General features: G+C 63.3%; 97 protein-coding genes and 1 pseudogene (2 of these 98 only partly in view). 42 read left to right on the forward strand and 56 right to left on the reverse strand.

The genetic code is table 11. The annotated features are described in order from the left end of the window. From A8V01_RS00880 to A8V01_RS00890, 3 genes are all read left to right on the forward strand, one after another. Positions 1 to 1,467: the 3' portion of a glucose/quinate/shikimate family membrane-bound PQQ-dependent dehydrogenase gene (locus tag A8V01_RS00880; protein ID WP_103094064.1), read on the forward strand. It extends 963 nt beyond the left edge of the window; 1,467 of the gene's 2,430 nt are visible here — the last part of the coding sequence; the start codon falls outside the window, past its left edge; its stop codon occupies positions 1,465 to 1,467. Between the two features lie 121 nt (positions 1,468 to 1,588). Further along, a complete protein-coding gene (locus tag A8V01_RS00885) occupies positions 1,589 to 2,944 on the forward strand; it encodes a carbohydrate porin (protein ID WP_103094065.1) in 1,356 nt (451 codons plus the stop codon). A 77-nt stretch (positions 2,945 to 3,021) separates the two neighbouring features. Further along, entirely contained in the window at positions 3,022 to 3,639 is a 618-nt protein-coding gene (locus A8V01_RS00890; RefSeq protein WP_103094066.1) for a TetR/AcrR family transcriptional regulator, read from the forward strand. Here the strand turns inward: A8V01_RS00890 and A8V01_RS00895 are convergent. From A8V01_RS00895 to A8V01_RS00980, 19 genes are all read right to left on the reverse strand, one after another. Then, on the reverse strand, positions 3,621 to 4,406 hold the full coding sequence (locus A8V01_RS00895) for a ThuA domain-containing protein (protein WP_103094067.1): 786 nt from the start codon (positions 4,404 to 4,406) through the stop codon (positions 3,621 to 3,623). The genes A8V01_RS00890 and A8V01_RS00895 overlap by 19 nt on opposite strands. Before the next feature lie 4 nt (positions 4,407 to 4,410). Then, positions 4,411 to 5,283, reverse strand: coding sequence for a rhamnogalacturonan acetylesterase (locus A8V01_RS00900; protein WP_211294922.1), 873 nt, complete (start codon positions 5,281 to 5,283; stop codon positions 4,411 to 4,413). Between the two features lie 28 nt (positions 5,284 to 5,311). Next, positions 5,312 to 8,671, reverse strand: coding sequence for a TonB-dependent receptor domain-containing protein (locus tag A8V01_RS00905; RefSeq protein WP_170065789.1), 3,360 nt, complete (start codon positions 8,669 to 8,671; stop codon positions 5,312 to 5,314). Between the two features lie 54 nt (positions 8,672 to 8,725). Beyond that, the gene (locus A8V01_RS00910) at positions 8,726 to 9,883 is read right to left on the reverse strand and encodes a pectinesterase family protein (protein ID WP_146037151.1); all 1,158 of its coding nucleotides are present in this window, start codon (positions 9,881 to 9,883) and stop codon (positions 8,726 to 8,728) included. A 307-nt stretch (positions 9,884 to 10,190) separates the two neighbouring features. Continuing rightward, complete coding sequence (locus tag A8V01_RS00915; RefSeq protein WP_103094185.1) at positions 10,191 to 11,210, reverse strand: class 1 fructose-bisphosphatase; 1,020 nt, start codon at positions 11,208 to 11,210, stop codon at positions 10,191 to 10,193. A 375-nt stretch (positions 11,211 to 11,585) separates the two neighbouring features. Next, entirely contained in the window at positions 11,586 to 11,936 is a 351-nt protein-coding gene (locus A8V01_RS00920; protein ID WP_211294923.1) for a UrcA family protein, read from the reverse strand. A 79-nt stretch (positions 11,937 to 12,015) separates the two neighbouring features. Next, positions 12,016 to 12,273, reverse strand: coding sequence for a hypothetical protein (locus tag A8V01_RS29075; RefSeq protein WP_245892192.1), 258 nt, complete (start codon positions 12,271 to 12,273; stop codon positions 12,016 to 12,018). A 152-nt stretch (positions 12,274 to 12,425) separates the two neighbouring features. Next, positions 12,426 to 12,578: a hypothetical protein gene (locus A8V01_RS28430; RefSeq protein ID WP_170065791.1), complete on the reverse strand. Its 153-nt coding sequence runs from the start codon at positions 12,576 to 12,578 to the stop codon at positions 12,426 to 12,428. Between the two features lie 93 nt (positions 12,579 to 12,671). After that, positions 12,672 to 13,613 carry a LysR family transcriptional regulator gene (locus tag A8V01_RS00930; RefSeq protein ID WP_103094071.1) on the reverse strand — a complete coding sequence of 314 codons (942 nt, stop codon included), beginning with the start codon at positions 13,611 to 13,613 and terminating at the stop codon, positions 12,672 to 12,674. A gap of 110 nt (positions 13,614 to 13,723) precedes the next feature. Then, positions 13,724 to 14,668 carry a Vgb family protein gene (locus A8V01_RS00935; protein ID WP_103094072.1) on the reverse strand — a complete coding sequence of 315 codons (945 nt, stop codon included), beginning with the start codon at positions 14,666 to 14,668 and terminating at the stop codon, positions 13,724 to 13,726. Positions 14,669 to 14,704: 36 nt separating this feature from the next. Further along, complete coding sequence (gene atzF, locus A8V01_RS00940; protein ID WP_103094073.1) at positions 14,705 to 16,465, reverse strand: allophanate hydrolase; 1,761 nt, start codon at positions 16,463 to 16,465, stop codon at positions 14,705 to 14,707. Further along, entirely contained in the window at positions 16,462 to 20,058 is a 3,597-nt protein-coding gene (uca, locus tag A8V01_RS00945; RefSeq protein WP_103094074.1) for an urea carboxylase, read from the reverse strand. Before uca ends, atzF begins: the two co-directional genes overlap by 4 nt. Beyond that, a complete protein-coding gene (locus A8V01_RS00950; RefSeq protein ID WP_103094075.1) occupies positions 20,055 to 20,690 on the reverse strand; it encodes an urea amidolyase associated protein UAAP2 in 636 nt (211 codons plus the stop codon). Before A8V01_RS00950 ends, uca begins: the two co-directional genes overlap by 4 nt. Positions 20,691 to 20,707: 17 nt before the next feature. Beyond that, positions 20,708 to 21,532: an urea amidolyase associated protein UAAP1 gene (locus A8V01_RS00955; RefSeq protein ID WP_103094076.1), complete on the reverse strand. Its 825-nt coding sequence runs from the start codon at positions 21,530 to 21,532 to the stop codon at positions 20,708 to 20,710. Further along, on the reverse strand, positions 21,529 to 22,008 hold the full coding sequence (locus A8V01_RS00960) for a CopG family ribbon-helix-helix protein (protein ID WP_211294924.1): 480 nt from the start codon (positions 22,006 to 22,008) through the stop codon (positions 21,529 to 21,531). The genes A8V01_RS00955 and A8V01_RS00960 overlap by 4 nt, the downstream gene beginning before the upstream one ends. A 13-nt stretch (positions 22,009 to 22,021) precedes the next feature. After that, entirely contained in the window at positions 22,022 to 22,804 is a 783-nt protein-coding gene (locus A8V01_RS00965; protein ID WP_103094078.1) for an ATP-binding cassette domain-containing protein, read from the reverse strand. Beyond that, positions 22,801 to 23,616, reverse strand: a complete 816-nt coding sequence (locus A8V01_RS00970) for an ABC transporter permease (RefSeq protein WP_103094079.1) — start codon at positions 23,614 to 23,616, stop codon at positions 22,801 to 22,803. The genes A8V01_RS00965 and A8V01_RS00970 overlap by 4 nt, the downstream gene beginning before the upstream one ends. 76 nt (positions 23,617 to 23,692) lie before the next feature. After that, complete coding sequence (locus A8V01_RS00975; protein ID WP_103094080.1) at positions 23,693 to 24,784, reverse strand: putative urea ABC transporter substrate-binding protein; 1,092 nt, start codon at positions 24,782 to 24,784, stop codon at positions 23,693 to 23,695. A gap of 126 nt (positions 24,785 to 24,910) precedes the next feature. Further along, positions 24,911 to 25,384 (reverse strand): CopG family ribbon-helix-helix protein, encoded by a 474-nt coding sequence (locus tag A8V01_RS00980; protein WP_103094081.1) that lies wholly within the window; start codon positions 25,382 to 25,384, stop codon positions 24,911 to 24,913. A 262-nt stretch (positions 25,385 to 25,646) separates the two neighbouring features. On the opposite strand from A8V01_RS00980, the gene A8V01_RS00985 reads away from it, so the two are divergent. The 4 genes from A8V01_RS00985 to A8V01_RS01000 all read left to right on the forward strand — a co-directional run bounded on the left by A8V01_RS00985 (position 25,647) and on the right by A8V01_RS01000 (position 31,622). Further along, positions 25,647 to 26,732 carry an MBL fold metallo-hydrolase gene (locus tag A8V01_RS00985; protein WP_103094082.1) on the forward strand — a complete coding sequence of 362 codons (1,086 nt, stop codon included), beginning with the start codon at positions 25,647 to 25,649 and terminating at the stop codon, positions 26,730 to 26,732. 30 nt (positions 26,733 to 26,762) lie between these two features. Next, the gene (locus A8V01_RS00990; RefSeq protein WP_103094083.1) at positions 26,763 to 27,776 is read left to right on the forward strand and encodes an MBL fold metallo-hydrolase; all 1,014 of its coding nucleotides are present in this window, start codon (positions 26,763 to 26,765) and stop codon (positions 27,774 to 27,776) included. A gap of 257 nt (positions 27,777 to 28,033) precedes the next feature. After that, positions 28,034 to 28,996, forward strand: coding sequence for a sterol desaturase family protein (locus A8V01_RS00995; RefSeq protein WP_103094084.1), 963 nt, complete (start codon positions 28,034 to 28,036; stop codon positions 28,994 to 28,996). A gap of 196 nt (positions 28,997 to 29,192) precedes the next feature. Next, complete coding sequence (locus A8V01_RS01000; protein ID WP_103094085.1) at positions 29,193 to 31,622, forward strand: TonB-dependent receptor; 2,430 nt, start codon at positions 29,193 to 29,195, stop codon at positions 31,620 to 31,622. Positions 31,623 to 31,676: 54 nt separating this feature from the next. Here A8V01_RS01000 and A8V01_RS01005 read toward each other — a convergent pair whose 3' ends face one another. The 3 genes from A8V01_RS01005 to A8V01_RS01015 all read right to left on the reverse strand — a co-directional run bounded on the left by A8V01_RS01005 (position 31,677) and on the right by A8V01_RS01015 (position 35,493). Next, positions 31,677 to 33,248 carry a sulfotransferase family protein gene (locus A8V01_RS01005; RefSeq protein ID WP_170065792.1) on the reverse strand — a complete coding sequence of 524 codons (1,572 nt, stop codon included), beginning with the start codon at positions 33,246 to 33,248 and terminating at the stop codon, positions 31,677 to 31,679. 114 nt (positions 33,249 to 33,362) lie between these two features. Then, positions 33,363 to 34,754 (reverse strand): ATP-binding protein, encoded by a 1,392-nt coding sequence (locus A8V01_RS01010; RefSeq protein ID WP_245892195.1) that lies wholly within the window; start codon positions 34,752 to 34,754, stop codon positions 33,363 to 33,365. A gap of 10 nt (positions 34,755 to 34,764) precedes the next feature. Beyond that, on the reverse strand, positions 34,765 to 35,493 hold the full coding sequence (locus tag A8V01_RS01015) for a response regulator transcription factor (protein WP_103094086.1): 729 nt from the start codon (positions 35,491 to 35,493) through the stop codon (positions 34,765 to 34,767). A 220-nt stretch (positions 35,494 to 35,713) separates the two neighbouring features. On the opposite strand from A8V01_RS01015, the gene A8V01_RS01020 reads away from it, so the two are divergent. The 3 genes from A8V01_RS01020 to A8V01_RS01030 are packed head-to-tail and all read left to right on the forward strand — an operon-like array spanning position 35,714 to position 41,416. Continuing rightward, entirely contained in the window at positions 35,714 to 36,790 is a 1,077-nt protein-coding gene (locus tag A8V01_RS01020; RefSeq protein WP_103094189.1) for an efflux RND transporter periplasmic adaptor subunit, read from the forward strand. Positions 36,791 to 36,794: 4 nt separating this feature from the next. Next, positions 36,795 to 40,013, forward strand: a complete 3,219-nt coding sequence (locus tag A8V01_RS01025) for an efflux RND transporter permease subunit (RefSeq protein ID WP_103094087.1) — start codon at positions 36,795 to 36,797, stop codon at positions 40,011 to 40,013. After that, complete coding sequence (locus A8V01_RS01030) at positions 40,013 to 41,416, forward strand: efflux transporter outer membrane subunit (protein ID WP_103094088.1); 1,404 nt, start codon at positions 40,013 to 40,015, stop codon at positions 41,414 to 41,416. The genes A8V01_RS01025 and A8V01_RS01030 overlap by 1 nt, the downstream gene beginning before the upstream one ends. On the opposite strand, the gene A8V01_RS01035 is transcribed toward A8V01_RS01030, so the two are convergent. Next, on the reverse strand, positions 41,410 to 42,963 hold the full coding sequence (locus tag A8V01_RS01035) for a CehA/McbA family metallohydrolase (RefSeq protein WP_103094089.1): 1,554 nt from the start codon (positions 42,961 to 42,963) through the stop codon (positions 41,410 to 41,412). The genes A8V01_RS01030 and A8V01_RS01035 overlap by 7 nt on opposite strands. A gap of 40 nt (positions 42,964 to 43,003) precedes the next feature. Beyond that, positions 43,004 to 45,472 carry a TonB-dependent receptor gene (locus tag A8V01_RS01040; RefSeq protein WP_103094090.1) on the reverse strand — a complete coding sequence of 823 codons (2,469 nt, stop codon included), beginning with the start codon at positions 45,470 to 45,472 and terminating at the stop codon, positions 43,004 to 43,006. A 162-nt stretch (positions 45,473 to 45,634) separates the two neighbouring features. On the opposite strand from A8V01_RS01040, the gene A8V01_RS01045 reads away from it, so the two are divergent. Further along, on the forward strand, positions 45,635 to 46,219 hold the full coding sequence (locus tag A8V01_RS01045) for a TetR/AcrR family transcriptional regulator (RefSeq protein ID WP_245892197.1): 585 nt from the start codon (positions 45,635 to 45,637) through the stop codon (positions 46,217 to 46,219). Between the two features lie 211 nt (positions 46,220 to 46,430). On the opposite strand, the gene A8V01_RS01050 is transcribed toward A8V01_RS01045, so the two are convergent. Continuing rightward, positions 46,431 to 46,709, reverse strand: a complete 279-nt coding sequence (locus A8V01_RS01050) for a DUF3325 domain-containing protein (RefSeq protein WP_103094091.1) — start codon at positions 46,707 to 46,709, stop codon at positions 46,431 to 46,433. 365 nt (positions 46,710 to 47,074) lie between these two features. On the opposite strand from A8V01_RS01050, the gene A8V01_RS01055 reads away from it, so the two are divergent. Further along, positions 47,075 to 48,085 (forward strand): LacI family DNA-binding transcriptional regulator, encoded by a 1,011-nt coding sequence (locus A8V01_RS01055; protein ID WP_103094092.1) that lies wholly within the window; start codon positions 47,075 to 47,077, stop codon positions 48,083 to 48,085. Positions 48,086 to 48,092: 7 nt separating this feature from the next. On the opposite strand, the gene A8V01_RS01060 is transcribed toward A8V01_RS01055, so the two are convergent. Beyond that, positions 48,093 to 48,329, reverse strand: coding sequence for a c-type cytochrome (locus tag A8V01_RS01060; protein ID WP_245892198.1), 237 nt, complete (start codon positions 48,327 to 48,329; stop codon positions 48,093 to 48,095). 9 nt (positions 48,330 to 48,338) lie between these two features. On the opposite strand from A8V01_RS01060, the gene A8V01_RS28865 reads away from it, so the two are divergent. From A8V01_RS28865 to A8V01_RS01075, 3 genes are all read left to right on the forward strand, one after another. Next, positions 48,339 to 48,593 (forward strand): hypothetical protein, encoded by a 255-nt coding sequence (locus tag A8V01_RS28865; protein WP_211294926.1) that lies wholly within the window; start codon positions 48,339 to 48,341, stop codon positions 48,591 to 48,593. Between the two features lie 189 nt (positions 48,594 to 48,782). Beyond that, on the forward strand, positions 48,783 to 49,520 hold the full coding sequence (locus A8V01_RS01070; protein ID WP_103094191.1) for a FadR/GntR family transcriptional regulator: 738 nt from the start codon (positions 48,783 to 48,785) through the stop codon (positions 49,518 to 49,520). 82 nt (positions 49,521 to 49,602) lie between these two features. Beyond that, a complete protein-coding gene (locus A8V01_RS01075) occupies positions 49,603 to 50,523 on the forward strand; it encodes a Gfo/Idh/MocA family protein (protein WP_103094093.1) in 921 nt (306 codons plus the stop codon). Positions 50,524 to 50,541: 18 nt separating this feature from the next. Here the strand turns inward: A8V01_RS01075 and A8V01_RS01080 are convergent, their stop codons facing one another. The 3 genes from A8V01_RS01080 to A8V01_RS01090 form a co-directional block, all read right to left on the reverse strand. Next, a complete protein-coding gene (locus A8V01_RS01080; protein ID WP_211294927.1) occupies positions 50,542 to 51,393 on the reverse strand; it encodes a TauD/TfdA dioxygenase family protein in 852 nt (283 codons plus the stop codon). Next, positions 51,378 to 52,745: an amidohydrolase family protein gene (locus A8V01_RS01085; RefSeq protein ID WP_103094094.1), complete on the reverse strand. Its 1,368-nt coding sequence runs from the start codon at positions 52,743 to 52,745 to the stop codon at positions 51,378 to 51,380. Before A8V01_RS01085 ends, A8V01_RS01080 begins: the two co-directional genes overlap by 16 nt. A gap of 77 nt (positions 52,746 to 52,822) precedes the next feature. Beyond that, the gene (locus tag A8V01_RS01090; protein ID WP_103094095.1) at positions 52,823 to 53,275 is read right to left on the reverse strand and encodes a tRNA (cytidine(34)-2'-O)-methyltransferase; all 453 of its coding nucleotides are present in this window, start codon (positions 53,273 to 53,275) and stop codon (positions 52,823 to 52,825) included. Positions 53,276 to 53,487: 212 nt separating this feature from the next. Between A8V01_RS01090 and A8V01_RS01095 the strand changes: the two genes are divergently transcribed. After that, positions 53,488 to 55,536, forward strand: a complete 2,049-nt coding sequence (locus tag A8V01_RS01095; protein ID WP_245892200.1) for a DUF3857 domain-containing protein — start codon at positions 53,488 to 53,490, stop codon at positions 55,534 to 55,536. 23 nt (positions 55,537 to 55,559) lie between these two features. On the opposite strand, the gene A8V01_RS01100 is transcribed toward A8V01_RS01095, so the two are convergent. The 3 genes from A8V01_RS01100 to A8V01_RS01110 are packed head-to-tail and all read right to left on the reverse strand — an operon-like array spanning position 55,560 to position 59,703. Next, the gene (locus tag A8V01_RS01100) at positions 55,560 to 56,987 is read right to left on the reverse strand and encodes an efflux transporter outer membrane subunit (RefSeq protein ID WP_103094096.1); all 1,428 of its coding nucleotides are present in this window, start codon (positions 56,985 to 56,987) and stop codon (positions 55,560 to 55,562) included. Between the two features lie 8 nt (positions 56,988 to 56,995). After that, positions 56,996 to 58,543: an MDR family MFS transporter gene (locus tag A8V01_RS01105; RefSeq protein ID WP_103094097.1), complete on the reverse strand. Its 1,548-nt coding sequence runs from the start codon at positions 58,541 to 58,543 to the stop codon at positions 56,996 to 56,998. After that, positions 58,540 to 59,703 carry an HlyD family secretion protein gene (locus tag A8V01_RS01110; RefSeq protein ID WP_103094098.1) on the reverse strand — a complete coding sequence of 388 codons (1,164 nt, stop codon included), beginning with the start codon at positions 59,701 to 59,703 and terminating at the stop codon, positions 58,540 to 58,542. Before A8V01_RS01110 ends, A8V01_RS01105 begins: the two co-directional genes overlap by 4 nt. A 113-nt stretch (positions 59,704 to 59,816) precedes the next feature. On the opposite strand from A8V01_RS01110, the gene A8V01_RS01115 reads away from it, so the two are divergent. Beyond that, positions 59,817 to 60,284, forward strand: coding sequence for a MarR family winged helix-turn-helix transcriptional regulator (locus tag A8V01_RS01115; RefSeq protein WP_170065793.1), 468 nt, complete (start codon positions 59,817 to 59,819; stop codon positions 60,282 to 60,284). A gap of 214 nt (positions 60,285 to 60,498) precedes the next feature. Here A8V01_RS01115 and A8V01_RS01120 read toward each other — a convergent pair whose 3' ends face one another. Both A8V01_RS01120 and A8V01_RS01125 read right to left on the reverse strand, forming a co-directional pair. Beyond that, on the reverse strand, positions 60,499 to 61,791 hold the full coding sequence (locus A8V01_RS01120; protein ID WP_103094100.1) for a sugar MFS transporter: 1,293 nt from the start codon (positions 61,789 to 61,791) through the stop codon (positions 60,499 to 60,501). Positions 61,792 to 62,249: 458 nt separating this feature from the next. Beyond that, positions 62,250 to 64,589 (reverse strand): transketolase family protein, encoded by a 2,340-nt coding sequence (locus A8V01_RS01125; RefSeq protein ID WP_103094101.1) that lies wholly within the window; start codon positions 64,587 to 64,589, stop codon positions 62,250 to 62,252. Between the two features lie 142 nt (positions 64,590 to 64,731). On the opposite strand from A8V01_RS01125, the gene A8V01_RS01130 reads away from it, so the two are divergent. After that, the gene (locus A8V01_RS01130) at positions 64,732 to 65,196 is read left to right on the forward strand and encodes an Lrp/AsnC family transcriptional regulator (RefSeq protein WP_103094102.1); all 465 of its coding nucleotides are present in this window, start codon (positions 64,732 to 64,734) and stop codon (positions 65,194 to 65,196) included. Positions 65,197 to 65,218: 22 nt separating this feature from the next. On the opposite strand, the gene A8V01_RS01135 is transcribed toward A8V01_RS01130, so the two are convergent. Then, a complete protein-coding gene (locus A8V01_RS01135) occupies positions 65,219 to 67,330 on the reverse strand; it encodes a transglycosylase domain-containing protein (protein WP_103094194.1) in 2,112 nt (703 codons plus the stop codon). 89 nt (positions 67,331 to 67,419) lie between these two features. After that, positions 67,420 to 68,598 (reverse strand): mechanosensitive ion channel family protein, encoded by a 1,179-nt coding sequence (locus A8V01_RS01140; RefSeq protein WP_103094195.1) that lies wholly within the window; start codon positions 68,596 to 68,598, stop codon positions 67,420 to 67,422. Between the two features lie 204 nt (positions 68,599 to 68,802). Here A8V01_RS01140 and A8V01_RS01145 point away from each other — a divergent pair, with 204 nt between their 5' ends. After that, on the forward strand, positions 68,803 to 69,078 hold the full coding sequence (locus tag A8V01_RS01145) for a metal/formaldehyde-sensitive transcriptional repressor (RefSeq protein WP_103094103.1): 276 nt from the start codon (positions 68,803 to 68,805) through the stop codon (positions 69,076 to 69,078). A gap of 16 nt (positions 69,079 to 69,094) precedes the next feature. Beyond that, positions 69,095 to 70,021 carry a CDF family Co(II)/Ni(II) efflux transporter DmeF gene (gene dmeF / locus A8V01_RS01150; RefSeq protein ID WP_103094104.1) on the forward strand — a complete coding sequence of 309 codons (927 nt, stop codon included), beginning with the start codon at positions 69,095 to 69,097 and terminating at the stop codon, positions 70,019 to 70,021. Positions 70,022 to 70,103: 82 nt separating this feature from the next. On the opposite strand, the gene A8V01_RS01155 is transcribed toward dmeF, so the two are convergent. From A8V01_RS01155 to A8V01_RS01175, 5 genes are all read right to left on the reverse strand, one after another. Continuing rightward, positions 70,104 to 70,802, reverse strand: coding sequence for a hypothetical protein (locus A8V01_RS01155; RefSeq protein ID WP_103094105.1), 699 nt, complete (start codon positions 70,800 to 70,802; stop codon positions 70,104 to 70,106). Continuing rightward, the gene (locus A8V01_RS01160) at positions 70,799 to 72,310 is read right to left on the reverse strand and encodes an aldehyde dehydrogenase family protein (RefSeq protein WP_103094106.1); all 1,512 of its coding nucleotides are present in this window, start codon (positions 72,308 to 72,310) and stop codon (positions 70,799 to 70,801) included. The genes A8V01_RS01155 and A8V01_RS01160 overlap by 4 nt, the downstream gene beginning before the upstream one ends. A 1-nt stretch (position 72,311) precedes the next feature. After that, positions 72,312 to 73,475 carry an FAD-dependent monooxygenase gene (locus A8V01_RS01165; RefSeq protein ID WP_103094107.1) on the reverse strand — a complete coding sequence of 388 codons (1,164 nt, stop codon included), beginning with the start codon at positions 73,473 to 73,475 and terminating at the stop codon, positions 72,312 to 72,314. Continuing rightward, the gene (locus tag A8V01_RS01170; protein WP_103094108.1) at positions 73,475 to 74,389 is read right to left on the reverse strand and encodes a polysaccharide deacetylase family protein; all 915 of its coding nucleotides are present in this window, start codon (positions 74,387 to 74,389) and stop codon (positions 73,475 to 73,477) included. The genes A8V01_RS01165 and A8V01_RS01170 overlap by 1 nt, the downstream gene beginning before the upstream one ends. Positions 74,390 to 74,477: 88 nt before the next feature. Then, positions 74,478 to 75,239 carry a maleate cis-trans isomerase family protein gene (locus tag A8V01_RS01175; protein WP_103094109.1) on the reverse strand — a complete coding sequence of 254 codons (762 nt, stop codon included), beginning with the start codon at positions 75,237 to 75,239 and terminating at the stop codon, positions 74,478 to 74,480. A gap of 263 nt (positions 75,240 to 75,502) precedes the next feature. Here A8V01_RS01175 and A8V01_RS01180 point away from each other — a divergent pair, with 263 nt between their 5' ends. Next, positions 75,503 to 76,009 (forward strand): VOC family protein, encoded by a 507-nt coding sequence (locus A8V01_RS01180; protein WP_146037154.1) that lies wholly within the window; start codon positions 75,503 to 75,505, stop codon positions 76,007 to 76,009. Here the strand turns inward: A8V01_RS01180 and A8V01_RS01185 are convergent. From A8V01_RS01185 to A8V01_RS01205, 5 genes are all read right to left on the reverse strand, one after another. Beyond that, positions 76,000 to 76,797: an alpha/beta fold hydrolase gene (locus tag A8V01_RS01185; RefSeq protein WP_103094111.1), complete on the reverse strand. Its 798-nt coding sequence runs from the start codon at positions 76,795 to 76,797 to the stop codon at positions 76,000 to 76,002. The two genes, A8V01_RS01180 and A8V01_RS01185, sit on opposite strands and share 10 nt — an antisense overlap. Continuing rightward, a complete protein-coding gene (locus A8V01_RS01190; protein ID WP_103094112.1) occupies positions 76,794 to 78,353 on the reverse strand; it encodes an FAD-binding oxidoreductase in 1,560 nt (519 codons plus the stop codon). The genes A8V01_RS01185 and A8V01_RS01190 overlap by 4 nt, the downstream gene beginning before the upstream one ends. 8 nt (positions 78,354 to 78,361) lie before the next feature. Further along, positions 78,362 to 78,697, reverse strand: coding sequence for a hypothetical protein (locus tag A8V01_RS01195; RefSeq protein ID WP_103094113.1), 336 nt, complete (start codon positions 78,695 to 78,697; stop codon positions 78,362 to 78,364). Between the two features lie 24 nt (positions 78,698 to 78,721). Next, positions 78,722 to 79,945, reverse strand: a complete 1,224-nt coding sequence (locus A8V01_RS01200; protein ID WP_103094114.1) for a class I SAM-dependent methyltransferase — start codon at positions 79,943 to 79,945, stop codon at positions 78,722 to 78,724. A gap of 95 nt (positions 79,946 to 80,040) precedes the next feature. Beyond that, positions 80,041 to 80,775, reverse strand: coding sequence for an SDR family NAD(P)-dependent oxidoreductase (locus A8V01_RS01205; RefSeq protein ID WP_170065794.1), 735 nt, complete (start codon positions 80,773 to 80,775; stop codon positions 80,041 to 80,043). A 279-nt stretch (positions 80,776 to 81,054) separates the two neighbouring features. On the opposite strand from A8V01_RS01205, the gene A8V01_RS01210 reads away from it, so the two are divergent. Beyond that, positions 81,055 to 83,160, forward strand: coding sequence for a TonB-dependent receptor (locus A8V01_RS01210; RefSeq protein ID WP_103094116.1), 2,106 nt, complete (start codon positions 81,055 to 81,057; stop codon positions 83,158 to 83,160). A 135-nt stretch (positions 83,161 to 83,295) separates the two neighbouring features. Here A8V01_RS01210 and A8V01_RS01215 read toward each other — a convergent pair whose 3' ends face one another. Next, entirely contained in the window at positions 83,296 to 84,729 is a 1,434-nt protein-coding gene (locus A8V01_RS01215) for an aldehyde dehydrogenase family protein (protein WP_103094196.1), read from the reverse strand. A 403-nt stretch (positions 84,730 to 85,132) separates the two neighbouring features. Between A8V01_RS01215 and A8V01_RS01220 the strand changes: the two genes are divergently transcribed. Continuing rightward, positions 85,133 to 86,338, forward strand: coding sequence for an FAD-dependent oxidoreductase (locus A8V01_RS01220; protein WP_245892204.1), 1,206 nt, complete (start codon positions 85,133 to 85,135; stop codon positions 86,336 to 86,338). A gap of 160 nt (positions 86,339 to 86,498) precedes the next feature. Continuing rightward, complete coding sequence (locus A8V01_RS01225; RefSeq protein WP_103094118.1) at positions 86,499 to 87,521, forward strand: alpha/beta fold hydrolase; 1,023 nt, start codon at positions 86,499 to 86,501, stop codon at positions 87,519 to 87,521. A 19-nt stretch (positions 87,522 to 87,540) separates the two neighbouring features. On the opposite strand, the gene A8V01_RS01230 is transcribed toward A8V01_RS01225, so the two are convergent. Both A8V01_RS01230 and A8V01_RS01235 read right to left on the reverse strand, forming a co-directional pair. Next, the gene (locus A8V01_RS01230) at positions 87,541 to 88,521 is read right to left on the reverse strand and encodes an alpha/beta hydrolase (RefSeq protein ID WP_245892206.1); all 981 of its coding nucleotides are present in this window, start codon (positions 88,519 to 88,521) and stop codon (positions 87,541 to 87,543) included. 156 nt (positions 88,522 to 88,677) lie between these two features. Next, positions 88,678 to 90,135 (reverse strand): flavin monoamine oxidase family protein, encoded by a 1,458-nt coding sequence (locus A8V01_RS01235; protein WP_103094120.1) that lies wholly within the window; start codon positions 90,133 to 90,135, stop codon positions 88,678 to 88,680. A 165-nt stretch (positions 90,136 to 90,300) separates the two neighbouring features. Here A8V01_RS01235 and A8V01_RS01240 point away from each other — a divergent pair, with 165 nt between their 5' ends. The 4 genes and pseudogenes from A8V01_RS01240 to A8V01_RS01250 all read left to right on the forward strand — a co-directional run bounded on the left by A8V01_RS01240 (position 90,301) and on the right by A8V01_RS01250 (position 93,121). Further along, the gene (locus A8V01_RS01240; RefSeq protein ID WP_245892208.1) at positions 90,301 to 90,861 is read left to right on the forward strand and encodes a DUF3598 domain-containing protein; all 561 of its coding nucleotides are present in this window, start codon (positions 90,301 to 90,303) and stop codon (positions 90,859 to 90,861) included. A 112-nt stretch (positions 90,862 to 90,973) separates the two neighbouring features. After that, positions 90,974 to 91,066: pseudogene (locus A8V01_RS29660) on the forward strand (helix-turn-helix domain-containing protein); the annotation flags it as partial. A gap of 159 nt (positions 91,067 to 91,225) precedes the next feature. Then, on the forward strand, positions 91,226 to 91,879 hold the full coding sequence (locus A8V01_RS01245) for a substrate-binding domain-containing protein (RefSeq protein WP_245892217.1): 654 nt from the start codon (positions 91,226 to 91,228) through the stop codon (positions 91,877 to 91,879). A gap of 213 nt (positions 91,880 to 92,092) precedes the next feature. Beyond that, positions 92,093 to 93,121 carry a DUF1838 family protein gene (locus A8V01_RS01250; protein WP_103094122.1) on the forward strand — a complete coding sequence of 343 codons (1,029 nt, stop codon included), beginning with the start codon at positions 92,093 to 92,095 and terminating at the stop codon, positions 93,119 to 93,121. Between the two features lie 99 nt (positions 93,122 to 93,220). On the opposite strand, the gene A8V01_RS01255 is transcribed toward A8V01_RS01250, so the two are convergent. Further along, the gene (locus A8V01_RS01255) at positions 93,221 to 94,192 is read right to left on the reverse strand and encodes an IclR family transcriptional regulator domain-containing protein (RefSeq protein WP_245892219.1); all 972 of its coding nucleotides are present in this window, start codon (positions 94,190 to 94,192) and stop codon (positions 93,221 to 93,223) included. 83 nt (positions 94,193 to 94,275) lie between these two features. Between A8V01_RS01255 and A8V01_RS01260 the strand changes: the two genes are divergently transcribed. From A8V01_RS01260 to A8V01_RS01300, 9 genes are all read left to right on the forward strand, one after another. Then, the gene (locus A8V01_RS01260) at positions 94,276 to 95,658 is read left to right on the forward strand and encodes an MFS transporter (protein WP_245892221.1); all 1,383 of its coding nucleotides are present in this window, start codon (positions 94,276 to 94,278) and stop codon (positions 95,656 to 95,658) included. A gap of 60 nt (positions 95,659 to 95,718) precedes the next feature. Next, positions 95,719 to 97,104 carry a 3-isopropylmalate dehydratase large subunit gene (leuC, locus tag A8V01_RS01265; RefSeq protein ID WP_103094199.1) on the forward strand — a complete coding sequence of 462 codons (1,386 nt, stop codon included), beginning with the start codon at positions 95,719 to 95,721 and terminating at the stop codon, positions 97,102 to 97,104. Beyond that, positions 97,104 to 97,709 carry a 3-isopropylmalate dehydratase small subunit gene (locus tag A8V01_RS01270; RefSeq protein ID WP_103094124.1) on the forward strand — a complete coding sequence of 202 codons (606 nt, stop codon included), beginning with the start codon at positions 97,104 to 97,106 and terminating at the stop codon, positions 97,707 to 97,709. The genes leuC and A8V01_RS01270 overlap by 1 nt, the downstream gene beginning before the upstream one ends. After that, positions 97,706 to 98,560 (forward strand): isocitrate lyase/PEP mutase family protein, encoded by an 855-nt coding sequence (locus A8V01_RS01275; RefSeq protein ID WP_103094125.1) that lies wholly within the window; start codon positions 97,706 to 97,708, stop codon positions 98,558 to 98,560. The genes A8V01_RS01270 and A8V01_RS01275 overlap by 4 nt, the downstream gene beginning before the upstream one ends. Next, complete coding sequence (locus A8V01_RS01280; RefSeq protein ID WP_103094200.1) at positions 98,560 to 99,696, forward strand: zinc-binding dehydrogenase; 1,137 nt, start codon at positions 98,560 to 98,562, stop codon at positions 99,694 to 99,696. The genes A8V01_RS01275 and A8V01_RS01280 overlap by 1 nt, the downstream gene beginning before the upstream one ends. Before the next feature lie 132 nt (positions 99,697 to 99,828). Beyond that, on the forward strand, positions 99,829 to 101,037 hold the full coding sequence (locus tag A8V01_RS01285) for an alpha/beta hydrolase-fold protein (RefSeq protein WP_103094126.1): 1,209 nt from the start codon (positions 99,829 to 99,831) through the stop codon (positions 101,035 to 101,037). Between the two features lie 122 nt (positions 101,038 to 101,159). Next, the gene (locus tag A8V01_RS01290; RefSeq protein ID WP_103094127.1) at positions 101,160 to 101,750 is read left to right on the forward strand and encodes an ureidoglycolate lyase; all 591 of its coding nucleotides are present in this window, start codon (positions 101,160 to 101,162) and stop codon (positions 101,748 to 101,750) included. Positions 101,751 to 101,752: 2 nt separating this feature from the next. Next, the gene (locus tag A8V01_RS01295; RefSeq protein ID WP_103094128.1) at positions 101,753 to 102,109 is read left to right on the forward strand and encodes a hypothetical protein; all 357 of its coding nucleotides are present in this window, start codon (positions 101,753 to 101,755) and stop codon (positions 102,107 to 102,109) included. Positions 102,110 to 102,125: 16 nt separating this feature from the next. Further along, positions 102,126 to 103,310: a class I SAM-dependent methyltransferase gene (locus tag A8V01_RS01300; protein WP_103094129.1), complete on the forward strand. Its 1,185-nt coding sequence runs from the start codon at positions 102,126 to 102,128 to the stop codon at positions 103,308 to 103,310. Between the two features lie 57 nt (positions 103,311 to 103,367). Here A8V01_RS01300 and A8V01_RS01305 read toward each other — a convergent pair whose 3' ends face one another. From A8V01_RS01305 to A8V01_RS01330, 6 genes are read right to left on the reverse strand one after another with little or no spacing between them, the layout of a single operon-like run. Further along, positions 103,368 to 104,333 carry an alpha/beta fold hydrolase gene (locus tag A8V01_RS01305; RefSeq protein WP_103094130.1) on the reverse strand — a complete coding sequence of 322 codons (966 nt, stop codon included), beginning with the start codon at positions 104,331 to 104,333 and terminating at the stop codon, positions 103,368 to 103,370. Between the two features lie 11 nt (positions 104,334 to 104,344). Next, the gene (locus tag A8V01_RS01310; RefSeq protein ID WP_245892222.1) at positions 104,345 to 105,730 is read right to left on the reverse strand and encodes an MFS transporter; all 1,386 of its coding nucleotides are present in this window, start codon (positions 105,728 to 105,730) and stop codon (positions 104,345 to 104,347) included. Between the two features lie 2 nt (positions 105,731 to 105,732). Beyond that, on the reverse strand, positions 105,733 to 106,731 hold the full coding sequence (locus tag A8V01_RS01315; RefSeq protein ID WP_245892224.1) for a phosphotransferase enzyme family protein: 999 nt from the start codon (positions 106,729 to 106,731) through the stop codon (positions 105,733 to 105,735). Then, positions 106,718 to 107,533 (reverse strand): alpha/beta fold hydrolase, encoded by an 816-nt coding sequence (locus A8V01_RS01320; RefSeq protein WP_245892226.1) that lies wholly within the window; start codon positions 107,531 to 107,533, stop codon positions 106,718 to 106,720. The genes A8V01_RS01315 and A8V01_RS01320 overlap by 14 nt, the downstream gene beginning before the upstream one ends. After that, positions 107,530 to 108,939: an MFS transporter gene (locus A8V01_RS01325; protein ID WP_103094132.1), complete on the reverse strand. Its 1,410-nt coding sequence runs from the start codon at positions 108,937 to 108,939 to the stop codon at positions 107,530 to 107,532. Before A8V01_RS01325 ends, A8V01_RS01320 begins: the two co-directional genes overlap by 4 nt. Next, a complete protein-coding gene (locus A8V01_RS01330) occupies positions 108,936 to 109,805 on the reverse strand; it encodes an alpha/beta fold hydrolase (RefSeq protein WP_103094133.1) in 870 nt (289 codons plus the stop codon). Before A8V01_RS01330 ends, A8V01_RS01325 begins: the two co-directional genes overlap by 4 nt. Before the next feature lie 119 nt (positions 109,806 to 109,924). On the opposite strand from A8V01_RS01330, the gene A8V01_RS01335 reads away from it, so the two are divergent. The 5 genes from A8V01_RS01335 to A8V01_RS01355 form a co-directional block, all read left to right on the forward strand. Beyond that, the gene (locus A8V01_RS01335) at positions 109,925 to 111,226 is read left to right on the forward strand and encodes a M24 family metallopeptidase (RefSeq protein ID WP_103094134.1); all 1,302 of its coding nucleotides are present in this window, start codon (positions 109,925 to 109,927) and stop codon (positions 111,224 to 111,226) included. Beyond that, positions 111,223 to 112,065, forward strand: coding sequence for an LLM class flavin-dependent oxidoreductase (locus A8V01_RS01340; RefSeq protein ID WP_103094135.1), 843 nt, complete (start codon positions 111,223 to 111,225; stop codon positions 112,063 to 112,065). Before A8V01_RS01335 ends, A8V01_RS01340 begins: the two co-directional genes overlap by 4 nt. Next, positions 112,062 to 113,291, forward strand: a complete 1,230-nt coding sequence (locus A8V01_RS01345) for an LLM class flavin-dependent oxidoreductase (protein WP_103094136.1) — start codon at positions 112,062 to 112,064, stop codon at positions 113,289 to 113,291. The genes A8V01_RS01340 and A8V01_RS01345 overlap by 4 nt, the downstream gene beginning before the upstream one ends. After that, complete coding sequence (locus A8V01_RS01350) at positions 113,288 to 114,262, forward strand: alpha/beta fold hydrolase (protein ID WP_103094137.1); 975 nt, start codon at positions 113,288 to 113,290, stop codon at positions 114,260 to 114,262. Before A8V01_RS01345 ends, A8V01_RS01350 begins: the two co-directional genes overlap by 4 nt. Positions 114,263 to 114,568: 306 nt before the next feature. After that, positions 114,569 to 115,343, forward strand: partial view of a TonB-dependent receptor gene (locus tag A8V01_RS01355; protein ID WP_103094138.1) — the 5' end (the start) only. It continues 1,742 nt past the right edge of the window; the window shows 775 of its 2,517 coding nt (coding positions 1-775); it begins with the start codon at positions 114,569 to 114,571; its stop codon lies beyond the right edge, outside the window.

Consider the following 115,343-nt stretch of genomic DNA (forward strand, 5'->3'; position numbering starts at 1 on the left):
AAGGTCTGCACCGGCTTCGGCACCAATGGCCGGGTCGACCTTCTTGCCGGGCTGGGCAATGCGCCTGACCCGCAGTACCAGCTGACCGCCGCCCCCACACTTGCGGGGACGACGATCGTGATCGGCGGCCGGGTGGCGGACAATGTCCAGACAGACATGCCCGGCGGCGTCATTCGCGGCTTCGACGTGATCACCGGAAAGCTGCGCTGGGCATTCGATCCGGGTAATCCGGCCATCACCGGGATGCCGCCCAAGGGCCAGACTTATGCCCGTTCGACCCCGAACGTGTGGTCTGCAATGTCGTATGACGCAGCATCGAACACGGTGTTCATGCCGGTAGGCAGCGCCTCGGTCGATCTGTACGGGGTGACCCGCAGCCGCCTTGATCACAAGTACGGCGCTTCCGTTCTTGCGCTCGACGCGACGAGCGGCAAGGAAAAGTGGCACTTCCAGACAGTCCACAACGACTTGTGGGATTTCGACCTGCCGATGCAGCCCAGCCTTGTGGATTTCCCGGTCAAGGGACGGGGCAAGGTTCCGGCGGTGATCATCGGCACCAAGGCCGGACAGCTTTACGTCCTTGACCGCCAGACCGGCAAGCCGCTTACCAAGGTGGTCGAAACCCCGGTCAAGGCCGCCGACATTCCGAACGAGCCCTATTCGCTGACTCAGCCCCGATCGGTCGGCATGCCCCAGATCGGCGCGCAGACGCTGACCGAGGCGGACATGTGGGGCGCCACTCCATTCGACCAGCTGATGTGCCGCATCGCCTTCAAGGGTATGCGCTATGAAGGTCTTTATACCGCGCCGGGCACCGACAAGGCGTTGCAGTTCCCCGGATCGCTGGGCGGGATGAACTGGGGCGGCCTCTCGATCGATCCCACCTCCAACACGGTGTTCGCCAACGACATGCGCCTTGGCCTGTGGGTCCAGATGTTCCCGCAGACGAAGGCGCAGCAGGGCAAGGCGGGCGCGGCGGGCGAAGCGACCAACACCGGCATGGGCTCTGTTCCCATGAAGGGCACGCCCTATTCGGTGACCAAGGACCGATTCCTTTCGGCGCTGGGCATCCCGTGCCAGGCCCCGCCGTTCGGCACCCTGACCGCGATCGACATGAACACCCGCAAGGTGAAGTGGCAGGTTCCGGTCGGCACCGTCGAGGACACCGGCCCGATGGGCATCCGCATGGGCCTGCCGATCCCCATCGGGATGCCGACACTGGGCGGCACGCTTGCCACACAGGGCGGCCTTGTCTTCATCGCCGGAACCCAGGACTTCTACCTGAGGGCGTTCGATGCCGGCAATGGCAAGGAGCTTTGGAAAGGCCGTCTGCCGGTTGGCAGTCAGGGCGGACCGATGAGCTACAAGTCCCCGAAGACCGGCAAGCAATATGTCGTCATCACTGCGGGCGGTGCGCGCCAGTCGCCCGACCGGGGCGATTACGTCATCGCTTACAAGCTGCCGTGACCTTGATGGGGGGCAGGCAGGAAGCCTCCCCCCGTCATTCCCCGCATTTTCAGACGAGACCCGAGCCTGCGCGCAATGGCGCAGCGATCCCTTGCGCATGGGTTCGGGAACAGGAGGGGCCATGGGCCACCGCATCCCATCTTTTGCAGCACTGGCGACAGGCTGCGCATTGACGCTTTCCGTTTCCGCGCAAGCGGAGGAGGCCGCAGATGCATCTACCGCCGCGCAGGATCATCCCACTGCCACGCAGGCCGCATCGACCGCGAGGCCGCCGCAGGCTCCGCACCCCCGCGAAACGCTGACGGGTGACTGGGGCGGTCTTCGCACCAGCCTCAAGGATGCAGGCGTCGCCGTCAGGGCGGATTACGTGTCCGAGACGTTTTCCGCCGTCGACGGCGGAGAGCGGCGGGGCACGGCCTATGTCCAGCAGCTTCGCGCGGGGATCGACCTTGACATGGACAGGATTGCGGGGGTCGAAGGCGGCGCCATCCATGTCACGCTCAACGACCGGCGCGGTATAGGCATCTCGTCCGATTTCGTCGGCAACCGCCTGCCCATACAGGAGGCCGCAGGCGGCTATTACACGCGCCTCAGCGAATTGAGCTGGGAGCAGAACTTCGACGGCGGCCGGCTGAACATGCGCGCGGGCTTCTTTGCCATGGGCAATGACCTTGGCGGCCTGTCGATCGGGTGCAACCTTGTCAACGCAGCGTTCTGCGCCCATCCGTTATCGGAAAGCGGCAGCACCGGATGGTACAACTACCCCAACGCCCGCTGGGGGCTGGCAGTGCGCTACAAGCTGCGGCCCGATCTGATCGTGCGCACCGGCGTCTACCAGACAAACCCCGACCTTGGTTTGGAAAAGAACGCCTTCAGGCCCTTCGCGGGCAAGACCACGGGCGTCGTGCTGCCGCTGGAACTGGAATACGATCCGGGCACGGCGCCCGGCAGCCACGTACTTCCCGGCCATTACAAGCTGGGCTTCTACTATGACACGGCCAATGCCGCGCGGCAGGGCGCCGCAGGGCAGGTAAGCGGGCGTTTCGGCGGCTATGTTCTGGGCGACCAGATGATCCTGCGTGACAGGGGAGGCAACAAAAAGCGCGGCCTTTCCATCTTCGGGCACTTCACTGCCAACCCGGAACAATCGGCGCAGATCACCCGCTGGTATGCGGGCGGCCTTCTGAAGCTGGGAACCTTCAAGGGCCGTGACGACGATACCATCGCGCTGGGCATCATCCATGCGCAGGTCAACGAACGCCTGAGGGCGCTTCATGCCGAACTGCCGGATCTGACCGAGGGCTACACCGCCCTGCCCGAAGGCGAGACAGCGATCGAACTGAGCTATGGCATCCAGGTCAACCGCTGGCTCAATATCCGGCCGGACATACAGTACATCGTCGATCCCGGTGCCTTCACATATACCGACACGCACGATGCGCTGGCGTTGGGTGTTCAGGTGAAGATGCAGATCTGACGAACGGGCAGAAGGACATGAGCTGAAAAAACATGGGCCATTGCGCCCATGTCCCCAAAGAGGCCATAGGCGCGCCCATGCAGGATGACGGCTTCACCGAACGCAACAGGCGAGAGATCATCGCCATCGCCACCACGCACTTTGCCGACAAAGGCTTCGCCGGAGCCCGCGTGGACGAAATCGCAGCCGCCACCGCCACGTCCAAGCGGATGATCTATTACCACTTCGGCAGCAAGGAAGCGCTCTATCGGGCGGTTCTTACCGAAGCCTATCGCGGCATCCGCTCTGCCGAACTCGACGCGGGGCTGGAAGACATGCCTGCGCTCGACGCTCTGGCCCGGCTGACCGCGCTGACCTTCGATTACCACTTCGAACATCCCGAACTGGTGCGACTGGTGATGGACGAAAACATGCGGCACGCCCCCCACGTGGGCGACGTGGTCGAAGCGCAAAACGAAATGGTGCTGCCCAGCACGCGCGCCCTGATCGACAGGGGGGTGGCCGAAGGAACGTTCCGCACCGGCCTGGACCCGGTGGACCTGCATATGACGATCAGCGCGCTGGCGTTCTACTTCGTGTCCAACCGCTACACTTTCGCGAACGTGTTCAAGGTCGATACGACCAGCCCCGCCGCCGCCGCCAGGCGCCGCGAACAGGTGGTGGCGACGGTACTCGCTTATTGCCGGGCGGGATAGCGCGCCGCCCAAAGCAGCCCGCCACGCACATGTTCCAGCACGACCGGATCGTGCCATGCCGCCTCGGTATGCCCAAGCGAGGTGTAGAATACGCGTCCGCCTTCAAATTCGCGCGCCCATGAGACCGGATGATGATCCGAGCCCTCCTCCCCGATCGATCGCGCCGACAGGGTAACGAGCGGCCGGATATCGGCGGCCATGTCGGTGAACCAGTACCATTCATCGACATGGCGGAAGCGGCGCGGCATTCCTTTCAACGCCACGTGCCTGCCTTTGGTCCGCGCCAGTTCGCCTTCCGGCGTCCCGGCGGGGTGACGTGCAAAGCGCGCGCCGATCATGCTGCCATACCACGGCCAGCCGTAATGCGAATCCGCAGCGCCATGAATGCCAAGCACGCCGCCTCCGCCCCTCACGAAAGCCTGCAGCACATCGCGGCGCGGGCCGACCAGCCATTCGGTCGACACGTCCTTGCGCCGCGTTGTCGTGCTTACGAAAGCAATCAGTCGAACGGTGTCAAGCGGCCGGTCAAACCGCGAAGGGTCCGCGACCTGCTCCGGCTCCAGCCCCGCCTGCCGCGCCATCTCGGCAATCGCCTGTGCAGCCGGCTCGATCGATGCGTGCCGGTATCCGGTGGTGTGCGTCACGATAAGGACGGTCCTGCGACCGCCCTTATCCAGAGCCACGCCGGGCGAGGCCCACCATGACACGCTCCAGAAGGTCAACGCAGCCACGGCAAAGGTGGCAAGACGCGTCAGGGCTTTGGCCATCGGATTATCGCGCACGGTATTCCAGTGCCGCCGGGCGGCGGTCGGGCCTGCGCTCGACTACCAGCAGGGGCCGCATCGGCGCGATCGTGTCCGCCAGCGCCCTGGCCATGATGGCGGCAACGTAATCCGCGCCTTCCTCGCCCAGATGGGTGTTGTCATAAGACAAGCGCGGGGTCGCCGTTGGCTGTACGTTCACTTCCGTCTGAGCCCGCGCAGGCGCGTCCTTCGCCGGGGCGGTGCTGCGCGGCAACTGGGCAAATCGCTCTGACTGCTTGGGACCAAGTTCAACCGCAGCCGCCGCGCTAAGCGCATTCAGGTCGATCAAGGCAGCCCCGGTCGCCTTCGCAACCTGTCGCACAGCCTGAGCCCAGGGCTCAAGGTCATTGACCAGACGACCGTTCTCGAACACCCGGCGCACCAGCGGCGTAACAAGGATCGGCGTCGCCCCCACCGCACGTGTATCATCAACATAACGACGGATATAACCCGGAAACTCCTGCGCCAGTTCAGTGGAGCGCGAATTCCCCGGCTGGTCGTTATGCCCGAACTGGATCAGAACCCAGACGTTGCGATAACCCGGCACTTGAGCTTCCTTGAGCGCAAGGTGCCAGGACTTCTCCTGCATATATGTACGCGAACTGCGCCCCCCCCGCGCCAGATCGACGCAGGCCGCGAACGACGTCACGTGATAAGCGCAAAAGCTTGGCCCCCAACCGCCGATCACCGCCGTAGTGGAATCGCCCACAAGGATGATCTTGGACGGCTCGATGGCTTTGGGAAATTCACGCGACACCGGAGGTTTGACCGGCTTTGCGTAGGCAAAGGGCGCTCCGGCTGCCAGTGCGGCCATCAGCGCCGATTTGAAGATGAGGTTCATGAACGTCTCTCGCATTCAGGCAATATTTTCAGAAAGTCAGGCGTGCGCCGACAAAGATCTGGCGACCGGTGGCCATATACGTGGTGGGCATCGGGTCGTCGGCATAGGCAAAGCGCTCGCTCTTCTGGTCTGTCAGGTTAAGCGCGTCGATGGTGATGCTGGCGTAATCGGTCAGCTTGACTTGCGCCGACATATCGAAATTCGTGGTCGATTTGCTGCCCACGAAATCATTGATCAGCGGGGAGTCGCAATAGCCCGGCTCGCAGCTGCCGGATGAGACCGGGTAGGTCGTGTAGTACCCACTGCGATGTGCCACCGAACCGCGGATGCTCCACGACGGAGCTTCGTAGAAGAGCGTGAAGTTGACCGAATCCGGCGAAGCGCCAAGGAACGGCCCCTTGGACACAATACGCGGCCTACCGGGATTTGTGCCCGAAGCGGGTGCACCGGGGTCAAGAATGTAGCTCAGGCTCGTCTTGATATGCGTATAGTTTGCCTGGATACCGAAGTATTTGAGGAAGCCCGGCAGGAAGGTGAAGTTCTGCTGATAGGAGACCTCGATCCCGTTGATGTATCCGCCAGGCGCATCACGGTACTGGCGGATATTGAACACGTTGTCCGCATCGATATAGGCAACAGCGTCCGGGTTGACCTGCGATACGCGCAACTGCTCGATGATATCCGACGTGAGAATGTCGGACAAGCGCCCTTCCGCAACTACCGTTTGCGGGAAGCTGGACAAGTCCTTGCGGAACAGCGCAACCGCCAGCAGTCCACCTTGCCCGAAATACCACTCTGCCGAGAAGTCCATGTTGGTCGCCCGAAATGGCTGCAACTTCGTATTGCCCAACGTGATCGATCCGCCCGTCACCGCACCTGGCGTCGTCGGGACGGAGAACGAAGTGACGCTTGGCGCCATGTTGCTCAGGATCGGGCGCGCCATGACTTTCGCCGCGGAGAAGCGCAGAAGCAGCGAACTGCTCGGCTCGAACACGAGGTTCATGGACGGGAGCCAGTCGTCATAGGAATTGTCGTTCGAAACCGGACGCGACGTGTTGGTCAAGCCGTCCGCCACCACCTTGGTGTGCGCAAAACGCATGCCAGCATCACCGCGCAGGACGCCGCCGAACAGGTCACGCGTGAATTCGACTATCATGTAGCCGCCAGTGTCGGTTTCCTTCACCCCGAACTGATTGGCTGCGTTATTGAGGTAGGTTATCCGCCAGTCACCCCACTTGTTGATGCAGTTGCAGGTAAAATCGTAGACCCGCTTGAATGCCTCAAGATCCGGCGAGAGGTATTGCGTGGTCGTGCCCTCAGGTGCCTTGATGCCTTCTCCCCAGGTCGTCAGGCGGGTCATTTCTTCTGTTGTCACGCCCGCTTCAAGGAAACTTGGGTTGAGTGAGTCAGAAATGGTACGCTGCATCTGGCTATTGGAGAACGTGTAGACGCGCCGCGTGAAACCGCCCTTGATCGTAAAATCCTTGGCTGCCTTCCACGTCAGATCGAAACGCCCGCCATCATAGGTATTCTTGATGATGCGGCGGAAATGACGGATCGAGGAGTGACCCTTGATGTACTCCCAGTTATCCGGATTGGCCGCGTCGAAACCGACATTGAGCACCGGCATGCCGCCGCCACCCCGGTTATCGTAGATGAAGTAGTCGTCAGGGGATGTTCCCTGCCCAGCATCCAGATGCTCTATTTCCGCAAGAAGACCGGTGCTGTCGTTGTACGATTCCGAACGGCCATATAGCGCCGAAATCGCCAGCTTGTCGGAAAATTCATGCTCCAGTAGCAGCGAACCCTGCTTGAATGTTGTCGTGTAACTGTTCTCGTCCGTGACGGAGGATACGTCGACATTGCCGAGCTTCAGGTAGTCGGCGCTTCCGCCCGGAGTCAGCGCGGCGTCATATACACGCACCGCCGGCTTGCCGATAAAGGCAACGCGCCGGGCGATGCCTGCTTCATCGGGAATGTAGCCCGGCGACGACGGACTGTTGTAATAGTCGTAGGGATCCCAGTTGTGCGGATTGAACGTCATCCCGCTGATCGCGCCGGCCACCGGCGTATTGCCATAAAGCGACTGTCCACAATCGATCGGCGCCAGAACCTCTGTGCCTGCTCGGGCATCACAGCGATTGTAGAACCCGCGCTTCACCGTGGTCGATGTATCGGCCGACGCAGTGTAAAGGCCCGCGTTGAGATCGCCGCGCACCAGCCCGAACGGGGTCAACTGATAGTTTGTCGTCTGGTTCTTGAGCTTCGAGTAAAGCCCATCGAGGCTGATCGTAGTACGCGACGAAGGCCGCCATTGTAACGACCCGGTGAGACCTAAGCGCTCCTGCCTGATCTCACGCGACTGGATCGTGGGAAGCGCCGGAAAGCGCACGATCGAACCCGGCGTGGTCGTCACACCGTCCACCACGGTTGATCCCATCGGACTGTTCACCAGATTATAGGCATCCGGGTTCGATCCCGTCAGCGCCGAACAGACTGCCGCATTAGTGATCGGCGTTCCCGGAACGATCTGGTCGCAAGGCGTTCCCGCCGGAGCCGCAAAGCCTTGCCGGTTCTGGCCGTTGAGCAGCGGGCTGCTGGTCGGAAAAGTCGCGCCGCGATAGACGTAGTCGGCGGAACCTGGGGACTGCAGATAGCCGTCCGCGCTCTGCCGCCGTTTGTTGTAGGCGCCCGAAACGAGGATCCCAAACTCACCGACACCGGTGTCAAACTTGCGCGAAATAAGACCCGCGATACGGGGATTATGGGTTCCGCCGTTCTCATAATAGCCGTCCTGCACCGACAGCGCGAAGCGGTTCTTACCGTAGTTCAGAGGACGGCCGGATGTGAGATCGACGGTGGCGCCCAGCGAGCCTTCATCCACATCGGCAGAGGCCGACTTGCGAACCGCGATCTGGCTGAACAGTTCCGAAGCGAAAGTGTTGAAATCAAACCCTCGCGATCGATTCCCCGTCGATTGTGCCTGGCTGTCCCCGGCGGTAGAGAGTGCTTCCAGACCGTTCAGCCGTACACGGGTGAAGTCGCCTCCTAGGCCGCGCACGGTGATCTGGCGTCCTTCGCCGTTCTCTCGGTCAATCGTGATGCCGGGCAAACGCTGGATTGACTCTGCCAGGTTGGCATCAGGGAAGTCGGCGATGTCTTCTGCGTTGATCACGTCGATCGCCGCGTTGGAGTTGCGCTTGACATTGAGCGCACTTGCCAGGCTTTCTCGATAGCCGGTTACAACGATGGCCTCCGCCTCGACATCACCGATGACCTGGGTATCCTGTGCAGTTCCGCCGTCCTGCGCAATCGCCGTGGCCGAAAACGGGCCCGCCATGCCCAGCGTGGTCGCGCACAGAAGTACCGTTCGCAAATTCCTGCTCATTCAATCATCCCCGTTGTTATACTTCGTTGAAACGTCATGCCCCGGCGTCCCCGTTCACACAGAGGGGCGCCAATCCGAAAACATCCGCTCGCGCGAGAATGCAGCCGCCTCGGCTGCATTGAGCAGGCGACTACGACGGTCCACTTCCCGATGGGCGGTGCCGAACGGCGCCGGTGCACCGGGTCCGGTGTTGCCGAACTCCATAAACCGCGCATCTTCGGGTTCGAACCAGGCCTGTTTGCCGGCCGCGTCGGTGTACCACATGCGTGTCCACCCGCTGGCGGCAACGTGCGGCCCCATCCAACATCGCAGGTAAGCGGCCATTCCAACCGTCTTAACCCGCACACCGTCACGCATCGTAGACGTCCCCCAGGGTCGTCCGAGAAAGACGCTGCCGTCCGGCACCCCGGTCTCTGCCGTCAACGCACAGCCGTCGAACACCAACCCCGCTGCCTGATCGAATACGGTATTGGGCGCTGCTACATAGCCTTCTAAGGGATCGATACGCGGCAGGGAGCGAATTTCACAACGCTCGAAGCGTGCCGCTGCTCCTCCGAAAATGAAATCGTAGCTGCCGGTGATCAGGCATGCATGGAACAACGCCCTGCCTTCTGCGCAGTAGAGCGTGTCCTGATGACTTGTAATCTCACAATCCGAAACGACGACCCGATCTGCACCTCGTCCGATCGAAAGGGCTAACGCCTGCTGGCTCCCGCCTTCATCCGAGCGCATTCCACCCGTACGACGCATTTCCGCCGGAGCGTCGAACGTGTTGGCAATCGTCAGGCCGCGGAGCCGCACATCGGGCGCGGTCACGCTAACGCACCAGGTCCTGAAAGTGCCATAAGGCTTGCCGTCAGGTGCAGTCCAACCGGCCGCTGCGTCAAAGAACACTACCGAACGTCCGGGGCCGCGCCCGTGGATCTCCACATTGGGCCGCTCGATACGAAACTGCCCGCGGAAACGCCCTTCACCAAGCCAGATCCGCCAAGGCTGCGTTGCCCGAACCCGGGCAGCGGCATCGATCGCATCTTGAAGTGTGGCGAAATTCTTCTCGGCAACCCCAGGCGGAGCAGCCCCGACTGCGGCGTCATAAATCGGCCGGTTTGCTAAAAGCGGTAACGTGATCGCTCCGCCCAATCCTTTTATAATCGTCCGCCGTGGCAACGCCACGTCGGTCAGGCATCGATGTTCGAACGAAACCTTTCTCATGTCGCACCCCAGATCGAGGGCGCAGAGGACCACTACCGGGAGCCAGTCAACCCACCGATAGCCTTTCGGAAATCCAAAGCAGACCTATGACGCCGCCACTGCCGCCAGCAGTGCGACGCAATATTCGGTCATTTCTTCAGGATGCCGATTCCACGCACTCTCTTCCCATTTGTTACCGCTATCATATTCAGACATTCATGCTTTGCAATAGAAGTCTTGAAAAGTGGCAATCAAAAATATCGGAAGGTGCACCGGACGGCGGGCAGACGGGCGGAAGTCAGAACTTCCGCCCATCGTAAAGCATCACTTATGCGTTGGCCATTTCACCAACAGTGCCCAGCAAGGCTGCGATTTCGTCAGCATCGCCAAGAGCTACACCGATGCGCTGGTGCAGGCCGGTGGGCTTGGCGTCCATAATACGCGTTTCACCGTCAATCGCGGTGCCGCCGGCCTGCTCAATGAGGAAGCTCATCGGGTTGGCTTCATAGAGCAGGCGCAATCGGGCCTTGCCGGGCTTGCGGTGATCGGCAGGGTAGAGGAAAACGCCGCCGCGCTTGAGGATGCGGTGGATGTCCGCCACCATCGAGCCGGTCCAGCGCATATTATATTCACCGGCCAGCGGGCCTTCTTCGCAGCCAACGCGGGCGTCAATGTAGCGGCGGATCGCAGGCGACCATTGCGCGCGGCGGGCCATGTTGATGGCGACTTCCTTGTTGCCAGATACGATCTGCAGCGGGCCGTCGGTCATGCGCCAGGCGCCCATTTCACGGTCGAGCGTGAATTCGTAGACGCCCGTGCCCAGCGTCAGGACCAGCAGGGTCTGCGGACCGTAGATCGCGTAGCCCGAGGCGACCTGTTCGCTGCCGGGCTGGAGGAAATCTTCCTCCGTGACTTCGCGCCCGGCCGAATTTTCAGGCGCGCGCAGGACGGAAAAGATCGTGCCCACCGAAAGGTCGACATCGACGTTGCTGGACCCGTCGATCGGATCGAACAGCAGCAGGTATTCACCCTTAGGGTAGCGGTTCGGGATACGATGGATGGTTTCCATCTCTTCCGACGCCATGGCGGCAAGGTGGCCGCCCCATTCATTCGCGTCGAGCAGGATTTCGTTGGCTATGACGTCCAGCTTCTTCTGCACTTCTCCCTGCACGTTCTCGGAACCGAGAGTACCCAGCACATCGCCCAGAGCGCCCTTGGAAATCGCGAAAGTGACCGACTTGCAGGCCCGCGCGACCGTTTCGATCAGCAGGCGCAGTTCGGAAGGACAGGCGCTGTCTTCGCGCCGCTGCTGTTCGATTAGGAAGCGGGTCAGTGTGATCGGTTGCATCTTGGCCTTTCGCGATGGCGCTGCGCCGGGACGGCGTATCTGAAGGTGCATGAAGATCGGCAGGGATGCGCCGTCACGCCTCCCCCTTTCTTCGCGACGAACAGACCATGCGCGAAACTTGCCCAAAACGCTACTTCATCCGCACCCGGTCGCAATCCGCAGTGACGCATGTCATGACCGCTCCATCGCGAGGATAGCGTTGTCGCGGCTGGATTTCCGCGATTTGCAGACCAGAAGACGACCGGAGCAAGGCATCGTCACGCGCGAAGATTTATTCGCAGCCGCCGCGCTTTTGCATCCGCCCATTCCGGCAGGCGCCCATTCCGGCAGGCGCCCGCGAATCACGCAGACAGCCTACCGCCCGGGAAGCGGCATTCAGCGGGCGCTGGCCAGCTGGACGTGCGAGGGCGTGGAAACTGCGGCCGTGCGCGCTTCGATGCGCGTGCGGATTTCGGCCATCACTTCGGCGCGGCAATCCTGCGCCTTGCGCTCGGCAGCAAGATGAACGCCAGCCATCCGCTGTCCGCAGACCGAACGTGCGGCGTCATCCATGCGGATCGCAAGGCGGCGCTGCCCGTCAGTGCTGGCAAGGTCGAGGCCCTTGATATCCAGCGTCACCTGATCGCGCGCAAAAGGATTTTCGCCGGTTGCTGCCGTGGCGGAGCCTGTTGCAGCGACAAGGCAGGCGGGGGCGCAGGCGACCAGCGCCATAAGGCCAATCTTCATCATCATCTCCTGAACATATGTCGAGGACCACTCTAACGGCGGCCACATACGTCATAGCGTTCAGCAGAGGAACTGACAATCAGCGGCTGCTGACCACCAGCGAGGCGAGTTCGGTGATATGGCCGAGCAGACCGATCGGCAGGTCGGCCTGCAGCGTGTCTGCCAAACCGCCGTCTCGATCCTGCACCGTAACCGCAATGGTCCGCGCTATCGGAGCGGACCAGGCGCGCACGGTGGGCAGCGGCAGGACGACCTTCCAGGCCTTGCGCCCTTCTACCGTAACCGGGTGGCCATTTAGCAGGACCAGCGCGGCAGGGTCGGAACGATGGCCGGACACTTGCAGGCAACTGCCCGCATCACATGAGACAAGCCGGGTCGCCGGACCTGAAGTCGCGCTGGCAGATGAGGCACCGCCCAGAAAAACGCCTAATCCCAAAGAGATCAAGGCTGTTTTGCCCCACTTTCCCGTGTGTGAGGCGTTTACGGGCATCAGGCGTTGTGATCGGTGCGCGAGGCGGGCACTGAGCCGATGGCCTGAGCGCGGGCAGCGATCCCGTCCCGCAGCAGCCTGAACATGGAGGCCGCCACGCCCGGACGGCGGATTTCCGCGGTTCCGTGCCGAAATTTGGTGCTTTCAACCATTAGCTGCGTCCACCTTTTCCCAGGGAAACGAGATTGGCGCGCTGCAATCGCTCACGGCAGTCACAAATTCGCAATGGAAGGCATAGATTCAATCTATGCCCGAGGGATCGCGCGTATCCGGCGGAAGACCTCATCGATGAAAAGCTGGGTCGCCGTATTGCGCTCCGGCTCCGAGCGGGCCAGCAGGAAGATTTCGTAGGATGGTTCGAAATCCGCATGGAGCAGCGGCCAGAGCTGCCCCCGCTCGATTTCCGATCGCACCGCAGGCACCGACAGGAAACCGATGCCCACCCCGCAAACGATCAGCCGCCGCGCCTCGTTGATATCCTGCGCCACCCCCGTCACCCGCGCGCCAAGGCCGTAGCGACGGCGCAGATGGGTGACGATCTCTATCTCGTCGGCAGCCCCGGTCAGCACGAAAGCCTCGTCCTTCAACTCGCGCGGCTGGCTGATACGATAGCCGAACAGCGGGTGGCTGCGCCCGCAGTAAAGCTGCTGGCGTTCGACGAACAGCGGCTCGTAGACCAGTCCACCGCGCACCCCGCTGTCATAGCCGATCCCCAGTTCCACTTCCCCGCGGTCCAGCGCATCGAGCACTTCGCGCCAAGTGGACACGCGGATTTCAATCTGGATATCGGGATGGCGACGGTGGAAGCTGGTGATCGCCTCGTCGAATTCGGACGAGACGATCGCGGAGACGATCTGTATGCGCACCACGCCCTCGACCCGGCGAACGGCCTGCGCGATCTGGTGCGGCACAAGGCGCGCCGTTTCCAGCATGTCCTCGCACAATGCCATCATCGCCTTGCCCGCCGCCGTCATCTCCACCCCGTGTGCCGAGCGGGTCAGCAGCGTTGCACCGACATGATCCTCCAACCGTTTGAGCGCGGCGGAGATGCTGGGCTGCTGCTTGTTGAGTTCGCGCGCCGCCGCACCGATACCCCCGGCCCGCACGATATCCACGAACGTGCGCATGAGGTTCCAGTCCACCCGGCTGGCGAATTTGCGGTCTGTCAGCGGGGTATCGTCGCTCATGAAAACAGAGGTAGCCGGTCCGGATCAGCGGTCATAGATGGAATTTATGGAGGCCCAGCATTCAGGTGGCACCTAACGGCACCTAAAGGGTACACAACCGCACCCAAGTGCTACTTCACCGCCAGCACCGCCTTCGGCCACCAGGTCAAGGTGTGCTCATCGTGCGCAGAGGTCCAGATGCCTTTGGGCGTCCAGCGCAGTGCCCCACTGCCCGCAGCCTGGCCCATCCGGGCATTGACCGTCATCGTCGCCGGATCGATCACTGCAAAAACCTGATCGTCGGTAGTGCGCAGCCAGACCTTGCCGCCGCCGGTATCGACATCGCCCCACTTGAGGTTGTCGCCAACCTTAATGCGACCGGCCAGCGCGTTGGTGGCGGGATCGATGCGCGCAAGCGTACCGTCGCCCTGCTCCTGTACCCACACGCCGTTCTCGCCCGCAGCCAGGAAGCCGGGCTCCTTGCCGAGCGGGATCGAGGCCGTGACCGTGTTGGTGGTGGGGTCGATGCGCTGGAGCGATTGCTTCGTGGAGCTTACCGCCCAGATGGCGCCGAAGCCAGACGTCAGATACCACGTGCCCGCGTCCACCGGGACGGAGGCCGCGACGGCGTTGGTCGCAGGGTCGATACGGGCAACAAGGCCCCCGCGATCTTCTGCGCCGTTGTCGCTGGCGACCCAGACCGAGCCCGCCCCGGCCACCACGTTGAGTTCGCCGCTGGACGCGATGCCGGTGGCGATGGTGGCAACGATCTTCGCGGTCTTCACGTCGATCCGCTTAACCGCCTTCTCCTCGCAATCGGCCACCCAGAGCGAGCCTGCCGCGATCGCCATCGCGCCGCAAGGGTGCGCCATCGCCACTTCGGCCAGCTTGCGTTTCCGCGACCACTGCTCGACCCGGCCCTTGTTGGTGGCCCAGACGGTCTTGCCGTCCACCGCAAGGAAATCGGCGAATCCGGGAACCTGGATCACCTCTGGCTGCGCTGAAGCTGCCTTCGCGTGCACAAGGGCGGGAAACGCCGCCGTGGCAGCCAGAAGCATCAGACCGAACTTGCGCATGGATTTCCCCCTTCGATGGCCCCGTGATGGTGCGGATCAGGCCTTGCTGGCGATGTAGGCGCGCCAACCGCCCAGATCGGTGATGTCTTCCGCCCCGGCCAGCGCGCGCGGTTCGGAGACGAAGCCCTTGACCGTGGTGCCGTCCGCCAGCGTGACGTTGCCGATGGCCAGCGGCGCGGGCACGTCCACGGTGAAGCTGCCGAATTCGGCCACGCCCAGCTCGTACACTTCCACCTTGATCGCCGCGCCGTCCTCATCATGGACCAACGCAGGCTTGGGTGGCACGCTATCGGCGATGGCATAGAGCTTGTACGTGGGCGCAGTTTCGAATGCGCCGACGAACTCTGCCTCTCGGCTGGTCAGTTGCCAGTGCAGAGGCATGTCCTTAAGGTGAGCGCCGACGACGGCAAGCTTAACGGTCTGCATCTTTCCCTCCAGGTCGAGTGGCGGCGGCGCGGGAAGGTCCGCGCCCGCAAGGTAGGCGTCGGCCACGTCCAGTAGGGCGCGGTCGGTGTCGGCCGGGCCGATCAGGGTGATCCCGAAGCCCGTGGCATTGGCGCGAACGCCTGCGGGCACGGCAAGCGCAGCCATGTCCAGCAGGTTCACGAAATTGGTGTAGAACCCAAGGTTGCTGTTGAGTGCGATCGGCGCTGCCAGCATCTCGGCCACGCGATATGTGGTGCCGGTGGTGGGGAAGGCCATCATGTCGATATCCTGCCACAACAGGTCGGCGTGACGTTTGAGCGCGGCCATGCGGTAGATGCCGTTGAACAGGTCTACCGCGCTCATGTCCTTGCCGGGTTCCACCACGGCGCGCACGGTGGGATCGACCGCCAGCGGGTTGGAGGCCAGGATGCCCTCCATCGCGGCCGTGCGTTCCGCCACCCAGGGGCCGCCGTAAAGCAGCTGCGCAGCCTCCTGCAGCGGGGCAAGGTCGATCTCAACGATCTCGCCAAGGGTGGCGAGCTTTTCCAGTGCCTTGTCGTAGAGGTACTCCGCCTCCACATCGCCGAAGAACACCCGCTGTTCGCGGCGCGGCACGCCGATGCGCTTCACGGCAAGTGGCCGGTCGGCCAGAACCTTGGAATAGGGATCGGCAACGTCGAACGCGGCGGCCACGCTGTCCACCAGCCGGGCATCGGCGGTATCGTCGGTGAACACGGTGATGCAGTCTATGGTGCGGCAGGCGGGGACAAGCCCGCGCGTAGACCAGCGACCTTTGGTGGGTTTGAAGCCGATCAGGTGGTTGAAGGCGGCAGGCACACGGCCCGATCCCGCCGTGTCAGTGCCCAGCGCAAAAGCCACCAGCCCCGCCGCCACCGCGACCGAGGAGCCCGAACTCGACCCACCGCTGACATAGTTCAGGTTCGATGCATTGCGCGGGATGCCGTAGGGGCTGCGCGATCCGTTGAGGCCGGTGGCGAACTGATCGAGGTTGGCCTTGCCCACGCAGACGGCACCCGCCGCAAGCAGCCGCTCGATCACGCCCGCGTCGCCCTCCGGCTCGTAGGCGAAGGCGGGGCATCCCGCCGTCGTCTCGAAGCCGACGACGTCGATATTGTCCTTCACCGCGAAGGGGACGCCCGCCAGCGGCAGATCTTCTCCGCCCGCGACGCGTGCATCCACGGCGGCGGCAGCATCGAGCAGTTCGCTCAGGGTAGCGCGGCTGATCCAGACTTGCGGCTGGATGGTGTTGTAAGCCTCGATCCGCGCGAAGGTATCCTCGGCGATGGCGACGGCGGTGGTCTGGCCGGACCGCACGGCGGCGGCGATGCGGGTAGCGCTCAAACGGGTCATGCGTGTTTCCTAAGGGCAAGCATCGGGGCGCCGGGCTGGAGCGACTGGCCTTCGCGCATATAGAGCGCCGAGACCGTGCCGCTGCCGGGGCTTTCCACCGCGCATTCCATCTTCATCGCTTCAAGCACCGCGATACGGTCCCCCGCCGCTACGGTATCGCCCGGCTGCACCAGCAGGCGGGTGACGCTGCCGCCATACGGCGCTTCGACCAGATCGGAGCCCTCGGGCAGCACGATCGCCTCTTCGGCGGGCAGGTCGGAATCGGCAAGATCGGCGGCATGGTCGAACTCGCCAAGGCGTTCCCACTCGGCGCGTTCGGCGTCGAAAGCGGCCTTGCGGCGCTGCTCGAATTCGGCAATCCCGACCGCGTTCTCGGCGAGATAGGCGCGGTAGTCGGCCAGACGAAACTCGCTCGGCTCGATCTTCAGCGCGCGGCGGCCGGCGGGGAATTCGCGCCTCCAGTCGGCCAGTTCCTCCGCGCTGACGGGGTAGAAGCGGATCTGGTCGAAGAAGCGCAACAACCAGGGCTTGCCCTCAGTGAAGGCTTCGGTCTGGCGATAGGTGTTCCACACCTGCACGGTGCGCCCGAACAACTGGTAGCCGCCCGGCCCCTCCATCCCGTAGATGCACATATAGGCGCCGCCGATGCCCACCACGTTGGGCGGCGTCCAGGTGCGCGCGGGGTTGTACTTGGTGGTGACAAGGCGGTGGCGTGGGTCCACCGGGGTCGCCACGGGTGCGCCGAGGTAGACGTCGCCCAGCCCCATGACGAGGTAGTTGGCCTCGAAAATCAGGTTCTCGACCGCCGCCTGATCGGGCAGACCATTTATGCGGCGGATGAATTCGATGTTGTCGGGGCACCAGGGCGCATCGTCACGCACGGTGGCCATGTACTTCTCGATCGTCTCCACGATCGCGGGATCGCGCCAGCTGAGCGGCAGGTGGACGACGCGCGAGGGGATCGCGAAATCCTCAAGATCGCCAAGCTGCTCCTCTGCGGCGATCAGCATGGCTAGCGCGGCCTTCTGATCCATCGCCGCCCCGTCGAAGTGCAGCTGCAGCGAACGGATACCTGGCACGATATCGACGATACCGGGTGCGCCAAGACGTTCCAGCTCGGTCATCAGCGCATGAACGCGGATGCGCAGTTCAATGTCGAGCACGATCGGACCGTACTCGACAAGGATGTTGCGGTCGCCCTGCTGGCGATAGACCGTGCGCGGACGGCCCGGACCTTCGGCAATTTCGGCGAGGATCGGCGTCAGCGTTTCCACGGCGCGCGCGGGGGTTACCGCCGGCACCGCGCCGGTCGTCACGAAGGCGCGCTGGGCGGCATCGGCGGCTGCGGCATCCTCGATGGTGACGGGGGCAAAGCGCAATTTATCGCCGGGAGCAAGCTGGCCGATCTTCCAGCGGTCCGCCGCGATCACCACGAAGGGGCACACGAACCCGCCGAGCGAAGGTCCATCGAGGCCGAGGATGATCGGCATGTCACCGGTGAAGTCCACCGCGCCGATGGCGTAGGGATTGTCGTGGATGTTCGACGGGTGCAGCCCCGCCTCGCCGCCATCGGTACGCGCCCACCGCGGCTTTGGGCCGATCAGGCGAACGCCGGTACGGTTGGAGTTGTAGTGGATCTTCCACTCGGCATTGATGACCATCTCCACGTCCTCGGGCGTGAAGAAGTCCGGCGCGCCGTGCGGGCCGTACAGGACGCGCAGGGTCCATTCGTTGCCGATGTCGGGCAGCGTCACGGCGGGCAGCGCGGCGTCGGTGGGCTCCGAGCCGAGGTGGATCGTGTCGCCCGCAAGCAGACGGCGCGCGGCGTGGCCGCCGAACTGACCCAGCTCGAACGTCGCGCGGCTGTCGAGGTAGGGGGCAATGTCGAGCCCGCCCGCGAACAGGATATAGCCCCGGAAGCCGCCCGAGGAGGCGCGGCCCATCGCCAGCGTCTGGCCTGCAGCGATGTCGATGGGAAGGCCGCGCTCTACCGGCACGCCGTCCAGCGTCGCGCCGAAGTCCGCGCCCATCAGGCAGATGCATACATCAGAAACGAAAGACAGTGTCGGGCCGGTGACGGTAGCCTCAAGCCCCGCCGTGCCTTCGGGATTGCCGAGCAGCCGGTTGCCTAGGCGGAACGACTGGTCATCCATCGGTCCCGAAGGCGGAACGCCCACGGCCCACAAGTGCTGGCGGCCGGGCCAGTCCTGCACAGTCGTGGCGGTGCCGCCGCTGACGACGCGAAAGGCACGCGGGGCGAACGTGATGCCGTCAAGCACTTTGGTGGAGACTTCACCGCTGGTGAAGGCGCCACTGCGCACGACGTCGCGCAGCCAGCGCACGTTCGTCTCGATCCCGTCGACGCGGGTGGCATCGATCGCGCGTCGAGCGGCTTCCACGGCCTCCTCGCGCGAGGGCGCGTGGACGATCAGCTTCGCCAGCATCGGATCATACCACGCACTGACGGTGCTGCCCGCCGAGCACCATGTCTCTACTCGGATATCCGCGGGAAACTCCAGCGCGGTCAGCGTGCCGGAGGTCGGGCGGTAGTCCAGCGAGGGATCTTCCGCATAAAGGCGCATCTGGACCGAATGGCCCTTCATCGTCGGCGCGGGAGCGTCGAGGAAGGCGAAATCACCCGCCGCGCCCCTGATCATCCATTCGACAAGATCGATGCCCATCACCATTTCGGTGACGCCGTGCTCCACCTGCAGGCGGGTGTTCATTTCAAGGAAGAAGAACTCGGCGCGGTCGGCGTCGTAGAGGAATTCCACGGTGCCGGCAGAACGGTACTTCGCAGCCTCGCCCAGTCGCACGGCTGCGGCGTAGAGCGCGGTGCGCACCGCGTCCGGCAGCAACGGTGCGGGGGCTTCCTCGACCACTTTCTGGTTACGGCGCTGAAGCGAACAGTCGCGCTCGCCAAGGGGCATGACGCGGCCCTCGCCGTCGCCGAAAAGCTGCACTTCGATATGTCGCGCGCGGCCGATGTAGCGTTCGAGGAAGACCCCGGCGTCGCCGAAATTGCTCTGCCCCTGCCGCTTCACTGCGGCGAAACCATCGCGCAGCTGCGCCTCGTCGCTGCAGACGCGCATGCCGATGCCGCCGCCGCCCGCCGTAGCCTTGAGCATCACCGGATAGCCGATCGACGCGGCGGCGGCGACCGCCGCTTCCTCGTCAGTCAGCAGGTCGGTGCCGGGCGCCAGCGGCACATCATGCGCGGCGGCGAGCGCGCGGGCGCTGTGCTTGAGGCCGAAGGTGCGGATGTTGTCCGTGGTCGGGCCAACGAAGACGATGCCCTCAGCCGCGCAAGCCTCTGCAAAATCAACGTTCTCGGCCAGAAAGCCGTAGCCGGGGTGGATAGCCCCTGCCCCGGTCTTTTTCGCTGCTGCGATGATCGCCGGGATGTTGAGATAGCTTTCGGACGCCTTGGCACCGCCGATGAACACGGCCTCATCAGCTTCGGATACGTGGTTGGAGTTCTCGTCCGCCTCGGAATAGACCGCGACGGACTTCAGCCCCATGTCGCGCAGCGTGCGGATGATGCGGGTGGCGATCGCGCCCCGGTTCGCGATCAGGACGGTGTCGAAGCTCATGCGGTGACGATCATCCGGACTGGAGTGGGGTTGAAGCCGTTGCAGGGGTTGTTGACCTGCGGGCAGTTGGACACGACCACGATCACGTCCATTTCCGCCCGCAGGTCCACAGTCAGGCCCGGCGCGGAAATGCCGTCGACGATGCCCAGCGACCCGTCCGGCTCCACCGGCACGTTCATGAAGAAGTTGATGTTGGACACGATATCCCGCTTGCCGCGCCCTTCGAGGAGATTGGCCTCAAGGAAATTCTCGACGCAGGCATGTTCGGACTTCGTATGATGACCGTAGCGCAAGGTATTGGATTCACACGAGCATGCGCCGCCCATCGTGTCGTGATAATCGACCGAAGTGGCGGCGATGGTCATCAGCGCATTGCCCTCGTTCGATAGCAGTTTCGTGCCTTCGCGCAGGAACAGGTTGCCCTGCGATGCGACGGTATCCTGCGCGGAATAGCGTTCTGCATCGTCGGCGGCGGAATAGAGCAGGAAGTCGACGGCCTGATTGCCTTCGAGGTCGACGATGCGCAGTGTCTGCCCGGCCTTGACGTGATGGAGCCAGGGCGCGCGGGCAGGGACGACGATATCGTGGATGACAGTACCGGTGAGGCCGGACATGTGGGGATCGGTGCTCATGATCGCGTGTCCCTTATTCAGCGGCGGAAGTAATCTTCGACGTTCTGGAAGGCGCGCAGACCCTCCGGCGTCGCGATACGGATCGGGTCGTGCTCCCCGGTCACCGGCCCGCGCCATGCCGAGGCGCGCAGCGGCGTCACGGTGTATTCGGCCCGCGGATCAAGGACGTGGGGGACGTTGGCGATCACCACGATCACGTCCATCTCGGCGCGCAGGACCACAGTGCGACCGGGCTGGAACGGGCCGACCTCCGGCGTGATCGCTCCGTCAGCCTCGATCTTCGTACCCTTGAACAACGTCACACACGGATGCACGTCGCGGCGGCCGAGGCCGTGCTTGGCTGCGCCGAGCAGGAAGCGATCGCGGCCGCTGGGGTGGATGCCAGAGTTGCGACCTTCCCCGTATTTCAAGAGGTTGGTGGCCGAGTTTGATGTTCCGCAGAAAGTGTCGTGCGTACCTGCATCATCAGCGACGATGCTCATCATCACGCGGCCCATGTCGGACAGCAGCAGCTTGCCCTGGCCAAGATAGGCATTCCACTGGACCTTCACCGTATCCGCCACGTTGAGGCGTTCGGTCGGCATCTCGGCGTTGAACAACAGGATCGACGCACAGGCATCGCCCTTCACATCGATCAACCGCAGCCGTGAACCGCGCGTCAGGCGCCGCGTGGCATAGCCGCCCGCCGCGATGGTTTCCTCCCACACGAGGTCGGCGGCATCGACGCCCTCGGGCAGATCGTCAGCCACAGGGGGCAGCATGGGCATGCTCTCGACCACGGTGCCGCCCTGGGCGCGCGCATGGTCGCGAGCGGCGAGCGGATCGGCCAATGTTTCGGTCATGAATGCGCTCCGATATTCTTGAAGTCGTCTCCGCTCTGATCGTAGAGCGGCGGCAGGAGGGCGGTGGTGGTGACCAGCTCAAGCTGCTGCACCCCGCGCACCCGGCGGATGGCGTCGCACAGTTCCTTCAGCCGCACGGCTGGACCCTGCACGAGAAGAACTTCGAGGGACTGATCATCCTCCAGCACGACATGCTGAGAGGAGATCACTTCTTTCAGGTAACTCGCCTGCGTCTGGGAGAGCAGGTGCCGCACGCGGCCCCGCTCGCTGCGGTATACAAGGGTGATGGTCCCTGCGAGCATCTCTTCAGGCCGCATCAGCGAACCGTGCTCGGCCAGAGCATGGCGGATCAGTTCGGCAATGAGTTGCGAGCGGGAAGGCAGGCCGCGTTCCGCCACCATCATGTCGAGCTGTCTGAAGAGGTCTGCCGGGAGGCTCATGCTGAGCCGCGCCAGGCTTGCGGAATCGGAGCCCATGCCCATTCTCTTTTCAGTTATTACGTTTTACGTCAATCGTAATATTTTCATTTTCTTCTGAAGACGCTTCTGCGCGTTCGCGCATCGGGAGGTCGTAGACCACGGTGGCGCCGAAACGGTGCGGTGCGTGCGGATCGTGGCGGCGCTTGTCGAGCGCGAGGACGCGGGTGCCCAACGTGAATGCCTCGCGAATGTCGTGCGTGACCATCACGATCGTCAGCGAATACTTGCGCCACAGATTGCGGATCAGCGCATGCATATCGGCTCGGATACCGGGGTCGAGCGCGCCGAACGGCTCGTCCAGCAGCAGGATGCGCGGACGCTTTACCAGGGCCTGCGCGATCGCTAGACGCTGCTGCATCCCGCCCGACATCTGCGCGGGATAAAGGTCAAGACTGTGGCCAAGGCCCACCGCTGTCAGCATCTCGGTCGCTTCCTCTTGCGCCGCGCGGCGGGCGCTGCCGAACAAGCGGCCAAGCACGGGGGCCTTCTCGCACTCGACCCCGAGGATCGTGTTGCGTAGCGCAGAAAGGTGCGGAAACACCGAATAGCGCTGGAACACGACGCCGCGATCCGGCCCGCATTCGGGTTTGAGCGGCGTGTCGTCGAGAGTGATGACGCCCCGGCTTGGTCCCTCCTGCCCGAGAATCAGGCGCAGGAAACTGCTCTTGCCCGCACCCGAAGGGCCAACGACGGAAACGAAGGCGCCTTCCTCGATATCGAGGTTCAGCTTTTCAATGATGATCCGGTCGCCATATTCGACCCAAACGTCGCGGAAGCTCAGGAGCGTGCTCAATGGCTTTCTCCATGTGCCCAAGGAAACAGCCTGTGGCTGAGGAAGGTGAGCGCCGCATCCATGACGATGGCCAGCAGTGCGATCCACGCTACGTAAGGCAGGATCACGTCCATCGAGAGGTAACGGCGGACAAGGAAGATGCGGTAGCCAAGCCCGACGTCCGACGCGATCGCCTCGGCAGAGATCAGGAACACCCAGGCCGGGCCCAGCGCAAGACGGATGGCGTGAAGCAGGCGCGGCATGGCTTGCGGCAGGGCGACGCGGATCATCACCTGCCAGCTGTTCGCACCCAGCGTCAGCGCCTTGATCACCTGCTCCTTTGGCAGCGCGGAAACGTGGGCGGCAATGTCGCGGATCATGACCGGGGCAATGCCGATGACGATCAGCGCCACCTTGGCCGTTTCACCAAGGCCCAGCGCGATGAACAGGATCGGCAGCAGCGCGATCGGCGGGATCACCGCGATGCCGGTGACGAGCGGGCCGAACGTGGCGCGCACCGGCGGCAGCACACCAAGCGCAAGCCCCACCACCAGGGCCATCAGGGTCGATATGCCAAGGCCGATGCCAAGGCGCTGCAGGCTGGCAAGCGTGTCCGCCCAGAACACCAGTTGTCCGGTAAGCTGATCGGGTACGAAGAGCAGCGCCGCCATACTGTCGGCCATCGCACCGGGCAGCGGCAGGATCTTGTCAGCCGGGTTCACCGCATGGCGGCTCGCGGCCATGACGATGTAGACCAGCAGCAGCAACAGGATCGGCGTGGCACCCAGGAGCACCCGCCCCCCTCGCCCGACCTGACGATTCACCCAGCGCATTGTCGTGATCCCACCTGTGGAGTCTTGTGTTTATCCCGCCCCGCCACCGCGACCCTCTCGCAATGGCGGACCGCTTTCAAAGCTTACCGTCGGCGGCCATCTTCATGAAGCTGTCGTCGAAGCGCAGCGTCACGTTCTGCGCATCGCCCAGCGTCTTGCCGCCAGGGAAGGACATGCCCACCGCGTCGGCCGAGCTGGCGCCCTTGAACAGTCCCTTGGAGAAACTGAAATCGCGCACGCGGGTCATCGTGGTGACAAGCGCGGGCGCATCGGCTGCGGCGACGGCGGCCTTCGGATCGGAATAGAGGAAAGTGGTGCTCAGCTGGCTGTCGAACGATTCCGGCGTGGCCCCTGCCAGCTTGGCCATGGCCGCGCGGGCGGCTTTGCCTTCTGCATCCTGGCGCGTCATCAGCGCGGTCGTTTCGTACCAGATGCCTGCCAGCGCCTTGCCCAGATTGGGATTGGCCTTCAGCGTAGCGGTATCGACGCAGAGCAGGTCGAGGATTTCGCCCGGAATGTCGGCCGAACTGAACACCAGCTTCGCGCCCGGCTGCGCCTTCATCGCATTGAGCTGCGGGTTCCACGCCACCGCGACCTTGACGTCGGGGCTGGCAAAGGCCCCGACGATATCGGCATCGCCGGTATTGACCGTCTTCACGTCCTGCATCCGCAGGCCGACAGAGTTCAGTCCACGTGCCAGCAGATAATGCGACACCGAAAGTTCGACGAGATTGACCGACTGACCCTTGATCGCCTTGAGGTCACCGGCGCCTTTCATCAGAATTCCATCGTTACCGTTGGAATAGTCTCCGACGATGATCGCACTGGTGTCCTTTCCACCGGCTGCAGGGATCGTCAGCGCATCCATGTTGGCCACCGTCACGCCGTCCAGTTTGCCTGCGGTGTACTGGTTCACCGATTCGACGTAATCGTTGACCTGGACGATATTGATCTTCAGCCCGTACTTGTCGGCCCACTTCTTCACGATACCGGCTTGCTGGGCATAGGGCCAAGGCATCCAGCCCGCGTAGATCGACCACCCGATATTGAATTCGGTACGGTTGGGTGCTTCGCTCGGCGCCTGCGAACAGGCGGCGGTGAGAAGTGCCCCCGGCATCACGGTGGCCATCAGTGCGGCCTTGGCAATGCTGCGGATCGATACGATCATGACTCGGTCCCCTTTCGCATTGCAACATTGCTGCGATTCGGGCCGCTGTCCATCGAAAATTATTACGACGTTCGATTTTTGTAATACTTTCGCGCACTATGGCGCTTGTGCATCATGCGGGCGCCGTCAGGCTGCCACTTCATCTTTCGGCTGCTGTTTGCCCGGGATCTCGGAAACCCTGGCAGCGACCTCGTCCTGCTCGTGGAGCGGCGGCAGCAGCGCGGTGGTGGTAACCAGCTGCAGTTGATGCACGCCGCGAATGGCCCGCAGCGCATCACACAATTCCTTCAGCCGCTCTGCCGGTCCCTGCACCAGCAACACTTCCATCGACTGGTCATCTTCGAGGAACACATGTTGCGACGAAATGACTTCCTTCAGGTATTCCGCCTGACTTTGCGCCAGCTGGTGGCGCACCCGCCCCTTGTCGCCGCGATAGACCAGCGTGATCGTGCCAGCCAGCATCTCTTCCGGCCGCGTCGTCGCCTCATGTTCGGCCAGCGCGTGGCGGATCAGTTCGGCGATCAGCTGCGAACGCGAAGGCAGCCCACGTTCCTCCACCATCGCGTCCAGCTGGCGGAACAGGTCTGCGGGAAGGCTCATGCTGAGACGGGCAAGACTGGCGGGATCGGTGCTCAAGCGGCGCCCCTTTTTGGATCATCGTGAATCGCGAAACGTATCCTGTCGCACGAGCGGCAAGACCCCTCCCCTATACCAAGCGCGCGGCCGTTGACAGCGCCAGATCGACCATCCGTGATACTGCACTTGCACAATAATAATACTATTGTCACATTTTGTAATATCGATAAGCTGTCCTGCGATAGAGCTGGGGGCCACTCTCCGGCAGCCATCGAGGGGGCAATCCTTGGCACGCACTCCCACCCGCAATACCGGGTTTTCCGGCAGTTCCCAGGCCGCTACCGGGCGCGCCTATCCCAATGGCAATCCGGCGCTCGGCTACAACCCGCCCGGCGTGCGCAATACCGACAGCGCATTGCCGCTGCACCGCAACAAGCCGGTAGTCCACAATTATGCGTGCGATGGCCCCGCGGCGGGAAGCCTTTCGTTCCGCTGGACTTACGGGTCCAACGTGGCGGCCAGGAATCGCGACCCGCGCGTGCAAGTGGTGCAGTACAACGAGGATACCTTCGTGCTGCGCCAGAACGTGTGCATCCACTGGGAAGCGCCGTTCACGTACCTTCTTTTCGGCAACAAGGGCGCGCTGCTGATCGATACCGGCGCTACTACCAACGCCGCGCACTATCCGCTGCGCGAAACGGTGGACGCCATCATCGCGCGCTGGGGAAAGGCGCGGGGGCGCGCAAAGGTGCCACTGACGATCGCGCTTACCTCGGCAGAGGATATCGCTCAGAATCAGGGTCTTGTGCAGTTCGCGGACCGGCCTGATACTACCATCGTGCCCAAACCGACGGCCCTGATGCAACGCGCATACGGCATCGCCGGCTGGCCTTCCGGCACCGGCAGGATCGACCTTGGCGACCGGGCGATCACGGTGATCCCGACGCCGGGCACGCACAAGGATGGGGTCAGCTTCTACGATCCCTACTGCGACCTGCTGTTCACCGGCGACCTACTGTTTCCTGGCAAGATCAACATCGGCAAGGATACCGACTTCGTCGCCTCGCTTGAGCGGCTCAAGGCTTTCGCCGCCGCCAATCCGGTGAAATGGCTGCTGGGCGGGCACATCGAGATGATGTTCGTCCCCGGCAAGTATTACCCGCGCTTCGCCACATTCAAGCCTTACGAACGCGTGCTCGAAATGACGCCGGACCTCATCGACGAGGCGCTGGACGCCGCGCGCGCGGTGCAAGGCAAGGACATGATGCTGATCCGCCCGGATTTCGTGCTGTTCAACGGCGTCAGCCCCGACCAGCGCACGTCCGTCTGGCCCGAAGGCGTACCCAACATCCGCGCCCCGCACCCGTTCTGACGCCTCATTTCGCGCAAGGAAAACCGCACCGTGGATCGCCGCTCTTTCCTCACCTACAATGCCGCCGTCGCCGCCGTACCGCTGACCGGCGCGGCGCTTACGTCCCTCTCGAACGCGGCTGTTGCCGCGACGCGCCCACCGCCGATCGACTTCAAGGCAAACCTGCCCGCAGCCGGCAGCTTCCCGGACAAGTGGATCTGCGGGTCGTCTTCGTGCATGGACAACACCGACCCGCCGGTGCAGGTCCACTGGTACAACCCGCACACCGCGATCCTGCGCCAGAACAAGGCCTACAGCTACGAAGCCCCGTTTGCGCCGCTCTATTTCGGCAATGACCGCGTGCTGCTGCTGGATGAAGGCTATGTGCAGCTGCGCAACGATTATGACCTGCGCGCCGTCGTCGACCAATGCATTGACGACTGGTGCCGACGCAACGGCCGCGACCCGGCAAGCATGGAACTGCTGGTAGCTTTCAGCCACCTTCACGACGATCACTATGCAGCGACCAACCAGTTCGCGGACCGGCCGGGCACCCGCTACATGGGCCTGACGCACGAGGAGATGGTCGGCTTCTGGGGCATGACCAACTTCCCGGAGGAACGGGTAACGCTGGACCTTGGCGGGCGCGATATCCTGATCTGGGGATCGCCGGGCCACGTCGTCTCCGAATTCGCCTATTACGACAGTTACACGCAGATCCTCTATACCGGCGACATGTTCTATCGCGGGCGCTGCTACATCAGCTTCTGGGAGCCCTGGTACGACAGCATGAAGCGCTTGATCGCCTTTTGCGACACGCACCCGGTCACGCACGTCATGGGCTGCCACGTCGAGATCAGCAGGGACGGCGAGGATTACGCCTACGGCATGACCTATCAGCCGGACGAAGCACCTGTGCAGATGAGCGTGCAGCAACTGCGAGAGGCGTGGGACTATGCGCAGAAGATTACGAAGCCGGGCATCTACTTCACCGGCACCGTGTTCCTGTGCAACCAGACGCGCGGCACGACGACGATCGACAAGAATCCGTACCGCTATTCGTGAAAGCCGATTCGGCCGCGAGCAGACCTGCTCTGCGGCGAAGGGCGAATGGTGCGATCGTGTTACTCCTGCATCAGAAAACGACCGTACCGCGCGATATCGCACCGCTCGTCGCCAAAAGATACCAACGCCAAATTAATACGCTTGACGAGAAACGTAATATCCATACCGTGTGCCATATCGCCTGGCAGAGCGAAGAAACGGGGAGAGAGAATCTTGTAACGGCAGGCCGGTCAACCGGTCTGGATGGGGGGTTTTCGATGGAACAACTGCCAGTCAGCAAAACGGTTCTTGCAGGGGACGCGCCCGGCACGGCTTTTGTCGCCGACGACGCGGGCACCGTGAAACAGCAGCTCTTCAACCTTGTGCCGCCGGCCTTCGTCGCCGTGGTCGTCGCATTCTGGGCCTTCGCGCCCAAGGCGCTGACCGAAAACGGCTGGACGATCATCATTACTTCCGCACTGATCACGATTTTGGTGCAGGGGCTGGAGTTCGTGAACGAGCGGCACGCCGGATGGCGGATGAACTGGCGCGAATTCTTCACCGACCTGTTCTACGTGGTGCTGAGCGCGACCGTCATTTCATGGACGTCGAACGCGCTTGCCGAGGAACCGCTCAAGGCGATCAAGGCATCGTTGGGCATCACCACCCAATGGGCAATGCACCTGCCCTGGCTGCTGCAGGTGGCGCTGGTGATCTTCCTGATCGAATTCGGCCAGTACTGGATGCATCGCCTGATGCACAATTCTACGCCGTTCTGGCTCACTCATGCGCCGCATCACCACATCACCCAACTGAACGCAGCCAAAGGTGCGGTGGGCAACCCGATCGAACTGTTCCTCATCAGCCTGAGCGTGGTGGCACTGTTCGACATTTCGCTGACCGCACTGTTCTGCGCTTTCAACGTGCTGGGCGTGGTGTCCACGTTTGCTCATGCCAACGTGCGCGCCGATCCGCCGAAATTCTATTCCTTCGTATTCACTACGATCCGCCACCACAGCCTGCACCACTCGACCGATTACGAGAGCACGCGCTGCAACTACGGCAATTCGCTTATCCTGCTGGACCGCGTGTTCGGCACCTACAAGGAAGGCGAGGCCAGCGTGGTCGGGCAAGACGATCTGAAGCGCCTGTCAATCCGGGAACAGTTCCTGTTCCCATTCCAGCCCCTGATCGACCGCATCAGGGCAAGACATGCCGACGCGGCACAATCGGCTGGCTGAGCCGCAATATAGATCAAGGTATCACGGGAGCGAACCCTCGGCGAACAATCCAAGGCCGGGGACAGTGCAAGTGCGTCGGCGCAACATCCGTCAAGCGATGGCCGGCGCGTGAATGAGGGTCCTCACATCCAACCCACCGGGCGCGACCAAGGAGCGGGCCGGGCATGGGGCATGTCAACCGAAACTGGGGAAGCACATGACATATCGCGCGAAATTGAGAGCGGGGCTGCTGTCCGCCACGATGATAACCAGCACGGCGCTCGCCGTTCCCACCATGGCGCAGGAAGCCGCCGCATCGTCTGCCGGAGAGGGCGACGCCATCATCGTTACCGGCACCCGCCGCGCCACGACGATCATGGACACGCCGATCAACATCTCCGCGCTCGGCGCCGAAGAACTCGCCCGCCAGCGGATCGACGACGTGCGCGATCTGGCCGATTTCACGCCCGGTATGACCATATCCGACACCGGCCCCGGCGGGACCGGCAGCATCGTGTTGCGCGGCCTCAACGCATCGGACACCGATTCCACCGGTTCCAATTATGATGACTCGCTCGGCGTGTACCTGGGCGAAGTTCCGCTCTATTACGACTTCAAGCTGCTCGATATCGAGCGCGTGGAGACGCTGCTTGGTCCGCAAGGCACGCTCTACGGCCTCGGTACGCTGGCGGGCGCGATCCGCTATATCCCCAACCGCCCCAGCACCGATGCCTACGAGGCCGAGGCGCACGGCCGTCTCTACACCAAGAGCCACGCGGTCGACCTTGGCTATCAGGTGGACGGGATGATCAACATCCCGATCGTGAAAGACCACATCGCCTTCCGGTCATCAACCGGCTACTATTACGACCCCGGCTTCATCGATTATCCGTTCCTGATCAACGAGCCGGGCGTTTCCAACCCGCAGCCCAACGGCACCGAGCGGCCGACCGGCGATGCCTACAACGCCAACCTTCACAAGCGCGAGGATCTCAACTTCGAGAAGACCTTCACCACGCGCAACCAACTGCTGCTGCAGACCAGCGAAGACCTCAAGGTCATCTTTACTTACGCATTCCAGCGCACCAAGACCGACGGCGCGCAGTCCAACAGCGCAGGCGTGCTGGGATCGGGCAGGTACGAGAACGCAAGCCGCTATGCAGAGCCGGTGAACCGCCGCGCGCATCTGGCCAGCATGGAAATCAACGCCAACATCGCGGATATCGCGGACCTTGTATCGACGACAGCGTACACCAACGTCCACACGCGGTCGCAAGCAGACAACACCGACCTGCTGCTGGACCTCGACTATGGCTATGAAGGCTTTTCGGCGTTCTCCAGCTGGAACGAATCGTTCGGTCGGCGCAAGCAGGTCAACCAGGAGGTCCGCCTGGTTTCGCGGCACGGCGGTCCGTTCAACTGGGTTCTCGGCGGGTTCTACAACGAACAGAAGTACCACAACGACTATGCAGAGCACACACCGGGCCTGGCCGACCTGAGCACCAATCCCGATGAGCTGGAATATGTCAGCTATACCAAGTCGAAGGTGACCGAAAAGGCCATCTTCGGCGAAGGAACCTTGCGCATCGTTCCGCAATGGCAGGTTACCGGCGGCGCGCGCTACTTCAAGTACACCTCCAACGTGCAGGGTGCGCTGGTGCTTCCGCTGCTGGGCGATCCACTCAGCCCTTATGATGTGGATGCTGCGGGCGGCAACGCCAAGCAGGACGGCTGGGTCTGGAAGTTCAACACCTCCTTCAACTTCACCCCCGACCTCATGCTTTATGCGACTTACAGCAAGGGCTATCGCATTGGCGGCCCCAACCGCGTCGCGCCCTGCCCTAACCCTGTCCCGCCTGATCAGCAAAACGCCTGCGCTCTTCCAAACGAAGTCCAGTATGGCCCCGACAAGACAAGAAACGCGGAAATCGGTGTGCGCATGCAGCTGCTCGACCGCAAGCTGACCTTCAACTTCGACGTCTTCCACATCAAGTGGGACGGCATCCAAGTGGACTCGGCGACGTTTTATGGCGTTACCGGCATCACGGTGAATGGCGGCTCGGCCAAGTCTCAGGGCTTCGAAACCTCGTTCCAGTTCAAGCCGATCCCGGCACTGACGATCCAGGGCACTTACTCGTATACAGACGCCAAGCTGACCGAGGATGTACCGGGGATCATCACCATCCGTCCGGTTCCGGGCTACTACGGTCCGTACAAGTCGGACGAGAACCCCGACCTGCCCGCCAAGTTCACGCAAATCGACGCTCTCGACGGGGATCGTCTGCCGGGTTCGGCAAAGAACCAGGGCAGCCTTGGTGCAACGTACACCGTTCCGATGGGCGAAGGTGTGTTCAGCGCCAACTGGACCGCGACCTATCGCGGCAACGTGGTGTCGCGCCTTGGCTGGGATCGGGGCTATGGCACCAAGATTCCGGGCTACGTGCTGCACCGTGCGACGCTGTCCTACGATACGGACAAGTTCAGCGTCAGCCTCTTCGCCAACAACATCTTTGACAAGTACGCCATCGCCTCGGTCGGTCAGGACCGTTCGCGCATCGGCGTAAACGATGGTGTGGCCGTTCGCTACTATCGTGAGACGGTGATCAATCCACGCACCGTTGGCGTGGAAGCCCGCATCAAGTACTGAGCATGAAACGAAGCGCCCTTCCCCACAACGGGAGGGCGCTTCGGCACCCTGCCCCTAAACCGCCATGCCTTGCGCCTGTAGCCACGCCTGTATCGGCTGCAACGCTGCTTCGTGAGCGCGCCAGCGGTCCACCGCGTCGGCATTGATCGGCCGCCGGACCTGTGCGGCACTGGGCGTCGCCACAGCGGCGCTGTTCTTGTGGAAGGACAGGCAGGCGTTGTCCCAGTCCAGCCCGCAATGAGCCAGCAGCCGCCGCGTCTCGCCTTCCTGATCGGAAACGAGCGCCTCGTAGGACAACTGCAACACCCGGCCCGGCAGCAAGCCCTCCCACATCGCCATCAGCCGATCGAAGCGCGCATAATACTGCGCGATGTCCATCAGGTCATAGGAATAGGCGTAATAGGCCGATCCGCTGGCGAACAGGTTCTTGTAGTTGCTCCAGATCGTGTCCATCGGATTGCGCCGCAGGCACACGATCCGGGCATCGGGCAAGGCCCGCGCGATGTGGCCGACATAGAGGAAATTGGCCGGAAGCTTGTCTGTAAACCTGGGCTTCACGCCCGCGACATGATTGGCGGCACGCGCGAGATAGGCCGAGCCAACCGCCTGCGCATCCAGCCCCGCGCTCGCCTTCGCGGTCTGTGCATCAATGACCCGGCGCGAGGGTGTGCCGGCGAGCTGCTTCACCGCCAGCGGCATCGCCTGCAGTTCCCCTGCCGCCTCTACTTCGCGGTGAGAGGAAAGGATGCGGTCGACCAGAGTGGTGCCGGTGCGCGGCATGCCGACAATGAAGATAGGCGCGGGGCCGGAATGGCCCGTTCCGGCCGGCAGACCCGCGCCGCCGAAAACTGCCTCAATCGCATCGAATATCTCGGCATCCTGCGCGAAATTGTAGCCGATGGCGCGCTTGTGCGCATCGTTGGCCGCGGACAGGTGCCGGAAAGCCTCCGCGGCGTTGCCGACATCTTCATGCTCCTTCGCCAGCGCATAACGGATGCGCAGGGCATCGTGGGGCTCCGGCGCGGCTGCCAGCGCGGCTTCGAGGCGAGGGACATGATTCGACTGCGCCGTCTGGCGCGAAAGGATGGAAAGCGCATAGTGCGTCCGCGCATTGCCCGGATCGGCGGCAAGGATCGCCTCATAATGCCCGCGCGCGTCCTCCACCATGCCGGTGAAGCCACATGCGGACGCAAGGTTGTAGCGATAGTCGAGGTTCCACGGCTCTGCCGCCACCGCCGCCGTGAACGGGGCTAGCGATCCCCCATGGTCGCCCAGCCGGGCAAGAACGCAGCCAATCGTGTCGAACGTGCGCGCATCGGTGGGGGCGCCCTTCGAAGAAAGGGCCATCGCCTGCGTCGCAGCCTCTGCCGCCTCTCCATCCCGCCGCAGCAGGATCAAAAGCCGCGCCAGTTGCGCCAGATGTTCTGCGTGCGGCCCACGCGCTACCGCCGCTTCAAGCAGTGGCACCGCTCGCGCAATCTGCCCTGCTTCCGCCGCCACGATGCCCAGCAGGAAGAAGCCGGCAGGATCATCCGGGCTGCCTTTCGCCAGCGCCCCCGCCGCTGCCGCTGCCGCCTGTAAAGCCCCCTGCCGCAGCGCCTCTCTTGCCTGTGCTTCAAGCGTCACGCGCGACCGATCGTCAGACGAGGGAATGTGCAGGTCATCGATGTGGCCGCGACTTTCATTCTGGAACAGATGGCCAAGCCTAACCAGGCCGCGCGCACCTGACAATCGCGCCAATCACCGCAGCCGCCGCATCGGCACCCGGATTTCCGCTACGAGCCCCCCGTCCTTCGCATTGCGCAAAGTAACGACACCTCCGAAAGTCGCGACTTGCGCCTGCGCGATCGTCAGGCCGATACCCGTGCCGGTTCCTGTGCTCGTGGAAAGACGACGAAACGGCTGGAAAGCGTTTTCAATTTCTTCATCAGGCAGGCCGGGGCCGCGGTCGGCGACCTGGATGACAAGATTACCTCTCTCGATCATGCAGCACAATTGCGCCGAACCACCGTATTTCAGCGCGTTGTCGACAAGGTTGGCCAGCGCGCGACCCAGCGCGTTGGGCTTTACCCACGCCTCCACTCGCGTCTGTTCGACGAAGGTCACCTCGCGGCCTACTTCCGCATAATCTTCGGCCAGCGCGGAGAGCACGGAATTGACGTCGATCACCGCCCACGGCTCGCGCACTTCGTTGCTGCGCGCCAGATCAAGGCCATCGCGCACCATCTGCTGTGTCGCGGCAAGATCTGCGACCAGCCTTTCCCGCAGCGCCTCATCGTCCACTTGTTCCAGACGAAGGCGCAGCCGGGTCAGCGGCGTTTGCAGATCATGCGTGACGGAGGCGAGGATCTGCGTACGTTCGCGCAGGCCCTCACGCACGCGCTCCTGCGCAAGGTTGAAGGTTTCCAGCGCGGCGCGCACCTCGCTCGGCCCCTTGACGGGGATGGGTTCAAGATCGCCCGCGAGCGAGAATTGCCGCGCCGCCCTTTCCATGCGCCGCAGCGGCGCGGTGGCAATCCGCGCAGTCAGCAGGCCCAACAGGGCGCCCGCAATGACGATAAGTTCAAGATAAGGCGGCCCCACCGGGGGCTGGCCGCGGTCGGGGTTTGGCAGCAAGTCCACGACGAAGCGCCGCTCCACCCCTTGCGCATTGACGTATCGCACGAGCCAGCAATCCGGCAGCGGATCGGTGTTCATCCCCGCCGCCGGGGGATAGCGCACGAAAGTGGAGAAGCATTCCGGTCGCTGCAGCTTGCGCACCTTTGCCGGATACCCCAGCCGGTCGCTCAGGCTGCGCGACAAAGCCGGATCCCACCCGCTTGCAGCCATTGTCGCATCGGCCTTGTGCGCGCCAAGGATGAAGTGGGAATCCAGCCACTTGTCGGTGCGCTCCGGCGCCAGTTCATAGCGGCGGGCAATATCGACCGCACTGGCCATGCCGGATTCGTGCTGCCTTTGAACGAAGGCGTTGTCCTTCCAGGTCTGAGACACGTGCAGCGCGAAAAGGGTAGAGGCCGGCATCCCGATCACCAAGATCAGCGTCAACCGCCCCGCCAGCGACGAAGGATAGGCCCGCAACCAGCGCAGGATATCGCGCAACCGCCCCGGACGGGGAGCCGAACAGGCCGTCACCGTTGTCGGCTCATTCGAACGAGACCGGCCCTGGCAGCACGTAGCCTTCGCTGCGCACCGTGAGGATCAGATCCGTTCCGCCCTGCACGCCCGCAAGCTTCTGGCGCAGGCGGCTGATCTGGATGTCGATGGTGCGGTCGAAAGCCACCGTCGCGCTGCGTTCGGGCAGCAGTTCCTCGCGCGACAGGACGCGGTTGGGCGCTTCCACGAACTGCCGCAACAGCCGGTATTCGGCGGAGGACAGCATCACCAGCCGGTCATCGTCAGTCGCCAGGCGGCGCTGGTGCAGGTCAAGCCGCCAGGGACCGAACCGCGCAAAACGGGCCCCGCGCGGGCGCCCCTGATCCACCACGCGGGCGCGGCGCAAAAGGTTGCGCACTCGCGCCAGCAGTTCGCGCGGTTCGAAGGGCTTGGTCAGATAATCATCGGCGCCAAGTTCCAGCCCCAGCACGCGGTCGATCGCATCGTCGCGCGCGGTCACCATCATGATCGCCCCCTGATGGCCGGACGCGCTCAGTTCGCGGCACAAGTCCAGCCCGTCCCCGTCCGGCAGGTTCAGGTCCAGGATCAGGAGGTCCACGTGCCGCTGTTTCAGGATCGCACGCAGTTCGGCCACGGTGCCCACGGCCTCAACCTCCTGTGGCTCGCGCGAGAGCTGGCCGATGATGAGTTCGCGAATGTCGGGATCGTCTTCGAGGATGACGATGCGCCCATTGGCTACGGGGGCTGTTGCGGTCATGGGATGGGTCTAATCCGCTTCGGTTTCCTTGTCTGCCCCAAGATACATGGCGCGACATTTGGTTGCACGACGCAACACGCCGAAACGCGCCGAGGCTTGCCCGCACGGCCCCCTCGGCAGGATACGGCGCCCAAACAAGTTCCTCGTTAAAGGAGCCTTCGGGTTGCAACCTTCCATCCGGCATCTTGCCGTAGCTTCCGCCCTTGCGCTTGCCACCGTCATGACCGCCGGGTGCGGGGGGCAGTCGGCACCGCAGCAGCAGGCCGTCGAGGTCGGCGTGGTCACCCTGACAGCGCGGCCGGTAACCGTATCGACTTCGCTTTCAGGCCGCACCGCCGCCACCGCCGTCGCCGAGGTGCGCCCGCAGGTGGACGGCATCATTCAGGCGCGATTGTTCACCGAGGGTTCGGTGGTTAAGGCCGGACAGCCGCTCTACCAGATCGACCCGAGGCTCTACAAAGCTACGCTCGACACCTCGCGCGCGCAGCTGGAGAACGCACAGGCCACGCTCTACAGCGCCCAGGCCAAGGCCCGCCGCTACGGTACGCTGGGCGAGGCTGACGCGGTGAGCGCGCAGGACCGAGACGAAACCATCGCCTCTGCCCGCGCTGCAACCGCATCGGTGCACCAGTATCAGGCAGCGATCCGCACGGCACAGGTCAACCTTGGCTTTACCCGCGTCTACGCGCCGATCACCGGGCGCATCGGCCGCTCGGCCTTCACGCAGGGGGCGCTCGTCACTTCCGGGCAATCGGATGCGCTGGCCACGATTCAGCAACTCGACCCGATATTCGTAGACATCACCCAGTCATCTGCCGACCTGCTGAAACTGCGCAAGAGTCTGGCCAAGGGCACCATCATGCCCGCCGGCACATCGGTAACGCTGACGCTGGAAGACGGCACGCAGTACCCGCAGCAGGGCACCGTTGAATTCAACGAGGTCAACGTCGACCCGGAAGCCGGCACCGTTACCCTGCGCGCGAAATTCCCGAACCCCGACGGGCTTTTGATGCCCGGCATGTTCGTTAAGGTCGACACCCCGCAGGGCACCGTGCGCAGCGCCATCCTGGCCCCGCAGCAAGGCATCTCTCGCGATGCTAAAGGCAACGGCGTCGCGCTTGTCGTGAATGCACAGGGCAAGGTGGAGCAGCGCTCGGTCGTGGTCGGGCAGGCAATCGGCGACAAGTGGCTGATTTCCAGCGGCCTCAAGGCCGGAGACCGGCTGATCGTGGAAGGCACCGACAAGGCGCGTGCAGGTGCCAGCGTCAAGGCCGTGGCCGCGAAGCTGGACCAGTAACGCCATGAACATCAGTCGCTATTTCATCGACCGGCCGATCTTCGCCTGGGTCATCGCCATCGTGGTCATGATGGCCGGCATCGGCGGGATCATGAGCCTGCCCGTGTCCCAGTACCCGGACGTCGCCCCGCCGTCTGTCAACATCAGCGCCACGTATCCGGGCGCATCGGCGCAGACGCTGGAGAACTCGGTCACGCAAGTGATCGAGCAACAGCTGACCGGGATCGACAACCTGCTCTACTTCTCGTCGAGTTCCGACAGCTCCGGCTCGGCCTCGGTCACCGCGACTTTTGAGAAGGGCACCGATCCCGACGTGGCGCAAGTGCAGGTGCAGAACAAGGTTCAGCAGGCGAACTCGCGCCTGCCTAGCCAGGTTCAGCAGCAGGGCCTGACCGTCACCAAGTCCAATTCCGACATGGTGCTGGTCGTCGCGCTCTATGACGAGAGCGACAAGACATCGTCGAGCGACGTTGCCGACTACCTCGTCTCCAACTTCCAGGACGACCTTGCCCGCGTGAACGGCGTGGGCGGCGTGCGCGTGCTCGGCTCGCAATATGCCATGCGCATCTGGCTAGACCCCGCGAAGATGCAGGCGCGCCAGCTCATCCCGTCCGACGTCCAGAGCGCCCTCACCGCGCAGAACGTCGACTTGTCCGCCGGCCAGCTCGGCGCGCAGCCGCTGGCGAAGGGCCAGCAGCTCAACGCCGTCGTCAAGGCAAAGTCGCGCCTGCAGACGCCCGAGCAGTTCCGCGCGATCGTCGTCAAGACGCTGACGGACGGCTCCATCGTGCGCCTGTCGGACATTGCCACGGTCGAGATGGGCCAGGAAAGCTATACGGTTAACGGGCGGATGAACGCCCATCCGGGCGCAGGTATCGGCATCCAGCTTGCCTCGGGCGCGGACGCACTCAAGACTGTCGCCGCCGTCAAGGAACGGGTCAGCGAACTGTCGCAGAGCCTGCCCGAAGGCTACAGGATCGCCTACCCGCGCGACACCAGCGACTTCGTCAAGCTGTCGATCGAGGAAGTAATCGAGACGCTGCTGATCGCGGTCGTCCTCGTCGTGCTGGTGATGTACGCCTTCCTGCAAAGCTGGCGCGCCACACTGGTGCCGGCCGTGGCCGTGCCGGTGGTGCTTCTCGGCACGTTCGGTATTCTTGCCGTACTGGGCTATTCGATCAACACGCTGACACTGTTCGCCATGGTCCTTGCCATCGGCCTGCTGGTCGATGACGCCATCGTCGTGGTCGAGAACGTCGAGCGGCTGATGCACGAGCAGAAACTCAGTCCCTACTACGCCACCGTCCAGTCGATGGAGGAGATCGGGTCCGCCCTCGTCGGTATCGCGCTGGTGCTTTCTGCGGTGCTGCTGCCGATGGCGTTCTTCGGCGGATCAACCGGCGTGATCTATCGCCAGTTCTCGATCACCATCGTCTCGGCCATGGGTCTTTCCGTGCTCACGGCGCTGATCCTGTCCCCGGCGTTGTGCTCGATGCTGCTCAAGGCCAAGGTCGAAGACGATCGTGGCGCCCGTGAACCCGCGCCTGGCCTGCGCGGCATGCCGCTGAGGGCCAAGCGCAGGCTCGACCGCGCATTCGGCCGCTTCAACGACTGGTTCGAACTTATGACCGGCCGCTACGTGGCGGTGACCGAGCGCGCGATCGCACGGCGGCGCTGGTGGCTGGTCGGCTATGTTGCGGCGATCCTTGTCATCATCGTACTGTTCGTCCGCCTGCCCTCCGGCTTCCTGCCGACCGAGGATCAGGGGCAGGTCATGGTCGTCTACCAGCTGCCTGCGGGCGCTACCGCAGAACGTACCGACAAGGTGCGCAAGGAAATCGAGGAGGCCTTTGCCTCAGAAGGCAGCAACGTGCGCGTGCTGTTCGCCATCGCCGGTTTCAGCTTCTCGGGCTCCGGCCAGAACGCAGGGATGGGCTTCGCCAGTCTGGCGCCCTTCTCCGAACGGACCGACCCCAGCCAGAACGCCGCCGCGATCAGCGGACGGCTGATGGGCAAGCTGTCGAAGATCCGCGACGCGCAGGTCTTCGTCATGACCCCGCCCTCCATTCAGGGGCTTGGCCAGTCGAACGGCTTCACGTTCCAGTTGCTCAATTCCTCGAACATGGACCATGACAAGTTCGTCTCCCTGCGTGACAAGCTGATCGCGGCCGCCAATCAGGATCCGAAACTCTCGCAGGTCCGTGCCTCCAGCCTGCCCGACACCCCGCAGTTCGACATCACCTTCGACGATGCCAAGCTTTCGGTCCTCGGCCTAAGCGTGGACAACGCGACGGATACGCTCAGCACCGCATGGGGAGGCACTTACGTCAACGACTTCATCGACAGGGGCCGCGTGAAAAAGGTCTATCTGCAGGGTCAGGCGGATTCGCGCATGCTGCCTAGCGACCTCGACAAGTGGTTCGTGCGCTCGACTTCGGCGACCAATGCCGACGGCACCAGCAAGATGGTCCCATTCTCCGCCTTCACGACGATGAAGTGGGAAACCGGCCCGAACGGCCTGTCGCGCTTCAACGGTCGCTCTTCCTACCAGATCGAGGGTAGCGCCGGTTCCGGCTACAGTTCGGGCGATGCGATGGCCGAAATGGTGGCGTTGCAGCAGAAGCTGGCGCCGGGCACCAGCTATGCGTGGAGCGATCTTTCGTACCAGCAGAACCAGTCGAGCGGGCAGGCTCTTTACCTTTACGTGCTATCGGTTGCGGTCGTGTTCCTGTGCCTTGCAGCACTTTACGAAAGCTGGTCGGTGCCGCTGGCGGTGCTGCTGGTGATCCCGCTCGGCGTGCTGGGCGCGGTAGTCTGCGTGGCTGCGCGTGGGCTGGAGAACGACATCTATTTCCAGGTCGGCCTGCTGACCACCATTGGCCTTGCCGCAAAGAATGCGATCCTGATCGTGGAATTCGCGGAAACCGCGCGGCGCGAAGGGCGTGACATGCTGCACGCTGCATTGGAAGCGGCGCGCGTGCGCCTGCGCCCGATCATGATGACCTCCATCGCGTTCATGGCCGGCGTCGTGCCCCTTGCCATCGCCACCGGAGCGGGCGCGCAGGGGCGCATCGCCATCGGCACCGCCGTGTTCGGCGGCATGCTGACCGCGACCGCGCTCGCCATCTTCTACGTGCCGATGTTCTTCTTCGTCGTCGCCCGCGTCTTCCACCGCAAGGACGCGACGACCGCACCGGCCACCCCTGCCGAGGACCAAGTCTGATGCGCCCCTTCCTGATCTCGACACTGGCGCTGGCAGCGGCCCTTTCCGGCTGCAACATGGCGCCCAAATACATCCGTCCCGAAGCCGCAACACCCGCGCAGTGGCCACAGGGCGCCGCCTACCAGCCCCTGCAGTCGGGAGAGGCGGGGATGCCCTGGCGCACGCTCTTTTCCGATCCGCGACTGCAGGCGGTGATCGAGCGGGCGCTGGTCAACAACCAGGACTTGCAGGCAAGCCTTGCCAACGTCGCCTCAGCACGAGCGCAGTACCGCGTCGAACGTTCATACCAGCTGCCCTCGGTCACGGCCGGTGCAGACGCCAGTGCAACGCATGGGGTGAACTCTACACAGTTCACCAACCAGAGCTACAGCGCGAACATAGGCTTCAGCGCGTTCGAGCTGGACCTGTTCGGCCGCCTCAAGAACCAGAGTCGCGAGGCGCTGGAAACCTATCTCGGCACCGAATCCGGCTATCGCTCCGCACGGTTGACGCTGGTGGCCAACGTGGCGACCGCTTACGTTACCCTTGCTTCCGACCGCGACCTTCTTGCGCTGGCCCAGCGAACGCGCGACAGCGGCCAGCGATCGGTCGATCTTACGCGCTCGCTGTTCAGATCCGGCCTGACGAGCGCGGCCGATCTTGCTTCTGCCGAAACGACGCTGGAACAGGCGAACTCGGACATCGCAGCGCAGACCACTCAGGTCGCGCAGGACCGCAATGCGCTTGAACTGCTGGTCGGCGGCCCGGTAACGGACGCCGAGTTGCCCGCATCGCTGACCGACCTCGATACCCGGATCGGCAAGGTGCCTGCGGGCCTCTCCTCCGATGTCCTGCTGCGCCGCCCTGACGTGGTGGAGGCCGAACACAACCTCAAAGGCGCCTATGCCCAGATCGGCGCGGCACGGGCGGCGTTCTTCCCGACGATCTCGCTGACGTCAGCCATCGGCCTTGCCAGCACCGCGCTGGGCGACCTGTTCACCGGCGATGCCTTCAACGTCAACGGCTCGGACAGCGCCAGCCTGCCGTTGCTGGGGGGGACAAACAGGGGCAACCTCGAATACGCCAAGGCACAGCGGGAATATTACCTTGCGACGTATCGTTCCACGGTACAGTCGGCATTCAAGGACGTCGCCGATGCGCTCGCCCGGCGCGGCACGATCACGACGCAGCGCACCGCGCAGGACCGCCTCGTCGCTGCCGGACAGAAAAGCTACGACCTCGCCGATGCGCAGTACCGCGCCGGGACCGACACGTTCCTCAACGCACTGGTCGCCCAGCGGGCGCTCTACGGCTATCAGCAGACACACATCTCCACCGTGCTGGCGGACCTGACCAACCGCATTACCGTCTACAGCGCAATCGGCGCGGACGAGAGCCTCTCCGCGCCGGTGGCCAGTCAGTAATTCACGTAAACCGGATTGGTCATGAACAGGCGTTGTTCGCCGTCACGCAGTTCGAAGCGAACCCAGTGACGGCCGCCATCGAATGCCCATCGCAGCGCGATATCCTGCCGCGCCTGCGCCAGACTGTCGACCGACAGCGCCGGTTCGATCCGGCCATCCACCAAGCCGACGAGCTTGCGTCCCTTGCCGCCCGTCACGGTAAGCTTGAGCGCGAGTTCCCCGCCCTGATCCAGCGCGAAACTGTCTCCCACGGTGCCGTCCTTGCCGCCTGCGCTGGCGGTCAGGTCGAACGCAATGCCGGGCTTTCCCGTCATGTCGATCATGACATGCCCCGCCTTGACCGCATCAAGGATGGCCCGCTCCGACAATTCGGAAGCAAGAACCAGTGTGGCCGGGAAGCCTACCCCCAGGCGACCGAGGGTGACGTCATGGTTGTCGCTGCCGCCGATGGCAGTGATGCGTCGCCCGGTCGCAAGCTGCTTCTCCCAGATGGTCACGTCGCCCCCGGCATCGCCGCCGCCCAGTTGCTTCCATAGGTTGCCGCTGTTCATCACCTCGATCGCGTCGGTCATGGCGTAAGTCGCCTCCGGCGCGCTCCATCCGCAGCCACGGCAGCGGTAGTCAGTGGGCGAACCGGGATGGTTGATCGAAAAAAGCGCGCCCGTGGCATGTGATCGTTCGATCATCGTTGCCATGTCCGGCATCGCCCTCTCGCCAAGGCGGTGGTCGACATATTCGGTGGTGCCGAAGATATTGGCATGCCCCTGCTCGGTCGTCATCTCGCGCCCCGGAATGAGCAGGAGATCGTCGTAGTAGGGCTGCAGTTCACGCATCGTGCCATACAGCGCGACGTTGTTGTGATCGGTGATCGCGGCGAAATCGAGATGCGCGTCCAGAGCCGCATCTGCGGTGCGATAGAGCGGGCACGGCACGTTGCGCCCCCGATGGCTGGTGCAGAAGCCGTCGCTGTGCCCGGTGTGGAGATGGAAGTCTCCACGATACCAGCGTGTGCCCTTCACCAGCGGTTCGGGCGAGAAGGTCGAGGCGGCGGGTACTTCACCTTGGCGCCAGAACCAGATCTTCGCGGTGTAGCGCGACGTTACGCCCTCGCCGATGAACGATACGCCAAGGTCAAGCGACCAGCGGCGACCGCCCACCGGGCCGGCGATGTAGGATGGCGTGGCGTTGTTCTCATCGATGACGACCGTGTGCTTGTTGCTGCCGCTCCAGCCCCGGAACGCCTTGCCATCGAACAGGCCCAGGTTGATGACGGTCTTGCCGTCGGGCCTTGTGTATTCGTACTCGACCCCGATCCGGGTGACGCCGGAGGGCACGTCGAACGGGACGGAGACGTTGCTCTGGTAGTCGGAACGGTCAACCGTTCCGGTCAGGACGAGGTCGGGCTTTTCGTGCCCGACCGCCAGGGGAACCTTGTCCCATGCAGGCAGATCCTGCGCGGCCCTGTCCTGTGCGACGGCCTGGTGCGACCCGAGGGCTATTGCGGCCATTCCGATGAACGGAAGAATGCGGCCAAGGATGCTGGTCATGATATTCCCCTGACGGTTACAGGCACCGAATTACTGGCGATCAGAACTTGAAGGTGACCGCGCCGCGCACGCTGCGACCGAAGATCGAACGCGCGATGTAGACCAGATCGCCCACTTCCTCGTTGTCGATCGAGCCCGCACGCGGGTTGCCTTCGGTCAGGCCGATCTCGTTCGTCAGGTTGTTGACGTAGAGGTTGAAGCTCAGCCGGTCGTTGACGTCGAACTTCGCGTTGAGATCGATGGTCTTGTACGAAGGCAGGCTGATCTGGTTGGCAACTTCGGCATAGCGCTGCCCGTAATAGGCAAAGTCGGCCTCGATCCGCAGGCGATCGTCCAGCAGGTTCACTGCCGGCGTGATGCGGAAGCTGTGTTCCGGCACGCGGATCAGGCGGTTGTTCGAATAGTCGACCGTCTGGCCGCTGGAATTGGTGTAGACGAAGTCGGTGAACTTCGCGTCCTGCCAGGTCCAGTTGGCGTGGATATCGAACCAGTGGACCGGGCGCCAAGTGGCTTCAAGCTCGGTGCCCCAGGTCTTGGTGTCGCCATAGACGGTGTTGAGCACGTACTGGCCGGCCGAGTTCTGCCTGTAATCGCTGATCTCGTAGCTCTTGTAGACCGAATTGAAGCCCGTCAGATAAACGTCGAACGTCGGCGAGGAATACTTCAGGCCGACTTCGTAGAAGTCCATCTTTTGAACCACCGGGTTTGCCGCCGCGTTACCCAGGAAGCTGGATACGCTTGGCAGGCGGAAGGTCGAGGTGAAGCGTGCAAAAGCGCCCATGCGCGGGTGCAGCTGGTAATTGGCGCCCAGCGTCCAGGCCATCGCATCATACTTGCGCGAGAACGGGGTGTAAGTGCCCGAACCGACCAGAACCGCATCGTCCGCCGCCGTGGCCGACTGGCCCAGGTTTACGGTCGACTTGCCTTCCACCTGACCGCGCGTCTTGATCTGTTCCCAGCGCAGGCCACCGTCGATGCGCAACTGATCGGTGAGCTTCCACTCGTCACTGGCGTAGATCGCGATCGTATCTGACGAACCGCGCGCGTTGTTGTATTCCGAACCGTAGCTGGCAACGCCGTTGTTGCTGAACGTGTAGATTACATTGCCCGAAGCATCGCGCAGCACCGCATCGAGGAGCGAGGCGTTGTCCTTCACGTCCGTAAAGATCGCCGCCGAGTTGGAGAGGTACGTCTCCTTCACGTTGGCATAGTAAAAGCCCAGCGCGATGTCATGGTGGCCTGCCAGCTCAATGCTCTGCTGCAGACGGGTATCAGAGACGAATTCATCCTCGGGGATCGTGAACGATCGCGCCAGATTAAGCAGCGCCAGCCCATTGCCGTTCGCGTTCGCGAGATCCATCGACTGGCCCGAACCAGTATAGATGAAGTCCAGCGTCTGCCCTGCGGCGGCGTCCGCGTAACTTCCATAAGTCGACGAAAGCAGGTCGGCCGCCGACGCGACGGTGCGCGGGGTGATGCTGTTGCGCTTGGTCCAGCTGTCGCGATAACGCATCGTGTGGTTGATCGTCAGGTCGTCGGTCAGATCGTACTTGAACTGGCCCGTCAGCTGGGTGAGCTTGATCGTGGTGCCGACCGCGTTGTCGAACTTCTCGACGCCATCAGGCGTCAGGAAATCGAAGTAGCGGGTTTCCGGGCCGGCGATGATATCGCGCTTGGCGTTGAAGCCGGGGACACCGACCGGATCGCCGTTTGAATCATTGATGAAAGGCGTGACCATCGCATTGCCGATACGCTCGTCGATGCGCTTGACGCCCACCATGATCGAACCACGGTCGAAATCGCGTGAAATCGTGGCACGGATCTGGCCGCCTTCATCCTGGCGGTAGCCGGTGTGGCGCTGCCCGTCCGACAGACGGTAGTAGCCGCCGACAAGGAAGCGCCAGTCGCTGTTGCCGATCGGCCCGCCAATCCAGCCATCCAAGCGGTGCGAATTGTAGCTGGCACCTTCATAGCGCACGGCGCCCTCAAGGTGATCGCCGCCGCGTCGCGTGATGAAGTTGACGACCGCACCAGGCGCGTTGGAATAGAAGATCGACGAAGGACCGCCGCGCACCACTTCGATGCCCTGGATCGTCTGGTCCATGCGCAGCGCCTGATCACCGTTCAGCCAACCCAGGCCCGCGTCATGCTGAATGGTGATGCCATCTTCCAGCAGCGAGAGCGCCGAGTAGCCGTCAGTCGGGATGCCACGAACGCGGATGTTGCCGCTCGCCTCGCCCGAAGAGCTTTCGACCCAGAATCCGGGGACGTTCTTGAGCGCCTCGCCGACGCCGAGCGGCGCCTTCATCTGCAGTTCCGCTTCGGAGATCGTGGAGATGGCGTAGCTCGCCTCCACCTTCTTCTGCGCCTGATTGCCAGCGCGGGCGGTGACGATGATATCGCCTGCGGATTCGGGCGCGGCCTCGTCGGCATGTGCTGCGGCCGAAACAAGCGTGGCAATGGCAAGCGCGCAGGCGGATACCTGCGTGCGGAAACGGAATTTGATCATGGAGGCGACCCCTGTATGGCGTGACGGGGGCGCATATGATAGCGATAGTTATCATTTTTATGACACAGCAACATTTTGCCGGATCAGGACTGCGTGACGGACATTGAAAAGCCTCCTTACCGTCGCCCCGTTCAGGAGAGATCACGCAGGACTTTCAATGTCTTGCTGGATGCGGCGGCGCATCTTCTGGGCGAAGTGGGTATTGAACGAATATCCACGAACCTGATCTGCGAACGCGCCGAAGTGACTCCGCCCGCGTTCTATCGTTACTTCGATGACAAGTACGCGATTCTCCATGCCCTGGCAGAGCGCTTCATGGAGCGTCAGAACGTAGCTCTACAGGCTTGGCTGGATGCTTACGGCGGCGCCGGAATCGACGTCATCGAGGGCAAGGTCGTCGAACTGATCCGCACCATGCACGAGATCACGAAGAACGAGCCCGGAGCCGTCTGGATCATGCGCGCGCTTCGCGCGGTGCCCAACCTGACGCCGATCCGCCATTTTTCGCACAACTACGTGTCGCAGATGATGACCGATATCTACATGCAGTACCTGTCACACGTACCGCGCGATCTGGTCCTGCGGCGCACGCGCATCTCCGTAGAGATCGCCTATTCGCTCGATGAAATGCTCAAGGAAGGGGAAATGGATCCTGAAGCGCTTTTCGCCGATGCGGAGCACGTATTCAGAGCCATGTTTCACTATCCCGAATATGCGCTGCCGGCAGAACCCGCTGCGAGCGCCTGACCTGCCCCGATATCAGTTACGTCTGACCGTTGGGACAGTAGCAGCGAGAGGACGACAGTGACCTGCACCGTCAGCGCATAGGCGCCCGGCGTACCGCCAAGCGTGCACGCCGCCACCGAAGGGCGATAACGGCGCGCGCCGCCGGCCGCGACAGGGGACGGGGGGATAGACTGACCCGTCGCGGCGTCGTCCTTGGGCATCGAAGCTCCTATCACGGAAACAGGCGCCGAATGCGTTCACGGTTGGTTTGGGCGTTCAGCACCAGCACGGCGGAAAGGCTGAGCCACCCGAACCAGGCGACAGTCCCATAGAGCCCCCGGCACGCAGCGGCAAAGCCCAGTGCCAAAACCGTAAACCTTATCCATTTCAGCGATCGCGAAGCATTGGGGGCCAGCTTACGTCGTAACCAGTCCTGTTGATGGCGAGCCATGGCCATCAGCAGAAGCGCGAACCCCGTCAGCGTCAGCGCACAAACAAGGATATGCGTCATGCCGGCACATCAATCCGGACACGCTGGCGCCGCGCAGGTGCAGCCTTGGGCTGATGGCGAAGGACTTTTTCCACGCGGTCCAGAAAAGACCTGCGGACAGCACCGATACCGTCAGATCGAAGCCGGTATAGGTCCAGATGCTCGCCCCGATCCCATGAGATGTGGTCAGCGCGTCTGCTATCGGCACAAGCGCAAAAAGCACTCCCGCTGCCGCCAGAGCGTATATACCGAACTGCGAATTCCTGACCGACCGCGCTTGCTGAAACCGATCAGTCGATATACCCCGACAGCGGTGTCAGGCTGAGAAATTGCACCGGCAGCACGGCCAGTACCAAGGGCCAGGACCAGAGGATGTGTCGAACACGATGAAGAAGGTCACGATCACAGACGTTGCCCGCCATGCGGGAGTATCGATCAAGAGCGTGTCCCGCGTCATCAACGACGAACCCAGCGTACGACCCGCACTTAAAGCCAAAGTCGATCAGGCTGTGGCGGAGCTTGGCTATCGCCCCAACTTCGCAGCCCGCGCCCTTGCAGCAGGACGATCCTTCTTCCTTGGCGTGCTGTTCGACAATCCCAGCGCCAGTTACACCCTGCAAGTCATCAACGGCGCTTACGCAGCCTGCCGCGCAGCAGGCTATCAGCTGGTGATTGAGAACATCGACGCGGCCGCGCGGGATGTTTCCGCGCAGATGGAGGATATACTCCACAGTTCGCGGCTGGACGGAATGATCGTCACTCCACCCGCGTGCGACAGCGAAGCCGTGCTCACCGCACTTGAGACGAAGGGCCTGCCTTACGTCCTGCTTGCCCCCGGACATGAAGAGCCAGGCGCTTCAAGCGTCGCATCGAACGACGCTGCCGGCGTGTTCGAACTTGTCCGCCATCTGTGGGGGCTAGGGCATCGCCGGTTCGGACTGATCAATGGTCCTGCCACTCACGGGGCCAGCCACTGGCGTCGCGAAGCCTTCTTGAATGCGCTGGCAGAGCGTGGCGCCGACCCTGCGACCGTTGTCATGGCGGACGGAGAGTTCAATTTCTCCTCGGGCATCGGCGCCGGCCTCCATATATTACGCCAGACGCCGCGTCCCACCGCGATCTTTGCGCAGAACGACGATATGGCCGCCGGTGTCTTTGCGGCAGCAGCGCAGCTGGGGATCAAGATTCCCGATGACCTGTCCGTGGTCGGCTTTGACGACAGCTGGATCGCGAAAAGCGTCTGGCCGGAACTGACCACATCGCGCCAGCCCATCTGGGAGATGACCGAGGCGGCGGTCCAGTTGCTCCTGAACCGCCGGAAGGGCGAAAAGGGCGGCAATCAGATGTTCGAATGCACGCTTGTCGCCCGTGGTTCTACCGCGCCGCCCAGAGGGTAATGGCACGTCACTCGCCGGTCTTGTGAGCGGAACCGATCTCGCTATCGGCACGCCCGCTGCGCAGCACTTCCGCACGGGCTTGGATATACTGACGCAACGCCTCGATCTGGTCGGACGAGAATTCCCCGAACTGCGGCATGCCCGCCGGAACCAGTGCACCGTTCTTGACCACTTGGGCGAAAGCCTGCGCATCGGCAGGTATAGGGGAAGTACGCAGGTCCGGCGCTGTGCCACCCGCGATCACCGAAGTGCCATGACAAACAGCGCATCGACCGCCGAAGACGCCCGCTCCCCGATCAGCCTTGCTGGCATCCGGGATAAACCCGGGATCGTCGAATGCGACAGCCTCGGAGGCCGATCCCGATCTTTACAGGTGGTTGCCACCTTCCGGAACGAGGCTGCCTATGAAAGGCATATGCACATCGATTTCCACGACAGGCTCGTGCCGCCGATCCTCGGATGCGTATCAGAAGACATTAAACTGGAATTCTATCGCTCCCTTCCCTGATGCACTATCTTAGCGGGCGACGGGCGAATGGGCGCTAAAGCCCCGATCACCGCCGCCGTCAGCGGGCTTCCCCAATCATAATTATCATATGAATTGACTTATCATACGAAACGTTCTTGTCTGGCGGGCCGCTCGCTTTACGGTGGCGCGGCAGCTACCCCGCATGGCGGAAAGGACAAGGACGATTTCGTGGCAGGATCTTCGCATCTCATCGTCGATGAACCGGCGGTCCAGCTTGGCCGGAACCTGACATACGGGCTGCTTGACAGCATCGGCCGGGCTATCGTCACAGGTCAGTTCGAAGATCAGGTGTTTCCTACCGAAGCCGAACTGGCCAAGCAGCATGGTGTCAGCCGTTCCGTCACCCGCGAAGCGGTGAAGATGCTGACTGCCAAGGGGCTGCTCAGCGCCCGTCCGCGCCAAGGCACCACGGTTCAGCCCACCTCCTCGTGGAACCTGTTCGACACGGATGTCCTTCGCTGGATGCTTGAACGCCAGCTTTCGGTAGACCTGCTGCGCCAGTTTAACGAACTGCGCGTGGCAGTGGAGCCAGAAGCAGCGGCGCTTGCCGCACGTGTTGCCGGAGAGGACGATATCAAGCGCATCGATGACGGCCTGCGCAGAATGCAGGCTGCCGAGCGCGGCCTCGACGATCCGCTGGAAGCTGACATTGCCTTCCACGTCTCGGTGCTCCGGGCCTCCAAGAACCCGTTCTACATCCAGTTGCGCGATGTGGTAAGCACTGCGCTGCGCACCTCGATCCGGTTCACGAACCGCATCAAGGGACGCACTGCCGACGTTGCCGAACATGCCAAGGTCCGCGATGCCATTGCATCCCGTGATCCAGGCGCTGCGCGCGTCGCAATGCGCACGATCATCGGTGACGTGCTCGTGCTGATCGAGGACCGCCTCCCTTCCACCGATTGAACGGTGCTTCATCGCATGCACGACACAGACGCGTATGCGATGAACGCGCCTGCAATTTAACGTATGATAAAAAGGACTTAAAGTGGAGACTGTCAGATTAGGGCTCGTCGGCATCGGCAAGATCGCTCGCGACCAGCACCTGCCTGCCATCGCAGCAAATCCTGACTTTACGCTTGCCGCCACTGCCAGCCGACATGGGAGTGTAGAAGGCGTTACCGGCTACCACGACATTGCAGAGATGGCCGCAGCGTGCCCGCTTGATGCGGTATCGCTGTGCACCCCGCCGGGAGGTCGTTACGAACAGGCGCTGACTGCGATCGAAGCTGGCCTTCACGTGATGCTTGAAAAGCCCCCTGCCGCTACACTGTCGCACGTCGCGGCACTGGAAGCGGCCGCGCGCCGGGCGAATGTGACACTTTTTGCCACGTGGCACTCGCGCGAGGCGGCAGGCGTCGCACCGGCCCGCGCATGGCTCTCCGACAAGAAGATCAACGCGGTGCGCATCGACTGGCGCGAGGATATCCGTCGCTGGCATCCGGGGCAGGAATGGATCCTCGCAGCGGGCGGGTTCGGCGTTTTCGATCCCGGCATCAACGCACTCTCAATCGCCACGCAGATCCTGCCTGAAGAACTCTTCGTAGAGCACGCCACGATGGACGTTCCAGCGGGGCGCGCCTCTCCACTGGCGGCCAGCATCGCGATGCGCTGCGGCGAAGCGCCAGTCCGCGTCGAATTCGACTTCCTTCAGACAGGCCCGCAGACCTGGTCCATCGAGGTTGATACCGATGCGGGCACGCTCAGCCTCGCCATGGGCGGCAGCGTTCTCACCCTGCCGGGAGAAGAACAGCGGACCGAACCGGACCGGGAATATGCCCGCCTCTACGCACGGTTTGCCGAACTGATCGCGACAGGCCAAAGTGACGTCGATGTACGCCCGATGCGGCTGGTATCGGATGCATTCCTGCTGGCGGAACGCCGCACAACGGATAGTTTTTCTTTTTAATTTCAATTATATGCTGAGTTATCGCGGCAGATCCCCACGGATCTGCACGCGATAGCCGGACCGGACCTGCGGGAAGTAGTCCCAGATTGCCGAATGCTGGGCGCAGCGATTATCCCAGAACGCGATCGAATGCGGCGCCCATGAGAAACGGCACTGGAACAGCGGGTGTTTCACGTGATCGAAGAGATACCCAAGCAGCGCGTCGCTTTCGGCACGCGGCAGCCCTTCAATGTGCGTGGTGAAGCCCTTGTTGACGTAAATCGCTTTGCGTCCCGTGGCCGGGTGCGTGCGGATTACAGGATGGCTGCTGTGCGGAAGCTTCATGCCGTCATGCGTGATGCCGCCAAAGCCGACTAAGGCATCATGCACCGCAGTCAGACCTTCAAGGTGCGCCTTCATCCGTTCCGACAGGGCATCATAGGCCGCATACATGTTCGAGAACGCCGTATCTCCACCCACCGGCGGCACGGTATGCAGGTAAAGAACGGAACCAAGCGGCGGCTCGGCATCGCAACTCATGTCCGAATGCCAATCCTCGCCCGCAACGAACTTCGATGCTCCATCGGCATGGATAATCGTGACTTCGGGATGTCCGGGCACTTGCCAGGGCTTGGTACTGGCGGCCACGTGGATGCCGCCAAAGTAGTTCGCAAAGCGCTTGTGCGCGGCATGATCGATCGGCTGTTCACGAAAGAAAATGACCAGCCTGTCTTCAAGAGCGCGATGCAGATCCTCTACCTGCGCATCCGAAAGCGGCTGAGTAAGATCAAGGCCCGCGACAACTCCGCCCATGGCCGGAGTCAGCGGGGTCACTTCGATCGTCGAATATTGCACCATGTCCATCCACTCCTGCGTCAGATGATCGGCCATTTGCTGACCAGCGGCAGCCCGGAGCGCGCAAGCATCGCATTGGCCGCTGCCTGCCCTTCGCGATAAAGCGCATCCTCGTCGATGAGCGTGCAACGGTGCGCCTCTACCACGCGCACACCATCGACCCACACCGAATGGACGCTCCTTCCGTCCGCCGAAGCGACAAGCTGTTCAACCGGGTTGTTCAGTGGCACCCATTCGGGGCGCCGGATGTCATGCGCCACCAAATCGGCCTTCATTCCGGTTGCCAGAGCTCCGATGCTGTCCGAAAGACCAAGGACCTTTGCCCCGTTCAACGTCGCCATTTCCAGTACGGCATGTGCGGGAAACAGCGCGCGGTCTTCCCGTGCATCACGGAACAATGCCGCCATCAACGTCATGTCTCGCATGATATCGTGGCTGTCGGCACCGTCCGTCCCCAGGGCGATTGTCACACCGGCCTGCAGCATTTCCGGAAACAGCCCATACCGGGTAACGCCATAACCACCGCGCAACGCGGCGCCGGGGCAGTGCGTGACGTTGGTACTGCTCCTTGCCACCAGATCCATCTCGTTTGGATCAAGGTGAACCATGTGAACAAGATTGAGATGTGGTCCCAGCACGCCAAGATCACCAAGATGTTCGACCGCCCGCTTGCCCGTCTGGGCCAGATACCATTCGGAATCTCCCGCAACCGGGCTCATGTGCGCCGATACGCCGGTGCCAGTCTGCTTCGCCAGATCAGTCGCCCGGCGCCATAACGCGTCCGTCGCGGTATTGTGGCCGATCAGGTTGGGCCATGCGGCGACAAGGCGGCCATCCTGCGGATAGTGCGCCAGATCCTGCTCAAGCGCCGCGCAGGCATTTCGGGTCAGCGAAACCGCGTCGTCCCCGGCATGCCATGCCCGATCCTCGGTCCAACGTCCGACGCGACCGCGAATACCGGTGCCCTCAATGGCGGCCATGACTTCGTCGAAGGCGATAACGGTGCCCGCTTCGATGAAGGCCGTAGTCCCGCTACGCAACATCGCTGCCACGGCCAGCCGCGCCGCAATTGCCTGTTCGGCAGGTGAATGCGCCTGGTATAGCGGGATGACCCAGCGCCCCAGCGTCTCATCGAAAGGCAGATCGTCCGGCACGAAGCCGCGAATGAGGGTTTCGGTAAGGTGAACATGGGCGTTGATAAAGCCCGGCGTCAGCAGGAAGCCCGTTCCATCCACGACTTCCCGCGCAGCGATGCCTGCAAGGTCCCGAGCCTTGCCTACCGCGACGATGGTGCCCCCGCAAAAGGCGACCGCCCCATCACGAATGACGCGCCGCTGCGCATCCATCGTGATGACGGTGGCTCCGGTGATGATGGTATCCGCCTGCATGCGCCCCGCCGTTCCAGTGCCTGCAACTATAGCCCGAGTCCTGCGTCACACTTGCGCCAGGGCGGCGGTTTTGTTGATCAGGCTGGCAGCGAGGCCGTCTGCCGTAGGCCTTCACCAAGCGCGAGTGCTGCCGAGGTGGCAAGGTTCATCGAACGGACCTGCGGCCGCATGGGAATGCGAACCCGCCCGTCGCAAGCATCGGAAACCGCCGCGGGCACGCCCGCGCTTTCCTTGCCGAACAGCAGGACGTCGTCAGCCAGAAAGCGGAAATCGTATGCAGATTCGCTGCTTTTGGTGGTGAACAGGACCAGCCTGCTTTCGCCGATGGCAGACCGGAACGCCTCAAAGCTTGCATGGCGCGTTACGCTGACGTGATCGATATAATCCATCGCCGTCCGGCGAACGCGCCGATCGTCCCATGCAAAGCCCATCGGTTCGATGAGGTCTACCGGCACCCCAAGGCAGGCGCCGAGGCGCAAGACCGCGCCAACGTTTCCAGCGATTTCCGGTTCGAACAAAGCAACACGCATCGCCGCTAATAGGCATCACCGAACGTCCGAGGCAAGTGCGCGCAAAAGGCTTCTGCCAGCTGCGCACCACCCGCTCCGAACATCGCCATCTTCACAGGATGAAAGTTTGGCAAGATTAGCGATCTTCGAACAATAAAAGTGGTGCGCAACGCCATCAAATGCTTGCCTAAATAAATGCTGCCGACATTATGAGCGCTATCAAGGGGGTTGATGTGCGATTTGCAATTTCATCGTGCCTGGCGATTGTGCTCGCCAGCGGGGTAGCTCGTGCGGACGATAACGAAGTCCTGCGCGGTCCGGAACCCGACTGGGCCGTGCTGTCCGATGCCATGCCCGTACCAGCCGATGCGACCGGGGCCGTTTTTATTCGGCGGCAAGACACTCAGGTTCACTTCGACGACCGGGGGCAGCTGCTTTACAACGGCTATCGCATCAAAATTCTCCACCCTAACGCGCTGCAATTGGGCAACCTCACGATCGTGTGGAACCCCGCCGCCGGCGCGCCCATGGTGCACAGCATCAAGATCCACCGGGACGGTGAGGTGATCGACGTGCTGGAAAGCAGTTCTTTCGAAATCCTGCGCCGCGAAGATCAGTTGGAAGCGGCAAGGCTGGACGGCAACCTTACGGCAGTGTTGCGCGTGCCTGATCTGCGCGTGGGTGACGAACTGGAATTCGCGGCGACGATCCGCTCAAGCGATCCCACTCTGGGCAAAAGCGATGCGGGTATGCTTGCCCTTCAGGCAGAGCCGGCACCCGGTCGCTATCATCTGCGCCTCAGTTGGAAAGATGGCGACAAGCCCACCGTCAAGATGAGCCCCGATATGGTGCCTTTCGCACGGCAGGACGCATCGGCGATCGACTATCGTTTCGACAATCCGTCCGCTCTCACGCCCCCAAAGGACGCACCTCCCCGCTATCAGTGGCAGAGGGTGGTGGAATACAGCAGCTTTGGCGACTGGCAGAGCATATCGCGCCGCTTCGCACCGCTTTTTGCCGGCGCTTCCAGGCTGCCCGCGGACTCTCCGCTCAAGCGCGAAGCCGCGCGCATAAGCGCTGCCTCCGCCCAACCGCTGGAGCGGGCCGGCGCAGCGCTCAAGCTTGTTCAGCAGAACATCCGTTACATCTACGTGGGGCTCAATGGCGGAAACCTGACTCCCGCGTCTGCCGACGAGACCTGGCAACGCCGCTATGGAGACTGCAAGGCGAAGACTGTGCTTCTGCTGGCACTTCTAAAGGAACTTGGCATCAATGCCGAAGCCGTGCTTGTCAATAACGGCGGCAACGATGACGGTATGGACGAAAGGCTGCCAAGTCCGCGCATGTTCGATCATGTGCTGGTGCGGGCGCGCATCGGCGGCAAGGTATACTGGCTCGATGGAACCCTTCCTTCGGTAGTATCTCCCGGCTCCGCCCCGGTGATACCTTACGAGTGGGTGCTCCCTCTGGCTGAGAAAGGCGCGTCGCTTGAACATCTCAATTGGTCACCGGCCAGACGCCCTGACGAAGTTACACTCTTCGAAATCGATGCTCGTGCCGGTTTCGACAAGCCCGCGCGCATAACCAACACAACGATCAAGCGCGGTGTCGAAGGACTGCAGCAGGAAGTACAGTTTTCGGTGGCGACGCCGGCGCAACTGCTCACTGCGTTCCGCCAGCAAGCTATCGGCGACACCTGGCAAACGATTGAGGACGTTCAGTGGCATTACGACCAGAAAGCGCAGGCCAGTGTGCTGACCGTAATCGGCACCGGCACCGTGGACTGGGACGACGATGGTGACGGAGTACGCTCCATGGCGCTCCCCGGCGGCGGCTTCAATCCGCCTGAAAAGCGCATTCGCGCCGCCGAGCAGAACCAGGATTTGCCGTTCTACAGCAAGCCCATTTTCGACTGCCGGGTAACCACTGTACGTCTGCCTGCGACCACCAAGCCCACGCAATGGTCTCACAAACCAGCGATCGACACCCGCATTTTCGGCCGCAGCTACTATCGCGCCTTTGACATCCGCGACGGAGCCATGCGGATGGTGCGTGGTCTGCGCACCGAAGAAAGGGAAATCGCCGCAGTCACCGCGCTACGCGATAATACACGCATCCCTCGCTTCGACAACAGCATGGCCTGGATCACCTACACCCCAGGCAGCACGAACACCATCGATCCGAAGAGCAAGCCCGTGCCCGCCACTTACGAGATCGACTGGACGGCCGACAACGTCCCGTGCCTACCTGCCGACCTGCTGACAAACGAGCAAGCGGACTAACGAGCAAGCGGACTAGCGATCCTTTATCGCCACGCCAGACCAAGCGCCTTCTGTATGGCCACATAGTCGTTGATCAGGCCCGCTCGGGCCGAAACAAGATCCTGTTCGGCACGATTTAGATCGTTGCGAGCATTCAGCGCGACGATCTTTGTCGCCGTGCCGGCCTGATAGCGGCTCTGCGCCAGCCTTTCCGTCAGCGTGGCCTTATCACGAACCCGCGCAAGCGCAGCTACTGCAATGCGGCTTTCGCGGAAACGGGCCAGCGCATCTTCTGCGTCGCGCAATGCGCCCAGAACTGTTGCACTATAGCGAGCCTCGGCTTCGTCACGAACCGCTTCCGCCTGCCCCACCTTGGCCTTGTTGCGCCCGAAGTCCAGGAAGCTCCAGCTAAGCTGCGGTGCGGCGACAGCGACAAAATCGTCCAGATTTCCAAGGTCGCTGATCTTGGTCCCGCCGATCCCGATCAGGCCCATGAACGACAGACGCGGAAAGCGGGCCGCCTGCGCCTGTCCGATCTTCGCCGTATCCGCCGCCAGCGTGCGCTCTGCCGCGCGGATATCGGGACGGTGCGCGATCAGTCCGGCAGGATCGCCCACCGGAACCGAGGCTGGCGGCAGCGGTATGTCACCGCCATCCGAAAATTGCGCGTCGACGGCCCCCGGCTGCTGCCCCGTCAGCACCGCCAGCGCGTTGAGGTAGGCGTCCCGCTCGGCGGCCAGCGGCGCAAGCTGCGCCGTAGTGGCATCAAGCTGGCTTTCGATCTGCGCCACGTCTGCGGCACTTGCCGTGCCGCGCTCGAAACGCTGCCGGGTCAGCGCCAGCATTTCCTGCTGCATCGTCATCGACTGCTGGCCGAGTGCGATGCGCTGTTGCCGGTCGCGCAAATTGAAATAGCTTTGCCCGACATTCGCCGAGATGCTGACCTGCACGTCGGCCAGATTCGCGTCGGTCCCCTCCATCTGGGCGCGGGCGGCCTCCACGCTTCGCCGCTGTCCGCCGAACAGATCGATCTCCCAACTGGCGTCGAAACCAAGGTTGTAGAGGTTCAGGGCGCTGTCGGATGCCCCCTCGCCTTCGGCACTGTCGCCGCCACCCAGATTCGCGCCTGGAATCCGGGCATGGGCGTAGAGGGCCGAAACGTTTGCCTTGGGCGCGCCGTTCGCGCGCTGCTCGCCAAGCGCCGCGCGAGCCTGTCGCAACTTGGCCTCGGCAGCGCGGATGTCGTTGTTCTCGGCCAGGGCACGGGTGATGAGGGCATCCAGTTGCGCATCACCCAGCGGCTTCCACCAATCGGCAACCGGCAATGCATTGGTGATGACGCCCGATTCTGCCCGAACGAAGCCATTGGTCAGCTCGGATGCGACCTTGGGCGGGCCCGCATAGTCCGGCCCGACGGTGCAACCGGCCAGAACGCTGGTGGACAGGGCAAGCAACAGAAGATGGGAACGCATGGTATTCCTCAATGTCCGGACGCCAGCGGCGCGTTCTTGGGCAGCGGGCGCAGGAAAAGCACGAGCGGGATGACAAACATGATACCCACTGACATGATCCAGAACATGTCGTTGTAAGTCATCGTCAGCGCCTGCGTCTGGATCGTCGCCTCGATCGAACGGAGCGCGCCCGCGCCCTGCCCACTGACGTATGTCTGCACGTCGATAGAGTTCGCGCTCAGGCTTTCTTCCAGCCTGCGACTATGCAGCCAGAGGCGCTGGTCCTGAATGATCGCGACACCGGCCAATGCGAAAGACCCCCCCAGGTTTCGGGCGGAATTGTAGAGCCCAGAGGCATCTCCCGCCTGCTCCGGGGGGACGGAGCGGATCGCAGCCTGATTGAGGAACATCATGCAAAAGACGGTGCCGATGCCGCGCAGAAGCTGGGAGTCGGTGAAGTCGGAACTGTCCGAAACGGCTGTCAGTCCGGTCTCCAGCCACGCACTCAGCGCCAGAATACACAGCCCCAGACATACCGAAATGCGGATGTCCACATTGCGCAACAACCAGGGCGTGATCGGCATCATCAACATGACAGGAATGCCAGACAGCATCACCACCTGCCCGGCCTGAAGCGAATTGTACCCGGCGATCGTCGCAAGGAACTGGGGTATCACATAGGACGTGCCATAGATCACCATGCCTACCACCGTGACCATAGCCACCACACTGCCGAACTGCCGGTTGAGCATCAGACTCAGCCGGATGACCGGCTTGCGGGCCAGCATCTGCCCAAGGCCAAGCAGCACGAATCCGAACAGCGAGACAAGCGACAAGGTGATGATCAGCGAGGATTCGAACCACTGTTCGCGCTCACCCTCTTCCAGCACAACGGTCAGCGCGCCAAGTCCAAGGGCAAGCCCCGCGATGCCCAGCCAGTCGGCTTCGCGGATGAGTTTCAATTTGGCGGGTTGATGTGGGATCGCCAGAAGCAGCAGCGTGATCAGGGCAATGCCGACCGGAAGATTGAGGAAAAAGGCGTAGTGCCAGCTGACATTCTCGGTCAGCCAACCGCCCAGCACCGGCCCGACCACCGGTCCCAGCAGCGCAGTGGCACCGAACAGCGCATTACCCACCGGCTGCTGCGCGCGTGGCAGGCGCGTCGCCACAATCGTCATCGCGGTCGGGATCAGGGCGCCACCGGTAAACCCCTGCCCGATACGACCGGCGATCATCATCGGCAGCGTCGTCGACAGGCCGCACGCCATCGAGAACAGCGTAAAGAGCGTGGCGGCAACAAGCAGGAGCGTGCGCAGCCCCAGCAGCCGTTCCAGCCAGCCCGACAGCGGAATGACGATGATTTCCGCCACCAGATAGGCCGTCGCGATCCACGTGCCCTCAGTGCCGCTCGCGCCGATTTCGCCCTGAATGGTGGGCAGCGAGCTGTTGACGATCGACACGTCGAGCGTCGCCATCAATGCACCCAGCGTTCCGGCCGCAACAGCCAGCCACGCGGCAGCATCAGCGCGCCGCTCGGCTGCGGGCTCAGGCGTAGCCGCGGATGTCGCCTCGCTCACTGCTTGGCGTCCCGGCGGGCCTCTTCCTGAGAAGCGATGCTGCGCTGCGCGCCCTTGGCCGAAATCGTATCGACGCTGACGACCACCGACAGTCCGGGAACGAGCACACGGCGCGCTTCCGGCCCTGCGTCGATTGCGATGCGAACGGGTACGCGCTGCACGATCTTGGTGAAGTTACCCGTCGCGTTTTGCGGGGGCAGCAATGAGAACTGCGCGCCGGTGCCGGGCGAGATGCTTTCGACATGCCCCGCGATCTTTGTTCCGTTCAGCGCATCGACCTCGATCGTCGCGGGTTGTCCTGGACGCATCAGACCGATCTGCGTTTCCTTGAAGTTCGCCGTCACATAAAGCTTCGAAAGCGGCACCACCGACATCAGACGCGTACCGGCCTGCACGAACTGCCCTGCGCGCACACTGCGATCGCCGATGCGACCTGCAACGCTGCTCTTGAGCACGGTGGACCCAACGTTGACGTGGGCTGCTGCAAGCTGCGCGCGGGCGGCTTTGCCCTGCGCATCGGCCTGGCGGATTTGCGCATTGAGCGAGGTGATCTTGCGTTCGGCAGAAAGCAGTACGGCACGTTGCGCATCCGCGGTCGCGCGGGCCTTGGCGGCCTGATTGCGCAGGCTCGACAGGCGCTCTGCCGTTTCCGCACCACTGGCCGCGAGCGGCGCATAACGGGCGGCTTCACCGGCGGCGAACCGGGCATCCTGTTCTGCCGAAGCCAGTTGCGCCCGCGCCTGCGCGATTGCCGCTTCCTGCTCCCCGATCATGGCGCGAACATTGTCAGCGTTCGCCTTGGCAACGTCGATCTGCGCCTGATACTGCTGAGCCTGCGCATCATAATCGCGTGCGTCGATGCGGACGAGGGCCTGCCCGGCCTTCACGTCCTGGTTGTCATTCACCAGCACCTGCTCAACGTAGCCGGAAATCTTCGGCGAAATCGTTACCGCGTCCGCCTGAATGTAAGCGTCGTTGGTGTCCTGCTCGAACTGGCCGTACATCTGGTACTGAAACAGCCAAAGTCCGCCCGCGACCACAACGAGAACACCCGCCGCCAGCAACCCCCGCCGCACGCCGGGACGCTTGAGCGGCGGCAAGCGATCCTGCCCCTGATTCGGGGCACTCTGCCCTTGCGATTCGCTCAAATCCGTTGCCATCAATCGAAATCCATACCGTTGTTGCTGCATCGCAGCGGCGAACGGGCTCGCACTTGCACCCAAGCGCGATGTATGGCAACACCATTTTATATGGTACCACAATATTTCCAGCCATGAGTATGCATCTCGAAATACTTGAGCAGATGCGCGACCTGCATCACCGCATGCATCGCGTATTCAACGATCGCGTTCGCGAGCGGGGAACCTCGCTTGCGCAGCTCAAGCTATTGATGTTGCTGGAACGAGCAGGGCCTATCCGCTCGACAGACATTGCCGAAGCTCTGGGCCAGGCACCGAGAACGGTAACAGAGGCGGTGGACGCGCTGGAACGTGATGGCCTTGCCATGCGCACGCCCGATCCGACGGATCGCAGAGCGAAGCAGATCAGCCTGACCCCGGCAGGAGGAACAATGGCGCAGGACGCAGCGCCTTATCGCGATGCGTTTGCTGCCGAATTCTTCGCAAATTTGCCGCAAGCAGACATGGAGCAGTTTCTCAGCATCCTGAAGACGCTGAATGACCGCATTATAGAAATGGGAGCACCGGTTCGGTTGATACCGGGCGCGGCCTCAGGTCAATAGGGATACCGTCAGCAGCGCCAGTGTACCGGTGCATGCTACCGCAATGCACAAGATACGAAATTCGCAGGCGCAAAATACGGATTCCAAGCCGTCCATAGCCTCTCTCCATGTCGCCTCATTATTGAGTGCGTCATGAATATTACCACGGTCGACACTTGCCGCCAACGACCGGCTGAAGCCACTTTCGCGCATCGCAACGGCGATGCGCGATGTGTCAGGCTTCACTCTTGCGCGCGAAGATTCCAAAGCCGGCGATGATCGCATAACATCCCGCCGGCAACATCAGCGCCATGCCAAGATCGCCCCCTGCAGCATCCGCGATCGCCCCGGTAGCCAGCGGCACGATGGCCCCGCCGCAAATGGCAACATTGATGATGCCCGACCCATCCGCCGCCCGCATACCCAGCTTTTCGCACGCGAGACTGAAGATGGTTGGGAACATGATCGAATTCATCAGCCCCACTGCCAGCAAAGCATATCCCGCAAGATGTCCAGTCGACGTCACGGACAGTGCGATCAGCGCGATGGCGGCGCAGGCGTTGAACGCCAGCACAAGCCCGGCATTAAGCACGCGCAGCACCGCAGACCCGATGAAGCGGCCGACCATGGCCCCGCCCCAGTAGATACTGATCAGCTTGCCCGCCGACTGCTCCGGCAGCGCCATCACATGATCCTGCATCAGATAGCTGACGATGAGCGAACCGATGGCCACTTCCGCCCCTACGTAAAGGAAGATACAGAGCGCGCCATAGCCGAAACGCGGCCGTCGCAGCAGGTCAAACCCGGCGAAGCCCCCATCCCCGTCATGGTTCTCCATCGGAAGGCGGTTGCGGAACATCCAGACCGCCGCTGCGACTACGGCAAGTGCAACCGCAATGCCCAGGTAACCGTGGACGATGGCCGCACTCTCGGCGCTGCGATAGGCGTCGAGCGCCTCCCCGGTAAGATCTTGCGCAGAGACCGTCGCCAGCCCTCCAAGGATCAGAACCGAACCGAAGATCGGGAAAAGTGTTGTGCCAAGCGAGTTGAAAGCCTGCGCGAAAGTCAGACGCGAACTGGTGGTCTCAGGCTTGCCCAGCAGGCTGATCAGCGGGTTTGACACCACCTGCACAATGACCACGCCTGCCGCCAGCACGAAGTACGCAGCGAGGAACAGCCAGTAACTTGCCGATTGCGAAGCGGGAATGAACGCAAGACAGCCCACGATCATGATGACAAGACCGGCAGCCGCACCGCGCATATACCCGACTTTGCGCACCAGCATCGCGCCCGGAATGCCGATCACGGCATAGGCCGTGAAGAAGCAGAACTGCACCAGCATCGCCTGCGTGTAGCTCAGCGTGAAGAGTTCCTTCAGCTTCGGTATGATCACGTCATTAAGGCTGGTGATGCCGCCGAAGATGAAGAACAGCGCCATGACGAAATAGCGCAGTTCGCGCGAATCGACGTGGCCGCCGGACATTTCCTGGGCTTGCGGATCAGTGCTGGTGGATGGCGCCATCGCCATGGTTCCGGGCTCCTTGCAAAGCGGGGCGAACGTATTGATTGCGGATCAGGCGGTCTTTTCTGCAGGACCGGTCGCGGAGGAGGGTGCGACCGGCCCTGCAAGGGGGATAGCCCCCTTAAACCTTTCCACTCAATACCTTCCATCGACACGCGATGGCGAATTGCGGGGCTGCGACGCCATATTGGGACACCAAGACAAGCGCCGACCGCACAGTGGCTGAAACACGTTCGTTCAATTCCCTCTCCTGCATCACGAACGCGGATTAACCCTCGCAGATCGTCTTGAACGAGGTTCTAGTTACGAATAACAGCGCTGTCATTATAAAATATGCAGGACACCACAGATGGCTTTTAACTTGTCAGACAAGTTACGACATCGTTGTCATTGGGTGCAGGCGTAGACACGCAAGCGACGCACGGCCAACGGTGTCGCCAGCCTCGCTTGCGGGGTATTCGAGGTCAATCTTCCAGGAAAAGCTCCGCAGCCGCATCGATGATTGCATCGGCATCAAGGCGGTAGGCGCGATGCAAGTCGGGGAGGTCGCCTGTCTGCCCGAAGCGATCGGTACCTAACGGACTGACGCGCATGCCCCTGACCCCGCCGAGCCACGAAAGCGCTCCCGGCGACCCATCCAGCACCGTGACCAGCCCTGCGCCCGGCGCAAGGCTGCCCAGCAAGGTTTCCGCGTGGCAGCGGGCCGGCCTTTTACCTGTCCAGCGCGCTGCACGCCGCGCCGACCAGCCACGATGCAGAAGATCGGGAGATGTGACGTTCAGCAGGCCGAGCCCCGGTAGATCCTCCGCCAGCTGCTCCCACGCGGACAGCGCTTCGGGCGCCACCGCACCACAGAAAGCGATCGCCGCCTGCGCCCCGGAGGCCGGCTTGCGCAGCCAGTATCCGCCCTTGAGCGCATCGGCCTGCCAGTCGCCATCCTCTCGCACAGGCTGAGCGATCGCGCGGGTCGACAGGCGCAGATAGACGGAGCCGCCATCGTCCTGCTGCATATGGTCGAAAGACCAGCCCATTATCAGAGCCAGTTCATCGGCAAACGCGGGCTCGAAGGCAGTAAGGCCCGGCTGGCCCATCCCGATCAGCGGAGTGTTGATCGACTGGTGCGCACCACCCTCCGCCGCCAGCGTCAGGCCCGACGGCGTACCGACCAGCAGGAACCGCGCATCCTGATAGCAGCCATAATTCAGCGCATCGAGGCCGCGCGCGATGAATGGGTCGTAAACCGTGCCCACCGGCAGCAGCCGCGTGCCGAAATGCGGCGCGGAAAGGCCGAGCGAGGCCAGCATGATGAAGAAATTGCTCTCCGCGATGCCCAGTTCGATGTGTTGACCCGCCGCATGGGCCGACCACTTCTGGGCCGAAGGTATCCGGGCCTTCTGAAACACGTCAGCCAGTTCCTGCCGCCGGAACAGGCCGCGCTGGTTGACGAAGCCCCCCAGGTTGGTGGTCTGCGTAACGTCAGGCGCGGTGGTAACGATGCGGTCGGCCAGTTCCTCCCCCGACTTGGCGATATCGAGGAGGATCCGTCCGAAGGCTGCCTGCGTCGATTGCTCCGCGCCTTCGGGCGCCGCCAGAGCGGGCACCGCAACCGCAGGTGCGACCGGCTCGGCAGGCTTGCGAGCGATCGGACTGGCCTTCACGAAGGCCTCCAGCGCGGCAGCGGCATTGTCACCAAGGCCGCCCCACGGCTCCCACTCCTGCCCTTCGGGGACGCCCATACCGGTACGGAACTGCTCCATCTGGGGCGGGTTCATCATGCCTGAGTGGTTATCCTTGTGCCCGGCCAGAGGCAGGCCATGGCCCTTCACGGTATAGGCGATGAACAAGGTCGGCCGATCGTCGTCACAGGCATCGAAAGCGTCGATTAAGGATTCAATACAGTGCCCGCCAAGGTTGGTCATCAGCGCCGCCAGCGCATCATCGTCATAGTTGTCGAGCAGCTTTCGGACGTTCGCTTTGCGCCCGATATCGGCCATCAGCCGTTCTCGCCATGCCGCGCCGCCCTGATAAGTCAGCACCGCGAAGTCGGCGTTAGGGCACTGTTCGATCCATTCCTCGATCGCCTTGCCGCCGGGCTTGCGAAAAGCCTCGCGCTGGAGCTTGCCGTGCTTGAGCGTAACCACCCGCCAGCCACACGTCTCGAAAATGTCGTCGAAGCGGCGGAACATCCGGTCTGCGGTAGTGCTGTCAAGCGACTGACGGTTGTAGTCGACGATCCACCAGCAGTTGCGCAAGTCGTGCTTGTAGCCTTCGATCAGGCATTCATAGATGTTGCCCTCATCCAGCTCCGCATCGCCCATCAGCGCAATCATGCGGCCCGCATCCTCCTCCTGAACCTGCCCGTGCGCGACGAGGTAGTCCTGCACCAGACTGCTGAAGGCCGTCACCGCCACGCCCAGCCCCACAGAGCCAGTCGAGAAATCAACCGGGATCGTGTCCTTGGTCCGCGAAGGGTAGCTCTGCGCGCCGCCCAGCCCGCGAAACCGTTCCAGGTTGTCACGCGTCTGTTCGCCCAGCAGATAGTGGATCGCATGGAGCACCGGCCCGGCATGGGGCTTGACCGCCACCTTGTCCTGCGGGCGCAGTGCATGGAAATAAAGCGCCGCCGTGATCGCCGTCATGGAGGCGCAACTGGCCTGATGCCCGCCCACTTTCAGCCCGTCTCGCTTGGGGCGCAGATGGTTGGCGTTGTGGATCGTCCAGGCGGAAAGCCACAGAAGCCGCTTTTCCAGCGCCTCCAGCGTCTCGACGAGGTCTGCGCGGTTTCCGGTGATCACCTCGGACATATGTCATAGCTCCCTGACTGGCGCTCGAACGCCATCGCGGCAGGATACGCTTGCGAGACTGCGCATGTCCTTGCGTGTTCAGCCTCCCGAGATGTATCCATTGGCACTATCTGCCAATATTACACCAAAGGACGCCACGATCATGCCATCGACACTGGACTCGATCGATCGGCGGATTCTCGACGAACTGCAGTCCGATGGGCGCATAACCAATCAGGAACTGTCTGAAAGAGTCGGCCTGTCCCCCTCCCCCTGCCTGCGCCGGCTCAAGCAGCTGGAAGGCGAGGGCGTGATCACCCGCTACGTCGCCCTCGTCGATCCCGAGACGGTTGGGCTTGGCGTCACCGCCTTCGTCCGCGTGCGGCTGGACCAGCAGGACGATCGGCACCTTGAAGCCTTCGAAACCGCGATCATGCAGTTTCCCGAAGTCATGGAATGCTACCTGATGACCGGCGAGGCCGATTATCAGCTGCGCCTTCTGGTCCCTTCGCTGGGAACTTTCGAGGACTTCCTGCGCACCAAACTGACCCGGATAGAAGGCGTTTCGCAAGTCACAACCAGCTTCGCGCTGCGGCCGGTGGTCTACCGCACAAAGATCCCCGTCTGAAAATTGAGACGTCAGGCGCGCGTTACGGCGTAGCCGAAGGCGGCGGCGCGACCGATGATCTCAGTGCGGGTGAGGCGCTTCCGCTCGGCTCTATGCGCAGCCCCTGCCCGTCCAGCGTGACATCCAGCGGCACCCCTTCCACCTTTGTGCTCAGCACTGCCTGCCCGTTCTCGATACGGATGCGGTTGTCATCGCCCACCGGGATATCGCCAAGGTCGGGCACGTCGAGCGGCTGGACCGGGCCATCCGGATCAGCGGCCTTGCGCGGCGGCGGCGCGGCCTTTTCGCCCAGCGCCTCGCGCATGAAATCGCGCCAGATACGGGCTGGGACGGTGCCGCCCGACACGCCGTTCAGCGGCGAATTGTCATCGTTGCCGACCCATACGCCGACGACCAGATCACCCGAATAGCCCACGAACAGCGCATCGCGGTTTTCCTGACTGGTGCCGGTCTTGCCGAAGTTGGGCGCGCGCAGCATCGCCGCGCGGCCGGTGCCGCGATTGACGGTGGCACGCAGCATGCCTTCGATCGCCTCGTGATCGCGCTTCGACAAGGATCTCTTGCCGTCCAGCAGCCAGTCGAACCACCCGGCTTCCGGCACTGGAAAGGCGCGCGGCTCCACTGGGAAGCTGTTGGCCGCAACCCCGGCATAAGCCGAAGTCAGTTCCAGCAGCGTCATCGTCGCCGTGCCCAGCGCCAGACTGGGATCGCCCATCGGCAGCGGTGATGACACGCCAAGCCGCCGCGCCATGTCGATGACGGCTTCGTCCCCCACCTGATTGAACAGGCGAACTGCCGCCACATTGCTGGAACGGGCGAAGGCATCCTCCAGCGTGATCGTGGGCGAATAAGCGCGTCCGGCATTCTGGGGACGGTAGGAACCCGCCTCGATCGGCGTGTTGGGCACGGTGTCTTCCGGGCTCAGCCCGGATTTGAGCGCGGCAAGGTAGACGAACAGCTTGAAGGTTGAACCCGGCTGGCGGCGCGCCTGCGTCACACGATTGAAAGGGCTTTGCGCATAGTCGCGCCCGCCAACCATGGCGACGACTTCGCCATTGCGCCGCATCGCCACCAGCGCCACTTGCGTCCCGGCGGGGACCTGTCGGGTGGCTCGATGGGCGGCGGCCTGCAACCGGGAATCGAGCGTTGTGCGATACGTCTGCCCGGCATAGCCCGCCGCCTCGATCTGGCGCGCCTGTGGCAGCGCCCAGTCGGCGAAGTAGGTTCCGGTGGGCAGTTCGGCGCGGTTGCGCACGTCAAGCCGCGGCGTAGGCACGGACTTGGCGTGCTGCGGTGTCATGTAGCCTGCCTCGGCCATCGCGTGCAGCACCAGCCGCATGCGTTTTTGCGCCGCCGGGAAGTTGTTGGTAGGCGCAAGGCGCGAAGGGGCCTTCATCAACCCTGCCAGCAAAGCCGCCTGTGCTTCGGTCAGCTTTTCCGGCTGGCGATGGAAATAGTGCATTGAGGCGGCGCGGATGCCGTAGGTGTTGTCACCGAAGTAGGCGTTGGACAGATAGCGTTCGAGGATCTCGTCCTTGGTCAGCCATGCCTCCAGCCAGAACGCGATCAGCATCTCGCGCGCCTTGCGCGTCAGACTGCGTTCGGAACTGAGGAACGTGAACTTGGCCAGCTGCTGCGTGATCGTGGAGCCGCCCTGCGTACTGCCCCCGGTCACGTTGCTCAGCGCGGCGCGGGCGATACCGCGCGGATCGATGCCCCAGTGCGAATAGAACCGCCGGTCCTCGATCGCCAGAAACGCCTGCCAGACGTGCGGCGGCAAGGCGCTGATCCTGACCGGCTTGTCGGTGACGGCGCCGTTGCGCGCGATCGGCGTGCCATCTGCCGCCAGCAGCGTGATCTCCGGTGGGGCCATCGGCTGGAGCGACTTCGACAGCGGCGCCGTGATCGCCAGATAGCCCACCATCAGCACGAAGAGCGCCAGCATCCCCGCCAGCGTGCGCACGATGCGCTGCTTCCATGTCCAGCGGTGCCAAGGCAGCTTGCGCCAGACCCAGGCGAGCAGCCGCCCAGGCCAGCTGAGCCAGCCCCCGCCTTCGGGCATGGGCGTTTCGATGAGCACGTTGTCCAGTTCGGGCTCGCGGGGGTCTGCGGCTATGTGGCGGGAAAGCTCCATTGCGTGCAGCATCTAGCCGATTCTGACGCAAAAGGCATCCGCGCTTTCGACGAAGGGCGCCCCGGCATCGATCCGGGACGCGCCTTCCCTCAGTGCTTTTCCGCGTAAGGCATGATCAGCGTGCCGTCTGGTGCGGCTGTGTAGGTGGTCTGCGTCGGATAGGGGATAGAGATGCCCTCCTGCGCGAAGCGGCGCATGATCGATGCGACCAGACGGTCCCGCAGCGGATGGGCGACCGACCAGTCGTTGCCCGGCACATCGACCAGCAACGCGAAGTCCAGCGAGCTGGCGCCGAAGCTTTCGAAGCCCGCGCGCGATGCCTTGCCGCCTTCGGCCTCGACCAGTTCCCGCAGGATCGCAGGTACGCGCTCCAGCGTCTCGGGCGGGGTTTCGTAAGCGACGCCGATCGTGAACGGCAGGCGGATATGGTCGCGGCCGCTGACGTTCAGGATCTCCATGTCGAGCAGGTTCTTGTTGGCTATGATCCGCAGTTCGCCGGTATAGGCGCGGATGCGGGTGGACTTGAGGCCGATGGCCTCGATCACCCCGGAACTGGTGCCGAAACTGATCTGGTCACCCTTGCTGAACGGCCGGTCGAAGATGATCGCCAGCGCCGCGAAAAGGTCGGCGAAGATACCCTGCGCGGCCAGACCGATGGCGATGCCGCCGACGCCGAGGCCCGCGACAAGGCCGGTTACATTGACGCCGATGTTGTCGAGCAGCACCACGGCGGCCACCGCGAACACCACCGCGCTCACCAGCAGGCGGATCAGGCCCATGGCGTTGATGATCGCTTCACCCTTGAAGTGTTCGGCCGAAGTCTTGTGCTCGATCGCGCCCAGGATGAACTCACGCGCCCAGATCGCGCCCTGCAATACGGCGGCAAGGGTGAAGAAGAACGTCACCATCCTGTCCAGCATCGGCGGGGTCTGGGCATAGCCGTCCACTGCACGGATCGCGACCATGATGATAAAGTAGTTGGTGGTCTTGGTGATCACCCGACCGACGATGGTCAACCAGTCTCCGCGGCCACGCTCTTCCCGACACAGCCGCGCGCCAAGGCGGCGCAGCGCGTACAACGCGGAAACGATGGCGACAGCGATGGCCACCGCGATGATGATCTGCAGCCAGTAGGCCTCGAACCACGCAACCGTCGAACTCGACAGGTCGCGCACTTGCGTGGAAACGTCGGGAATGGAGGACTTGGCGGGCCTTGGAGTGGCAGCGGGGGTGGCTGCCGCTGCGGCGATAGTCTGGATTACGCTCATCGCGTGCTCATGATCCTGCGTCTGTTGCGTCGGCTGCGGATGGTGCGACCCGAACCGGCGGATGGGCGACACTCTCACGCGAGGGTGTGGAGCGTCAGCGCGGGCCTTTGAAATGAACGGCCTTCGGATTTGTTCCCGTATCGGCATGGTCCGGGCGGGTCAAACCTTGCGACTCCGATCCATATACCCTATGGGGGTATGGGTATGGCTCATCTCGGCAAGGACAATCAGGCGCTTATCATGCGCATACGGCGCATGGTCGGGCAGCTTCAGGCGGTGGAGCGCTCGCTCAACGAAGGGGAGGATTGCGCGAAAGTGCTGCTGCAAAGCGCGGCAGTGCGCGGCGCGGTCAACGGGTTCATCGACGAACTGATCGAGGATCATTTGCGGACCCACGTTTCCGCGCCCGACCTTTCCGATGCCGAGCGCGAGGACGGTGTTCAGGCCGTGATCACAGCGATCCGTCGTTACGCTAAGTAGAAAGACTGCATTTCCCATGGCTTCCCTGCCAAATCCAGCCGCCGGCGATCTTGGTCACGATCACGACTTCCTCGGCGCCTCGCACGATGCCAACGCCCGCCGCACGCGCTGGGTGGTGGCGCTTACCGCCGTCATGATGGTGGGAGAGATCGTGGCCGGGTATGCCACCGGATCCATGGCGCTGCTTGCAGACGGCTTCCACATGGCCACCCACGCCGGGGCACTGGGCGTCGCGGCGCTGGCTTATGGCTATGCCCGCCGCCACCGCCGCAATCCCGCCTTCAGCTTCGGCACCGGCAAAGTCGGCGATCTTGCAGGCTTCGCATCCGCGCTGGTGCTGGCGCTGTTTGCGGTGGGGATCGGCGTGGAATCGCTGGAGCGGCTGCTCAACCCCGGCCCCGTGGCCTTCGGGGATGCCACTATCGTTGCGGTAATCGGCCTGATCGTGAACATCGTCAGCGCCCTGCTGCTGTCGGGCGACCATCACCATGGGCATGGGCATGGGCATGGGCATGGGCATTCCCACGCACACGCACATAACGACAACAACTTGCGCTCCGCCTATCTGCATGTTCTGGCAGACGCGCTTACGTCTGTCATGGCGATCGTCGCGCTGTTGGCAGGACGCTATCTGGGCTGGGCATTCCTTGACCCGCTGATGGGCGTGGTCGGCGCGGTGGTCATCGCGCGCTGGTCATGGTCGCTGATGAAGGATACCGCCGCGATCCTGCTCGACCGCACCGACGATCACATCGCCGAAGAAGTCCGCGAAGCCATCGAAAGCCCCGGCGATGCGCGCATCACAGACCTTCACGTCTGGCGCATCGGGCCTGATGCGCATGCCGCGATCATCTCTGCCATTTCGCAGCAGGATCACACCGAACTGCGCCGCCGCCTGACGCCGGTGCACGAACTGCGCCACGTCTCGATCGAGCGGCGTTGACACACGGGGCTTCGACAAGCTCCGCCTGAGCGGGGCCGGCAAAAGGTCTTCGAAGGCCCCGCGCTTCAAACCTGATCCAACGTCACACCACAAACCAGGCGGTTTCCTCCCCGGTGGTGCTCGCGTAGCGCTCCAACTGGCTGTCGAGGCCCGAGAATTCCCAGGTGAGGCGCAGGAACACCGCATCCTCGCCATGCACCCATAGGCGCGCGGGGGGCCAGTGCGGTTGCCAGCGCAGTTCGTAGACATCAGCCGTGAATGTTCCCGCCGGGACGGCCAGTTCTTCCTTGCCGACATACGTGACGCCGATCGTGATCGGCAACGCAACAAGCGAACTTTCGCCGTTGATGTCGTAGGAACACGTGACGCTGGAGACCATCCGCTCGGTTCCCGGCGCGTCGGTTCCGCGCGCCAGCGCAATCGCACCGTCGCCCACCAGCGGGTGCAGGCCAAGATAATCCACCCTCCCCGGCAGCGTCTGGCTTGTGCGCCCAAGGTTCGCCGTCAAGGATTCGCAATGCGTGGCATCGGGCGTGAAATAGTACCACGAACTGCCGGTCAGCTTGCCGTGCTGAACGACGCGCACCTGCCCTTCGACCGGGCGCATATCAGCATCAAGGCTCCACGAGGCGTCGCGCGTCAGCGCGCCGTCGCCCATCTCGCAATAGGCACGCACGGTGCGGCCATCGGCGCGAACGTCGATGCCGAAATCCTCGATCCCCTGCGGGCCGTCGGCATGGTGATAGACGATTCGGCCGGCGTGGCGGCGAAGATACGTCACAGCGCCACCGTCACGGCCTTGGTCTCCAGATAGAGGTCCAGCCCCTCGCGCCCGAACTCACGCCCCCAGCCGGACTGCTTGAAGCCGCCGAACGGGATGTTGGCGCCGACCGCGCCATGGGTATTGACCGAGACGTGGCCCGAACGCACCCGCGCCGCCATCTTGTGCGCGGTCGACAGGTCCTGCGTCCAGACGCTGCCCGAAAGGCCGAAATCGCTGTTGTTTGCCATCGCCGCAATGGCGTCCAGATCGTCACCCTCGAACCGCTGGACGGCCATCACCGGACCGAAGATCTCCTCTCGCACCACGCGCATGTCAGGCGTGGTGTCGGCAACGATGGTGGGCTCCACGAAATGGCCGGGCCCTTCGGGCGCCTTGCCTCCTGCCACGATACGCGCGGGGCCTGCCTTCGCCTCCTCGACATAGCTCATCACGCGGGCCTTCTGCTTCGCGGAAATCAGCGGACCGATCATCGTGTCCGCCAGCAGGCCGTGGCCGATCTTCATCGAACCGGCGAAAGCGGCCATGCCTTCAAGCAGTTCGTCGTAGATATCCGCGTGAACGAAGATGCGCGTGCCCGCCATGCAGTTCTGGCCCTGCAGGAAGAACGTCGCCATCGAAACGCCGGGCACGGCCTTGGCCATGTCGACATCGGGGAACACGATAACCGGCGACTTGCCGCCCAGTTCAAGGCTGACTTTCTTGAGATCGTCAGCGCATTCGCGCACGATCAGCTTGCCTACCTCGGTCGATCCGGTGAACGATATCTTCGACACCAGCGGATGCTTGACCAGCGCCGCGCCCGCCGTAGCACCATCGCCGTTGACGATGTTGACGACGCCTTCGGGAAAGCCCGCTTCCATGATGAGACGGCCCAGCACGACCGCGCTGAGCGGCGTTTCCTCGGCAGGCTTGAGTACCACGGTGCAGCCCGCCGCCAGCGCCGGGGCCAGCTTGAGGCAGGCCATGGAAAGTGGCACGTTCCATGGCACGATCTGGCCGACGACGCCAACCGGTTCGCGCAGGGTGTAGGTCAGCGCCTCTCCGGCGGCGAGGACGTGCGCGGGCGGAGTGGTGGTGGTGCCCTCGATCCGCTCGGCCCAGCCGGCGTAGTAATGGAACAGCTCTGCGTTGTTTCGCGCGGTGAGGCTGGCTAGCCACATTGGCATGCCGTTATCGATGACCTCAAGTTCGGCCAGCACCCCGGCATTGGCTTCGAACAGGTCGGCCAGCTTGCGCAGCAGGCGCGCGCGTTCGAAGTGCGAAAGCTTCGACCACGGACCACCGAATGCCTTGTGTGCAGCGCGAACCGCCAGATCGATGTCCACCGCATCGCCCAGCGCGAAGCCCGCCAGCGCGGCTCCGGTCGCCGGATCATGCGTGGTGCCCGCCGCCCCGCCGGCGGCGGGTACGAACCTTCCGTCAATCAGCAGCGGAAAGTCGCCGCGCAGCACGTCCCATGTGCCGGGCGAAAGTTCGACGGGGAAATCGGCTGCAGTCAGGGTCATCTTATACTTCCACCTTGCCAGCGTCATAGGCGAACAGGCCCAGCGTTTCCTCGTTACGGATTTCCTTCTTGCCGAAGTTATCCGCGTCCTTGCTTTGCAGGCGTTCAGCGTTGGCGTTCGATTCCGCCTGGATGAACGTCGCATGCTCTATCCGCGCGCGCTCGTAACGCTCAATCGCCTCGGCCACCGTGGCGCTGGCCTCCATCGCGCGGGAAAGGACCACCGCGTCCTCGATTGCGCAGGAAGCGCCCTGCCCCAGAAACGGCGTCATCGCGTGCGCCGCATCGCCAAGCAGGGTGATGCATCCGCCCTGGTTCCAGGTCGACAGCGCCGAGCGGGCATTGATCGCCCACTTGAACAGCCGCTCTTCCTCAAGATGCGCGATCATGTACTGGATCGGCTCGCACCATCCGGCGAACACCTGCTGCAATTCGGTGCGCTTCGCCGGGATGGTCCAGCCATCGTCGGTCCAGCCTTCCTCGCGCGCGAAGAAGACAAGGTTGATCTGCGTGCCGCCGCGCAGCGGATACCACACCGCCATACGCTCCGGCCCGATGAAGTTGCCGGGGTTCTCGGCAAGCTCGCGCAACTGGTCGTCGACGGGCACGACACCACGCCATGCGACGTGGCCGGTGAAGTGGGCGGAGATCGGCTCGAAGTTCCTGCGCACGATGGACTTGAGGCCATCGGCGCCGATCAGCAGATCACCGTGATGTTCGGTGCCGTCTGCAAGCGTGAGTGCTGCTTGGGTGCCGTTGGGTGCCGCTTGCGTCACCCTTGCGGAAAGGTGCAGTTTTCCGCCAAGTTCACGCGCAGTGTCGACCAGAATCGCGTGAAGATCAGCCCGGTGCATGTAGAGATACGGCACACCGTACTTCTCACGCATCTGGTTTCCACGCTCTAACGTCTTGAGAACACGTCCATCTTCCCAATGCCGCACGACCTGCCGGATCGGCTCGCTGCCCGCGGCCTCGATCCGGGGACCAAGGCCAAGGTACTGCAACCCGGCCATGGCGTTGGGGGCAAGCGTTACGCCCGCCCCCACTTCCCCGAAGCTCTGCGCACCTTCAAAGACCTCGACCTCGAACCCCTTGCGCAGGAGCCCGATGGCCGCCGTCAGCCCGCCGATGCCGCCACCGGCAACGAGAACCCGGGCCGTTTCCATCAACCAAGCTGACCTGGAATATGGCTTTCGTGGTTCTGGAGATACCACTCCGCGATTTCCTCGCGAGTGGCCCACCAGACGCCGTCGAGCGACTTGGCATGCTCGATGAACTCACGAACCGCACGAACACGATGCGCCCGACCGGCAACGTGCGGGTGCAGGCCGATGTTCATGATGCGACCGCTTTTGGCGCCTTCGGCATAGAGCACGTCAAGCTCCTCGATCAGCGCATCGCGGAACTGATCGGTGGTGAAATTCTTGCGCGTGATGAAGGTGAAGTCATTGATCTCGTTGGAATAGGGGACCGAAACGATGGGGCCGTTCGGCGTGCGCAGCAGATACGGCTGATCGTCGTTCATGATGTCGCAGTAGAAGGTGCAGCCTTCACCCGCGAGAATGTCCGCCGTCTGCATCGTGCCGCGCAAGGAGGACGAGAGCCAGCCCTTCGACTTGCGGCCGGTGTACTTCTCGAACTGTTCGAGAGAGCGCATGATGATATCGCGCTCCTTCTCGGGTTCGTGCGCGAAGGTGGTGAGCAGTTCGCCCTGTTCCCAGTTGTGGGTAAGCAGCTCCCAGCCGCGCTCCAGCACCGCGTCGGTCATCGCTTTGCGACGTTCGAAGGTGACGGCATTGGTGGTGCAGCTGGCCTTCACGCCCAGTTCGTCGAACAAGTCGAACAAGCGCCAGATGCCCACGCGCTGGCCGTATTCGCGCCAGGTGTAGTTCGGGAAGTCCGGCGTGTTGCCGGGCAGGATGTCAGGCAGGATCGCCGGGCCGCCCGCGTAATAGGGCTTGTCGGTATCCTTGGTGAGGTCCCATGTCTCAAGATTGAAGGTGATCAGCAGCGCGACGCGCTTGCCGTCCGGCCACTGGAGCGGCTGGCGCTGCGGCATCGGGACGTAATCGTATTCCATTGTGAACTCCGTATTCCAATCTCTCGACCCTGAGGTCAGCTTAGAGCGCCGATGCCGTATCGCCAGTGCTTGATTTGCAAGCGTCGGATCAGAAATCCGCAAGCAGGCGACCGAAGCCTTCCTTCTGGTCCGTGAAACCCATCGTGCGCAAAGCATGCCAGTAAGTTGCGGTATTAATTGCAATAACTGGCTTCTCAAGCCAGAATTCCGCCATTGCCGCTACTTCCGCGAAGGCAAGATTGGTGCCCGCCTGGATCACCGCATCGACGCCTTCGCTCACCTTGATCGCGGTGCGCTTGAGGGTCTGCTTGCTTTCGTGCGCGATCAGCATCGGCGACTGGCACTTGAGCCCCTCGATGTGGACCACCTCGTAGCCCTGATCCTCGAAGAACTTTTTGACGTTGGCATCACCCACAGGTGCGTAGGGCGTAAGGATGCCGATCTTGCGGATCTTCTTGCCATCGGCCTCTTCATAGGCCCGGATCGCGGCGTCAACGGCGGTCGAGCCCATGATCACCGGCACGCCGCCGGTCCGCTCCAACATGCGCTGATGCAGACGCTCGGCACCCTCTGCACCGTCCCAGAAGGTTTCGGCGGACATACCCATGATGACGCAACCGGGGTCCATCGACATCGACACGTCGACCGCATCGAAAGTGGCGCTGCGGATGTTCTCAAGCATCTCCACGAACGTTGCATCGTCCACGACCTTGGTGTCGGGAATCGAGATGCGCGAGAAGTGGTTGGTTACGCCGCGCGGGCGCATGTCCGCGTACTCGGGCTCGACGCTGGTATTGGTCGAGGGGGCGACCACCGCGAACTTCATGCGGTAACCGAGAGAATCCGTCATTTTATGTTTCCCACGCAGCTGGAGAGCGGGCTCTCCGTAAGAGTTGCAGACTTGGGCCGGCAGAACCCTGGCCGGAAGATCGTGTCGCCCTTGCGGATCGGGGGCTGCTGATGCCCTCGTTCAAGGCCGTTCATCGCGCCGCGAGCCGACCTTCCGCAAGGCCGCACCCGGTCCGTTGTCCACCTGACGACTATTGGTGCCCGCGCACTCGCGGCGACGTGGCTGCGCGGGAACTATCGGTGCGAACCAACAAAGGCAGACCGATGACCGAGCATCCCTCCTCAGCCCTTATTCGTGCGACAATCTTTGTGCGTGATCTGGACAAGGCGACGCAGTTCTACCGCGCTATCGGCCTCACCGAGACTTACTTCGAAGGCAAGCTGAGCCACCCTTCGGCGACCGAAATCCTGGGCTTCGATGACCCGCGTCCGTTCGAGATCCGCATCGTCAAGCGCCCCGGCCCCAATTACGGGATGGTCGGCCTGTTCAAGCTGGCGGACGGAACTACAGATGAAATCATCCCGCTCGCGACCGGCCCTGCCCGCATCGGCGAGGTGGCGCTGGTTTTTTACGTGACCGATATGGCCGCAACGATGAAGAAGCTGCGCGCCCTGGGCGCTACGTGGGCGCCGGAACCGAAGGTCTTCGCGATGGAGCACCGCGCACAGCTGGAAGTCTGCATCCGCGACTGCGACGGAATTTTCATCAACCTTGTCGAAACTGACCCAACGCAGCAGGAACGCAAACGACCGGAACTCGACTACGCTTGATTGGCCAGAAATGCTTCCACCGCGCGGGCGACCCCGCGCGGATCGGCAGTGGCCTGAAAGTTAGCGCCCCCGGTAACGGCAAGGCTCGCACCAGGAAAAGCTGCTTTGGCGCGGTCTAGCTCGGCGTGAAAATAGTCGTCGGGAGAAGTCAGCAGCAGCACCGGCACCCTGACCTGCGCGGCCAGCTTCGGCGTGTCTGACTTCGCCACCGCCATGTAAGCTTGAGGCCGCGCCCTCCACGCCCGCAGCATGGCGACGACCTCATCGTGGATGATTTCCACGTCGATGTCCTCGTTATAGCCTGCCGCATAGTCCCAGTTGGTCTGGAGGTGCGACCCGTCGCGCTTCAGAGCAATGGGTTCCCCATGCGTTTCCTCAAAATGGGCACGCTCCTCGGGCGTCATCAGTTCCGCGCCCGCCAGCATAATCGAGGCTACCCGCTCCGAATGGTTCGCGGCGAAAAAGACAGCCAGACTGGAGCCCGTGTGATGCCCGAAAGCGTGGAAACGCCTGATCCCGAGCGCGTCGATCCCTTCCAGAATCCACGTCGCATAGTCCGCCAGCGAGGGCCAGCCAACCGGATCGAAGCTCCCCCCGAAGCCGGGCGTATCGATGGCGACCAGCCGGTTGGGTAAATCCAGCTCAGCCAGCAGCGGATCGTAGCTCTGCGCCGAACATGCGGTCTGGTGCAGGAAGACGATGGCGGGCTCCGAACCCGCCACCTCGCGCACATGCAGCTGCCCGTCCGCAAGGTCCACGTAGGACTTGCGGACGGTATTGCGGCTCACAGGCCCAGCACGCCTGGACCGACCAGGCCCTGCGGATCGAGCGCGGACTTTATCGCGCTGACCAGCGCCTTGGGCTCTGCGCCGAGACGCGCGGCGTAAGGGTACGCACGGCCAAGCTGGAAGTGCAGGGCGCCGTGGGCGTCGTAGAGGTCGATCAGTTCGCCCTTGAGGCGATGGACGTACTCACGCGCCGCCGGGTTCGCCGGGAACTTCGGCAGGCTGGCGAGATAGTCGCCCGGCACCGATTCCGTGTGGTAGGCGGTCTGCTCGTCCGGCCAGTAGAGCGCGATCTCGTAGAGGAACCCGCTCGAACCGACGGTGGAGTACATACCGCCACCCCAGACGCCGTGCTGCTTCATGTCGCTAGCGCGGTCCGCGTAGAAGCGCTGCAGCGCATCGTGGAAGTCGCGCACCCGATCATGCGCCATGACTCCGTGCAGCGGCACCCAGCGCTCACCGCCTGGGCCAAGCGTGTTGTAGAGCGGTGCAAAGGGCATGCCGCGCACCACCGAAGGCACCGTCGCGACGATCTCGCGGCCAAGGTCGGCGGTCAGGTCGCGCAGGCGCTGCAGCTTGGCGCGGCACTCGGCATCGTCGAAGCCCTCGACGATGTAGTGCGTCATGAAGTTCGAGGCGGAAATCTGCTTGCGGGCGAGGATACCCGCAGCCGCGACCTGCTTGAGACCGGCGAAGACCGAAGGCGAACTCTTGACGATGGACATGGCCATCGCAAGCTGGCCTCCGGCACGCTCCTGCTTGGCGATCTGGCCCTGCGACAACGCGGCGTCGAGCGCGAAGTGCGAATCCTCGACCCGCTCCATGGCGATGCGGCGCATGGATTCGTGCATCTGCGCGAACTCAGCGAAGGCGAAAGACAGTACCCGATGCGCGGGCTTACCGCGCAGCAGCGGCAGGGTGACGCGGGCCTTGAGGCCGAACACGCCGCAGTCGCCGGTGAACAACCCGGTGAGGTCAGGCCCGGCATAGCGGCCAAACGGCTTCTCGCGCAGCGCGCCTGTGCCGGTGCGCAGCAGGCGGCCATCGGCCAGCACAATATCGAAGGCCAATGCCGATTCCGCCGAGATGCCCCAGGCGCCGGAGCCGTGGCTGATCGAGTTTTGCGACATCGATCCGCCGATGGTCGCCGCGATGCCGGAGAACGGGCCGCGGAACGGCGTGCGCAGACCCTTGGCGGCAAGCGCGTCGGACAACTGGAGCCAGGTGACGCCCGCCTCGACGGTAACGTAGCCGTTAAACTCGTCGATCTCGACGATCCTGTTCAGACGGCTCATGTCGATGAGCAGGTGCGAGCCGTCGACCGCGTTGTAGCCGTCGGTATAGGATGCCCCGCCACCACGGACGGTAAAGGGCAGCTTCGCCGCCGCTGCTTCGCGTACCACGGCCTGCAGTTCCTCGACCGTCCCCGGCCGCGCAACCGCGCCCGGCATGACCTGTGCGCGGTAGACGTCAGTGGCGAAATAGGCGACCTTGGCGGGATCGGTCAGCAGGTTGTCGGCGCCGACGATATTGGCCAGCGCGCTCGCATTCATGCTCATCGTATCGCTTACCCTTCCGCGATCGCGTCAAGGGTGGCGATGTAGCCCTCTGTGGTTTCCTTGCCCGATGCCTCGGACGCTTCCTTGCGGACGAGGTAGAACATGCGCTCCAGCATCTGCTGACGGCGCGCCTCACGCATTTCGAGCGCGGCGTCGTCAAGGACAAGCGCATCGACTTCGGCGCGTGCGTCGATGTTGTGGTTGGCCAGCACGCGCTGGGTGGAATCGAGCTGGTCGGCCAGCACCGAAACCTCGCCCGCCAGAACCATGATCATGCCCATCATCTGATCGAGAGCCGGGTCCTGGTAGAACTGGGGCCGCTTGCCCCGTGAGTCACGCTTCATGTCTGTATCTCGTTCCTAAAGGGGTCAGGCCGCAGGCTGCGTTTCAGGCTTCTGCGCAATCAGGACTTCCCAGCCACCACCGGGAGCGAACTCACCAGCCGTGAACTCGCGCTCAGCGACGTCGGCAGCCGATGCCTCGGTGTAGCCAGCACCGGCATATTCCATCACCGCCATCGGTGCGGTGTCGAAGCGGATGGTCGCCGGATCGAAGCCCGCTTTCGTAGCCAGCGCGATCTGGTCCATGTCGCGCATGGCGCCCCAGAACGGCTCGTTGTTGTAGTAGGTTTCGTTGTCGAGGATGAACTGCGTGAACGGGTCCATCAGGTCGAACGGCGGGAGATCCGCGTGGATCATCAGCCCGCCGGGCTTCAGAACGCGGAAGCATTCCTCGAACACCCGGGGCATCGCCTTGCCGCTGGTTTCATGCAGCAGGATATGGCTGACGACGAGGTCGAAGGATGCGTCCTCGAATTCGGTCTTCTCGGCGTTCATCTGTGCGAAGTTGACGTCGAGGCCCATGGCGCCCGCACGGGCATGGGCATAGCGAACCATCGGCCCGCCCACATCGACACCCCAGATTTCCGCGTCCGGGAAAAGTTCCTTGTAAGGCAGAGTGGAGTGCCCGACCGTGCAGCCCAGATCAAGGATGCGCTTCGGCTTGAAGTCCGGCATGTTGCGCTTGAGGTAGTTCACCACCGAGCGCCCCATGTCGTCGTTGAACGGGCCGGTGTAGCCCATCGAATAGAGGTACACACCACGGTCGTAGAGGACACCGAGTGACACCTCATCGGCGTCTTCCGGGCCGCCTGCATAACCGCCGGGCATGCAGTGGATGTCGAGTGACGATACGTAGCGAGGAACCTCGAAGCCTTCGGGGATGCGTAGCTCGCCTTTGTTCTTCGCCGAATTCTCCGCCGCCGCAGCCTTGAGGCTTTCTTCCTCGCGCTCGATGGAATCGATCACGCTGTCCCACAGCAATTCCTGGCTGATGCGGTTAGCGGCGGCATAGTGGCGGAAGTAGTTATCCGGCACCATCGCCTTGCGGATGTCGTGGCGGTCAGCCGGAGCGCGCCCGGCTTCCTTCTCGAACCGCTGCGACGCACGACCCGAATAAATCGGGTAGAGGCCGGGCAACAGGCCCTGCTGGATGAAGTGCTTGAAGCTCTTCGCGAACTCCTGGCGTGAAGCTTCTTCCGAGGTCGGGGTGGGCAGCATGCCATGGAGCTGCTGCTGGAAAGTGTTGAGCATCTGGGTATCCCTGAAGACGTATGCGTAAACTATAAGCGGGACCGGCGATCACGCACCTACGAAAGTGGAATCTCCACTCCTCGGAGAATGGGGGCTCACACCCACTTGCCTGAAGTGTACCCGCCATCGACCGGGATCGCGGCCCCGGTCACGAAGCTGGCTGCATCCGAGATAAGGAAAGCGACCATTTGCGCAACCTCCACCGGCTTGCCTATCCGGCGCAGCGCATGGGCCTGAAGGTTCGCCTGCATCAGCGCCTCCAACCCGGCGTCGGCAAGCGGAGCCGTCATCTGCGTCTCGATCAGACCCGGGCACACGCAGTTCACGCGAACGCCTGCGTCAGCTAGATCCACCGCCATGCAGCGTGTCAGATGGATCACTGCCGCCTTGCTGACCCCATAGGCCACACAGTCATTGCGGGCGACGAGGCCGAACGTCGAACCGATATTCACGATTGAACCACGCCCCCGCTCACGCATTGCGGGCAGCACCGCCCGGCAGCCCAGCGCCGTACCCCGCAGGTTCACGGCCATGATCCGGTCCCAGTCCTTGATCGCAATCTCGTCGATAGCGCCAAGGCCGCCGACGCCCGCACAGTTGACGAGCCCGTCGATGCCGACTTCCGCTTCCAGCTTCGCCACAAGCGCCGCCCATGCATCCGGATCAGCCACATCCAGCGCCACCCCTGCGCCGCCCTGATCATGAAGGTCAGCGCGGATGACCACACGTCCCGCAGCCTCGATGATATCCGCCGCGGCCTTGCCGATCCCGGACGCTGCCCCCGTGACGAGTACGACACCTGCGCCGTCCGGCGCGGTAAGGTTTGCCATCATGACCTCCACTGATTGTTGTGAAGTCAATGTGACGGCCACCGGGCAGGGTGGCGCGTCGTGCAGCATTTTTTATCCGCACTGCGGATCATGCATGGGCCGATGCGTCCGAGTTATCATCCTGCGGACAGTTTGCGGCGCAGCATTGCGATAAAACCTTATCACCGACAGCTTCCTCTTGCCTGACGGTCGCCGACGCCCAGCTCGCCAAAAAAAGCGAACCGCGTCACCCAAGGCCAGGGTTCAGAACATATCACGCGCAAAGGTTCATTCGACACCATGATGAAGGCTTTTTCCAAGGGGCTCCTGCTCGCGACCGCGATCGGCTCCTTCCCCGCCATGGCAGCCGCGCAGGACGCGACCGCAGAGGCGAGCAGCGATGCGAACGGCTTCGGCGATATCGTCGTCACCTCGCAGCGCACCGAGCAGCGCCTGCAGGATGTGCCGATCAGCGTCACCGCAATCACCGCTGACGAAATCCAGACCCGCCAGGTGAATGCCCCTACCGACGTTGCGCGTCTTGTTCCCAACCTCAAGCTCGATGGCGTGACCGGCGGCTCGGCCGGCCTCAAGGCCTACATCCGCGGCGGCGGTGGAACCGATGGCGGTTACGTGATGTCGGAGGCCGAAGTCGCTCTCTACATCAACGACGTCTACAACGCCCGTATGCAGGGCGCGCTGATGGACTTTGCAGAAATCGAGCGCATCGAAGTCCTGCGCGGGCCCCAGGGCGTGCTCTATGGCCGCAACGCGTCTGCTGGTGCGATCAACATCATCACCAAGCAGCCGTCGGACGAATTCACCGGCAACGTGCAGGCTGGCTACGGCACCTGGAACGAGCGCCGCCTCAAGGGCTACATCTCGGTTCCGCTAAGCGAGGACGGCAAGTGGGCCGCATCGTTCAACGGCATCGTGCGCGCGCGTGACGGTGGCCGCCAATACAATGCTACGCTCGACAAGAAAGTAGGCAAGGAAGACTTCAAGGGCGGCCAGTTCGACCTCGCCTACAAGGGCGACGTCGTGAAGGCTCGGTTGAACCTGTTCTACCTTGACCTGAACTCGGACGGTCAGTGGTCGGTCAACACAACCACCAACGACGAAGGCAAGATCGTTCCGCTTTCGGGCTCGTACCGCACCGTGCTGTCGCCGGTGGAATCCGACACCCGCGTCAAGCAGAAGGGTGGCTCGCTTCACCTTTCGGCTGATTATCCGGGCGGCACGCTGACTTCCATCACCGGCTACTCCGAGATGGATGATTTCTGGATTCAGGACTTCTCCGGCGGCTATCCGGCCGAGGATCCGCAGGCACTGTTCGTGCGTAGCAGCGACTCTCAGCAGTGGCAGTTCAGCCAGGAAATCAACGCCGCGGGTTCGTTGGCTAACGGCTTCGTCGATTACGTCGTCGGTTTCTATTACTTCCACGAGAATGGCGATCAGATCGTCGACACTACGACGTTTGGCTTCCCTTCCCGCACCAACTTCCATGCGAAGACCGACGCCTGGGCGGGTTACGGCCAGCTGACCTTCAACGTCACCGACCAGCTCGCTCTGATTGCCGGTGGTCGCTACACGCTTGAGGACAAGTCGCTCAACGCCGACATTGGTGGCGATCCGGCCGTCAGCCGCGATCACTACAAGAAGTTCACCCCGAAGCTGGGCATCAACTTCAAGCCCAGCAACGATGTGCTGCTCTATGGCTCTTACAGTGTGGGCTTCAAGTCGGGTGGTTATAACGGCCTTGCTTCTACGGCTGACCAGCTGGCCGAAGCTTTCAAACCGCAGACCACTGACGCCTTCGAAGCTGGCATCAAAGCAGACCTCGGCAGCACCGTGCGGGTCGCGCTTTCGGGCTTCGTCAACAAGATCCAGAACCGTCAGGAATCGATCAACCTCGGTGATGGCGGCTTCCTGATCGAAAATTACGATATCACGATAAAGGGCCTTGAGGCCGAGATCGCCTGGAAGCCGATTTACGGCCTGCAAATTTGGGGTAACGGCGCTCTCAACGACGGCAAATACCGTAACGTGCCCACCGATGCCTCGCTCGCCGGAAATACGCCGCCGTTCCTGCCGGATTATCAGGCGACGATCGGCTTCGACTACAACTTCGACCTCGGATCGGGCAAGGTGAAGTTCGGCGCCGACGCCAACTTCCGCGACGCCTATTACTCCACGGCGGACAATGCCGCCATCGGCGCGGTCACCTCAACGCAGATCGTCAACGCCTATGTCGGCTACGATGTAGGGCCATGGCAGTTCCAGGTCGCGGGCAAGAACCTGTTCAACCAGATCAACTGGCAGACCGGTTTCGGCTTCGACGTGGTCAACCCGCGCTTCATGACCGATCCGCGGACGGTGCTGGCAACCGCTCGCTACAGCTTCTGAACTCTCCCGGACCGGGTGTCAGCAATGACACCCGGCCCACCCTCACCCTAAAAGGCCCGGCAGGACAAAGTCCTACCGGGCCTTCTTTTTTTGTCCGTCTCCCTCCCCGAGCAGGCTCGGGGAGGGGATATAGGCTTAGACCACCGCGCAGATGGTTTTCGTCTCAAGGTAGTTTTCCAACGCCTCACGCCCGCTGTCGCGACCATAGCCGGATTGCTTCACGCCGCCGATCGGAAGGCTGGCATCGTACATCGAGTGGCAGTTGATCCAAACCGTACCCGCCTTGATCCGTGACGACAGGCGGTGCGCGTGCGACAGCGATTCCGTCCAGACGCTTGCCGCAAGACCGTAGACGCTGTCATTGGCCATCGCGACGACTTCTTCCACGTCATGGAATTTTTGCACGGCAAGGACCGGGCCAAACACTTCCTCGCGCACGATCTCCATGTCGGCAGTTACGTCTGCCACCACGGTCGGGGTGATGAATGTGCCTGCCGGGCCAAGACGCTCACCGCCCGCGACGATCGCAGCGCCTTCGCTGCGCGCACCGGCAATGAAGCCGCTGACGCGTTCAGCCTGACGCGCATTGACCAGAGGCCCCATCTGGGTCGCCGGGTCAAGGCCGTGGCCAAGCTTGAGGCCGCCGGCGTAAGCGGCAAGTCCCTCGACCACCTGGTCATAGACCGAAGCGTGGACGTAGGAACGCGAACCCGCCACGCAGACCTGCCCGGCGTTGAAGAAGATCGCATTCGCTGCGCCAGGAATCGCAAGGTTCAGGTCCGCATCGCCCATTATCACGACCGGCGACTTGCCGCCCAGTTCAAGGCTAACGCGCTTGAGGTTGCCCTTTGATGCATCCAGAATCGCGCGGCCCGTGGCAGTGCTGCCGGTGAAGGCGACCTTGTCGACATCGTGATGCGCCGCCAGCGCCGCGCCCGAGATCGCACCACGACCGGTGATGACGTTGAACACGCCGTCCGGAAGGCCGGCTTCCTGGATCAGCTCGCCCAGACGGATTGCCGAAAGCGAGGTATCCTCGGCAGGCTTGAGCACCACCGCACAGCCTGCCGCGAAGGCCGGAGCCAGCTTCATAGCCGTCAACACCAGCGGAGAATTCCACGGCACGATCGCCGCGACTACGCCTACGGCCTCGCGGACGGTCCATGCGCGCATTTCCTTGCCCTGAGGCTGATAGGTGATCGACGGCGTGATGGTCTGTCCCTCGATCGCCATCGCCTGACCCGCAAAGAACCGGAACTGGCCGACCGCGCCCGGAATCTCCGCCCAACGTGCGACATAGAGCGGCTTGCCCTGATCTAGCGCTTCCAGTTCAGACAGCTCATCGATGTTCGCTTCGATGAGGTCGGCTATCTTCCAAAGGATGCGCGCGCGTTCGGCCGGGGGCGTGGCCGCCCAGGCGCCTTGCGCCTTGCGCGCGGCAGCGACAGCGGCGTCCACATCGGCCGCGCTGGCATCAGGGATCGTGCCGATGATCTTTCCGCTGGCCGGGTCGAGCGTCTCGACGACGGCACCGTCCGCGGCGTCAACCCACTGCCCGCCGATCAGCATGCGGGCGGCGCGCGGTGCGTCGAACATCGCGGAAACGGCGGAACTCTGAGGCTTGGGATCAAGTAACATCGCTATTCCAATACTAAGGGCCGAAGTGGCCGAGGTTCCCTGTCCTGCGTTGTGCCACATGCCCCGGACCGGGAGGGGTGATCAAGGCCGAGTGATCGCAGCGCGAACATCGGCACAATCACCGGATCACCTCCCGTCAAACTCGCCTATGCCGAAACAGGGCACCGCGCCTCTTGGGACCAGAATTCGCAAAAGTCGAAGGGCAGTCCGACAGGCGGCGCACAGTCCGACACGTCGTTTTCAGTTCACTGGGGGACGGTCCTGACGCAGTCGCGCAAGTCGCGGCAACGATTGGCGACCTTACCTGACAGGCATTTACTCATCGGGGGACGCCTTGCTGCTACCACTAGACAATTCACGCTCGCAAGTACTGGTCGCCGGCGGCGGCCCAGTGGGCATGGTGGCCGCTTATGCTCTGGCGCTGCAGGGGATTTCAGTCCGCGTTCTTGAGAGCACGGCGACCTGCCTTGAAGACATGCGCGCATCCACCCTGCACCCGCCGACGCTCGAAATGCTGGAACAGCTCGGGCTGCGGGAAACGTTGGAAGAACAAGGCCTGCGCGCACCGCTGTACCAGTACAGCAACCGCAACACTGGCCGCTCTTTCTCGCTCGACATGAGCGAGATCGGCGACGTGACGCCTTATCCCTATCGCCTGCAGTGCGAACAGTGGAAGCTCACCCGCCTGATCGCCGCCAAGCTGGCCGAAATGCCCAACGCCGAAGTGCTGTTTTCGCATCAGGTAGCGAACTGCGTGCAAGGCGCTAATGGCGTGCAGGTTTCGGTAGAGACGCCGTTCGACATCAAGCTGTTCCACGCCGATTATCTGATCGGCGCCGACGGCGGCAATTCGACCGTGCGCAAGTGGCTGGGCATCGGTTTCGACGGTTTCACTTACGATGAAACCTTCCTGACCCTGTCGACTGCCTATCCGATCGAGGAGCACCTGCCCTGGATCAAGGAGGTCAACTACGTCAGCGGCGATCCCTTCTGGTGCGTTCTGCTGAAGGTTCCTGGCCTGTGGCGCGTTCTGGTGCCGCAGAAGTCGGGCGCTTCGGTTGCCGAGGTGACGAGCGATGCCGCCAAGGATGCGGTTTTCGCCGAACTTCTGGGAGTGAACACTCCTGTCCAGACAGAGCATCGTACCTGCTATCGCGTACACCAGCGCGTGGCGACGAGCTTCCGCCAGGGTCGGATCATGCTGGCTGGGGACTCCGCCCACCTCAACAACCCGCTGGGTGGCTTCGGCATGAATTCCGGCATCCATGATGCCATGAACCTGGTCGAAAAGCTGAGCCGCGTGATCCTCGAAGGGGCAGATGCGGAAAGCCAGCTGTCGCTCTACGATCGACAGCGACGGACTGTAACGCGCGACTTCGTGCAGGCGCAGACCATCGCCAACAAGGCCGCCGTAGAAGACAAGGTCGATGCTCGCGAGACGCATCTTGCCCACCTGGAAGCAGATGCCGATGCACGGCATGAGTATATCGTGCAGCAGGCAATGATCCGCAGTCTTGAAAAGGCCGCCGCGATCGTCTGAGCACTCGTTTTCGACAACAAACCAACGGCCCCGGAGAGCGCAAGCTCTCCGGGGCCTTTCGCATATCGGTCCGCCCGCCAGTCGGATAGTCCGGGTAATCGGCCGGACATCGTAAGCGCAATCGATAAACTCCGGCTGTCCCTGATAAAGAAGGTTAGCCATGATCCGCATCCCGTTGCTTGCCGCCACAGCCGCGATTTCGGCACTGAACCTTGTCCCGCCCCCCGCACAGGCACAGGCACAGGCACAGGCGGCTCCCGCGCAGGCAACGACTAAGGCCCTGCCCTACCTCACCATCGAGGATCTGCGCCGCACATACGCCGACGCCCAGAGCCGCTATGCCGTGATCGGCGGGCTCAAAATCCACTACAAGGATGACGGACCGAGGAACGCCCCGGTCCTGTTTATGGTCCATGGTTCGGAAAGCAGCCTGCGCACCTGGGACCGGATCGCACTGGCGCTAAAGGGACGCTACCGTATCATCCGATACGATATTCCGGGCTATGGCCTGTCGGATGGCGCAACCGACGCCGCCGCCACGTCGATGCAGCCGACTGACATTCCGGTCGAACTGCTGACGCGCCTTGGCGTCAGGAAGGTTACCTTCGTCGGCGTGTCGAGCGGGGGTACGATGGGCATGTATCTGGCTGCGCGCCGTCCCGATCTGGTGGAACGCCTGATCCTGTCGAACACACCTTCCGATCCGGTCGACACCAGTCACCTTGTCATGCCCAAGTCTTTCATAGACGCAACCGAGCGGGCGAAGCAGACCGGCTTTCGCGACCAGAACTTCTGGGATGAATTCCTCAGCTACTTCGCGGGTGATGCGTCGCGTATCTCTGCCCAGACCCGCAAGGAATACTACGATTTCTATCGTCGTACGCCGGAAAAGAACCTCATCGCCCTCGTTGCCCGGATCGGAGACGGCAAACAGGCCACTGTGGAGATGGCCAAGGTCCGCAAGCCGACGTTCCTGATTTGGGGCGGCGCGGATCATCTTCTGCCGGAATCGGCCGCAAACGCAATCGCCCGCTACCTGAAAAACGCCCAGATTTCGCGCGTGATCATGCCCGACGTCGGCCATTATCCGCCGCTGGAAGTGCCCGAACGCTTCGCTCAGCTGATCGCCGCCTATGTCGAGGCGGGCACTCCCAATGTACCGGCGGAAGCAGCCGTACCCTGAAGACAAAGCCCGCGTCCGGCTACTTGCCGGACGCAAATCCCTCGCCGGCGATCCACCAGCGGAATTTCTCAAGCCAGTGGTCGGCCGTACCACCTGTCTGCTTCATGCCGAAACCATGCCCGCCACGTTCATATAGATGCGTCTCCGGGCGATAGCCGCTGGCGAAAAGCGCATCGTAGAAGGGGCGAAAGCCATATCCCACCGCCATGTCGTCCTGCGCCATCGCAAGGAACAAGGGCGGCAGACGGCCGGGGGCAGGTTGAGGTGCCGGACGCAGCCACGGCTCGCTCGGCGTGCCTTCAGGGTAAGGCAGGTTCGCAGGCGGCAGCTGCGGTAGCTTCGCGCCGAAAGGCATACCATAGATCAGCCCCGCGAAGTTGGGCCGCGCCGCCTGCGGGGCCAGCGCCATCATCCCTGCCACATGACCCCCGGCTGAAAAGCCGACTACGCCGATCCGCGCGGGATCGATGCCGTAGTCCCTGGCCCGCGCGCGCAACAGGCGGAGGGTTTCCAGCCCGTCGGCCACGCCCGGATCACCGCCGACGCCCGCCGGGATAGTCTTGTTGACGCGCGCGCGCATGGCGTCATTCGTTTCGCCCGGCAGAGTCTGGATCAGGCGATACTTGAGCACAAAAGCAGCGATGCCGTGCCCGGCCAGCCATTCCGCCACTCGCGTACCCTCATGCTGAATGGCGAGCAGGCGAAATCCACCGCCCGGCGCAATGATGACTGCTGCACCGGTTGCTGTTCCGGCAGGCGGCAGAAAAGCCTGATAGGACGGAACGGTTACGTTCCACAGCGTTTCCCCGCTTTCCCCGCTATCGCGCAGTTCCTCTGAGACCGCGGCGCCTACCTTGCCCGGCCAGCCCTTGATCTCGGGCGCCCCATTCGGCCAGACTGCGACGGGCTCCCGAACTTCCACTCCATCAGAGCGCTCACCCGCAGGCGAAGCCCCAAGGGTGGACAAGGCGGCAGAGGCCGAAATCGGCGACATCGCCATTACCGCAAGCATTAAGGCGCAAAGAGAACGACGCACGTGCAATCTCCCCGTAGCGGCCGAAATCCGGGTGGCCGCGGACCACCCGGATCATGCGCACTCACAAAAAGATGTTATCACCGATAAAACGAAATAATCGCATGTCGGACATTGCCGACATCAGGCCTCCAGCACTTCCAATGCCACTCGCTCCGCTGATTCAAGCGCGCCTTCCAGCCCCCTTGCTCCGGTTGCGGTATGTTCGCCGCAGAAATGCAGGCGGCCGGACGGCTTGGACATTTCGGGCACAAGGCGACTCACCTGACCGGGGCCGAAATAGGCCCAATCGCCGCCGTTGAACACTTCCTGTGACCAGCTGAAGTAGTTGCGCGCCATCAGCTTGCCCTTGGCTGCAGGGCGCATCGCCTCGATCTGACCGACGATCATCGCCAGCGCCTTTTCGCGGCCAAGCCTGTCCCAGTAATTGGCAAGGCTGCCGCGTGCCTGCACCAACAGCCCGGTGACTTCCTCGGGCGTAGCGCCGAAGTGCTGCGGGATAACCGTACCTGCGAGCCCATCGGTCCACATGCCCGGCGAGAGACCATCTTCGTCCCAGAACGGTGCCGTGGCCGTCAGGAACGCCATCGACAACGGCTGGTAGGCGATCTGCGACACAGCCTCCGCTTGCGCACCCGACAGTCCGGGCATGATCTTGACGTGGCGAAGTGTCGAGAACGGCAGAGAGCAGATCACCCGCTTGGCACTGAATGTCGAGCCATCGCGACAATAGACGGTCGCCCCGCTATCCGTGGTCTCGATCGCTACTATTTCTTTGCCAAGGATCACGTCACCTTTGAGCAGCTTGGCCATGCCGATCGGCAAGTGCAGGTTGCCGCCCTTTACCCCGAAGGATTTGGTCCCCGCTTCGAACTGCGCCTTCACGAAGCCGTCGTTGAACTCCAGCATCAGCGCCGATACGTCCCACGAATTGGTGCCGTAATAGGGCGACACATCGTTGGCGAGGCGGATCGCCGGGTCGGAAAGGCCCTGTGCGCGCAGGAAGTCGTGCAGCGGCACATCAAGAGCAGCACTCGCGGGATCTGCCCAGGCATTCCAGTCAGCCAGCGGTGTGCGCTCTGCGAGGAGCTTGTTGACCATCTCCGCAGGCAACACCGACTTCATCGAATCCGGGAACGGATTACCGGGATGACTCGCCCATTGCTCTCGGGTCAGAGGCTGGCCGTTCATCCACAGCATCGGCGGCTTGCCAGCGCGGTAGCGACTGCCGATGTCTTCCAGCGTAACCCCGGCGCGCTGAGCAGCGTCGATTCCACGGCCGTATCCCTCACCCATCGAGTTGAAGCCCATTTCCGGGTAGCCCGGCTCGTCCAGCAGCGTCATCACGCGCCCGCCAACGCGCTGCCGCCCTTCCAGCACAGCCACCTTGAGCCCCTGCTCCTCAAGCATCCACGCCGCCTGCAGGCCTGAAACGCCCGCCCCCAGCACAAGTACATCGAGTCCGGTCGCAGTTTTTTTCGCCGGGGCTGCCAGCGCCGCGGTGGGCAACATCGAGGCTATCCCTGCGCCGATCGCGCCTTTGGCCATCCCAAGGGTGAAGCTACGCCTGTCCATCGTCATGGCTCGAAGACTCCTAGACTCTCTTACGGTGATCAACTGATTCGACACCCCATTGCCACGCCCGCGCGGGGCCGGGCAGTCAAGCGATCAATCTGATCGAACAGCGATCAATCCGAGGCAAAGGACTCGATCGTGCATCTCCTGCAACTAGGCAGGAGGCAGCCGATGGGCATTTTCAAAACATCTTATGGAGTGGCGATGATGGTGAACAAGGTCTCGCAACCCGGCATCCGGGAAGCCATGCCCCTGCTGTGCAACAATGAAGGCGTCTGGGAGGGCTGGTATCGCTACTATGACGCGAAGACCGGCGAACTGACCGACCAGCATCGCTCGCGCCTGTTCTGCCGCCTCGTCGGCGAGCCGGGCCATGAGGAATACCACCAGACCAACCACTACTTCTGGGACGACGGCAGCGTGGAAGTCCGTGACTTTCCCGCCTGGTATGAAGACGGGCGCATTCGCTGGGACAACGAACTGATCAAGGGCTGGGCCGCGGCCATGCAGCCCGACGACTACAACCGTTCGACCTGTCTCAACTGGACCCGCCACAACGAGCCAGGCATCTATCTCTACGAGATGATCCAGGTGAATGAGGACTTCACCAAGCGCGCCCGCACCTGGCAGTGGTTCCGAGACGGCGAGTGCTACCAGCGCACCCTCATCGACGAGCGCCTCGTCACGCGCGACTGGCGCACTTTCGAAGACACCGGCGCTCCGAATAACTGACCGCATTGCGGGCGGGAAGCGCGGATTATAGCCTCCTCCCGCCCGTAAGGCTGGACAAACCCAAGCCCGACGATCAACGGTGACGCTCATGGACCTGGTCAAACTGCAACGCATGGTTGCGATCTACGAAGCCGGCAGCTTCCGGCAAGCGGCGCGCGATCTCGGCATCTCGCAACCGGCGCTCACATGGAGCATGCACCAGCTCGAAGAGGCACTGAACGGCCGGCTGTTCGAACGTGGACCGCGCGGCATCCGCGCGACGCCGCTGTGCGACCGCCTTGTTCGTCGGGCCCGACTGATCTTCCGGGAACAGGAGCGCATTCTCGACGAAGTGGCGGACAGCGCGCATAACCAGACGATCAACATGGGCGTCCATTCGATCTTCCTGACCGACGCCTTCGCCCGTTGCCTTGCTGAGTTTTCAGAGCAGTATCCATCAACGACGCTGCGCGTGTTCGAAGGGTATAGTTCCCAGTTGCTTGGCCGTCTTCAGCAGGGAGAGGTGGATTTCGCGTGCTGCGCTATCCCTTCAGAGGAAGAGCATGGCGGCACGTTGCTGACGGAACCGCTCGGCACGCTCAATTACTCCGTGGTCGCGGCAGCAAATCATCCGGTTTTTGACGATATCGCCAAGGGTCGTCCGATTTCGGAATATCGCTGGGTGGAGTTTGATACCGCGATCGTTGGCGCTTTTCCGGGGCGCAACGACATCGTTTCGGTCATGGCCACCGCAGGGCGTGACGTAGCTCGCAAAAGCGTGCGCACCGCGTCCATGGATGTCATTCGCCTGTTGGTGCTCAGCGGAGATTTCATCGGATTGATCGCGGATGAGCGGGTGGCCGAGGAGCTGGCAAGTGGCGCTCTGAAGCGGTTGCCCGGCACCGAGGTTACGGCTTCGCAGTTCGGCTTCGTCAGCATGGCTGAAAATTTCGAGACTTCCGCCTGCAAGGCACTGCGCGAAATCCTGGAAAAGTCGGCCTTCGAGCCGATGCGCAAAGCGCACTCAAGCGGCACCTAACTGCACCTAGCGCTACCACATCGCCCACACACGGCGATCTGGATAACGCAATAGAGATGCCCATCCGATCCACACCCAATGATCAAAAATTATGATCAGCGATCCGCCATATCTGTCTGGCGGTCATTCGCAGGAGCTTGATCGACGCTGGCTGCGGCTTCATCCATCCAGATCGCGGCACATAGCCTCTCGGCCATATGGAGTGATCAGCTCATGTCGAATATCAAGCTTACCCGCCGCGAAGGTCTCAGCCTTGCGGCGATCGCCGCAGGCGTGGCGGCGCTTCCTGCGGCGGCATCCGCAGCAAGCAAGTCCGCATCTGCCGCCTCGCGCCTGAACTTCACGACCAAGATCGATTTCAAGGATCCGGTCTGGAACCGCGATACGTATGCGCGCATCGACGGCGACGTCGATCCGACCAAGGAAAAGTGCGGCTGGCTTCGCGGCAAGGCTTTCGGCGTGCGCGACAACGAGAAGATCCGCCCGCTGTTCATTGCCGAGGGCTTCAGCTTCACCCGCATCAAGCGGCTGGACGACGGCAGCTGGCGCCGTATGCTGCGCGAGGTCGTGTTCTATCGCGACATCGAAACCGGCAAGCTGCTGGAGACCTGGGACAACCCCTACACCGGTGAGACGGTCAAGGTCGTGCCGATCGCCAACGATCCGTTCAACTTCACCATCAGCGACAAAGTCCCCGAGCCGCCGAGCTACGGCGGGCTGCAGAAAGTGAAGACCGAACCCAAGCCGTTCCTGATGGACTGGATGGAGGGGCCGGAAGGCACCCTGATCGTCAACACCGACATCGACATGATCTATCCGAACGCGCTGCAGCCGGAAAAGTGGCCGCGCGAATCCTCGGGCGTGATGAACCGCGTATCCGAACACTTCATCTACACTGTAAAGCGCGAGGACGTAGAGAACCCGAACCTCACGCACATCCCGCATATCGGCGCCTGGACCCGCATGACGCCGTGGCTGCCATGGATGCTGATGGGTCAGGCGCCCGGCCACATCACTTACTTCACCACGTTCCAGACCCTGCCCGGCGGTATCGCGGAACTGCCGCAGGATCTGGTCGAGGCCGCGCGCAAGATGGACGAGAAGTGGCTGCATTCGCCGACCGAAGACTACGGCCCCTCGCTCTCCAGCCTTGAAAACTACGCGCGCGAACAGAAGCCCGCTCCGGTTCCGGCAGGCTGGAGCCCGCCGCAGCCGCCGGCTGCGCCCAAGAAGCTGGGATAAAACAAAACGCCCGGCCGCAAGGCCGGGCGTTTTCGTTTGTGCTGCGCTGTACCCGAAGGGCCGCTCCCGCGCCCGTCAGGACGCGGGAAAATCCGAGGTTCAGTTGAGGACAGGAAATTCCATGTCCGGCAGTTCGGTGCAGTTGATCTCTTCAGTGATGGCAGCTGCCGTCGCCTTGAGATCAGCAAGGTGACGTTCCACCGCTTCCCCTTGCTTCATGGCGGCGGCGAAGTAGATCATCGTGAGCGCCGCTTCGAACTGACCGTCGCGGAAGATCGGCACCGCCACCGACGAGGTTTTGCCCGGCGTCAGGTTGTGCTGGCCCCAACCGATCGCCGCGTAGCCTTCTTCGCGAATCTTGTTGAGCGTGTTCACCGAGACATAGGCGGTCAGATCCTGCTCCGACGGCGAACCGACGAGAGAAACCCAGTCCATGACCCGATCCAGCTGTTCCGGCGTCATATGCGCGAGGCACACGCGGCCGGAGGCGCAGTCCATCAGCGGCAGACGGAAACCCGGATAGTACCGCTCGAACGTGAGCGAGGTGTCCGCATGGGTCGAATCGCGCACGACCATGTGCGTGCCGATGCGAACCGTCAGCGAGACCGGCCAGCCGATTTTGTGCGTCAGCGCCCGAAGGTGCCGGCGGCTGTGTTCAACCAGGAAGCTGTCCGCCTGAAAGCCTTGCGACAGCGACTGGACGAGCGCGGTAGGCCGGTAGAACTTGCGCGCCGGCTCCTGCTCGATAAGCCCCTCATGCATCAGCGTCTGCACGATACGGCAGGCGGTGGGATAAGGGATTCGGCCACGCTTCGAGATCTGCATCATCGAGAGCGAGCCCATCTGATTTATTTCCTGCAGTATCGAAATCGCCCGGCAAACAGCCCGGATCGGTACACCTCGTTCCATAGCTTCACCCCAAACCCGTATTTTTGATCGGACCCCTCCTCCGATGTTTGTGAAGCTATCGTTACGGCCCCGATTACCGCCTGGCGAATGCTTTTTTATCCGCAGGGCGATCACAAAATCCGCACACCGAACAAAAAACGGCAGACTTGCGCGTTTATCCACACTGCGGAGCGCGATGAAATGCGCCTGTCATACGGCCGCTGACGATGAGAAGTTTCCCTCCTGCCCTGCTTGGAGGCTGAAAATTGCTCCAGACCCCGCGCGTCGAAACCGAATCGCTCGCATCCGCTCCGCCCCTCGAAACCGGCGTGATGGTACGCTATGGGTTGGGGCAGACTCGTGCGCAGGTCTTTCGCGATACGCCCGCCGCGCTTCTGCCCGTCTACATGACCACCGTGCTGGGCGTACCGGCATGGCTGGCAGGGCTTGTGATCCTGCTTCCCAAACTGTGGGTCATCATCTGCGATCCGCTGGTCGGCGCATGGTCCGATCGGCGGGTAAGTTCGATCGGGCGCGTACCCTTTCTTGCAGGTGGCGCCATCGCGACCAGCATCGGCTTCGTCCTGTTGTTCAACCTGCCCGCGATGACGTCTCCCTATCTTGCCGCCGCCGCCACAAGTGCGATCTTCCTGTTGGCGATGACCGCTTTCAGCGCCTTTTCCGTGCCGTATCTGGCTGTCGCCGCGACGCTTTCGGCCGATCCGCACGAACGCACCAAGTTGCTGGCCTGGCGTATCGCCTTCACCACGCTTGGCGTTGTTTTGGGGATCGGCCTTGCCCAGCCGACCGTCGTGTGGCTCGGCGGTGGAGGGCAGGCGTGGAGCACCATGTCGGCGATCTTCGCCGCCCTGTGCCTTGCCTCCATGCTCGGCTGCGCGCTGGGCCTGCGCACCAAGCTGCGCCCTGCCCCTATGGCCCGCCAGCCCTTGCCCTTCATGCGGATGCTGGCGGCGGCATGGCGTAATCGCGCGTTCCGGCAGCTTACCGCAATCCACCTGCTGCAGACCGTGGGGCAGGCCTGTAGCTACACGGTGGTCGCGCTCGTCTTCGTCTACCTTGTCGACCGGATCGAATTGCTGACTGCCTACGTCCTGATCATGTCGCTGGCGGGCCTTGTCACGCAGCCGCTGTGGCTCAGGATTTCGCGCCGGATCGGCAAGATTTCCCTGTTCGTCTATCTGTGCCTCGGCTGGTGCGCGGTGACGCTGACGTGGCTCGGCATCGACTGGGGCGACGGCATCCGTTTCGGTGCCATCAGCGGCAAGGACGCGCTGATCATGCTGCGCGGCGCGGTGATCGGCGTGACGAATGCCGGCTTCATCCTGCTGGTCACTTCTCTGTTCACGGATACCGTCCATCTTGGCGAACAGGAAACCGGGATCGAAGGTGGCTACGCGGGCCTGTGGTCCGCCTGCGAAAAACTGAGTTTCGCGCTTGGCCCCGTGATCTCGGGCGCTGTGCTGAGCCTTTCCGGCTTCGTGTCTTCCACATCCGGCCCGGCGCAGCAAAGCCCCGCGGCGCTTTTCGGCGTAGTGCTCAATTATTCGCTGATCCCGGTGGCCTTCTTCCTTGCGAGCCTGCTGCTGGTGCCGGGGCTGGCGCGTGCCATGCGGGGCGACTATCCGTAGAACGGACATGCCGCGCCGATCACTCGACGGTGCCTCTTGCCCGTTCCAATGCGTGATGTGATGACCAGCCAATCTGCTCCGAAGACGCTCTACGACCGCCTCTGGGACGCGCACACCGTAGTGCGCGGCGATGCGGGCAAGGATCTGATCTATATCGACCGCCACCTTCTGCATGAGGTGAGCACGCCCCAGTCGTTCGAGCTTCTGCGCGACAACGCGCTGAAGGTGCGCCGTCCGGTGACGCAACTGGCCGTGCCCGATCACGCGGTACCTACCTCTGAACGCGGCGGCGCGATCAAGGGCGAACTGGCGCGCAAGCAGGTTGCTCTGCTGGAAGCAAACTGCGCTGAATTCGGCATCGAATACCTTGCGCTGGAAGGCGAACGACAGGGTATCGTCCATGTCATCTCGCCGGAACAGGGCTTCACGATGCCCGGTATCTCGCTGGTCTGCGGGGACAGCCACACCGCCACTCACGGCGCGTTCGGCGCGCTGGCGTTCGGTATCGGTGCAAGCGAATGCGGCACGGTGATGGCCACGCAGACGCTCTGGCAGGCCCGCAACAAAAACCTGCGCGTCCACTATGCCGGACAGTTGCAGCCGCATGTCACCACCAAGGACATGATCCTGGCGCTGATCGGCACGATCGGCGCGGGCGGCGGCATCGGCCACGCCATCGAATTCACCGGCGACGCCGTGCGCCGCGCCTCGATGGAAGCGCGCATGACATTGTGCAACATGGGCATCGAGGCAGGATCGCGCGTCGCCCTCGTCGCGCCGGATGACACCACTTTCGCCTGGCTCAAGGGCCGCCCGCGCGGACCGCAAGGCGCGATGTGGGACCGCGCCGTCGAATACTGGCGCACCCTGCGCTCCGACGACGATGCCGTGTTCGACCGCACGGTAGAGATCGACGCTGCCGCCATCGCACCGCAGGTAACCTTCGGAACCTCGCCCGATCAGGTCATGGCGGTGGACGGCACCGTCCCCGCTGGCCCCGCGCGTGCGCTCGATTACATGGGACTTGAAGCGGGCAAGCCGATCGCCGGGATCGGCATTGACTATGCCTTCATCGGCAGCTGCACCAACAGCCGCATCGAGGACCTGCGCGCCGCCGCAGGCGTAATCCGCGGCCGCCATGTGGCCGAGGGCGTGACCGCGATGGTCGTCCCCGGCTCTACCGTCACCAAGCACCAGGCCGAGGCCGAGGGGCTCGACAAGGTGTTCGAGGCGGCGGGCTTTGCCTGGCATCACGCGGGCTGTTCGCTCTGCGTGGCGATGAACGGAGACTTCGTGCCCGAAGGCAAGCGTTCCATCTCCACCTCCAACCGCAATTTCGAGGGCCGTCAGGGCGCCGGCGCGCGCACGCACCTTGCCAGTCCGGCGATGGTCGCCGCCGCCGCGATCGCCGGCCGCATCGTCGACGTGCGGAAGGAGTTCGCCTGATGCCCGGCTTCACCCCCTTCACCGCCCCCGCCTTCGTGCTGGACGAGGACGACGTCGACACCGACATCATCTTCCCCGCGCGTTTCCTGCTGCACACCGAACGCAAGGGCCTCGGCCGCTTCGCCTTCCATGACCGTCCGGCCCTGCTCGAAGCCTACGAGGCTGCGGGCAAGCCGCCGATCCTGCTGGCAGGCGCCAACTTCGGCTGCGGATCGAGCCGCGAACATGCCGTCTGGTCGCTTGACGGCATGGGCCTGACCGCCCTGTTCGCGCCCAGCTTCGGCGAAATCTTCCGCGGCAACTGCGCGAACAACGGCATGGTCGCAGGCGTGATGGCCGCCGATACGCTGGCCGCGCTGCAGGCACTGGCCGGTAAAGGGGCGAACGCAGGCCACGCGCTTTCGATCGACCTTGCCGCGCAGACCGTCACCTGCGCCGGGCAGCAATTCGCCTTCACCGTTCCCGACAGCGACCGCGAAATGCTGCTCGCCGGATGGAACAACACCACCCGCATCCTTGCCCTTCACGGGCAGGACATCTCCGCATTCGAAAAGGCCCAGCGCTCAGCCGCGCCGTGGCTCTGGACAGAGGAAACTGAAGCATGAGCGCAAACATCCTGAAGGCCAAGCTGGCCAAGGGCGAGTTCTTCCCGGTCCCCGGCGTGCACGACATGATCGCCGCGCTGATGGCGGAGCGTGCGGGCTTCGACGTCGTCTATGGCAGCGGCTACTGGACTACGGCTTCGGGCTACGGCCTGCCCGACGCGGGGATCGTCAGCTACACGCAGATGCTGGACCGCATGGCGACGATCAAGCGCACCATCGGCTCGGCCCTGATCGCGGATGCCGACACCGGCTTCGGCGGCCTGCTCAACGTCCACCATACCGTGAAGGGCTACGAGCAGGCAGGCATCGCCGCGATCCAGATCGAGGATCAGGAATTCCCCAAGAAGTGCGGCCACACGCCGGGCAAGCGCGTCGTCACCACCGAAGAGATGGTCGACAAGATCAAGGTCGCCGCCGAAGCGCGTGAGGACATGCTGATCATCGCCCGCACCGACGCCTACCAGAGCTTCGGCCTGGACGAGACGATGCGCCGCCTTGAAGCCTATGCCAAGGCGGGCGCCGACATCCTCTTCCCCGAGGCGGTGACCACCGAGGAAGAGATGCGCAAGGTCTGCGAAGCCTTCGACAAGCCGGTCATGGTCAACATCGCCAACGGCGGCGTCACCCCGCCCTACCCGACCGAAGTGCTGTCAGAACTGGGCTTCGCCTTCGCGATCTACCCCGCGCTGACCAGCCTCGTTTCGGCCCGTGCGATGGAACTGGCACTCAACCAGCTGCGCGACCACGGCACCGGCGAGCCGACCGAACCCGGCCTGTTCGACTTCAAGGAATTCTGCTCGCTCGTCGGCTTCGAGGAGGTCTGGGCGTTCGACAAGAAGTGGGCGCGCTGATGGGCACGACCACGCGCGCGGCGGTGCTCGCCCAGTCGGGCGGCAACGCGAAGCCTTACGCGCAAAACACGCCGCTGCGTTTTGCTGAGCTTGAACTCGACGCGCCCGGACAGGGCGAAGTGCGCGTCGCCATTGATGCGGCGGGCTTGTGCCATTCCGACCTGTCGGTGGTGAACGGCGACCGTGTGCGCCCGATGCCGATGGCATTGGGCCACGAAGGCACCGGCATCGTCGAGGCGCTTGGCCCCGGTGTCACCGGGCTTGAGGTTGGCGACCGCGTGGTGCTGGTGTTCCTGCCTTCGTGCGGCCGCTGCACGCCCTGCCTCTCGGGCGAGGGCTACTTGTGCGAGACGGGCGCTGCGGCCAATGGGCGCGGTGAACTGATCGGCGGGGGCTTCCGCCTGCATGATTGCGGCAGCGACGTGCACCACCACCTCGGCGTCTCGTGCTTCGCGACGCACGTTGTGGTCGACCAGCGTTCGACCGTTAAGGTGGACCGCGACATTCCCGCCGACGTCGCCGCCGTATTCGGCTGCGCGGTGCTGACGGGCGTTGGCGCGGCGATCAACAGCGCGGCCATCCGCGCGGGCGAGACGGTCGTGGTCTTCGGCCTCGGCGGCGTCGGCCTCGCAGCGCTGATGGGCGCCGTGGCGAGCGGCGCGGCAACGGTGATCGGCGTGGACCTTGCGCCGAACAAGATCGCGCTTGCGGGCGAACTGGGCGCCATCGGCACCACCCCGGACCAGCTTGAGGCCGTCATGGCCGAGCATCTTGCCAAAAACTCCGGCGGCAAGGCTGACGTCGTGATCGAAACCGTGGGCAACGCGAAGGTGCTGGCCTCGGCCTATGCCGCCGCGCGCCGTGGCGGCCGCGTCGTCACCGTGGGCCTGCCTGCGCCCGAGCAGCGGCTTGACCTGCAGGCTGTCTCTCTGGTGGCAGAAGGCAAGTCGCTGATCGGCTCCTACATGGGATCGTCGATCCCGGCACGCGACATTCCGCGCTACGTGGCGATGTGGAAAGCCGGTCGCCTGCCCGTGGACCGTCTGATCAGTTCGACCCACAAGCTGGACGAACTGAACGAGATGCTTGACGCGATGGATCGCGGCGAAGCCATCCGTCAGATCATCCGGTTCTGATAATCCGGCCCTCGTAACAGCAAGCCGATAATCCGACAGGCGGGCAAGGCGCTTGCGCGTTCTTGCCCGCAGGTTGTTGCTGAGATCGATTGATGCTGGCAGCGATCGGCTGCTTTTATCAGGGGTCTTTGCATGTCACCCAGGCTCATTGTTCTGGCCGCGCTGAGCGCCGCCACTGCCATGCCGCTTGCGCCCGCCGCCGCGCAGCAGCAGCCCACGCTTGATCCGAATTCCTGTGTGGTGCCGCCGTTCTATTCCGGACCGGCGCCTTATAAGTCGGTGGAGCAGCTTCCGGACCGGCGCATGACCTTCCGCATCTGCGCGCCCGATGCAAAAGAAGTCCTGCTGACCAGCACCGACATCGCCAAGATCATCCCTATGGGCTTCCCGCCCGGCACGCCGCAGGGCCTGGCGATGGCGAAGGACAAGACCGGCTTGTGGACCGTCACCACGCCCCAGCCCGTGCCCGCCGACACCTACCGTTTCGCCTTCCGCGTCGACGGCGTGAAGACACCCGACCCGCTCGGCAAGACCTTCTCCGAGGAACTCAAGGGCATCAATTCCACTTTCGAGGTTACCGGCCCCGAAGGCGCGTTTCAGACCTGGGACGCCAGGATCGCCCACGGCACAGTCTCCACCGTCGAATACTGGTCGGCTTCGCTGGGCATCAAGCGCCGCGCCCATGTCTACACCCCGCCGGGCTATACGAAGGACGCGCGCAAGTATCCGGTGCTCTATCTGGTCCACGGCGCGGGCGACAGCGACGACAGCTGGACCAGCGTAGGCCACGCCAACCTGATCCTCGACAACCTGATCGCCGGCGGCAAGTCCGTGCCGATGATCGTCGTCATGCCCGATGGCCACACGCCGCTGCGCGAAGGCGTCATGACGCTCGACAACCCGGACTTCGGCAACGATCTGATCAAGGATCTGATCCCCTACGTCGATGCCAATTACCGCACGGACGCCAGCCCCGCGACGCGGGCGATGGCGGGGCTGTCGATGGGCGGATCGCATACCCTGCGCAACGGCCTGACGCACCCCGACCTGTTCCGCTGGATCGGTGTGTTCTCGATGGGGCTGGGCGTCGGCCCCGACAAGGGCCGCGTGGATGACTATGCAAAGACTTACGACACGGCACTCAAGCAGTCGGCAAGAGATATGAAGCTGCTCTACTTCGCGATGGGGCGTGAGGACTTCCTCTATGGCACCGTCGCGCCCACGCGGGCGCTGTTCGATCGCTATCACATCGCGTATCATTACAACGAGACCGGCGGCGGGCATGAATGGCCCAACTGGCGTCGCTACCTCGCGGACTTCGCGCCAAGGCTGTTCCGCTGATCCGCTATGGAGAGGGTGCCTGCCACCCTCTCCATCTGGCGATCAATTTATTGTTGCACCCTAATAGATTTCCGATTCTCGATCATTCTCGTGCCGCCACCAAGGCATCAGGGATGACAGGGATGACACAGGACAGCCGGGCCACCGGCGAATTGACGGTAATCCGGCTTGAAGTCGAACCGGCGAGCGCCGAGGCGCTGGCCCCGTTCGGCGCGATCGTCGGCCGCGAGGCGCCGGTCACGCCGGTATCGGTGGACTTCTACAAGGGCGCGGTGAAGATGAGCTATCCGGCACGCTTCATGTGCGAACACCCGGTAGAGATTACCCTCGCCCAGATGGACCGCCGCGAGGGCGAAGTGCGTTACATGGAGCGGCATTTCCAGCACACGCAGGCCTTCCTGCCGCTGGGCGGCAAGCCTTTCGTCGCGGTCATGGCCCCTCCCGGCGAGGACGACCTGCCCGACCTGTCGAAAGTCCGCGCCTTCCGTTTCGACGGCAGCGCCGGTTTCGCCATGCACATCGGCACCTGGCACGAATTTCCCTTTGCGGTGGAGGATGGCACCGACCTTGTCGTCATCCTCTCCAGCCAGACCGGGTACGACCTCAAGGCAAAGGACGCCAAGACCGAGGAAGCCCATGGGCCGGACCTCGACAAGAAGGACATCGTGGCGCGCACCGGCCACGTCTTCCGTTTCGATCTGGGAGTGAACTGACAGTGGCCGAACGCATCAATCTTGACCGCAAGGCGCATTCCAAGGGCAGCCAGCCGGTCATCTTCGAGAGCGAGACGATCGACGCGCTCGCCGGCATGGTGCTGGCGCTGCTGGGTGAAGTCGTAGTGCTCAAGGACCGCCTCGACGCGAACGAGCGCCTGCTCGCGGCAGCGGGCTTGCACAGCCCGGCGGACATCGACATGTTCGCCCCCGACGCGCAGACGAAGACGGAGCGCAGCGCCTATCGCCAGGCGATCTACGACCGCGTGCTCGGCTCCGCCCGCGACAAGCTGATGCCCGAGGCACTCGCACAGCAGAACGACTACGAAGGCGTCCTCGACGCCGTGACCCGCGACTGAGGCAGGAGCAACACCCATGGAACAGTACCGCCAGGAACACTTCGGCCACGCGGTCATGCCGCAGGCCACCCATGACGAGCAGGCGATGGAGGACCATTTCCTTGCCATGCGCGCGTGGACCAACCGCAACATGGACCCGCTCGACCGCCGCCTGCTCGACGAAGTGATCGTCCCCGGCATCGAGAAGAAGACGGGCACGAAGCCCACCTCCAGCACGCAGGTCCGTCAGGCACTGGAAGCGCATCCGCTGCACCAGTACTGGCTGACGCTGTCGCTCACTTATCAGGATCGCATCTGGCAGGCGCTGGATGGCGCGATCGACCGGCAGTACGACGAACTGGCCGGCAAGGTGAAGGCGCAGGTCTCGGAGCCCAAGGGCTCGCTGCAGTTGAACCCCGATCTTGAGATCCCGCGTTACATCGCGGCCTTCGACCATCACCGGATGCCCGGCAGCTATGTGGTCGATACGGCTGAGGACGACTTCCGCGCTGGCGCTCTTTATGACCGCTTTGCCTCCACTTACCTGCGCAATCTCAACGGCGGGTGGAAGAACGACGGCCGCGGGCACAGCCTTGCCAGCCACGTTCAGGATTTCTACCCGGACTTCAAGCCGAAGCGCATCCTCGACCTTGGCTGCTCGGTCGGCCATTCGACCGTCGCTATCGCGCAGGCCTTCGCCGACGCGGAAATCTTCGCGCTGGACGTAGGCGCGCCGATGCTGCGCTATGGCCATGCCCGCGCGGAATCGATGGGCGTACCCATCCATTTCAGCCAGCAGGACGCCGAACATACCGACTTCGCGGATGGCAGCTTCGACCTCGTCTGCTCGTCTGCCGTGATGCATGAAACATCGGCCAAGGGCATGCGCCAGATCTTCAAAGAGTGCCACCGCCTGCTGCGCGAAGGCGGCGTGATGTGCCATGTCGACGTGCCGCCGCGTCACGAACACATGTCGCTGTGGGACCAGATGCGCTGCGACTTCGAAAGCCACTACAACAACGAACCATTCATGACCTCCTTGGCGCGGATCGACTGGCACAAGGTTGCGGTCGATGCCGGTTTCGCCAGCGACAAGGTGCTGGTCGGCTACCGCAAGGGCACGTCCTACCTGAAGCCCGATCGCGAGGACTTCTTCACCGAAGGCCACCCGCAGGGCCATGCGATGATCGGCAGCTGGTACGCCTGCTCTGCGATGAAGTGAGAGTATCGGTGGTCCCGGACCGTTCCGGGGCCACCGTTTTCGGCTGACGGAGGTGGGTTACTTCCCCGCCACGCGCTTGAGGAACGGCATCGCGGCCTCTACTGAGCGCGCGGGGCAGTCCATCGGCATCATGTGGCCGCACTGCGCCACGATTTCCAGCTTCTTGTCCGTGGCTCCAAGCATTTCCAGCGCCTGATGCCCATCCTTTTCCACCGGCACCTCGTGGTCGTTTGACGACCACAGCAGCAGCGTGGGCACGGTGATCGCGCGCAGGTCTTGCGGGGTGCGCGAAAACGCCAGCGACCCCGTAGCCGCCTTCATCGCGCCCGCCGTGGTTGCAGGATCGCGCATGGCCCGGTTGTTGAGGTCGGTCCACTGCGCCACCAGTTCCGGCGTCACCGCTTTCGCATCAAGCATGTTCGCAAGCATGATCTGGCGCCAGAATTCAGGCTCGTGCCAGCCGGGATGCTTCGCATCCTGCGCCACCGCATCCTTGAGCGCCTGCGGCATGGCGGCGTAATCGATCTTGAGCGGACCTGCGGCAATGTTGGACAGGATCGCACCGGATACACGCTCCGGTCGCGCGGCGGCATAGGCAGCCGTCTGCACTCCCGCGCTTGAGGTGCCGACGATCACGAAGCGCCGCACCCCCAGCTTGTCCATCAACCCATCGATCACGGCGATGCGCTGATCCAGTTCGTAATCATTGCGCGGGTTGGGACCGGACAGGCCAAGCGGCGATTGGTCGAAGCGTATCACGCGATAGTGACGTTTCAGCTTTGCCGCCCAGCCATCCCACTGACGCAAGTTTGCATAGGAACCGTGCAGCAGCAGGATTGCCGGGCCGCGCCCCTCATCCACATAGTGCAACGGCTCTCCGGCGATCGTCTCGAAGTGCGACGCCGGCAAGGCGTAGCGTTCGCGCAGGTGCGCGTCGGAGAGCTGCGGGGGCGCCTCGGCCCCTGCCCCTGCCCCTGCGATCGACGCGATCGCCAGCATGGCGGCTCCGACTGCCCAGCGCATTCACATCTCCTTCAAAGGGCTTCACCTGCCAGCAGGCGGGCGCAGTCGCTGTCGCCCGTCTGGCGAGCCTTTCGGATCGCGCCCAGGGCAATGGCGTACAGCCCGGTTCCCAGCAGCAGGAACGGTACACAGACCAATGCGATCGACCAGCCGACCATGGCCGGATTACCGAACACGCGCTCGGTTACGCTGGCGACGATCAGCGGGCCAAGGCTGGCGCCAAGGATGGTGTTGAGCACCAGCGTCAGCGCGATGGAACTGCCCCGCATGCGCGGTGGCACCACCGACTGCAACGTTGCGAACATCACCGTGCCCACGACCGAGAAGACCGCGTTGGCGGAGGCGACCAGAACGGTCGCGAAGTGGAGTTCATGCGCCAGCACCGAAAGCGTGAAAGGCAGCGCGAAAAGCGGCGCGATCGACAGGATGCGAAAGCGCGCCAGCGTGTCGCCCGAACGCATCGAACGGTCAAGCAGCGTGCCGCCGATCAGCGGACCAATCGCCGAAAACAGCATAGAAAGCGGGCCAAGCCACGCCCCGAGATAGCCGGGCGTGGCGCCATAGGCGCGCAGCAACATCGACGGCGCCCACGAAGCACCGCCGTAAGCGACCGTGAAACAGGTCGCAAAACCAAAGTAGAGCGGCAGCAGCACCCCGCGATTGCGCCACAGGTACACCGCCTCTGCCGCACCCGGCACTTGCGCGGCGCCTTGGGGGGCATCCCCCTGCCGGGGCGGTTCACGCGTCAACACCAGCATGGCAAGCGCGATCACAAGCCCGCAAGCGCCGAAGATGACGAACACGATGCGCCAGGGCACCAGCGCGCCCAGCACCGGAAAGCCCAGGAACGCCCCGGTTCCCGCCGCCGCAAGGATCAGGCTGGTCAGTGAAATGGCGACTCCGTTGGCCAGCCCTTGCCCCATCATGTAGACCGAGATCGGGCGCCCGCGCCGCGCAGGTGCAAAAAGATCCGCAATCAACGAGATCGCGGCCGGGCCAAGCGCCGCCTCGCCCAGCCCCACCAGCAGGCGGGCGGCAAAGAGCGAGCCGAACGACTGTGCCAGCCCGCTGCCGATCGTCGCAAGGCTCCACAGGCCGATCCCTGCGACGATCAGGTTGCGCCGCGAAATGCGGTCGGCGGCAAGGCCCATCGGGATGCCCATGAAGGCATAGAACAGCCCGAAAGCAAGGCCCTGCAGCAGCCCGATCTGCTCATCGCTGATGCCCAGCGTGCCGCGGACCGGATCGACCAGAATGTTCAGCGCGGCCCGGTCGATGACCGACAGGATACCCGCAAGGAACAGCATGATCACCATGGTCCAGGCGCCCCGCGTATTGGGCCGCGCGGCGTCAGTCACCAAGACGTCAGGCAAGTCGAGAGCGATCGGGCCGGCCACGGTCAGAGCAATCCGGCAGCGCGGGCGCGCGTCTTGATGTAGTCGCCCAGCCAGTCGAGATTGCGGAAGCGCAGCGTGCCGCGCCCCACCGCCGTCGAACTATGCGCCATCCCTGCGACAAGGCGCAGGCACTTGGCCATCAGGAACACTTCGATCGCATCCTTCTCTTCGGGTGTGAACGGACGCACGGATTCGTAGCCCGCCTCGAAAGCCTCGCCGATCTTGGGATCGAAGCCGTAAAAGAGGTTGCCCCACACGAAGTTCTGCACGTCCTGCATGAGGAAATCCTCACCCGCCGCGTCGAAATCCAGAAGGGTGATCTGGCCATCTTCCGCCACGTGGACATTGCTCGGATGGAAATCGCGGTGGCACACGCCCAGCGGCACCTTGCCCGAAGCGGCGAACTCGTCCAGCCGCTTGTCGAGGTTGGCGGCGATGATCGGATAATCGCGCAAGTCGTCCGGGCGATCGTAGACGAAGTCGATCAGCGCGGGCATGCAGATGTTGTAGTCCTTGGCCGTCTCGGTCGAGAACTTGTGATCCTTGCCGACCCATGCGTCGCCATGCAGGTGCATCTCGGCCATGGCCGCGCCGATGCGGAAGGCGGTCTCTTCGGAAAGGCGATCGCCGAACTTCACGCCCGGCGCCCAGTCGTAAAGCGCAAGGGCGCGCTCGCCCTCGGGCGACATGACCTTGAAGTAGAGCTTGCCGTCATGCTGCGGCACGCCGACCGAGGCGGGGAAGCCCGCGCGGCGCAGGTAATCGAGGAAGTCCAGTTCGTAGGACACGTCATCGACGTCGCGGTAAGTCTTGCGCCAGACGCGCAGGGCGTACTTCGCCTCGGCGTCCTGCACCAGATAGACGTCGTTCATGCCGCGATAGAGCAGGAAACAGGTGAGGTCGCCCTTCAACGCATAGCGGCGCGCCACTTCGCGGACGATGAAATCCGGGTGGAGGACCGAGTGCGATACTTCGGCAATCGGAAGGTCAGAGGCAGTCAAGGAAGTCTCGCAGTTCATCGGCAATTCGCTCCGGTGCAATATCGAAAATGTCGCGGTCGAGGTCGGTAAGTTCGACCACTCGGCAGGAAGGCAGCCGCGCGGCCGCCTTGAGTGAAAGGTGCATGAGGTCTTCGGCGGGCTGCAGCAGCAGCGCGGGCTGGGCGACTTGTTCGAGACGCGCGAAGTCCCACGACCACACTCCCCGGTAGGCCCAGGTGAAGCGGTCCATCGCGCGCGCCTTGTCGGCGAAGTTCAACGCCGCTTTTTCCAGCGGCACGCGCGGGTCACGTTTGCCCACGACATAGGCCCACAGGCCCGCCGTCAGGTCGCGTACCACGGTTCCTTCCTCGTCGAGCGCGGGATAGTTCTCCGCATCGGCAAGGCGGCTGGCCAGCGCATCGGCATCATACATCGGGATGCCGGTAAGGCTCACCGCGCGCACCCGGTCCGGCCGGGCAATAGCAAGTTCGCAGGCCAGCAGAGATCCGGTGTGAAAACCGTATAGATCGACCTGGCCTGCCAGCACGCCTTCCACCTCCAACGCATCGAGCGCATCGGAGAAAGCCGCCGCATAGCCCGCCATGCCCGGAGACGCAGGAGGGGCATCCGACATGCCGTAGCCCGGTGTGTCAAAAGCCACGACCAGCCGGTCGGCCGCCAGCGCGGCGATCAGCGGCTCGTACTCGAAGGACGATGACGGGTTCTGGTGGAGCAGCACGACGGGCGCACACTCCCCCGCCGTTCCGGCGATGCGGTAATGCATCTGGCCATAGCGGCAGGTTGTATAAGCTCTGCTGATCACAGCGCGGTATTCCCGAAGCCCTCTTCGCTGCGAAGGCGCGCGGCGGCGAACTTGTCTTCGTCGAGGTCGTAGGCCCACAGGAACAGCCCGTTGATCGTGAACATGATCGAGGGGATCACCGCAAAACCGACCTTGAGCGCCAACATCGCGCTTTCGGGCTGCTTCACGATCGCGCCGCCCGTCGTCGGCACGTAGCCAAGCGCATGGAGGAACACGCCGAGCACCGCGACGCCGAGCGCGAAGCTGACCTTCTCGACCACGGCGATGGCGCTGGAGAGCAGACCCTCGCGCGCCTCGCCGGTCAGCACGCGGTCATAAGCCTGCGTGTCGCCCAGCATGGAGATCGACATGAGGATGATCGCGCCCGAGCCAAGCCCCCCGCCCACTGCGCGCACCATGATGCCCACGGTTGTGATGGTGTCGTCGGCCAGCAGCCAGCTCAGCGTGGTCAGGCAGAAGATCACCACCCCGCAAAGGTACGTGCGGCGCTTGCCGATGGTCTTGCCGCTCCACACCCACAGCGGCATGGCGAGGGCTGTCACCACGTTCTGCGTCACCGCCATCACGATCTGGCCGGTGTAGCCCACGCCTACGACGTTGAGCATGTACAGCAGCATTGTCGATGCGACCGAGGCAAACGACAGGAACTGGAAGACTTTCGCGCCCAGCAACATCATGAAAGGCCGGTTGCGGGCAATCGCGCGCATCTGCGCAAAGCCCGGCAGGTGCTTGCCGGTCGCGGGCTGCGTGCCGTGCTGGACTGGCACAGAAAGCGCCGTCGCGGTCATGGCGCCTCCGATGATGAGCGCCATGACGAGGCCCATCGTCGCGAAGCCAGCGCGGCCCGCGCCCCCGCTCTGGATCAGCCAAGCCGTGCCCGCCATCGCCAGCAGCTGGCCGATGGAGACGAACACCGTGCGGAAACCGATCAGACGGGTGCGTTCGTGGAAGCCGTCAGTCAGTTCAGCGGGCAGCGCCATGTACGGCACGTTGAACAGGGAATAGGCGGTCGAATAGATCACCAGCGCGGCGATCATCCATACCAGCAGCGCGTCCTGCCCCATGACCGGCGGCGCAAACAGCATCACGAACGATACCGCCGAAAGCAGCGCCCCTGCGGCAAGGAACGGCTTGCGGCGGCCCCAGCGCGTGCGGGCACGGTCGGACAGACTGCCGATCACCACGTCGATCACCGCGTCTGCCAGCTTCGAAATCATCAGCAGATAGCCCGCGATCTCGGGCGACTGCCCCAGCACGGTGGACATCAGCGCCGGGAAATAGGTCGTCACGGTGTTGAGCATGATCGACACGCCCACCGTCCCCACCCCGAAGCCCAGGCAGATACCCATGCCAAGGCGCTTGTGCGCGCCCGCCCCTTCAATGCTCGCAGTCGCGTCCATCTTCATGCTCCGGTTCCGAGGAATTGCGCGATCACGTCCGCCTTTGCCTGCGCCGAACCGCCGGTCGATGCCTCATGCCCGTCTGCCAGCAGGCCAAGCGCAGTCTTCACCGAGGCATTGAGCAGGGCGAGTTCTGTCTCGGGCTTGAGCAGCAGCGTCGGCGCGGCGATGCGGGGCATGCGCTCGAAAGCGCGATAGCGGAACGCGGCGATATAGGGCTTGGGATAAGTATCCAGCGCCTTCAACACGTCCAGCGTGACCCGGTGCAACACTTGTGCAGGCGGCATTGGCACGGCGAGGCGGTGCTCGGCATCCTTCATGAAGTGCGGGAAGAACAGCGCCTGATCGCGGCAGAAGTTGAACGCCCAGATCAGGTGGCGGCCATATTCGTCAGGCTCCACCGTGGGCGCATAATTGGCGATCACGGCGTCGCGCAGTTCGTCCTCGTACTCGGTAATACCGTCAAGCACGAGGCGGCGCACGCGGCCCTCATGGCCGGCCGCCAGTTCGCACGCGATGCGCGCGCCGGTGTGGGTGCCATAGGCGTCCACTTCCTTGAACCCGAGCGCGTCGCATAGCCGGTCCATCGAATCGGCGAAGTAGGCAATGTCTGGTTCGGCCGGTGCAGGCGGGGGCGAATCGCCGTTGCCCAGCGTGTCAGGCGCGACGATCTCACCCAGTCGCCCAGCCGCGCGCAGGGCGAGCATGAAATCCTGCAGAAACCAAGAAGACGCGGGCGAAGCGTGGAAAAGCAGCAGCGGCGTGTGCCCCGGCTCCGCTGCTGGAAGGCGCCGCAAGTGAAGCTGGCCCTCGTCGAGCCGCACGAAAGCGCGCTCTATCTGCGCAAATGGGTTCTTGTCAGTCGGGTTCATGAGAGGCAGGCTATGCGCAGTTGCCCGCCGAGCCACGACATGAAGAGAAATTTTATCGGCTAGCGAATAAAACTTTAGCACTGAGCGCGATCCGCGCCCGGTCGTGTTCATATTGCAGCATGGATACGACACTCCTCCCCGACGACGGTGCGTTGCTTGCCGCGCTTGAGCGCGAAGGGCCGATGAACCTTGCGCGGGCCGTCGCCGTGATGGAACGGCACGATCTGACCGGGCTGGTGCTGGGCGATCCGATCAACGTGTTCCATGCGCTGGGCCACTGGCCGCAGATCGGGCGCACCCGCGCCGGGCAGCCGCCAGGGACTTTCGCCCTGATCGCACGCGAAAGGCCGGAGAATCCCGGCCTCGTCACCAGCCGCTTCCTCCATCATTATAGCTGGGCCGACGGCCGCACCCGTAGCGACGTGGCGGTCTGGCTCTATACCCATATGGGCGACGAGGGCGACGAAACCGCGCTTGAAGTGCCCTTCTCTCCGGTGCTCCCGGAACGGTACACAACGGCACTCAACAGCACCGAACGGCACCGAGCGGCCGCCAGCGCGACACTGAGCGGCGCGATGACCGCTCGTGGCGACGCAGGCGGCGCGATCGTTGCGGCTATGAAGGGACTCGGGCTCTGGCAGGGCCGGATCGGCTTCGATCACACCGTCATTGCGCAAGTTGCCGAACGTCACGAGCACCCCGGCGCGATGGTGCAGGCCGATAACATCCTGCGCGAGATCCGCCTGGTGAAATCGCCGCTGGAACATGCGCTGATGGCGCGCGCGGCGCGGTCCAATGTCGATGCGCTCAATGCGGTCGGCCATGCCATCCGCGCGGGCGCCACGCACGTTGAGCTTCAGGCGCTCTATCGCATCGAGTGCGCGACGCGCGGCAACACCGCGCTATTCCTCAACGTAGATCGCGTTTCGTCGGACCTCTCGCGCCTTCAGGTCGAGGACGGGCAGACGCTGATGCTGGACGGGGTCAGCCAGTTCCTAGGCTACCATGGCGACTTCGCGCGCACGGTGTTCGTTGGAGAACCCACCCGCGAAGCCCGCCGCGCCGCAGAGGCCGCCGCATTCGGCTGGCAGGCGGTGCGCGAGCAACTGCGGCCGGGTCTGCGCTATTCCGAGATCGCCATGATCGGCGAGAACGCGATCCGCGCCGCCGGGTACGAAGCCGCGATCGGCTTCGGCCCGCACAGCGTCGGCCTTGCCCACACCGACGAGCCCGGCGAAGTCCACGGCGGCTTCTGGCGCAAGCCCGATATCATGATCGAGCCCGGCATGATCCTTTCGGTCGATTGCCCGACGCTGGACACCGGCATCGGCGGATCGGCCCATTGCGAAGACCTCGTCCGCATAACCGAGACCGGCTGCGAACCCATCCATCCTCTCCACGACCCGGTGATCATCGTATGACCAGACCTTTCATTCTTTCCGCCTCCGTGGCCGAACCGGCCTTCGCCGTACCCGATCACGCCCGCGCCGTGCTGCAGGCCGCCGAAGCGGCCGGATTCGATCTTCTGATGCTCGGCCGTTCGGGCGAGCGGCCGTTCGACGCGCAAGTGCTGGTTGCCTGGGCCGCGCCGATGACCACGACGCTGGGCGTGGTCGCCACTGTTCCTGCTTCGAAGGCCCACCCGTTCCATGTCGCCCGCGCACTTTCAGCGGTGGATTTCCTTGCCACCGGGCGCACCGGTTGGTCGGTCGTCCCAGAGGGCGCGCCTGATGGCATGGCCGAGGACATGATCGGCGCCGCCCGCGCACTGTGGGACGGCTGGGGCAGCGACACGCTGATACTCGACAAGGAAAGCGGCCGCTACCTTGATGCCTCGAAGGTCAAGGCATCGAACTACAAGGGCGCGTACTTCAAGGTCGCCGGACCCGTCAACGCGATGCGCCCGCCGCTCGGCCATCCGCTGCTCGTCATCGACGGCGACGACCCGATCGCCATTGATGATGCCGACATCGCGCTGGTATCCGACGGCACCGCCGCCCCGCAGGCCACGAAGCGACTGATCAAGGTCGGCGCCGATGCCGACGCCGCCATGCTCGCCGAACGCTTCGAATCGCGCGAGATCGACGGCGCGCACTTCACGCTGAACGATGCCCTTTCCGAACTGCCGCAGATCGGCGCGCGCCTTGCGGCCCTGCTTGCGCCGCGCCCCGCAGGTAACCTGCGCGCGCGGCTTGGCCTGCCCATCCCTTCCACCGCTTCCAACCAGCCCGGCGGCGCCGTGATCCCGGAGATCGCATGATGCAAAACCAGATTCATCTTTGGGCCTTCCTGCAGGGGATCGGCTTCTTCCCCACCGGCTGGAAGCATAAGCGCGCCAAGCCCGAAGGCGTATTCCACATGGACTATTACGCCCGCGTCGCGCAGTTGGCCGAGCAGGGCCGCTTCGACGCCATTGTCTTTGGCGACCAGTTGCAGTCACGCGGCGCCGGTGGCCGTGCGCCCGAACGTCTGGCGATGCCGACGCTCGATCCCGTCTCGCTGCTTACGGCGATGGCGGCGGTGACCAGGCATATCGGCCTCGTCGCCACCGTTTCCACCACCTACAACACGCCAGAGATGCTGGCTGAACGCTTCGGCACGATGGAGCGCATCACCGGCGGGCGTTCGGGCTGGAACATCGTCACTACTGCGCACCCGGACACCGCGCCCAATTTCGGGGCTACCGAACTGCCGCCCAAGGACGCGCGCTATCGCAACGCCGTTGAAGTCGTCGCCCGCGCCTGCGAACTGTGGGCCGCGATGGACCGCGAAGGGCCGGAACTGCCGCAGGGCCGCCCGGTGCTGGTGCAGGCAGGCCAGTCCCCCGACGGCCGCGACTTCGCCGCGCGCACGGCCGAGGCGATCTTCTGCCCCGCAGCCTCGATCGAGGCCGGCGTTGATTTTCGCACCGATCTGCGCAGCCGCGTGACAAGCGTCGGCCGCAATCCGGACGGCGTACGGATCATGCCGGGCCTGTCCTGCGTTCTATGCGGCACCGAGGAAGAGGCGCGGGCCGAACACACCGCCATCCTCGACCTTGCCGACGATGCGCTGGCGATCGAATATCTGTCGGAATCGCTCTGCTGCGACCTGACCGGCTTCGACCCGCTCGGCCAGATCCCGGTCGATGAAATCCTCGCCAAGACCCTGCTTCCGCAGGGCGACGTCGCCCGTTCCATCGTGCCCGGCGCGGAAAAGGGCACCCCGCTGGGCGAATTTGCCGCCAACTTCATGCGCCATCCGCGCGGCCACAACGTCTTCATCGGCACGCCCGAGCAGATGGCGGACATGATGATCGAATGGCGCGATGCGGGCGCCTGCGACGGCTTCACCCTGCAACCCAGCTACATGCCGGGTGGCCTTGAGGACTTCGTGGGGCAAGTCGTACCGATCCTGCAGGCGCGCGGCCGCCTGCGCACCGATTATCCGGGCACCACCTTGCGCGAAACGCTGGGCCTGCCCGCACGCGAAGCGGTGACGGCATGAAGATCGGCCGCATTGCACTCGCCACGCTTGGCGCCGTCGTCCTCGTCGGAGGGGGCACCGTGCTGGCGCTGCGCGCCGGAGCGGGCGAAACCGACCGCGCGGAGCTGGAAAAGCGCTGGGCCGACGGCCCCTCGCGCTTCGTCACCGTCGATGGTGTGCGCCTCCACGTGCGCGAGGAAGGCCCTGTCGGCGCCCCGGTTATCGTCCTGCTGCACGGATCAATCGTCAACCTGCACGAATGGGACGACGTCGCCGCGATCCTCAAGGAGCGGTACCGCGTCGTGCGCTTCGACTGGTCGCCCTATGGCCTGACCGCGCCCGATCCTTCGGGGGTCTATTCCACTCCGCGTTCGGCGGAGCTGATGAACGGCCTGCTGACCCGGCTCGGCTATGACAAGTTTGCGCTTGTCGCCACGTCGAACGGATCGAACGTCGGGCTCGAATACAACCGCGCCTATCCCGGCCATGTGACGGCGATGGCGTTCTCGATGCTGCCGCTGGAAAGACCCAGCCAGACACGCAAGGTCGACTGGCGACTTGGCTGGAGCCTGCCGGTGTTCAAGGCGGTGCTGCCGAACTGGCGCCCGCACTGGTTCTGGCGCGTGATGCTGCATGACACCACGCCGCCCGGTTTCCAGCCGACCGATCGCATGGTCGATCAGATCACCGAGATGAACAATCTGCCCGGCGCGCTGGATCGACAGGCGCAGTACATCCAGGCCAACGTCAAGGCGTTCCAGACCTCCGATGTGGGCTCGGTGGCGCAAAGTGTCCACGTGCCCGTCCTGCTGCAGTGGTGCAGCTATGACGACGTGATCTCGCAAAGCGCGAAGGCATCGGTCGTACGGTTCACCAACGCGCCGGTGACGCTGATCGAATACCCGGACCTGGGCCATTTCCCGATGTGGGAAAAGCCGCAGAAGTTCACTGCAGACCTGGAGAAGTGGCTTGTGAAAGTCGCTCCGCGATAATCCCGCGCCTGTCGGACGCGTAAGCATCCGACAGGCGAACAAAGAGCACGAGAGCCTTCAATTGAAGCCAGGATAAGGGAAATCTTACGGCGATAAAAGTTTCTTGATTCACATCGGATCGCAAATCGAAATTTTATCACGAGGATGACTTACGGCGGAATACTTTGCTTTCGCCGCCGAAGACTCATGCCAATGCAAATTAATCATACGATTATAACAAACACAATTTCTGGTGAATTCGCAGATAAGCAGGGAACGTAACATCAATAGACGCCGAAAGTGCGTCATTTAACATTGAGGGACGAAATGACCGGCAATTATAAAATCCACTTCGCCTCGACTTTGTCTGGCATCGCGCTTGTCGCAGGCCTGACTGCCGCACCCGCGATGGCACAGGAAACCCCCGGCGGCGACATCATCGTCACCGCACGCAAGACCGGAGAGGACATCCTCAAGGTTCCGGTCACCGTCACCGCAATCACATCTGAAACGCTTGACGCCAAGGGCGTCGTCTCGGTCACCGACATGGCCGCATCGACGCCGGGCATCAACATCAACAACAGCTCTTCGGGCCACGCCGACCGCTCGTTCCAGCAGGTCGTCATGCGCGGCATGACGCCATCGACCACGCTTGCCACCACGACCTCGATGTTCATTGATGGCGTCGCGGTGTCCTCGCCCTCGCAGGTAAGCGCGATCAGTAACCCTGAACGCGTCGAAATCATCAAGGGCCCGCAAAGCGCGTACTTTGGCCGCAACACTTTCGCGGGCGCTATCAACGTCGTCACCAAGACGCCCGGCAACGACTGGGGCGGCGAAGTGCTCGGCATGCTGGGCACGCGCAACAACTGGCGCCTGCGTGGCTCGATCGAAGGCCCGATCGTTGAAGACCTGATCTCGTTCCGCCTCAGCGGCGAGCAGTATTCCAAGGACGGTTCGTGGAAGAACCAGGACGGCGTGACCCTGGGTGACCAGCAGACCAAGAGCGCGTCGCTGCTCGTCGCCATTACTCCGTCTTCGGACATCACCATCAAGCTGTTCGGCATGATGAGCGAGGACAAGGACGGCCCTGCCGCCCAGA

Source organism: Novosphingobium guangzhouense, assembly GCF_002896965.1.
In the GTDB taxonomy this organism is placed as follows: domain Bacteria; phylum Pseudomonadota; class Alphaproteobacteria; order Sphingomonadales; family Sphingomonadaceae; genus Novosphingobium; species Novosphingobium guangzhouense.

Excerpts from the sequence above, each read along its gene's own strand:
- A8V01_RS00885 (WP_103094065.1), top strand. The coding sequence starts at position 1,589 with ATGGGCCACCGCATCCCATCTTTTGCAGCACTGGCGACAGGCTGCGCA.
- A8V01_RS00890 (WP_103094066.1), top strand. The coding sequence starts at position 3,022 with ATGCAGGATGACGGCTTCACCGAACGCAACAGGCGAGAGATCATCGCC.
- A8V01_RS00895 (WP_103094067.1), bottom strand. The coding sequence starts at position 4,406 with ATGGCCAAAGCCCTGACGCGTCTTGCCACCTTTGCCGTGGCTGCGTTG.
- A8V01_RS00900 (WP_211294922.1), bottom strand. The coding sequence starts at position 5,283 with ATGAACCTCATCTTCAAATCGGCGCTGATGGCCGCACTGGCAGCCGGA.
- A8V01_RS00905 (WP_170065789.1), bottom strand. The coding sequence starts at position 8,671 with ATGAGCAGGAATTTGCGAACGGTACTTCTGTGCGCGACCACGCTGGGC.
- A8V01_RS00910 (WP_146037151.1), bottom strand. The coding sequence starts at position 9,883 with ATGAGAAAGGTTTCGTTCGAACATCGATGCCTGACCGACGTGGCGTTG.
- A8V01_RS00915 (WP_103094185.1), bottom strand. The coding sequence starts at position 11,210 with ATGCAACCGATCACACTGACCCGCTTCCTAATCGAACAGCAGCGGCGC.
- A8V01_RS00920 (WP_211294923.1), bottom strand. The coding sequence starts at position 11,936 with ATGAAGATTGGCCTTATGGCGCTGGTCGCCTGCGCCCCCGCCTGCCTT.
- A8V01_RS28430 (WP_170065791.1), bottom strand. The coding sequence starts at position 12,578 with ATGGTTGAAAGCACCAAATTTCGGCACGGAACCGCGGAAATCCGCCGT.
- A8V01_RS00930 (WP_103094071.1), bottom strand. The coding sequence starts at position 13,613 with ATGAGCGACGATACCCCGCTGACAGACCGCAAATTCGCCAGCCGGGTG.
- A8V01_RS00935 (WP_103094072.1), bottom strand. The coding sequence starts at position 14,668 with ATGCGCAAGTTCGGTCTGATGCTTCTGGCTGCCACGGCGGCGTTTCCC.
- atzF (WP_103094073.1), bottom strand. The coding sequence starts at position 16,465 with ATGACCCGTTTGAGCGCTACCCGCATCGCCGCCGCCGTGCGGTCCGGC.
- uca (WP_103094074.1), bottom strand. The coding sequence starts at position 20,058 with ATGAGCTTCGACACCGTCCTGATCGCGAACCGGGGCGCGATCGCCACC.
- A8V01_RS00950 (WP_103094075.1), bottom strand. The coding sequence starts at position 20,690 with ATGAGCACCGATCCCCACATGTCCGGCCTCACCGGTACTGTCATCCAC.
- A8V01_RS00955 (WP_103094076.1), bottom strand. The coding sequence starts at position 21,532 with ATGACCGAAACATTGGCCGATCCGCTCGCCGCTCGCGACCATGCGCGC.
- A8V01_RS00960 (WP_211294924.1), bottom strand. The coding sequence starts at position 22,008 with ATGGGCTCCGATTCCGCAAGCCTGGCGCGGCTCAGCATGAGCCTCCCG.
- A8V01_RS00970 (WP_103094079.1), bottom strand. The coding sequence starts at position 23,616 with ATGCGCTGGGTGAATCGTCAGGTCGGGCGAGGGGGGCGGGTGCTCCTG.
- A8V01_RS00975 (WP_103094080.1), bottom strand. The coding sequence starts at position 24,784 with ATGATCGTATCGATCCGCAGCATTGCCAAGGCCGCACTGATGGCCACC.
- A8V01_RS00980 (WP_103094081.1), bottom strand. The coding sequence starts at position 25,384 with ATGAGCCTTCCCGCAGACCTGTTCCGCCAGCTGGACGCGATGGTGGAG.
- A8V01_RS00995 (WP_103094084.1), top strand. The coding sequence starts at position 28,034 with ATGGAACAACTGCCAGTCAGCAAAACGGTTCTTGCAGGGGACGCGCCC.
- A8V01_RS01000 (WP_103094085.1), top strand. The coding sequence starts at position 29,193 with ATGACATATCGCGCGAAATTGAGAGCGGGGCTGCTGTCCGCCACGATG.
- A8V01_RS01015 (WP_103094086.1), bottom strand. The coding sequence starts at position 35,493 with ATGACCGCAACAGCCCCCGTAGCCAATGGGCGCATCGTCATCCTCGAA.
- A8V01_RS01020 (WP_103094189.1), top strand. The coding sequence starts at position 35,714 with ATGACCGCCGGGTGCGGGGGGCAGTCGGCACCGCAGCAGCAGGCCGTC.
- A8V01_RS01025 (WP_103094087.1), top strand. The coding sequence starts at position 36,795 with ATGAACATCAGTCGCTATTTCATCGACCGGCCGATCTTCGCCTGGGTC.
- A8V01_RS01030 (WP_103094088.1), top strand. The coding sequence starts at position 40,013 with ATGCGCCCCTTCCTGATCTCGACACTGGCGCTGGCAGCGGCCCTTTCC.
- A8V01_RS01035 (WP_103094089.1), bottom strand. The coding sequence starts at position 42,963 with ATGACCAGCATCCTTGGCCGCATTCTTCCGTTCATCGGAATGGCCGCA.
- A8V01_RS01040 (WP_103094090.1), bottom strand. The coding sequence starts at position 45,472 with ATGATCAAATTCCGTTTCCGCACGCAGGTATCCGCCTGCGCGCTTGCC.
- A8V01_RS01050 (WP_103094091.1), bottom strand. The coding sequence starts at position 46,709 with ATGACGCATATCCTTGTTTGTGCGCTGACGCTGACGGGGTTCGCGCTT.
- A8V01_RS01055 (WP_103094092.1), top strand. The coding sequence starts at position 47,075 with ATGAAGAAGGTCACGATCACAGACGTTGCCCGCCATGCGGGAGTATCG.
- A8V01_RS28865 (WP_211294926.1), top strand. The coding sequence starts at position 48,339 with ATGACAAACAGCGCATCGACCGCCGAAGACGCCCGCTCCCCGATCAGC.
- A8V01_RS01080 (WP_211294927.1), bottom strand. The coding sequence starts at position 51,393 with ATGGCCGATCATCTGACGCAGGAGTGGATGGACATGGTGCAATATTCG.
- A8V01_RS01085 (WP_103094094.1), bottom strand. The coding sequence starts at position 52,745 with ATGCAGGCGGATACCATCATCACCGGAGCCACCGTCATCACGATGGAT.
- A8V01_RS01090 (WP_103094095.1), bottom strand. The coding sequence starts at position 53,275 with ATGCGTGTTGCTTTGTTCGAACCGGAAATCGCTGGAAACGTTGGCGCG.
- A8V01_RS01100 (WP_103094096.1), bottom strand. The coding sequence starts at position 56,987 with ATGCGTTCCCATCTTCTGTTGCTTGCCCTGTCCACCAGCGTTCTGGCC.
- A8V01_RS01110 (WP_103094098.1), bottom strand. The coding sequence starts at position 59,703 with ATGGCAACGGATTTGAGCGAATCGCAAGGGCAGAGTGCCCCGAATCAG.
- A8V01_RS01115 (WP_170065793.1), top strand. The coding sequence starts at position 59,817 with ATGAGTATGCATCTCGAAATACTTGAGCAGATGCGCGACCTGCATCAC.
- A8V01_RS01120 (WP_103094100.1), bottom strand. The coding sequence starts at position 61,791 with ATGGCGATGGCGCCATCCACCAGCACTGATCCGCAAGCCCAGGAAATG.
- A8V01_RS01125 (WP_103094101.1), bottom strand. The coding sequence starts at position 64,589 with ATGTCCGAGGTGATCACCGGAAACCGCGCAGACCTCGTCGAGACGCTG.
- A8V01_RS01130 (WP_103094102.1), top strand. The coding sequence starts at position 64,732 with ATGCCATCGACACTGGACTCGATCGATCGGCGGATTCTCGACGAACTG.
- A8V01_RS01135 (WP_103094194.1), bottom strand. The coding sequence starts at position 67,330 with ATGGAGCTTTCCCGCCACATAGCCGCAGACCCCCGCGAGCCCGAACTG.
- A8V01_RS01140 (WP_103094195.1), bottom strand. The coding sequence starts at position 68,598 with ATGAGCGTAATCCAGACTATCGCCGCAGCGGCAGCCACCCCCGCTGCC.
- A8V01_RS01145 (WP_103094103.1), top strand. The coding sequence starts at position 68,803 with ATGGCTCATCTCGGCAAGGACAATCAGGCGCTTATCATGCGCATACGG.
- dmeF (WP_103094104.1), top strand. The coding sequence starts at position 69,095 with ATGGCTTCCCTGCCAAATCCAGCCGCCGGCGATCTTGGTCACGATCAC.
- A8V01_RS01160 (WP_103094106.1), bottom strand. The coding sequence starts at position 72,310 with ATGACCCTGACTGCAGCCGATTTCCCCGTCGAACTTTCGCCCGGCACA.
- A8V01_RS01165 (WP_103094107.1), bottom strand. The coding sequence starts at position 73,475 with ATGGAAACGGCCCGGGTTCTCGTTGCCGGTGGCGGCATCGGCGGGCTG.
- A8V01_RS01170 (WP_103094108.1), bottom strand. The coding sequence starts at position 74,389 with ATGGAATACGATTACGTCCCGATGCCGCAGCGCCAGCCGCTCCAGTGG.
- A8V01_RS01175 (WP_103094109.1), bottom strand. The coding sequence starts at position 75,239 with ATGACGGATTCTCTCGGTTACCGCATGAAGTTCGCGGTGGTCGCCCCC.
- A8V01_RS01180 (WP_146037154.1), top strand. The coding sequence starts at position 75,503 with ATGACCGAGCATCCCTCCTCAGCCCTTATTCGTGCGACAATCTTTGTG.
- A8V01_RS01190 (WP_103094112.1), bottom strand. The coding sequence starts at position 78,353 with ATGAGCATGAATGCGAGCGCGCTGGCCAATATCGTCGGCGCCGACAAC.
- A8V01_RS01195 (WP_103094113.1), bottom strand. The coding sequence starts at position 78,697 with ATGAAGCGTGACTCACGGGGCAAGCGGCCCCAGTTCTACCAGGACCCG.
- A8V01_RS01200 (WP_103094114.1), bottom strand. The coding sequence starts at position 79,945 with ATGCTCAACACTTTCCAGCAGCAGCTCCATGGCATGCTGCCCACCCCG.
- A8V01_RS01205 (WP_170065794.1), bottom strand. The coding sequence starts at position 80,775 with ATGGCAAACCTTACCGCGCCGGACGGCGCAGGTGTCGTACTCGTCACG.
- A8V01_RS01210 (WP_103094116.1), top strand. The coding sequence starts at position 81,055 with ATGATGAAGGCTTTTTCCAAGGGGCTCCTGCTCGCGACCGCGATCGGC.
- A8V01_RS01215 (WP_103094196.1), bottom strand. The coding sequence starts at position 84,729 with ATGCTGATCGGCGGGCAGTGGGTTGACGCCGCGGACGGTGCCGTCGTC.
- A8V01_RS01225 (WP_103094118.1), top strand. The coding sequence starts at position 86,499 with ATGATCCGCATCCCGTTGCTTGCCGCCACAGCCGCGATTTCGGCACTG.
- A8V01_RS01230 (WP_245892206.1), bottom strand. The coding sequence starts at position 88,521 with ATGGCGATGTCGCCGATTTCGGCCTCTGCCGCCTTGTCCACCCTTGGG.
- A8V01_RS01235 (WP_103094120.1), bottom strand. The coding sequence starts at position 90,135 with ATGACGATGGACAGGCGTAGCTTCACCCTTGGGATGGCCAAAGGCGCG.
- A8V01_RS01240 (WP_245892208.1), top strand. The coding sequence starts at position 90,301 with ATGGGCATTTTCAAAACATCTTATGGAGTGGCGATGATGGTGAACAAG.
- A8V01_RS01245 (WP_245892217.1), top strand. The coding sequence starts at position 91,226 with ATGGGCGTCCATTCGATCTTCCTGACCGACGCCTTCGCCCGTTGCCTT.
- A8V01_RS01250 (WP_103094122.1), top strand. The coding sequence starts at position 92,093 with ATGTCGAATATCAAGCTTACCCGCCGCGAAGGTCTCAGCCTTGCGGCG.
- leuC (WP_103094199.1), top strand. The coding sequence starts at position 95,719 with ATGACCAGCCAATCTGCTCCGAAGACGCTCTACGACCGCCTCTGGGAC.
- A8V01_RS01270 (WP_103094124.1), top strand. The coding sequence starts at position 97,104 with ATGCCCGGCTTCACCCCCTTCACCGCCCCCGCCTTCGTGCTGGACGAG.
- A8V01_RS01275 (WP_103094125.1), top strand. The coding sequence starts at position 97,706 with ATGAGCGCAAACATCCTGAAGGCCAAGCTGGCCAAGGGCGAGTTCTTC.
- A8V01_RS01280 (WP_103094200.1), top strand. The coding sequence starts at position 98,560 with ATGGGCACGACCACGCGCGCGGCGGTGCTCGCCCAGTCGGGCGGCAAC.
- A8V01_RS01285 (WP_103094126.1), top strand. The coding sequence starts at position 99,829 with ATGTCACCCAGGCTCATTGTTCTGGCCGCGCTGAGCGCCGCCACTGCC.
- A8V01_RS01290 (WP_103094127.1), top strand. The coding sequence starts at position 101,160 with ATGACACAGGACAGCCGGGCCACCGGCGAATTGACGGTAATCCGGCTT.
- A8V01_RS01300 (WP_103094129.1), top strand. The coding sequence starts at position 102,126 with ATGGAACAGTACCGCCAGGAACACTTCGGCCACGCGGTCATGCCGCAG.
- A8V01_RS01305 (WP_103094130.1), bottom strand. The coding sequence starts at position 104,333 with ATGCGCTGGGCAGTCGGAGCCGCCATGCTGGCGATCGCGTCGATCGCA.
- A8V01_RS01325 (WP_103094132.1), bottom strand. The coding sequence starts at position 108,939 with ATGAAGATGGACGCGACTGCGAGCATTGAAGGGGCGGGCGCGCACAAG.
- A8V01_RS01330 (WP_103094133.1), bottom strand. The coding sequence starts at position 109,805 with ATGAACCCGACTGACAAGAACCCATTTGCGCAGATAGAGCGCGCTTTC.
- A8V01_RS01335 (WP_103094134.1), top strand. The coding sequence starts at position 109,925 with ATGGATACGACACTCCTCCCCGACGACGGTGCGTTGCTTGCCGCGCTT.
- A8V01_RS01340 (WP_103094135.1), top strand. The coding sequence starts at position 111,223 with ATGACCAGACCTTTCATTCTTTCCGCCTCCGTGGCCGAACCGGCCTTC.
- A8V01_RS01345 (WP_103094136.1), top strand. The coding sequence starts at position 112,062 with ATGATGCAAAACCAGATTCATCTTTGGGCCTTCCTGCAGGGGATCGGC.
- A8V01_RS01350 (WP_103094137.1), top strand. The coding sequence starts at position 113,288 with ATGAAGATCGGCCGCATTGCACTCGCCACGCTTGGCGCCGTCGTCCTC.